General features: G+C 72.6%; 103 protein-coding genes and 2 pseudogenes (1 of these 105 cut by a window edge). 57 read left to right on the forward strand and 48 right to left on the reverse strand.

Features of this window, described 5'->3' with window-relative positions; all coding sequences use genetic code 11:
• Positions 1–379: 379 nt before the first annotated feature.
• The 4 genes from IFT90_RS13555 to IFT90_RS13570 form a co-directional block, all read right to left on the reverse strand.
• Positions 380–1,300 carry an ABC transporter substrate-binding protein gene (locus IFT90_RS13555; protein ID WP_192042765.1) on the reverse strand — a complete coding sequence of 307 codons (921 nt, stop codon included), beginning with the start codon at positions 1,298–1,300 and terminating at the stop codon, positions 380–382.
• A 126-nt stretch (positions 1,301–1,426) separates the two neighbouring features.
• Positions 1,427–2,239, reverse strand: a complete 813-nt coding sequence (locus tag IFT90_RS13560) for an ABC transporter permease (protein ID WP_192042766.1) — start codon at positions 2,237–2,239, stop codon at positions 1,427–1,429.
• Positions 2,236–2,889 carry an ABC transporter permease subunit gene (locus IFT90_RS13565; protein ID WP_192042767.1) on the reverse strand — a complete coding sequence of 218 codons (654 nt, stop codon included), beginning with the start codon at positions 2,887–2,889 and terminating at the stop codon, positions 2,236–2,238. The genes IFT90_RS13560 and IFT90_RS13565 overlap by 4 nt, the downstream gene beginning before the upstream one ends.
• Positions 2,886–3,944, reverse strand: coding sequence for an ABC transporter ATP-binding protein (locus tag IFT90_RS13570; RefSeq protein WP_192042768.1), 1,059 nt, complete (start codon positions 3,942–3,944; stop codon positions 2,886–2,888). The genes IFT90_RS13565 and IFT90_RS13570 overlap by 4 nt, the downstream gene beginning before the upstream one ends.
• Before the next feature lie 200 nt (positions 3,945–4,144).
• On the opposite strand from IFT90_RS13570, the gene IFT90_RS13575 reads away from it, so the two are divergent.
• The 4 genes from IFT90_RS13575 to IFT90_RS16690 all read left to right on the forward strand — a co-directional run bounded on the left by IFT90_RS13575 (position 4,145) and on the right by IFT90_RS16690 (position 8,197).
• A complete protein-coding gene (locus IFT90_RS13575) occupies positions 4,145–4,627 on the forward strand; it encodes a MaoC family dehydratase (protein WP_192042769.1) in 483 nt (160 codons plus the stop codon).
• Between the two features lie 64 nt (positions 4,628–4,691).
• Positions 4,692–5,735 carry an NAD(P)-dependent alcohol dehydrogenase gene (locus tag IFT90_RS13580; RefSeq protein ID WP_192042770.1) on the forward strand — a complete coding sequence of 348 codons (1,044 nt, stop codon included), beginning with the start codon at positions 4,692–4,694 and terminating at the stop codon, positions 5,733–5,735.
• Positions 5,736–6,059: 324 nt separating this feature from the next.
• Positions 6,060–6,839 (forward strand): hypothetical protein, encoded by a 780-nt coding sequence (locus IFT90_RS13585; protein WP_192042771.1) that lies wholly within the window; start codon positions 6,060–6,062, stop codon positions 6,837–6,839.
• 8 nt (positions 6,840–6,847) lie between these two features.
• Entirely contained in the window at positions 6,848–8,197 is a 1,350-nt protein-coding gene (locus tag IFT90_RS16690) for an amidoligase family protein (RefSeq protein ID WP_199861877.1), read from the forward strand.
• Positions 8,198–8,261: 64 nt separating this feature from the next.
• On the opposite strand, the gene IFT90_RS13595 is transcribed toward IFT90_RS16690, so the two are convergent.
• Positions 8,262–8,969, reverse strand: coding sequence for a DUF4232 domain-containing protein (locus IFT90_RS13595; RefSeq protein ID WP_192042772.1), 708 nt, complete (start codon positions 8,967–8,969; stop codon positions 8,262–8,264).
• 84 nt (positions 8,970–9,053) lie between these two features.
• On the opposite strand from IFT90_RS13595, the gene IFT90_RS17640 reads away from it, so the two are divergent.
• The 3 genes from IFT90_RS17640 to IFT90_RS13610 all read left to right on the forward strand — a co-directional run bounded on the left by IFT90_RS17640 (position 9,054) and on the right by IFT90_RS13610 (position 13,800).
• Entirely contained in the window at positions 9,054–11,279 is a 2,226-nt protein-coding gene (locus tag IFT90_RS17640; protein WP_192042773.1) for a response regulator transcription factor family protein, read from the forward strand.
• 125 nt (positions 11,280–11,404) lie between these two features.
• Entirely contained in the window at positions 11,405–12,913 is a 1,509-nt protein-coding gene (locus tag IFT90_RS13605) for an FAD-binding oxidoreductase (protein WP_192042774.1), read from the forward strand.
• Positions 12,913–13,800: an alpha/beta fold hydrolase gene (locus IFT90_RS13610; RefSeq protein ID WP_192042775.1), complete on the forward strand. Its 888-nt coding sequence runs from the start codon at positions 12,913–12,915 to the stop codon at positions 13,798–13,800. Before IFT90_RS13605 ends, IFT90_RS13610 begins: the two co-directional genes overlap by 1 nt.
• 153 nt (positions 13,801–13,953) lie before the next feature.
• Here IFT90_RS13610 and IFT90_RS13615 read toward each other — a convergent pair whose 3' ends face one another.
• The gene (locus IFT90_RS13615) at positions 13,954–15,930 is read right to left on the reverse strand and encodes a GAF domain-containing protein (protein WP_192042776.1); all 1,977 of its coding nucleotides are present in this window, start codon (positions 15,928–15,930) and stop codon (positions 13,954–13,956) included.
• A gap of 122 nt (positions 15,931–16,052) precedes the next feature.
• On the opposite strand from IFT90_RS13615, the gene IFT90_RS13620 reads away from it, so the two are divergent.
• Both IFT90_RS13620 and IFT90_RS13625 read left to right on the forward strand, forming a co-directional pair.
• Positions 16,053–17,474 (forward strand): MFS transporter, encoded by a 1,422-nt coding sequence (locus IFT90_RS13620; RefSeq protein WP_192042777.1) that lies wholly within the window; start codon positions 16,053–16,055, stop codon positions 17,472–17,474.
• Positions 17,475–17,594: 120 nt separating this feature from the next.
• The gene (locus tag IFT90_RS13625; RefSeq protein WP_192042778.1) at positions 17,595–18,326 is read left to right on the forward strand and encodes an alpha/beta fold hydrolase; all 732 of its coding nucleotides are present in this window, start codon (positions 17,595–17,597) and stop codon (positions 18,324–18,326) included.
• 117 nt (positions 18,327–18,443) lie between these two features.
• Here IFT90_RS13625 and IFT90_RS13630 read toward each other — a convergent pair whose 3' ends face one another.
• On the reverse strand, positions 18,444–19,109 hold the full coding sequence (locus IFT90_RS13630; RefSeq protein ID WP_192042779.1) for a hypothetical protein: 666 nt from the start codon (positions 19,107–19,109) through the stop codon (positions 18,444–18,446).
• 123 nt (positions 19,110–19,232) lie between these two features.
• On the opposite strand from IFT90_RS13630, the gene IFT90_RS13635 reads away from it, so the two are divergent.
• The 3 genes from IFT90_RS13635 to IFT90_RS13645 all read left to right on the forward strand — a co-directional run bounded on the left by IFT90_RS13635 (position 19,233) and on the right by IFT90_RS13645 (position 22,488).
• On the forward strand, positions 19,233–19,412 hold the full coding sequence (locus IFT90_RS13635) for a hypothetical protein (RefSeq protein WP_192042780.1): 180 nt from the start codon (positions 19,233–19,235) through the stop codon (positions 19,410–19,412).
• 266 nt (positions 19,413–19,678) lie between these two features.
• Complete coding sequence (locus IFT90_RS13640) at positions 19,679–21,169, forward strand: hypothetical protein (RefSeq protein ID WP_192042781.1); 1,491 nt, start codon at positions 19,679–19,681, stop codon at positions 21,167–21,169.
• Positions 21,170–21,456: 287 nt separating this feature from the next.
• Positions 21,457–22,488, forward strand: coding sequence for a hypothetical protein (locus IFT90_RS13645; RefSeq protein WP_192042782.1), 1,032 nt, complete (start codon positions 21,457–21,459; stop codon positions 22,486–22,488).
• A gap of 164 nt (positions 22,489–22,652) precedes the next feature.
• Here the strand turns inward: IFT90_RS13645 and IFT90_RS17645 are convergent, their stop codons facing one another.
• Complete coding sequence (locus tag IFT90_RS17645; RefSeq protein WP_192042783.1) at positions 22,653–23,258, reverse strand: TetR/AcrR family transcriptional regulator; 606 nt, start codon at positions 23,256–23,258, stop codon at positions 22,653–22,655.
• A 55-nt stretch (positions 23,259–23,313) separates the two neighbouring features.
• Between IFT90_RS17645 and IFT90_RS13655 the strand changes: the two genes are divergently transcribed.
• The 6 genes and pseudogenes from IFT90_RS13655 (at position 23,314) to IFT90_RS13680 (ending at position 27,973) form a co-directional block, all read left to right on the forward strand.
• A complete protein-coding gene (locus IFT90_RS13655; protein WP_192042784.1) occupies positions 23,314–24,111 on the forward strand; it encodes an SDR family NAD(P)-dependent oxidoreductase in 798 nt (265 codons plus the stop codon).
• A gap of 150 nt (positions 24,112–24,261) precedes the next feature.
• Positions 24,262–24,813: a YbhB/YbcL family Raf kinase inhibitor-like protein gene (locus tag IFT90_RS13660; protein WP_192042785.1), complete on the forward strand. Its 552-nt coding sequence runs from the start codon at positions 24,262–24,264 to the stop codon at positions 24,811–24,813.
• 260 nt (positions 24,814–25,073) lie between these two features.
• Positions 25,074–26,252 (forward strand): annotated as a pseudogene (locus IFT90_RS13665) (FAD-dependent monooxygenase); the annotation flags it as partial.
• Between the two features lie 64 nt (positions 26,253–26,316).
• Entirely contained in the window at positions 26,317–26,829 is a 513-nt protein-coding gene (locus tag IFT90_RS13670) for a MarR family winged helix-turn-helix transcriptional regulator (protein ID WP_192042786.1), read from the forward strand.
• Between the two features lie 196 nt (positions 26,830–27,025).
• Complete coding sequence (locus IFT90_RS13675; RefSeq protein WP_192042787.1) at positions 27,026–27,562, forward strand: putative immunity protein; 537 nt, start codon at positions 27,026–27,028, stop codon at positions 27,560–27,562.
• Between the two features lie 264 nt (positions 27,563–27,826).
• The gene (locus tag IFT90_RS13680) at positions 27,827–27,973 is read left to right on the forward strand and encodes a hypothetical protein (RefSeq protein WP_158614707.1); all 147 of its coding nucleotides are present in this window, start codon (positions 27,827–27,829) and stop codon (positions 27,971–27,973) included.
• An 85-nt stretch (positions 27,974–28,058) separates the two neighbouring features.
• Here the strand turns inward: IFT90_RS13680 and IFT90_RS13685 are convergent, their stop codons facing one another.
• From IFT90_RS13685 to IFT90_RS13695, 3 genes are all read right to left on the reverse strand, one after another.
• Complete coding sequence (locus IFT90_RS13685; RefSeq protein WP_192042788.1) at positions 28,059–29,378, reverse strand: hypothetical protein; 1,320 nt, start codon at positions 29,376–29,378, stop codon at positions 28,059–28,061.
• A 209-nt stretch (positions 29,379–29,587) separates the two neighbouring features.
• Positions 29,588–29,953, reverse strand: a complete 366-nt coding sequence (locus tag IFT90_RS13690) for a multidrug efflux SMR transporter (protein WP_192042789.1) — start codon at positions 29,951–29,953, stop codon at positions 29,588–29,590.
• A complete protein-coding gene (locus IFT90_RS13695) occupies positions 29,953–30,267 on the reverse strand; it encodes a multidrug efflux SMR transporter (protein ID WP_123548826.1) in 315 nt (104 codons plus the stop codon). The genes IFT90_RS13690 and IFT90_RS13695 overlap by 1 nt, the downstream gene beginning before the upstream one ends.
• A 124-nt stretch (positions 30,268–30,391) precedes the next feature.
• On the opposite strand from IFT90_RS13695, the gene IFT90_RS13700 reads away from it, so the two are divergent.
• Entirely contained in the window at positions 30,392–31,024 is a 633-nt protein-coding gene (locus IFT90_RS13700) for a TetR/AcrR family transcriptional regulator (RefSeq protein ID WP_192042790.1), read from the forward strand.
• 331 nt (positions 31,025–31,355) lie between these two features.
• Here IFT90_RS13700 and IFT90_RS13705 read toward each other — a convergent pair whose 3' ends face one another.
• Both IFT90_RS13705 and IFT90_RS13710 read right to left on the reverse strand, forming a co-directional pair.
• A complete protein-coding gene (locus tag IFT90_RS13705; RefSeq protein WP_133739212.1) occupies positions 31,356–32,402 on the reverse strand; it encodes an NAD(P)-dependent alcohol dehydrogenase in 1,047 nt (348 codons plus the stop codon).
• Positions 32,403–32,519: 117 nt separating this feature from the next.
• Positions 32,520–33,890, reverse strand: coding sequence for an MFS transporter (locus IFT90_RS13710; protein ID WP_371812321.1), 1,371 nt, complete (start codon positions 33,888–33,890; stop codon positions 32,520–32,522).
• Positions 33,891–33,981: 91 nt separating this feature from the next.
• Between IFT90_RS13710 and IFT90_RS13715 the strand changes: the two genes are divergently transcribed.
• Positions 33,982–34,371, forward strand: coding sequence for a carboxymuconolactone decarboxylase family protein (locus IFT90_RS13715; RefSeq protein ID WP_192042791.1), 390 nt, complete (start codon positions 33,982–33,984; stop codon positions 34,369–34,371).
• 120 nt (positions 34,372–34,491) lie between these two features.
• Positions 34,492–35,925, forward strand: a complete 1,434-nt coding sequence (locus IFT90_RS13720; RefSeq protein WP_192042792.1) for an MFS transporter — start codon at positions 34,492–34,494, stop codon at positions 35,923–35,925.
• 201 nt (positions 35,926–36,126) lie between these two features.
• On the opposite strand, the gene IFT90_RS13725 is transcribed toward IFT90_RS13720, so the two are convergent.
• Together IFT90_RS13725 and IFT90_RS13730 are read right to left on the reverse strand one after the other, a co-directional pair.
• Positions 36,127–36,942 (reverse strand): hypothetical protein, encoded by an 816-nt coding sequence (locus IFT90_RS13725; protein WP_192042793.1) that lies wholly within the window; start codon positions 36,940–36,942, stop codon positions 36,127–36,129.
• 101 nt (positions 36,943–37,043) lie between these two features.
• Positions 37,044–37,793 carry a VanZ family protein gene (locus IFT90_RS13730; RefSeq protein ID WP_192042794.1) on the reverse strand — a complete coding sequence of 250 codons (750 nt, stop codon included), beginning with the start codon at positions 37,791–37,793 and terminating at the stop codon, positions 37,044–37,046.
• 216 nt (positions 37,794–38,009) lie between these two features.
• Between IFT90_RS13730 and IFT90_RS13735 the strand changes: the two genes are divergently transcribed.
• The 4 genes from IFT90_RS13735 (at position 38,010) to IFT90_RS13750 (ending at position 39,703) form a co-directional block, all read left to right on the forward strand.
• A complete protein-coding gene (locus tag IFT90_RS13735; RefSeq protein ID WP_192042795.1) occupies positions 38,010–38,339 on the forward strand; it encodes a hypothetical protein in 330 nt (109 codons plus the stop codon).
• A gap of 69 nt (positions 38,340–38,408) precedes the next feature.
• Positions 38,409–38,600, forward strand: coding sequence for a hypothetical protein (locus IFT90_RS13740; protein WP_192042796.1), 192 nt, complete (start codon positions 38,409–38,411; stop codon positions 38,598–38,600).
• A 279-nt stretch (positions 38,601–38,879) separates the two neighbouring features.
• Positions 38,880–39,509, forward strand: coding sequence for a hypothetical protein (locus IFT90_RS13745; protein ID WP_192042797.1), 630 nt, complete (start codon positions 38,880–38,882; stop codon positions 39,507–39,509).
• A complete protein-coding gene (locus IFT90_RS13750; RefSeq protein ID WP_192042798.1) occupies positions 39,506–39,703 on the forward strand; it encodes a hypothetical protein in 198 nt (65 codons plus the stop codon). The genes IFT90_RS13745 and IFT90_RS13750 overlap by 4 nt, the downstream gene beginning before the upstream one ends.
• Positions 39,704–39,788: 85 nt before the next feature.
• Here IFT90_RS13750 and IFT90_RS13755 read toward each other — a convergent pair whose 3' ends face one another.
• Positions 39,789–40,367: a MarR family winged helix-turn-helix transcriptional regulator gene (locus IFT90_RS13755; RefSeq protein ID WP_192042799.1), complete on the reverse strand. Its 579-nt coding sequence runs from the start codon at positions 40,365–40,367 to the stop codon at positions 39,789–39,791.
• Between the two features lie 170 nt (positions 40,368–40,537).
• Here IFT90_RS13755 and IFT90_RS13760 point away from each other — a divergent pair, with 170 nt between their 5' ends.
• Positions 40,538–41,995 (forward strand): hypothetical protein, encoded by a 1,458-nt coding sequence (locus IFT90_RS13760; RefSeq protein WP_192042800.1) that lies wholly within the window; start codon positions 40,538–40,540, stop codon positions 41,993–41,995.
• Between the two features lie 66 nt (positions 41,996–42,061).
• Here the strand turns inward: IFT90_RS13760 and IFT90_RS13765 are convergent, their stop codons facing one another.
• Positions 42,062–42,559: a hypothetical protein gene (locus tag IFT90_RS13765; protein WP_192042801.1), complete on the reverse strand. Its 498-nt coding sequence runs from the start codon at positions 42,557–42,559 to the stop codon at positions 42,062–42,064.
• 141 nt (positions 42,560–42,700) lie between these two features.
• Positions 42,701–43,897 carry a Fic family protein gene (locus tag IFT90_RS17140; RefSeq protein ID WP_192042802.1) on the reverse strand — a complete coding sequence of 399 codons (1,197 nt, stop codon included), beginning with the start codon at positions 43,895–43,897 and terminating at the stop codon, positions 42,701–42,703.
• A gap of 156 nt (positions 43,898–44,053) precedes the next feature.
• Between IFT90_RS17140 and IFT90_RS13775 the strand changes: the two genes are divergently transcribed.
• The 5 genes from IFT90_RS13775 (at position 44,054) to IFT90_RS13795 (ending at position 48,090) form a co-directional block, all read left to right on the forward strand.
• A complete protein-coding gene (locus tag IFT90_RS13775) occupies positions 44,054–44,653 on the forward strand; it encodes a helix-turn-helix domain-containing protein (RefSeq protein ID WP_192042803.1) in 600 nt (199 codons plus the stop codon).
• Positions 44,650–46,077 (forward strand): MFS transporter, encoded by a 1,428-nt coding sequence (locus IFT90_RS13780; protein WP_371812322.1) that lies wholly within the window; start codon positions 44,650–44,652, stop codon positions 46,075–46,077. Before IFT90_RS13775 ends, IFT90_RS13780 begins: the two co-directional genes overlap by 4 nt.
• Before the next feature lie 9 nt (positions 46,078–46,086).
• A complete protein-coding gene (locus tag IFT90_RS13785) occupies positions 46,087–46,605 on the forward strand; it encodes a tetratricopeptide repeat protein (protein ID WP_192042804.1) in 519 nt (172 codons plus the stop codon).
• A 28-nt stretch (positions 46,606–46,633) separates the two neighbouring features.
• Positions 46,634–47,188 (forward strand): phosphoribosyltransferase family protein, encoded by a 555-nt coding sequence (locus IFT90_RS13790; RefSeq protein ID WP_192042805.1) that lies wholly within the window; start codon positions 46,634–46,636, stop codon positions 47,186–47,188.
• 158 nt (positions 47,189–47,346) lie between these two features.
• On the forward strand, positions 47,347–48,090 hold the full coding sequence (locus IFT90_RS13795; protein ID WP_192042806.1) for an SDR family oxidoreductase: 744 nt from the start codon (positions 47,347–47,349) through the stop codon (positions 48,088–48,090).
• A 155-nt stretch (positions 48,091–48,245) separates the two neighbouring features.
• On the opposite strand, the gene IFT90_RS13800 is transcribed toward IFT90_RS13795, so the two are convergent.
• Positions 48,246–48,671: a VOC family protein gene (locus IFT90_RS13800; protein WP_192042807.1), complete on the reverse strand. Its 426-nt coding sequence runs from the start codon at positions 48,669–48,671 to the stop codon at positions 48,246–48,248.
• Between the two features lie 109 nt (positions 48,672–48,780).
• On the opposite strand from IFT90_RS13800, the gene IFT90_RS13805 reads away from it, so the two are divergent.
• From IFT90_RS13805 to IFT90_RS13820, 4 genes are all read left to right on the forward strand, one after another.
• Positions 48,781–49,752 carry a WYL domain-containing protein gene (locus tag IFT90_RS13805; RefSeq protein WP_192042808.1) on the forward strand — a complete coding sequence of 324 codons (972 nt, stop codon included), beginning with the start codon at positions 48,781–48,783 and terminating at the stop codon, positions 49,750–49,752.
• Between the two features lie 178 nt (positions 49,753–49,930).
• Positions 49,931–50,836 (forward strand): sugar phosphate isomerase/epimerase family protein, encoded by a 906-nt coding sequence (locus tag IFT90_RS13810; protein ID WP_371741080.1) that lies wholly within the window; start codon positions 49,931–49,933, stop codon positions 50,834–50,836.
• Positions 50,837–50,905: 69 nt separating this feature from the next.
• A complete protein-coding gene (gene iolG / locus IFT90_RS13815) occupies positions 50,906–51,910 on the forward strand; it encodes an inositol 2-dehydrogenase (protein WP_192042810.1) in 1,005 nt (334 codons plus the stop codon).
• 7 nt (positions 51,911–51,917) lie between these two features.
• Positions 51,918–52,700: a TIM barrel protein gene (locus IFT90_RS13820; RefSeq protein WP_192042811.1), complete on the forward strand. Its 783-nt coding sequence runs from the start codon at positions 51,918–51,920 to the stop codon at positions 52,698–52,700.
• 92 nt (positions 52,701–52,792) lie between these two features.
• Here the strand turns inward: IFT90_RS13820 and IFT90_RS13825 are convergent, their stop codons facing one another.
• Positions 52,793–53,977: a Gfo/Idh/MocA family protein gene (locus tag IFT90_RS13825; RefSeq protein WP_192042812.1), complete on the reverse strand. Its 1,185-nt coding sequence runs from the start codon at positions 53,975–53,977 to the stop codon at positions 52,793–52,795.
• Positions 53,978–54,146: 169 nt separating this feature from the next.
• Between IFT90_RS13825 and IFT90_RS13830 the strand changes: the two genes are divergently transcribed.
• The 4 genes from IFT90_RS13830 to IFT90_RS13845 all read left to right on the forward strand — a co-directional run bounded on the left by IFT90_RS13830 (position 54,147) and on the right by IFT90_RS13845 (position 58,032).
• Positions 54,147–55,112, forward strand: coding sequence for a sugar ABC transporter substrate-binding protein (locus tag IFT90_RS13830; RefSeq protein WP_192042813.1), 966 nt, complete (start codon positions 54,147–54,149; stop codon positions 55,110–55,112).
• Between the two features lie 67 nt (positions 55,113–55,179).
• On the forward strand, positions 55,180–56,223 hold the full coding sequence (locus tag IFT90_RS13835) for an ABC transporter permease (RefSeq protein WP_123548806.1): 1,044 nt from the start codon (positions 55,180–55,182) through the stop codon (positions 56,221–56,223).
• Complete coding sequence (locus tag IFT90_RS13840; RefSeq protein ID WP_192042814.1) at positions 56,220–57,179, forward strand: ATP-binding cassette domain-containing protein; 960 nt, start codon at positions 56,220–56,222, stop codon at positions 57,177–57,179. The genes IFT90_RS13835 and IFT90_RS13840 overlap by 4 nt, the downstream gene beginning before the upstream one ends.
• Positions 57,180–57,270: 91 nt before the next feature.
• Entirely contained in the window at positions 57,271–58,032 is a 762-nt protein-coding gene (locus IFT90_RS13845; RefSeq protein ID WP_192042884.1) for a GntR family transcriptional regulator, read from the forward strand.
• Positions 58,033–58,092: 60 nt separating this feature from the next.
• Here IFT90_RS13845 and IFT90_RS13850 read toward each other — a convergent pair whose 3' ends face one another.
• The 7 genes from IFT90_RS13850 to iolC all read right to left on the reverse strand — a co-directional run bounded on the left by IFT90_RS13850 (position 58,093) and on the right by iolC (position 65,975).
• On the reverse strand, positions 58,093–58,881 hold the full coding sequence (locus IFT90_RS13850; RefSeq protein WP_371812323.1) for an NADPH-dependent F420 reductase: 789 nt from the start codon (positions 58,879–58,881) through the stop codon (positions 58,093–58,095).
• Positions 58,874–59,485, reverse strand: a complete 612-nt coding sequence (locus tag IFT90_RS13855) for a TetR family transcriptional regulator (protein ID WP_192042816.1) — start codon at positions 59,483–59,485, stop codon at positions 58,874–58,876. The genes IFT90_RS13850 and IFT90_RS13855 overlap by 8 nt, the downstream gene beginning before the upstream one ends.
• A 120-nt stretch (positions 59,486–59,605) precedes the next feature.
• Positions 59,606–61,483: a 3D-(3,5/4)-trihydroxycyclohexane-1,2-dione acylhydrolase (decyclizing) gene (gene iolD, locus IFT90_RS13860; protein ID WP_192042817.1), complete on the reverse strand. Its 1,878-nt coding sequence runs from the start codon at positions 61,481–61,483 to the stop codon at positions 59,606–59,608.
• A gap of 101 nt (positions 61,484–61,584) precedes the next feature.
• Positions 61,585–62,487 carry a 5-deoxy-glucuronate isomerase gene (iolB, locus tag IFT90_RS13865; RefSeq protein WP_192042818.1) on the reverse strand — a complete coding sequence of 301 codons (903 nt, stop codon included), beginning with the start codon at positions 62,485–62,487 and terminating at the stop codon, positions 61,585–61,587.
• 35 nt (positions 62,488–62,522) lie between these two features.
• The gene (locus IFT90_RS13870) at positions 62,523–64,052 is read right to left on the reverse strand and encodes a CoA-acylating methylmalonate-semialdehyde dehydrogenase (protein WP_305798576.1); all 1,530 of its coding nucleotides are present in this window, start codon (positions 64,050–64,052) and stop codon (positions 62,523–62,525) included.
• A gap of 26 nt (positions 64,053–64,078) precedes the next feature.
• Positions 64,079–65,002 (reverse strand): class I fructose-bisphosphate aldolase, encoded by a 924-nt coding sequence (locus tag IFT90_RS13875; RefSeq protein ID WP_192042819.1) that lies wholly within the window; start codon positions 65,000–65,002, stop codon positions 64,079–64,081.
• On the reverse strand, positions 64,989–65,975 hold the full coding sequence (gene iolC / locus IFT90_RS13880) for a 5-dehydro-2-deoxygluconokinase (RefSeq protein ID WP_192042820.1): 987 nt from the start codon (positions 65,973–65,975) through the stop codon (positions 64,989–64,991). The genes IFT90_RS13875 and iolC overlap by 14 nt, the downstream gene beginning before the upstream one ends.
• A 118-nt stretch (positions 65,976–66,093) precedes the next feature.
• Between iolC and IFT90_RS13885 the strand changes: the two genes are divergently transcribed.
• The gene (locus tag IFT90_RS13885; protein ID WP_192042821.1) at positions 66,094–66,555 is read left to right on the forward strand and encodes a hypothetical protein; all 462 of its coding nucleotides are present in this window, start codon (positions 66,094–66,096) and stop codon (positions 66,553–66,555) included.
• Here IFT90_RS13885 and IFT90_RS13890 read toward each other — a convergent pair.
• The gene (locus tag IFT90_RS13890) at positions 66,506–67,345 is read right to left on the reverse strand and encodes an AraC family transcriptional regulator (protein ID WP_192042822.1); all 840 of its coding nucleotides are present in this window, start codon (positions 67,343–67,345) and stop codon (positions 66,506–66,508) included. The genes IFT90_RS13885 and IFT90_RS13890 overlap by 50 nt on opposite strands.
• A 49-nt stretch (positions 67,346–67,394) precedes the next feature.
• Between IFT90_RS13890 and IFT90_RS13895 the strand changes: the two genes are divergently transcribed.
• The 4 genes from IFT90_RS13895 to IFT90_RS13910 all read left to right on the forward strand — a co-directional run bounded on the left by IFT90_RS13895 (position 67,395) and on the right by IFT90_RS13910 (position 70,275).
• Entirely contained in the window at positions 67,395–67,817 is a 423-nt protein-coding gene (locus IFT90_RS13895) for a DUF2000 domain-containing protein (protein ID WP_192042823.1), read from the forward strand.
• A gap of 139 nt (positions 67,818–67,956) precedes the next feature.
• Positions 67,957–68,205: a DUF4287 domain-containing protein gene (locus IFT90_RS13900; RefSeq protein ID WP_192042824.1), complete on the forward strand. Its 249-nt coding sequence runs from the start codon at positions 67,957–67,959 to the stop codon at positions 68,203–68,205.
• A 219-nt stretch (positions 68,206–68,424) separates the two neighbouring features.
• Positions 68,425–69,885, forward strand: a complete 1,461-nt coding sequence (locus IFT90_RS13905; protein WP_192042825.1) for a hypothetical protein — start codon at positions 68,425–68,427, stop codon at positions 69,883–69,885.
• A 213-nt stretch (positions 69,886–70,098) separates the two neighbouring features.
• A complete protein-coding gene (locus tag IFT90_RS13910; protein ID WP_192042826.1) occupies positions 70,099–70,275 on the forward strand; it encodes a hypothetical protein in 177 nt (58 codons plus the stop codon).
• 50 nt (positions 70,276–70,325) lie between these two features.
• Here the strand turns inward: IFT90_RS13910 and IFT90_RS13915 are convergent, their stop codons facing one another.
• Together IFT90_RS13915 and IFT90_RS13920 are read right to left on the reverse strand one after the other, a co-directional pair.
• A complete protein-coding gene (locus IFT90_RS13915) occupies positions 70,326–72,227 on the reverse strand; it encodes an ABC transporter ATP-binding protein (protein ID WP_192042827.1) in 1,902 nt (633 codons plus the stop codon).
• A gap of 517 nt (positions 72,228–72,744) precedes the next feature.
• Positions 72,745–73,173 carry a hypothetical protein gene (locus IFT90_RS13920; protein ID WP_192042828.1) on the reverse strand — a complete coding sequence of 143 codons (429 nt, stop codon included), beginning with the start codon at positions 73,171–73,173 and terminating at the stop codon, positions 72,745–72,747.
• A gap of 464 nt (positions 73,174–73,637) precedes the next feature.
• Here IFT90_RS13920 and IFT90_RS13925 point away from each other — a divergent pair, with 464 nt between their 5' ends.
• Positions 73,638–74,561: a hypothetical protein gene (locus IFT90_RS13925; protein WP_192042829.1), complete on the forward strand. Its 924-nt coding sequence runs from the start codon at positions 73,638–73,640 to the stop codon at positions 74,559–74,561.
• A 48-nt stretch (positions 74,562–74,609) separates the two neighbouring features.
• Here IFT90_RS13925 and IFT90_RS13930 read toward each other — a convergent pair whose 3' ends face one another.
• The 9 genes from IFT90_RS13930 to IFT90_RS13970 form a co-directional block, all read right to left on the reverse strand.
• Positions 74,610–76,784, reverse strand: coding sequence for a N,N-dimethylformamidase beta subunit family domain-containing protein (locus IFT90_RS13930; RefSeq protein WP_192042830.1), 2,175 nt, complete (start codon positions 76,782–76,784; stop codon positions 74,610–74,612).
• A complete protein-coding gene (locus IFT90_RS13935; RefSeq protein WP_192042831.1) occupies positions 76,781–77,797 on the reverse strand; it encodes a substrate-binding domain-containing protein in 1,017 nt (338 codons plus the stop codon). Before IFT90_RS13935 ends, IFT90_RS13930 begins: the two co-directional genes overlap by 4 nt.
• 64 nt (positions 77,798–77,861) lie before the next feature.
• The gene (locus IFT90_RS13940) at positions 77,862–78,914 is read right to left on the reverse strand and encodes an ABC transporter permease (RefSeq protein WP_192042832.1); all 1,053 of its coding nucleotides are present in this window, start codon (positions 78,912–78,914) and stop codon (positions 77,862–77,864) included.
• Entirely contained in the window at positions 78,911–79,789 is an 879-nt protein-coding gene (locus IFT90_RS13945) for an ATP-binding cassette domain-containing protein (protein WP_244644978.1), read from the reverse strand. Before IFT90_RS13945 ends, IFT90_RS13940 begins: the two co-directional genes overlap by 4 nt.
• A gap of 44 nt (positions 79,790–79,833) precedes the next feature.
• Complete coding sequence (locus tag IFT90_RS13950; RefSeq protein ID WP_192042833.1) at positions 79,834–80,601, reverse strand: SDR family oxidoreductase; 768 nt, start codon at positions 80,599–80,601, stop codon at positions 79,834–79,836.
• Between the two features lie 75 nt (positions 80,602–80,676).
• Positions 80,677–81,387 (reverse strand): triose-phosphate isomerase, encoded by a 711-nt coding sequence (locus IFT90_RS13955; protein WP_192042834.1) that lies wholly within the window; start codon positions 81,385–81,387, stop codon positions 80,677–80,679.
• Positions 81,384–82,166: a sugar phosphate isomerase/epimerase family protein gene (locus IFT90_RS13960; RefSeq protein WP_192042835.1), complete on the reverse strand. Its 783-nt coding sequence runs from the start codon at positions 82,164–82,166 to the stop codon at positions 81,384–81,386. The genes IFT90_RS13955 and IFT90_RS13960 overlap by 4 nt, the downstream gene beginning before the upstream one ends.
• Positions 82,167–82,206: 40 nt before the next feature.
• The gene (locus tag IFT90_RS17650) at positions 82,207–83,676 is read right to left on the reverse strand and encodes an FGGY family carbohydrate kinase (protein WP_192042836.1); all 1,470 of its coding nucleotides are present in this window, start codon (positions 83,674–83,676) and stop codon (positions 82,207–82,209) included.
• Positions 83,677–83,678: 2 nt separating this feature from the next.
• Complete coding sequence (locus tag IFT90_RS13970; protein WP_192042837.1) at positions 83,679–84,176, reverse strand: YjbQ family protein; 498 nt, start codon at positions 84,174–84,176, stop codon at positions 83,679–83,681.
• A gap of 122 nt (positions 84,177–84,298) precedes the next feature.
• On the opposite strand from IFT90_RS13970, the gene IFT90_RS13975 reads away from it, so the two are divergent.
• Together IFT90_RS13975 and IFT90_RS13980 are read left to right on the forward strand one after the other, a co-directional pair.
• A complete protein-coding gene (locus IFT90_RS13975) occupies positions 84,299–85,204 on the forward strand; it encodes a LysR family transcriptional regulator (protein ID WP_192042838.1) in 906 nt (301 codons plus the stop codon).
• Between the two features lie 155 nt (positions 85,205–85,359).
• Complete coding sequence (locus IFT90_RS13980) at positions 85,360–86,907, forward strand: amino acid permease (RefSeq protein ID WP_213016647.1); 1,548 nt, start codon at positions 85,360–85,362, stop codon at positions 86,905–86,907.
• 41 nt (positions 86,908–86,948) lie between these two features.
• Here IFT90_RS13980 and IFT90_RS13985 read toward each other — a convergent pair whose 3' ends face one another.
• Positions 86,949–88,103, reverse strand: a complete 1,155-nt coding sequence (locus IFT90_RS13985) for an ROK family transcriptional regulator (protein WP_192042840.1) — start codon at positions 88,101–88,103, stop codon at positions 86,949–86,951.
• A gap of 98 nt (positions 88,104–88,201) precedes the next feature.
• On the opposite strand from IFT90_RS13985, the gene IFT90_RS13990 reads away from it, so the two are divergent.
• The 5 genes from IFT90_RS13990 (at position 88,202) to IFT90_RS14010 (ending at position 95,725) form a co-directional block, all read left to right on the forward strand.
• Positions 88,202–90,535 (forward strand): alpha-galactosidase, encoded by a 2,334-nt coding sequence (locus tag IFT90_RS13990; RefSeq protein ID WP_192042841.1) that lies wholly within the window; start codon positions 88,202–88,204, stop codon positions 90,533–90,535.
• A 255-nt stretch (positions 90,536–90,790) separates the two neighbouring features.
• Positions 90,791–92,095, forward strand: coding sequence for an ABC transporter substrate-binding protein (locus tag IFT90_RS13995; protein ID WP_192042842.1), 1,305 nt, complete (start codon positions 90,791–90,793; stop codon positions 92,093–92,095).
• Positions 92,095–93,045 (forward strand): carbohydrate ABC transporter permease, encoded by a 951-nt coding sequence (locus IFT90_RS14000; protein WP_192042843.1) that lies wholly within the window; start codon positions 92,095–92,097, stop codon positions 93,043–93,045. Before IFT90_RS13995 ends, IFT90_RS14000 begins: the two co-directional genes overlap by 1 nt.
• Entirely contained in the window at positions 93,045–93,998 is a 954-nt protein-coding gene (locus IFT90_RS14005; protein WP_192042844.1) for a carbohydrate ABC transporter permease, read from the forward strand. The genes IFT90_RS14000 and IFT90_RS14005 overlap by 1 nt, the downstream gene beginning before the upstream one ends.
• Positions 93,999–94,030: 32 nt before the next feature.
• Positions 94,031–95,725 (forward strand): alpha-glucosidase, encoded by a 1,695-nt coding sequence (locus IFT90_RS14010; RefSeq protein ID WP_192042845.1) that lies wholly within the window; start codon positions 94,031–94,033, stop codon positions 95,723–95,725.
• Positions 95,726–95,886: 161 nt separating this feature from the next.
• On the opposite strand, the gene IFT90_RS14015 is transcribed toward IFT90_RS14010, so the two are convergent.
• From IFT90_RS14015 to IFT90_RS14025, 3 genes are all read right to left on the reverse strand, one after another.
• Entirely contained in the window at positions 95,887–96,870 is a 984-nt protein-coding gene (locus tag IFT90_RS14015; protein WP_133739250.1) for a magnesium and cobalt transport protein CorA, read from the reverse strand.
• 322 nt (positions 96,871–97,192) lie between these two features.
• Entirely contained in the window at positions 97,193–98,845 is a 1,653-nt protein-coding gene (locus IFT90_RS14020) for a signal peptidase I (RefSeq protein ID WP_192042846.1), read from the reverse strand.
• 315 nt (positions 98,846–99,160) lie between these two features.
• Positions 99,161–99,778 (reverse strand): hypothetical protein, encoded by a 618-nt coding sequence (locus IFT90_RS14025; RefSeq protein WP_192042847.1) that lies wholly within the window; start codon positions 99,776–99,778, stop codon positions 99,161–99,163.
• A 346-nt stretch (positions 99,779–100,124) separates the two neighbouring features.
• On the opposite strand from IFT90_RS14025, the gene IFT90_RS14030 reads away from it, so the two are divergent.
• Together IFT90_RS14030 and IFT90_RS14035 are read left to right on the forward strand one after the other, a co-directional pair.
• Positions 100,125–100,640 (forward strand): MarR family winged helix-turn-helix transcriptional regulator, encoded by a 516-nt coding sequence (locus IFT90_RS14030; RefSeq protein ID WP_192042848.1) that lies wholly within the window; start codon positions 100,125–100,127, stop codon positions 100,638–100,640.
• A 72-nt stretch (positions 100,641–100,712) separates the two neighbouring features.
• Positions 100,713–101,219, forward strand: a complete 507-nt coding sequence (locus IFT90_RS14035) for a DinB family protein (protein WP_146906047.1) — start codon at positions 100,713–100,715, stop codon at positions 101,217–101,219.
• Positions 101,220–101,262: 43 nt separating this feature from the next.
• On the opposite strand, the gene IFT90_RS14040 is transcribed toward IFT90_RS14035, so the two are convergent.
• The 4 genes from IFT90_RS14040 to IFT90_RS14055 all read right to left on the reverse strand — a co-directional run bounded on the left by IFT90_RS14040 (position 101,263) and on the right by IFT90_RS14055 (position 108,791).
• Positions 101,263–101,988, reverse strand: a complete 726-nt coding sequence (locus tag IFT90_RS14040) for a hypothetical protein (protein WP_192042849.1) — start codon at positions 101,986–101,988, stop codon at positions 101,263–101,265.
• The gene (locus tag IFT90_RS14045) at positions 101,985–102,770 is read right to left on the reverse strand and encodes a hypothetical protein (protein WP_192042850.1); all 786 of its coding nucleotides are present in this window, start codon (positions 102,768–102,770) and stop codon (positions 101,985–101,987) included. The genes IFT90_RS14040 and IFT90_RS14045 overlap by 4 nt, the downstream gene beginning before the upstream one ends.
• Positions 102,771–103,152: 382 nt before the next feature.
• On the reverse strand, positions 103,153–105,261 hold the full coding sequence (locus IFT90_RS14050; protein WP_192042851.1) for a DEAD/DEAH box helicase: 2,109 nt from the start codon (positions 105,259–105,261) through the stop codon (positions 103,153–103,155).
• A gap of 368 nt (positions 105,262–105,629) precedes the next feature.
• Positions 105,630–108,791 carry an efflux RND transporter permease subunit gene (locus tag IFT90_RS14055; RefSeq protein WP_192042852.1) on the reverse strand — a complete coding sequence of 1,054 codons (3,162 nt, stop codon included), beginning with the start codon at positions 108,789–108,791 and terminating at the stop codon, positions 105,630–105,632.
• Between the two features lie 258 nt (positions 108,792–109,049).
• On the opposite strand from IFT90_RS14055, the pseudogene IFT90_RS14060 reads away from it, so the two are divergent.
• Positions 109,050–110,736: pseudogene (locus IFT90_RS14060) on the forward strand (ABC-F family ATP-binding cassette domain-containing protein).
• Positions 110,737–110,851: 115 nt separating this feature from the next.
• Here the strand turns inward: IFT90_RS14060 and IFT90_RS14065 are convergent.
• A complete protein-coding gene (locus IFT90_RS14065) occupies positions 110,852–112,336 on the reverse strand; it encodes a PLP-dependent aminotransferase family protein (RefSeq protein ID WP_192042853.1) in 1,485 nt (494 codons plus the stop codon).
• Between the two features lie 78 nt (positions 112,337–112,414).
• Here IFT90_RS14065 and IFT90_RS14070 point away from each other — a divergent pair, with 78 nt between their 5' ends.
• The gene (locus IFT90_RS14070) at positions 112,415–113,083 is read left to right on the forward strand and encodes a YitT family protein (protein WP_192042854.1); all 669 of its coding nucleotides are present in this window, start codon (positions 112,415–112,417) and stop codon (positions 113,081–113,083) included.
• A 100-nt stretch (positions 113,084–113,183) separates the two neighbouring features.
• Positions 113,184–113,311: the start of an amino acid permease gene (locus IFT90_RS14075; RefSeq protein WP_244644984.1), read on the forward strand. Its footprint extends 2,146 nt past the window's final position; the window shows 128 of its 2,274 coding nt (coding positions 1–128); its start codon is at positions 113,184–113,186; its stop codon lies off the right edge, out of view.

The raw sequence follows: 113,311 nt of genomic DNA on the forward strand, positions 1-113,311 counted from the left end.
ACGCCGTCCAGGACGAGATGCTCGTCGGCGTCGCGAAGATCACCGTCGCCACCGAGTAGCCACCCGGCTGGCGCCCCCGTCGGCACCCGCCGACGTTCCCGGTGAAGCCCCGTCCCGCACCCTGCGGGACGGGGCTTCCCGCGTTCCCCGGCCCGCACCTCCTCGGCACCGCGTCGTGCAGGAGAAGACAGGCCACACCTCCTGAACGGTGCACGACTCAGGACTCTCGCTCCCCCCGTTGCGCGACTCAGGACCGACGTTCCTGAACGAGGAGACACACGACCGGGGACACACGGGGGCGAGACGACGAAGAAGGTCCTCCCCGAGACCGGGGAGGACCTTCTTCGTCGGTTCGCGCGAGCGACCCAGGAAGCGAGACCTACAGCAGGTCGTACTCCGTGAGGAACGCGGTGGCGACGCTCGCCGAGTCCTTCTTGTCGACCTGCACCATGGCGAGGTACTCCGTGAGGTTCTCGGTGGTCAGCGCCTCGGAGACGGCGTTGAGCGCCTCCTCGACGGTGTCGCTCGACTTGTCCTCGCGGATGATCGGCACGATGTTCTCCGAGAGGAACAGGTTCTTCGTGTCGTCGAGGGTGACGAGGTCGTTCGTCGTGATGGCCGAGTCGGTCGAGAAGAGGTTCGCGACCTCGACGTCGCCGTTCTCGAGCGCGGCGAGCGTCAGCGGTCCGCCGGCGTCGAGGGGCACGAACTCCTTGAAGGTGAGGCCGTAGACCGACTCGAGGCCGACGACGCCCTGCTGGCGCTCCGCGAACTCGGGGCCGCCGGCGAGGCGGAGCTCGCCCGCGACGGGCTCGAGGTCCTCGATGGTCTCGAGGCCGTACTGGTCGGCGGTCGCGCGGGTGACGGTGAGGGTGTCCTTGTCCTCGGCGTCCGACTGGGGCAGCGAGACGATGCCCTCGGGCAGCACGTCCTGCAGCGCGTCGTACACGTCGTCGGGCGAGGTGACGCCCTCGTCCACGCCGTCGGTCGACAGCGCGGCGAGCAGGGCGCCGTTGTACTCGGGCAGCAGGTCGATCGAGCCGTCCTCGAGCGCCTTGAGGTACACCTCGCGGGCGCCGATGTTGAAGGTGCGGCTGACCTTCACGTCCTTGGCCTCGAGTGCCTGGGCGTAGATCTCGCCGAGCAGCTCGCTCTCGGGGAAGTTCGCCGAGCCGATGGCGATCGTGTCGTTGTCGGACGACGAGCCGCCGCCGGTGCTGGCGGTGGGGTCGGAGCAGGCGGACAGCGCGAGGACGCCGACGCCGATGACGCCGATGGCGCCGAGGAGGGTCTTCTTCATGGGGTGTGAGCCTTTGCTCTCGTGCACCTGACGACGATTCGTTCGGGTGCGGGGTGTGGGTGAAGGGGGGAGACCGGGAGGTGCCGGCCGGGTCGAGGAGGCGCGGGCCGGGAGGCGCGCGCCGGGTCAGGAGGACGCGCGGTCGCGCGCCGAGGAGGCGGGCTCGGGCGTCGAGGGTCCGTGCACCGAGGTCGTCGCCGCGACCCCGTCGGCGGGAGCGAGTGCCGGTGCAGGAGCGGCAGGGGCGGTGCGCCGCAGCTGGCGCTTCGGGATGCGCCCGGTGAGGCCGGGCGACACGATCAGCCGCTGCGTGCCCGCGGCGAGCAGGTCGAGCACGATGGCCAGCGCGGCCACGACGACGGCGCCCGCCACGACGCGGCCGTAGTCGTTGAGCGACAGCCCGTCGATCAGCAGCCGGCCGAGGCCGCCGATGCCGACGTAGGCGGCGACGGTCGAGGTGGCGACGAGCTGCAGCAGCGCGTTGCGGAGGCCGGACGAGATCAGCGGCAGCGCGATCGGCACCTCGACCTTGAAGAGCACCTGCAGCGGCCGCATCCCCATGCCCCGGGCGGCGTCGATCGCGGCCGGGTCGACCGCGCGGATGCCCGCGTACGTCGTGGTGAGGATCGGCGGGATCGCCAGGATGACCAGGGCGGTCAGCACGGGGCCGAAGCCGAGGCCCATGATCACGACGAGCAGGATGATGAGCCCCAGCGTCGGCAGCGACCGGCCGGCGTTCGCCGCGTTGATGGCGATGAACGACCCCTTGCCGGTGTGGCCGATGTAGAGGCCGAGGGGCAGGGCGATCACGGCCGCGACGACCAGCGCCTGCACCGTGTACCAGAGGTGCGTCAGCACCAGCTCGGGGATCGAGGCGCGCACGCCGCCGCCCTGCCAGTTGGCGGGGTCGAGCAGGTACGCGAGCAGTCCGTCGCTCATGCGGCGATCCTCCCTGCCGCACGGGTCCAGGGCGTCACGCGCCGCTGGACCAGCACGATGATCCCGTCGCACACGGCGGCGAGCAGCACCGAGAGCACGATGCCGACGACGATCGGCGGCGTGTAGTCGAGCTGCTGCCCGCGGGTGAAGAGGGCGCCGAGGCCGCCGACGCCGATCAGGGCGCCGACGCTGACGAGGCTGACGTTGGCGACGGTCGCGACGCGGAGCCCCGCGAGCATGACCGGCAGCGCGATCGGCAGCTCGACCGAGACCAGGCGCCGGAGGCGGCGGTAGCCCATCGCCGAGGCAGCCTCGGTCACGAGGGGGTCGACCGACTTGAGCCCGTCGGCCACGACCCGCACGAGCAGCGCGACCGTGTAGACGCTGAGGGCGATGATGATGTTCAGCGGCGACAGGATCCGGATGCCCACGATGGTGGGCACGAGCACGATCAGCGCGATCGACGGCACCGCGTAGAGGATGCCGCTGAGGTTGAGCAGCGGGTGGTACAGGAACCCGAAGCGGACCGCGAGGTAGCCGATCGGCAGCGACACGACGATGCCGATCAGCACCGGGACCAGCGCCAGGAACACGTGCTGCGAGAGGGCGGCCTGGATGACCGCGACGTTGTTCTGCAGGTACTGGATCACGCCGGGTCGACCTCCCGTCGACGACGGGCTTCCAGCTGCTGCATGAGGCTGGTGTGGCGGATCACGCCGTCGGCCACCCCGTCCTCGTCGACGCGGACGACGACGCCGACCGGCGACGTGATCGCGAGGTCGGTCACGAGGCGCAGCGAGTCCGTGGTCTGGAACGCGCCTCCGGTGGGGGTCGGGGAGGCGGTCGACCCGAGACCGGCGCCCGTCCAGCCGAGAGGCCGGCCGGCCTGGTCGAGCACGAGCTGCTCGGGGCCGGTCGTCACCTCGGAGAGCGGCGCGACGTCGAGGCTCGCGGCCGAGTCGAACGAGAGGCTGCGGAAGCCGCGGTCACGGCCGACGAAGCCCGCGACGAAGTCGTCGGCCGGGTTCGCGAGCAGCTCGCGCGGGGTGGCGAACTGGGCGAGGCGGCCGCCCTCCTGGAACACGGCGACGTTGTCGCCGAGCTTGATCGCCTCGTCGATGTCGTGGGTGACCATCGCGATGGTCTTGCCGAGGTCGCGCTGCAGACGGAGGAACTCGGCCTGCAGGCCCTCGCGGACGATCGGGTCGACGGCGCTGAACGGCTCGTCCATGATCATCACCGGCGGGTCGGCGGCGAGGGCGCGGGCGACGCCGACGCGCTGCTGCTGGCCGCCGGAGAGCTGCACCGGGTAGCGGTCGGCCATCGCCGAGGTCAGCCCGACCCGCTCCATCAGCTCGACCGCGGTGGCACGGGCCGCCTTCTTGCTCGTGCCGACGAGGGCGGGGACCGTCATGATGTTCTCGACGATCGTGCGGTGCGGGAACAGGCCGGCGGCCTGGATGACGTAGCCGATGCCGCGGCGCAGCAGCGCCTCGTCCTGGCCGGCGACGTCGACGCCGTCGATGAGCACGCGGCCGGTCGACGGGGTGACCATCCGGTTGATCATGCGCAGCGAGGTGGTCTTGCCGCAGCCGGAGGGGCCGACCAGGACGGTGAGCTCGCCGGTCGGCAGCGTCATGTCGAGCTGCTCGACGGCGACCGTGCCGTCGGGATAGACCTTGCTGACGCCCTCGAACGTGATCATCTGTTCTCCTTGCCTGTCGGAACCGTGGTGGCCGGGTGTTCGACATGACCGGTAGAACAGCCATTCACCGATCATCATCCCCGATTCGAGGCCGGCTCGTCGCGATCGAGTCCCGATCGTGATGAACGGGACTTGCGCTCCGACTGATCGGGGGGGAGTTCCGCGAGCCTGCTCGATCGTGGAGGTGCAGGATCTCCGTGATGACCGCACACGCCACGCCCACGCTCGCCGACCGCACCTTCGACGCCTACGTGCCCGGGCTCGTCGAGACGCACGGTCCGCTCGAGGTGACCGAGTCCGAGATCGTGGCGTTCGCCTCCTCGTTCGACCCCCACGACATGCACGTCGACCCCGAGGCGGCGAGGAGGAGCCCGTTCGGCGGCCTCATCGCCAGCGGCTGGCACACGACGGCCCTGATGATGCGGCTGATGGTGGGCGGGTTCCTGAACCAGCGGGCGAGCGTCGCCTCGCCCGGGGTCGACGAGCTGCGCTGGCTGCTGCCGGTGCGGCCGGGCGACCTCCTCCGGGCGCGCTTCACCGTGCTGTCGTCGCGGGTGTCGACCTCGAAGCCCGACCGCGGGCTCGTGCGGACGCGCATCGAGGTCCTGAACCAGCGCGACGAGGTCGTCATGTCGCAGGTGATGATGAACCTGATCCTGCGCGAGCTGCCCTCGCGCGCCTGACCCGGCCGGCCAGCAAGCCGACAGGTGTCGGGCACGGGTGACGCGCCCGGCGTAGCCTCTGGCCATGAAGGCACTCCAGTACACGAAGATCGGTCAGCACCCCGAGGTCGTCGAGATCGAGAAGCCGTCGCCCGGCCCCGGGCAGGTGCTGCTCAAGATCACCGCGGCCGGCGTCTGCCACAGCGACGAGTTCGTCATGGGCCTCAGCGAGGAGGACTACACGGCGGGCGGCTACCCCCTCCCCCTGACGCTCGGCCACGAGGGCGCGGGCGTCGTCGACGAGCTCGGCGAGGGCGTCGAGCACCTGCAGGTCGGCGACGCCGTCGCCGTCTACGGCCCGTGGGGCTGCGGCCGCTGCCGCCCCTGCTCGCAGGGCAAGGAGAACTACTGCGTCAACGCGTCAGCCGAGGGCATCAAGCCCCCCGGCCTCGGCGCCCCCGGCTCGATGGCCGAGTACATGATCGTGGACGACCCGCGCCACCTCGTGCCGCTCGGCGACCTCGATCCCGTCCAGAACGTGTCGCTCACCGACGCTGGCCTCACGCCGTACCACGCGATCAAGACGTCGCTGCCGAAGCTCGGCGCAGGCACCTTCGCGGTCGTCATCGGCACCGGCGGCCTCGGCCACGTCGGCATCCAGATCCTCAAGGCGCTCTCGGGCGCGCAGATCATCGCCCTCGACGTCAGCGACGACAAGCTCGAGCTGGCCACCCACGTCGGCGCCGACCACGTGCTGATCAGCGACGAGCACGCGGCCGACAGCATCCGCGAGCTCACGGGCGGGCTGGGCGCGAACGCGGTCTTCGACTTCGTGGGGGCGCCTCCCACTGTGGCCCTCGCCACGTCGGTCGCCGCCTCGGAGGCGGACGTCACCCTCGTCGGGATCGGCGGCGGCACCGCGCAGGTCGGCTTCGGCTCGATCGCCTACGACGCCGCTGTCCGGGTGCCGTACTGGGGCAGCCGCTCCGAGCTGATCGAGGTGCTCGACCTCGCCCGGTCGCGCCGCGTCTCGGTCGAGACGCAGCGGTACTCGCTCGACGACGGCCCGGCCGCGTACGAGGCCCTCGCGGCCGGCACGGTCCGCGGCCGCGCGGTCATCGTCCCGTAGGGCGCACGCCGGGCGGCGTCGAGTTGCCCCGAACCGTCGCTCCGGCTTCGTCGGACTGACCGTTCGGGGCAACTCGTTCGTGTGCGCGCGAGCAGTCGCCGTCGTTCGTGCGGGCGCTCGCACGCACGCGCCACGATCGGTCGTTCGGATGAGCCGGGCGAGGGCGGTCGGCGCGTGCGGCTCATCCCTCCGGACCGAACCGGACGCCGTGCGGACGGGACCGGCCCGGATCGCTCGACCCGCGCCTCCTCGTGCTCGTAGCGTCCGGAGGGTCGGCACCGCGACGCACCGTCGCACCCCGCCGACCCGATGGAGGAGCACCTCATGGACCAGGACCGCACCACAGCCCCGCTCAGCCCGACCGCCGAGACCGGCCCGACCAGGCCCGGCACGAGCCGCGGCGCCTCGTTCCGCCGCGCGGGAGTCGTCGCCGTCGTCGCCTGCGCCGTCACCGGCTCCGCGTTGGGGCTCGGGGCAGCCGGCGCCTTCGCCACCGACGGGGCGGCCCCGGCCACCTCCTCCGCGCAGGTCGCGGCCGACGCCGCCGCAGCCCAGGCCGCGAGCACCGCGAAGGGCGAGGAGGCCCCGGCCCCGAAGATCACGTACAGCGAGGCCGACCTCGCGGCGTTCGCCGCCTCGCCGTACGCGGACGACGCGCTCAACCTCGCCGTCGTCTGGGGCACGCCCGACGTCGCCACGGCGAAGGGCAAGGCCGGGGCCGCGATCACGGCCGGCACCCCGCTGCCGTTCGGTCCGGACGACGCGCCCGGCGCCACCTACACGGACGACCAGCGGCTCGTGGCGTTCGTCCTCGGACGCGGCAGCTGGGAGCAGGCGCTCGGCCTCGCCGTGGCCTGGGGCGAGCCCAGCGTGTACTCCGTGAAGAGCACCATCGGGGCGACGCTGCTGGCCCACGAGGAGGTGCCCGCCGCGCCCGCCACGTTCACCGAGGACCAGCAGGTGGCCGCGTTCAGCGCGAGCGGCTACACCGAGGCGAACGCGGCCGAGCTCGCCGCCCTCTGGCAGAGCGGCTCCGTCCGCGAGGCCGAGGCCCGGGCCGGGGCGGCGCTGCTCGCCGGCGACAGCCTGCCGGTCGTCCCCTGAGCCGCGCCGTGACGACACGGGGTGGTCGCGACGGGGCTGCACCGGGTGGCGTCCTGCCCGCACCGGGCGGTGGTGCCGAGTCGACGCACGAGTCAGCCGGGCCCACGCACGGCCGGACCGGCCCGGCGCTGCGCCGCCGCATCGGCGTCGAGATCGAGCTGATCGCCCCGCCCGGCGTCGATCGCGGCGTGCTCGCCCGACGGGTCGCCCTCGCCTCGGGCGGGGCGGCCCGTCGGGTCTTCCACACCGACTCCGAGCCCTCGCTCGTGCTGGGGATGGGCCACTTCTGGCACCTGACACCGGCGTGGGAGGTGTCCGACGCACACGGCGCGCCCGTCGCCTCCTTCGTGGACGACATCACGATCGCCGACGACCTGCGACGCGAGCACGAGGAGGCGCGGGCCGGGAGGGCAGGGGCCGCCACCTCCGCGGCGCCGTCCCCGGACCTGTGGCGCGTCCTCTCGGACGACCCGCGCCTCCTCCGCCTCGTGGCCGAGCACAGCGACCCTGCCGCGCCTTTCGATCAGTCCCTGGACGCGGTCGCGCGGCTCTTCGGCACCGACGTCGAGGTCGTCGGCGGCGTCCGGCGGCTGCGCGACCGCTCGGGGGCGAGCATCGCGATGGCGGCCCCGCTCGCCCCGGGCCGCGAACGGCCGTGCGAGATCGTGACGGCGCCCCTGACCGTCGACCACGAGGCCGCGCTGGAGGCGCTGCTCCGGCCCGCGAGGGAGCTCGGCTTCACCGTTCCCGTCGAGGCCGCCGTGCACCTGCACGTCGACGGGGCGCCGTTCCGGTCGGCGCACGCCTTCGCCAACCTGGTGCGGCTCTTCGGGCACTGGCGCGGGGCGCTGCACGAGCTGCTCGAGACGAACCCCGCCTGCACCCGGCTGGCGCCGATGCCGCCCGCGGTGCTCGCGCTGGTCGAGGAGGAGGCGGCCGCGTGGGCCGCGGCGACGAGCGGAGCCCGGACCGGCACCGGCGCCGAAGACGACGACGACGACGACGTCGTGGCAACCGCAGCCGGCGACGACGTGACGACCGCAGGAGGCGCCGCCTCCGCCCAGCGCTGGCACCACCTCCAGCAGGCTGCCGCCCGCACCGGCCTGCTCAAGTACATGGACGTGAACCTCACGGCCCTGCTCACCGACAGCCCCGCGCGCGACACCGTGGAGGTGCGGATCCTGCCCGGCTCGCTCTCCGCCTCCGCCATCACGGGCCGGGCCCGGCTCGTCGAGGCCCTGCTCGACCGCTGCCTCGAGGAGGCGCCCCTCCCGCACCCGACGACCGCCGCCTCCGTGGCTCCCGCCCGCGCCGACGCCGAGCTCCTCGCGCTCGTGCTCGCACGCACCCGCAGCTGATCGAGTTGCCCCGAACTGCTGCCCCGCGAGCGCGGAAGCAGCACTTCGGGGCAACTCGCGGCCCCTAGAACGCCGCCAGCGCGCTCGTCGAGAGCTGCTGGACGGCCGTGTTCGCGCACGCCTCGAAGCTCGAGCCCGACGCGCCCACGAAGATCGAGCGGACCGACCCGGGCGGGTAGATGCGGAAGCCGTCCGTCGCGGTCGGCTGGCAGGTGGCGGCGTCGAAGCCGCCGGTCTGCACGATCTTCACGAGCGCCTGGACCTCGCCGCCGGGAGCGAGGCTCTGGGTCTCGTGCGGCGTCCCGCGGTCGAGCGTGGCGGAGGCGCCGATCTGGGTGCCGTCCCCGCCCCCGACGAACGAGACGCCCGGCCAGCCCTGCAGCGTGCAGGTGCGGTCGCCGGTGTTCGTGAAGACGAACGCGATGCCGTAGCTGCCGGCCGCGCCGCCGCCTCCGTCGGCGATCTCGGCGCTCAGCTCGTCGACCGTGCAGCGGGCCGACGCGTCGCCGGAGGCGCCGTCGCCCAGGTCTCCCCCGCCGCCCGAGGCGCCGTCGGGGCCGGGGGTCGCGCTCGGCTCGGCCGGCGCGGACGCCGACGCCGACACCGACGGGCTGTCCGACCCGCCGGGTGCGGCCGACGAGGCGGACGAGGACGGCCCGGAGGAGGCGCCGGTCGCCGACGCGTCGGGGTCGCCCGAGGTGCACCCCGAGACGAGCAGGCCGAGCGACGAGGCCAGCACGAGGGGCAGGAAGAACTTCGCGGAACGGGTCATGTCCCTGATCGTGCACTCACTGCACGAATGTCGTTCATCCCTCTGGCCGAGAAACGCACGCGGGCCCGGAGCTAGCGTGTGGACGTGCAGACAGCAGACGTGAGGGCGGCAGACGAGCAGGCCGAGGCCGCCGCCGGGCGGGCCTCGACGATGCCCCGGGAGCCGTCACTGGTCGCCCGCCTCCGTGCCGTCGCGCCGCTCCGCGACCTCGGCCCCGGGCTCCGCCGGGTGCTCCTGCTCGGGCTCGGCGTCGCCGCCTACCTCACGGCGTTGATCGTGGCGCTGCAGTTCAACTGGTATCCCTCCAGCCTGCCGGGCTACGTCATCGTCGGCCTCACGGCGCTCGTCGCGGCGGCGACCACGAAGCGCTTCCCCCTGGCCTCGCTCACCGTCGTCTCGGCGATCACGGTGGCCATCGCCTTCGGGCCCGTGCCGGGCGACTGGTACGTCCGGGCGCCCGAGCTGCTGGTGCCGCTGGCGGTGACGGTCTTCATCTCGGTGTCGAACGGGCTCCCCGTGTTCGCGCCGGCCGCCTCCTTCGCGGTGCTCGCCGTGCTCACCATCGTGCCGTGGCAGGTCGTCGTCGACTCGTGGCTGTCGGCCGGCTCCGTCTTCGACGCCTTCGACTGGGCGGTCTTCTACGACCGCTCGACGCAGTTCGGCTACCTCGTCGGCTGCGCGCTCGTCGTCGCCGCCGCGCTCGCGCTGCAGCACCAGCGACGGGCCACGGCCCAGCTCGCGGCGCGCAACCGCGAGCTGGTCGCCCTCCGCGCCGAGGAGGCGGTGCGCATCGCCGAGCGCGAGCGCACCCGGATCGCCCGCGACGTGCACGACGAGGTCGCGCACCACGTCGCCGCGCTCGTCATCGGAGCGCAGGCGGCCGTCCGCGTCGCCGACCAGCACCCCGACCGGCTGGTCGCCGCCCTCGACGACGTGGTGCTCGGCGGCAAGGACGTGCTCACCCGCATCCGCACCGTCGTCCGCGTGCTCAAGGCCGCACCGGTCGGCCCGCTCGCCGACGCGACCGGCGACCTCGACGTCGAGCTCGAGGCGATGGCGGCGAGGCTGCGCGCCATCGGCTACCAGGTCGACTGCACCGTGCTGGTGCACGGCGAGCTGCCCGCGGCGCAGCGCATCGCGGTGCTCGGCGTCGTGCAGGAGTGCCTGACCAACACGATGCTGCACTCGTCCGCCGAGGAGGTGCGGGTCGCGATCACGGAGGGCCCCACGGCCTGGCAGGTGGTCGTCACCGACCCCGGGACCGCCGCCGAGCGGTTCCCCGACGTGCCGCGGGGCGGCGCGGGCATCGCGAACATGCGCGAGCGGATCGTCGGCCTGGGCGGCGTGCTCGTCACCGGGCACGACGCGGCCGGGACGGGCTGGGCCGTGAGGGCCGAGCTGCCCCGGGGGAGGCGCCTCCTTCTCGGTCGGACCCGCGACGGCGGCCGAGGCGGCGGCTGCGGCCGCGACCGACGCCCGCGGTCCTCTCGTGGCGGCGTCGGACGGAGGCGCGTCGTGACCCTCCGGGTGCTGGTCGTCGACGACCAGGCGATCGCCCGCGCCGGCATCGCGACGATGCTCGACGCCGAGGACGACCTCACGGTGGTGGGCCAGAGCCGCGACGGCGAGGACGCCGTGCGCGACGCCCTCGCGCTGCGACCCGACGTCGTCGTCATGGACATCCGCATGCCGCGCCTCGACGGCATCGCCGCGACGCGGCGCATCGTCGCCGAGCCCTCGACGGCCGTCGTGCTCATCACGACCTTCGACGACGACGAGCACCTCTTCGACGGCATCGCCGCGGGTGCCTCGGGGTTCCTGCTCAAGGACTCGGGGCCCGACCTCATGGCCGCCGCCGTCCGCTCGGCCGCCCGCGGCGACTCGCTGATCGACCCGGCGATGACCCGGGCGCTGATCGAGCAGACCGTCGCGACGGAGGCGGCGCGCACGTCGGGCGACTCGCCCGCGCACCTGCCCGCCCAGGCGCCCGTGCAGGCGTCCGCCCTGTCGCCCGCGCAGGCGAACGCGCTCGCGGGGACCGCCGCGTCCCGGCCGGCTCCGCCGCTCCTCCGTGCCGCGCTCGACGGGCTGAGCGACCGCGAGCTCGACGTGCTCGACGGGGTCGCGCGGGGCCTCAGCAACGTCGACATCGCCCAGGAGCTGTACCTCAGCATCGCGACCGTCAAGACCCACATCTCGAACCTGCTCGCGAAGACCGGCACCCGCACGCGCGTGCAGGCCGCCGTCTTCGCCTACGAGTCGGGCTTCGCGCGGGCCGGCCGCGACGCCGGCGGCGGCACCGCCCGCTGACCCGCCGCACGCGGGCGCACGAACGGCCGCACCCCGCACGCGGAGAGCTGCCCAGCCGGAGGCGCGGTCCGGGGAGCGGGGCTACAGTCGGTCCGCACCGAGCCGAGCCAGGAGGACGCCCCCGCATGACCGTCACCACCGAAGCGGACGCACGTGCCGCCTCCTCCGCAGCCGCACCCGCGAACGCGAGCGCACCCACCTCTGAGCCCGGAGCCGCGCAGGCCCCCGCCGGCTCGGCGCCTGCCCTCGCTGCCGAGGCGGTCGACGCGTTCGTCACCGACCTGGCGTCGGCGCTCGACGCCGACCGCGTGCTCCGCGACCCGGAGTCGCTCGCCCGGTACAGCCACGACGACGCGGAGTGGGCGCCGTTCGAGGCGCCCCTCGCGGTGGTGCTCGCCCGCAGCACGGACGAGGTGAGCGCGGTGCTCCGCCTGGCCGCCGCCTCCGGCGTCCGGGTCGTGCCGCGCGGTGCGGGCACCGGCCTCTCGGGCGGCGCGAACGCCGTCGCGGACTGCGTCGTGCTGTCGCTCGAGCTGATGGACGCCGTCACCGAGATCGACGTCGACGAGCGGTACGCCGTCGTGCAGCCCGGGGTGATCAACGACGCCCTGCGCGCGGCCGTGGCCGAGCACGGGCTCTGGTACCCGCCGGACCCGGCCAGCTCGGCGATCTCGACGATCGGCGGCAACGTCGCCACGAACGCGGGCGGCATCTGCTGCGTCAAGTACGGGGTGACCCGCGACTACGTGCTGGGCCTCACCGTCGTGCTCGCCGACGGCTCGATCGTCGAGCTCGGACGGCGCACCGCCAAGGGCGTCGCCGGCTACGACCTCGTGGGCCTGATGGTCGGGTCGGAGGGCACGCTCGGCGTCGTGACCTCGGTGACCGTGCGGCTGCTGCCGCTCGCCGGGCGCGACGAGCGCGCCGTGATCGGGTACTTCCCCTCGCTCGTCGCGGCGGGCGACGCCGTGGCGGCGATCTCGAAGGCCGGGATCATCCCCGCCGCGCTCGAGATGCTCGACCGCACCTGCCTGCGGGCGGTCGACGACTGGGTGCACCTGGGGCTCCCCTCGGACGTCGACACGCTGCTGCTGGCCCGCGTCGACGAGCGCGGCGCGGCCGGAGACGAGCTCGCCGACCAGGTCGCCCAGGTGTTCGCGGAGGCGGGCGGCACCGACGTCGAGCTGGCCACGGACCCGGCCGACATCGACCGGCTGTTCCAGGCGCGGCGGCTCGCCTACCCCGCGCTGGAGCGACTGGGCCCCGTGCTCACCGAGGACATCTGCGTGCCGCGATCGGCCGTGCCCGAGATGCTCCGGCGCATCCAGGCGACCGCGGCGAGCGCCGACGTCGTCATCGCGAACATCGCGCACGCGGGCGACGGCAACCTGCACCCGCTGATCATCGCGCCCGAGGGAGACGAGGCTGCGAAGGCCCGGGCGAAGATCGCGTTCGACGCCATCGTCGCCGACTGCCTCGACCTCGGCGGCACCGTGACCGGCGAGCACGGCGTGGGCCTGCTGAAGCTGCCGGGCCTCCGCGAGGAGCTGGGCGAGCGCGTGCTCGCGATGCACCGCTCCGTCAAGGACGCTCTCGACCCCGCCGGCACCCTCAACCCCGGGAAGGCCTTCTGATGAGCACCGCCGGCACGTTCGTCAGCACCGACGGCGTGACGCTCGCCTACACGGACTCGGGGGAGGCGCCCGTCGCGACCGGCAGGACCGACGCGGCCGCCGCCTCCCCCGCGACCACCGCCTCCCGCACCACCGCCTCCCGCACCGTCGTGCTCGTCGCCGGCTACGCGATGCCCGCCGCGGCGTGGGCGCTGCAGACCGACGCGCTGCTCGCGGCGGGCCACCGCGTCGTCGAGTTCGACCGGCGCTCGCACGGCGCCAGCGAGGACGTGCTGCACGGCCAGCGGATCGCCCGCCACGGTGCCGACCTGCACGAGCTGCTGGTGCACCTCGACCTCCACGACGTCGTGCTCGTCGGCCAGTCGATGGGCGCGAGCACGGTCTGGGCCGCGATCGATCTCTTCGGCACCGACCGGGTCACGGGCGTGCTGACGATCGACCAGACGCCGAAGCTGGTGAACGACGGCGGGTGGAGCCACGGCTTCTACGGCATGACGCCCGAGAACAGCGGCACCTTCTTCGACGACGGCATCCCCGACACCGGCCGCGGCGCCCGCGTCGACCCGGCGAACACCGGCGTGGCCCGGCTGTTCGAACGGCTCGGCGGTCCGCCCGCCGTGCGCGAGGCGAACGCGCCCGAGACGCGCAAGCTGCTCCGCGACCACGGCCTGCAGGACTGGCGCGACGTGATCGCCCGGCTCGACGTGCCGTTCACGATGGTCGCGGGCCGCGGCAGCCAGCTCTGGCCCTGCAGCCACGCGGAGGCGGCGGTCGGCGACCATGCGCTCGGCCGGTCGGTCGTCATCGACGACGCCGGGCACGCGACGAACTTCGACCGCCCCGACGAGTTCAACGGGGTGCTGCTCGCGTTCGTCGCGGGCCTCTGAGGCCGGGCGGGCCCACGTCGACTCGTCCGAGCCCGTCCGCACCCCTCGAACCCGCACGGGCGCGCGTGCGGACCCCTCGAACCTGCGCGCACCCACCCGCGCGCACGAGGGTGCGCGCGGGTTCGACGGGTCCGGGCGACTCGGCGCGAGCGCCTACGCGGGCCCGGGCGAGTGCGCAGCCCCTGGCCCGTCCAGCTCCTGCGCTGCCCGGCTCAGCCGCAGCAGAACCTGCAGCTCGAGCGCCCGCTCCCGCCACGCCGGCCCGAGAAGCCCGTCGAGCGTCGCCAGCCGCTGGTAGACCGTGTTGACGTGCACCCGCAGCGCGGACGCCGTGGCCGTCGGGCGCCGTCCCTGGTCGAGGAACACCTCGAGCGTCTCCGTGAGGGGCACTCCCCGCCGGGCCTCCTCGGCGAGGACCGGCCCGAGCTCGCGCTCGACCTGCTCGTGCAGCTCACGGGTGCCGGCGCGGCTGAGCAGCACGGCGAAGACCCCGAGGTCGTCGCCCCGCGACAGCCCGCCGCCGCTCCCCGGGCGGCGGCCGAGGGCCGTGAGGGCCCGGGCCGTCCGGGCGGCCTCGCCCCACGCGGCGCGGAGCCCGGCCGTCTCGACGACGGGGCCGGCGAGTCCGGCGACGGGCGCCTCCTGCGCTCCCCAGCGCCCCTCGAGCTCGAGCGAGGCCGGGGCGACCAGCACGAACCGGTCGCGGTGCACCGCGGACGCGACGTGCCCGCCCAGCCCGAGCCCCGCGACGTGGCGCCGAGCAGCCTCGGGGTCGCCCTCGACCACCACGACGACGTGCGGCCGGCGCGGGTCGAGCCCGGCGCCGCGCCAGCGTCGGTGGTCGGCGGCCGCGTCGGGCTCGCCGCGGCTGAGCAGGTCGACCGTGGCGATGTCACGGCCGAGCTGGGCGGCGCGGGCGGTGGCCCTCGCCCCCACGAGCGTGAGCGCGATCAGGGGCGCGGCCCGCTCGAGCAGCAGCAGGGCGTCGGCGGGCACGGCACCGGTCGACCCCGCACCAGCAGTCCCGGCGTCCGCGAGCCCGCCCCGAGGAGGCGCGGTGCCGGCGACCGCGCCCGCAGCGTCCCCGAGACCGAGACCGAGACCCAGGCCCGCTGGCCCGGCGACCAACGCCCCGAACACCTGCCCCGCGGCCGCCACCGGCTGCACCGTCTCGGCCCCCACGACGACCGGCCTGGGCTCCCCGCTGCGGGCCGCCCCGGCGAGCGCCGCACCCACGGGCCCGTCGGCCGGGTGCTCGACCCACCGCACGGGCACGTCGGTGAGCGCCTGCACCCGTTCGACGAGCGACTCCGGGTCGCCCCCGGCGAGCACGGCCCGGGTCAGGTCGGCGTCGAGGCGCAGGGTCGACTCGAGCCCCTCCTTGGCGTCGCGCAGCTCGGCGGCCGTCCGCGCGTTGTCGATGGCGACCGCGGCGTGGGCGGCGAGCCCGGTCAGCAGGCTGATCTCGTGCGCGCCGAAGCGTCGTTCCTCCCGCTTGGCGGCGAGCAGCACCCCGAGCACCCGGCCCCGCACGGCCAGCGGGACGCCGAGCAGCCCGCGGATCGACTCCGCCCGGGCGGCCCGGTCGGCGCTCTCCTCGTGCACGAGCTCGGGGTCGGCTGCGTAGTCGGACGTCCAGCGCGGGGTCCCGCTCGCGGCGACGCTGCCGACGAGCCCGGCGGTGCGGGGCAGGCGCGTGCCGACCAGGGCGGACGAGCGGTCGCCGCTCGCGACCTCGATGCGGAGGTCGTCGCCCACGAGCAGCGCGACGTAGGTGAGGTCGACCCCCAGGAGGCGCCGGGCCTGGTCGACGACCTCCACGAGCAGGTCGGCCGGGTCGGCCACGGCGGCCAGGCGGCCGGCGACGTCGTTGAGGGCGGCGAGCTCGACCGCGCGCTGTCGGCGTTCCTGCAGCAGCGACGCGACCTCGACCGCGGTGCGCGCCTCCTGGTCGGTGCGGGCCTCGTCGGCACCGTCGGCGACGAGGAGGCGGCGGTGCGCCTCGAGCTCGGGCACGCCGGCCTGGTCGGCGAGCAGCTGCAGCCACCCGGGCCCCTGCGGGTCACGTGTCGCCCGCGGGTCGCGTGTCGTCTGCGGGTCACGTGTCGCCTGCGGGTCGCGCTCAGTCATGGTTGTTCCCTCCATCCGATGGGTCGAGAGTAGACGGAACAGCCGTTGTGGGGGCAGGGGGCGGAGGCGCAGGGTTGAGCGTCCCCGAGCGGCAGCGCCGCCCCTCAGCTCAGGAGTCCCCCATGACCGACGTCGACCGCACCACCGCCTCCGCCGGCAGCACGCCCGGCACCGCCTCCGGCACGCCCGGTGACGTGCCCGGCACGATCGGCAGCACCGCCGCCTCACTCGTCGCGCCCACCCCCGGCTCCGCGGGGCCCGCCGGCATCGCCGCCGTCGCGGAGGCGACCGACGTCAGCGTCGGCCCGCCGCGCCTCCGCCGGCTCTCGATCGGCCTCGCGCTCGTCTACGTGTCGATCCTCGCGATCAACTCAGGCGGCCTCGGCATCCTCATCCCGAACCTGGTGGCCGACATCGACGAGGCCTCGAAGATCGGCAACCTGGCGATCGTGACGACGGTGGCGTTCCTCGCGAACGTCTTCGCGCAGCCGATCGCCGGTGCCCTGTCGGACGCGACCCGCTCGCGCTTCGGCCGGCGCTCGCCCTGGATGGTCGGCGGCGCGCTGCTCGCCGCCGGCTTCTTCGCCGGCCTGCCGCTGGCGAGCTCGATCGTCACCGTCGCCCTCATCTGGCTCGTCGTGCAGCTCGGGCTCAACGCGCTGCAGGCCGCGGCCACGGCGCTCGTGCCCGACCGCTTCCCGGCCGCCAAGCGCGGCGGGGTCTCGGGCCTCATCGGCCTCGGCATCACCGTCGGCAACGCGGTGGGGGCCGTCGTCGCCGGCTCGGCCTCCGGTGCGGGAGCCCTGCCCTACCTCGTGCTCGCCGCCCTCGTGCTCGTGGTCGTCGTCGTGTTCGTCGTGGTGAACCCCGACCGCTCGAGCCTCGACGAGGCGGCCGGCCCCGCCGCGCCCCGACCCACGTTCCGCGAGTTCGCCCGTGGCTTCTGGGTCTCGCCGCGGAAGCACCCCGACTTCGCGTGGGCCTTCGCGGCGCGGTTCCTCATGGTGATCGGCTTCTACGGCGCGCAGACCTTCGGCCTGTACATCCTGCGCGACTACATCGGGCTGAGCGACGCCGCCTCGAACGCCTTCGCCGCCCAGATCGGCGTCGTGCTGCTGCTCGGCGTGCTCATCTCGGCGCTGACCAGCGGCGTGCTGTCCGACCGGATCGGCCGCCGCAAGCCGTTCATCGTCTGGGCCTCGGTCGTCATGGCGATCGGCCTGGTCGTGCCCCTCGTGATGCCGACGACGACCGGCATCCTGATCTACAGCTTCCTGCTCGGCCTCGGCTTCGGCGCCTACATCTCGATCGACCTGGCCCTCATGACGGAGGTGCTGCCCGCCTCCCTGACGTCGGGCGCCAGCTCCGCAGGACGCGACCTGGCCATCCTCGGCCTCGCCACCACGCTGCCCCAGGCCCTCAGCCCCTCGATCGCCGCCGGCCTCGTCTCCGTCACCGGGGGCTACCCCGTGCTCTTCATCTCGGGCATCGTGTTCGTGGTGCTCGGCGCCCTCGCGGTGATCCCGATCAAGTCGGTGCGCTGACGGGGTGTCGCACCCGCCCGACTCCCTTCGACCCGCATCGCCTGCCCCGCCCGCCCGCCCGCCCCTGATCGACCTGCCCCACCCGCTCCGCCCCGCTCGACACGAATCCCGAGGAACCCCATGCAGCTGCACACGACCACCACCGGCGACGGCGAGCGGCACGTGGGGCTGGTGCACGGGCTCGGCGGCGACGGCGACACGTGGCGACCGCTCGTCGACCGGATGCTCGAGACGGGCCGGTACACGGTCACGACCGTCGACCTGCGGGGCCACGGGCACAGCGGCTGGGCGGCGTCGTACGGCCTCGACGAGTTCGCGACGGACTTGGTCGAGGCCCTGCCGACGGGCCTGCACAGCGTGGTCGGGCACTCGCTCGGCGGGGCCGTGCTCGTCCGGGCGGTCGCGCGGCTGCAGCCGCTCCGGGCGATCTACCTCGACCCGGGCTTCCACCTGGCGCTGCCCACCAGCGGCCTCGCCGGTCGGCTGTTCTGGGCCGTGCCGCCGCTGACGCTGGCCGTGGCCGGCCTCGCGCAGGCACGCACGACCAAGGCGGTGCGCGCGAGCTACGACGCGGCGACGGTCGCGCTGCTCGACGACGCCCGCGAGCGGTTCGACACGTCCATGGCGATCGGGGTGTTCCGTGACGTGGCTCACGCGCCGATCGAGGTGGCGCCTCCTGCGGTGCCCTCGGTCGTCGTGCTCTCGGACGACAGCCCGGCCGTGCTGCCCGAGCCCGTCGCCCGCTCGCTCGAGGGAGTCGGCTGGGAGCTGCGCCGCCTGCCCGGCGTGCATCACGACATGCACCTCGAGGCGCCCGACCGCGTGTTCGAGCTCGTCGCCGACGTGCTCTAGCGCGCCTCCCCCGACCGCTCGACTCCCCCGAGCTGCTCATGCGCGGACTTGCCCCGGATGGTCGCCTCCACCAGCAGGAGGCGACCATCCGGGGCAACTCGCGTCCCGTCCCCCTCGTCAGCCGAAGGGCAGCGGCGACGTGAGGTCCGTGTGCGCGAGCACGACGGCCGCGGCGACGGCCACCACCCCGAGCAGCCCGCTCCGCCACCACCGCTCGCTGAGCAGGTACCCCGCAGAGGCGAGCGCGCCCGCCCCGGCGACGACGCCGAGCGCGACCGAGACGAACACCTGCGCGACGGACTGCGCCTCCGGGTCGCCCGTGAACGCCGTGACGACGACGCAGACGAGCAGCGTCATGACGAAGACGACCCCGATGACTCCGCTGAGACCGGCGATGAAGAGGAGCAGCTCCGACGTCGGCTCCCACCGGATCAGCCGCTGCTGCCGGGGCGACCCGAGGTGCTCGGTCGTCTCCGAGGGAAGGCCGCCCGACAGGACGAGGTAGTCACGCACCTCCTTCTCCGTCTCGAACTGCAGCAGCGACCGGCGCAGCGCGTGACGCTCACGGGCATCGAGCGAGCCGAGGTCGTGGGCGCCCCAGCGGGCCGCCTGGTCGGGGTTGCCGGCACGGCGGTAGAACTCCGAGAGGGCGTCGCGGTAGGCGCGCTCGTCCGGGTGGCGACGGGCGTGGACGAGCAGCGAGTCCCACGCGGCCCGGTGCTCGCCGTCGTCGAAGCGCGCGCGGGCGGCGTCGACGATCTCGCGGGTCGTGCGGGTGGGCATGCGGGGCTCCGGGGCAAGGGGTCGGGAGGCGGACCTCGTCACGATAGCGTCGCCTCCGTGGATCGACGGCCTCATGACGCAGGGAGCGCTCGCGTACCCGACGGGCCCGCGCATTACAGGCCCGTGCACGACGGGCCGGCGCACCTCGGCCGTCCGCTCAGCCGACGTGAGCGACGAGAGGCGGAGGACGCCCGAGCCCGAGGAGGCGCCCCGCGCCGGTTCCCCCGCCTGCGCCGCTGGCTGCACCGCTGGGTCGTGCGCCCCCTGGAGGCGTTCCTCGACGCCCTGGGCAACGCCTTCTGAGCTCGACCCCGTCAAGAGCGAACAGACTCACAGGACCCTCTTACCGGATCCTTGAGGTTCTGTTATGTTCCGGACAGGGGCTGGTCCCCTGTCTCCTCGAGGTGCTGGGCCCGGGCGGACTTGCAATGACGCACGTATCCGACTCGACAGAAAGAACGCCCTTGCGCTCATCAGCCAGAAGGGGCCTCGTCGCTGCGCCGACGGCCCTCGCACTCGCCCTCGGAGGTGTCCTGCTCGCCGCAGGGCCCGCCTCCGCGGCCGCCCCCGTGACGATCACGTCGCCGGCGCCCGGCTCCACCTACGACAACTCGACCGGCTTCACCCAGCTCCTGCCGCTCGCCGGCACGGGCCTGCCCGCCGCCGACGACCTCGTCTTCACGTACGACAGGGGCGACGGCACGCTGGCGAACGGCATCAACGTCGGCACCACGCACAACCCGGACGGCACCTTCAGCGTCACGGCCAACGTCGGCGAGCTGCTGCCCGGCGAGACGACCGTGGACGCAGTCCTCACCGCCGTCGACGCCACGACCCGCGTCGTCGATCCCGAGGTGACGGCCACCGACTACACCATCGAGCTCGCCGTCGCGCCGAACCCCGCCTTCCCCTTCAGGGTCGACTACCCCGGAGTCGGCACGGTCGTCGACACGACGACCCCGGTCTTCACGGGCGTGGCAGCGCCGAACAGCACCGTCACGGTGACCTACAGCAACAAGAACCTCGGCAACTCGGTCGCCGGCACGGCGACGGCCAACCCCGACGGCACCTTCTCGGTCCCCACGACGTTCCTCGACCTCGCACGGGGCTCGCTCGGCTCGGGTGCGAACGTCACCCAGTCGAACCCGGCCGCGCAGGTCGGCTCGCTCGGCGTGGCCTTCACGTTCGCCACGGCGCCCGTGCCCGCGATCGCCCCGACGATCACGGCGACGCCCGACGAGGTCACCGTCGACGAGGCGACCACCACCGGCATCGCGATCGCCGCGACCGGCTTCAGCCCCGGCGAGGAGGTCCGCACCGTCGTGACCGACTCCGAGGGCACCGTCGTCGACCTCGCGGACCGCGCGCTGAACTACTACGCGGACGACACCGTGGGCGCCTACGCCGACACGATCGTCTTCGCCGACGACGTGCTCGCCGACGACTACACGATCACGCTGACGGGCGTCCGCTCGGGCATCGTCCAGGCCGTCGACGTCACCGTCGCCGACGAGGTCGTCCTGCTCACGCCCACCCCGGTGATCACCAGCCCCACGGAGGGGCAGGTCGTCACGGGCGGCACGGTCACGATCTCGGGCACCGGGCCCGTCGGCACGGGCATCGTCCTGACCGTCGCCGACTCGGCGTTCCTCGACGGGACCGCCACCGAGACCCCCGCCGCAGGCCGCTTCTACATCACCGACCTCGCCGACCCGATCCTGGTCGACGCCCAGGGCAACTGGACGGTCACCGTCTCGCTGCTCCCCGGTGCGTACGCGACCCAGGCCATCGCGGCCGAGCTGAACGCCGACGGCTCCGTGAACGAGGCAGGAGCCGTGTCGGACTTCTCGAACACCGTCACCTTCTCGCTCGTCGCCGCCGCCGTGGCGCCGCCCGTCGTGACCCCGGCCGCACCCGTGGCGCGTCCGGCCGGTCTCGCCTACACCGGTTCCGAGGCGTCGCGGGGCGTCGTCGGCGCCGCGCTGCTGCTGCTCGCCGGCGGAGGGCTGCTCGTCGCCGCCCGTCGCCGCCGCGCCCTGACGGTCGACTCGGCCGAGTAGCACCGCACGGCTCCACCGCACCTCAGCTGCACCTCGCCCGCCCCGGGCGGCACCACGGACTTCCGTCGGTCGCCGCCCGGGGCGGGCGTCGTCGTGCTCGTCCTCGCACCGCGAGTTGCCACTTCGCGGGGACTCACCGCCCCCAGAGCCCCGCGAAACGGCAACTCACCTGTGGCAGAGGGCGCGAGCACGCGAGCCGAGGAGGCGGGCGAGCAGACGAGGCAGTTCGGATGACTTCCGCAGGTGCTCCCGGGGGTCTGCACATCGGGGGCCAGCACGATGAGGGCATGCCCGACTTCAAGCGCCTCCTGGGCGCCGCCGCGAAAGCGCTCGGCGACTCGAACTCCTCCTCGTCCCGCAACGGCCAGCCGCCGCGACCGAACGCAGGCTCCGGCTCGGGTTCCGGCACCGACTGGCGCGACCTCGTCCGCACCGCGGCCGACAAGCTGACCGGCGACGGCAGCCAGCAGCAGGGCGACCAGCGAGGAGGCGGCCCGCAGCACGGGCAGGCTGGCTACGGCCAGCAGCAGGGGCAGGCCTACGACCAGCAGGGTCGGCAGGGCTACGACCAGCAGGGCCAGCAGGGCGGCTACGACGGGCGTCAGCAGGGTGAGCAGCAGCGCCCGGCCCAGCAGCACGGCGCCGCTGGCGCACCCCGCGCCACGGAGGCCGACCGCGTCGCCCTCGGCAAGTACGACTACCTGCTCCGCACGGCCGAGCCCGAGCAGCTCGAGCAGGTGCACCGCGACGCGTTCTCCCGCCTGACCCCCCAGCAGCGCGAGCTCGTCCAGGCCCGTCTCACGGAGGAGCTGCCCGCGCACGAGCAGCCCCGCAGCGGCAGCACCGACGACCTCGCCCGGGCCGCCACCCGCGGCGAGACCGTGCACCCCGGCCTCATGCAGCGCGTATTCGGGGGGCACGGTCGTCCCGGCCAGAGCGCGGGCGGCGCCGCCACCGGCGCACGTCAGGGCTCGGGCGCAGGAAAGTTCGCCGCGGGAGCAGCAGCGGGCGCGGGAGTCGCCGCACTCGGCGGCCTCGCACTCGCGGTCGCTGGCGGTGCCGCCGTCAGCAGCGTCGCGGGCCCGCTCCTCTCGGGAGCGCTCGCGAACGGCGTCGACTTCGGCGGCCTCGCCGAGAACTTCGGCCTCGAGGGCATCGCGGGCCTCTCGGAGGGCCTCGGCGGCCTGACCGAGGGCGTCGACGGCATCGCACAGGGCGGCGAGGAGTACCTCACCGGCCTCGGCGAGCAAGTCGGCGGTCTCGGCGAGGGCTTCCCGATCCCCGGGCTGGGCGACCTCGGCGGTCTCTTCGACCGCTAGCGCGCCTCCTGCGGCACCGCACCTGCCCGCACCCGCGGGACCTGTGCAGACCCTGTCGCGCGCACGAGGGTGCGCGCGGGTCTCGAGGGTGCCGGGTGCGGGCACGCAGCTCACGGCACCCGTGCAGCGCTCCTCAGACCATCACGCGGTGCGTGCAGCGCGCCTCAGACCCGCACGCGGTGAAGCGGGTCGAGCGCCGAGTCCAGCGCCGCCTCGAGGGGCCATGCCGACCGCAGCGGCTGGCTCATCACGAGCCCGCCCTGCACCGCCGTGAGGATCACCATCGCGATCCGCTCCGGGTCGGCCTCGCGGTCGACGTCGCCCGACGCCTGCATCTTGCGGACCCCCGCGGCGAGCAGGTCGCGCCAGGCGCCCATGCTCTCGGCGATGACGCGCTCGAGCTCGGGGTCGGTCATGGCCGCCTGCGTCGCGAGCGATCCGATCGGGCAGGCCCACCGGCCGAGGCCGAGGTAGTAGTCGACGAGCGCCTCGCGCCAGGCGCTCCACGACTCCCAGGAGCCGAGGTCGTCGACGTGCGGCTGCTGCGCGGCGAGCAGCTGACCGCCCTCCCACGCGGCGACCTCGCGGACGAGCTCCGCCTTGCCGCCCGGGAAGTAGTGGAACAGCTGGCTCTTGCTCGTCAGGGTCGCCGCCCGCACGGTGTCGAGGGTCGTCCCGCCGATCCCGGACGCGAGGATCTGCTCCCCCGTCGCCTCGATGATGCGCTGCCGGGTCGCCCGGCCGCGCTCGGTGAGCTTCTTGTCGTCCACCCGTCGATCCTACCGCTGTGGACCATACGGTCCATTCATGTGCTAGGAATGGACCATGAAGTCCAACGACGAAGAACTGCAGACCCTGACCCCCGACACCCGCCTGGCCGGCACCACCGCGCTGGTCACCGGCTCGACCAGCGGCATCGGCGAGGCGATCGTGCGCGTGCTCGCCGCCTCCGGCGCGGAGGTGGTCGTGAGCGGTCGCGACGCGTCGCGCGCCGCCTCCGTCGTCCGCGCCGTCACGGAGGCAGGCGGCCGTGCGCACGCCGTCGTCGGCGACCTCGGCGGCTCGCCGACCGAGGTGCGACGCGTCGCCGCCGAGGCCGAGGCCGCCCTCGGCGGACGCGTCGACGTCCTCGTCAACAACGCCGGCATCTACCCCGCGGGGGCCACGGCCGACCTCTCCGACGCCGAGCTCGACGCCGTCCTCGCCACCAACGTGCGGGCTCCCCACCTCCTCGTCGCGGCACTCGCCCCGGCGATGGCCGAGCGCGGTCGCGGCTCGATCGTCAACGTGGGCTCCTGGATGGCGCGCGTCGGAGTCCCGTTCGGGGCGGCCTACACCGGCTCGAAGGCCGCGCTCGAGCAGATGACCCGCACCTGGTCGGCGGAGTTCGGCCCGCACGGCGTCGGCGTCACGACCGTCGCGCCCGGGGCGACGAGCACGCCCGGCAACGCCGACAGCGCCGACGTGCTCGCCGCGATGACGGCCGGCACCGTCGCCGGCCGCCCCGTGCGCCCGGTCGACGTGGCGTTCGCGGTCCGCTGGCTCGTCTCGGGCGAGGCCGCGTTCGTGCACGGCAGCACCGTCGACGTCGACGGCGGCATCGCGGCGACCCGTCTGAGCTGACCGGCCGCACCTCCTGCGGGCATGCCCACGCCCGCACCCGCTCGACCCGCGCAGACCCCCGCTCGCGCACGGGGGTCTGCGCGGTTTCCGAGGGTGCCGGAGCATGATCCCCCAGGAGGCGCCACCCGGCCGCCCCAGGAAAGGACCGTCATGAGCGACACCACCGGAAACGACCCCTTCGCCCGCCTCCCCGAGGTGCCGAGCTTCACCGTCACGAGCGCCACCGTCGAGGACGGCGCCCCCTTCGCGCAGCAGCAGTACTCCGGGGCGTTCGGCGTGCCCGGCGGCCAGGACGTGTCGCCGCAGCTCTCGTGGTCGGGCGCCCCCGAGGGCACCAAGAGCTACGCGGTCACCGTCTACGACCCCGACGCCCCCACGCAGTCGGGCTTCTGGCACTGGGCCGTCGCGAACATCCCGGCGTCCGTCACCGACCTGCCCGAGGGCGCCGGCGACGCGACGGGCGCGCAGCTCCCCGTGGGGGCGTACCAGCTGCCGAACGACTCGCGGGCTCCCTCGTTCATCGGCGCCGCACCTCCTGCGGGCCACGGTCAGCACCGCTACTTCGTGACGGTGCACGCACTCGACGTCGAGGACATCGAGGTGCCCGCCGACGGCACGCCCGCGTTCCTGGGCTTCACGATCGCGTCGCACATCCTCGCGCGCGCCACGCTCGTCGCGACCGGCGAGATCCCCGCCGAGTAGCCCGACGGGGAGGCGGCAGCGGCACGGGTTGCCCCGAACTGCTGCTCCCGACTCACGGGGGCAGCAGTTCGGGGCGACTCGTCGTCGCCACCTGCCGCGTGTGCCGGGGCTTGGGCAGCCTAGGCAACATGTGCTTTCACTGTGGAGTCACATCATGGTGAAGCTAGTCTGACGTCATGCAGCCGAGATCGGCCGCTCGACGGAAGGCTCCACGATGACCACACCCCCCTCCTCCCCGGCCGCGCCCCCGCGTCCTCGTCACCGGAGCGAGCATCGCCGGCCCGGCACTCGCCTGGGGCCTCGCGAAGTCCGGCTTCGACGTCGTGCTGCTCGAGCGCTCCGCCGAGCCCCGCGAGACCGGCCAGAACATCGACGTCCGCGGGCTCGGTCGCGAGATCCTGACCCGGATGGGCGTCGAGGAGGCGGTGCTCGCGAACCTGACCGGCGAGGACGGCACGCGCTTCGTCGACGAGTCCGGCCGCCCCTACGCCGTGTTCCCGAGGGAGGAGGGGCAGGACGGCCCCACGGCGGAGGTCGAGATCCTGCGCGGCCGGCTCGCCGGCATCCTCGCGGACGTCGTCCCCGCCGACGTCGAGCGCCGCTTCGGCGACTTCGTCGTGGGGGCCGGGCAGGACGCGACGGGCGTCGACGTCACCTTCGCCAGCGGCGCCGAGGAGCGTTTCGACCTGTTCCTGGTGGCCGAGGGGCGCAGCTCGCGCACCCGCCGCCTCCTCTTCGCGGACGAGACCGAGCTGCGCGACTTCGGCGTCAGCATCACGTACGGCACGATCGACCGCCGGCCCGGCGACGTCGACTCCTGGGACTGGTTCACCGCGGCCCGCGGCCGCGTCGCGTCGGTGCGGCCCGACGACCTCGGCACGATCAGGGCGAGCATGTCGTTCGAGTCCGAGCCGATGGGCTTCGAGGGGCTCCCGGTGGAGGCGCAGCTGCAGATCGTGAGGGAGCGCTTCCGAGGTGCGGGCTGGCAGACCGAGCGCATCCTCGACGGCTTCGACGCCCGTCCGGACGAGTTCTACACGCAGCGGATGGAGCAGGTCGTCATGTCGACCTGGAGCCGGGGCCGCATCGCGCTCGTCGGCGACGCCGCGTGGGGGTCGGGCCCGACGGGCATGGGCACGACGCTGTCGCTGGTCGGCGCGCACATCCTCGTCGGCGAGCTCGCCGCGAGCCCGGACCGCCCGGCGCAGGCCTTCGCCCGGTACGAGCGGCAGATGCGCCGCTACGCCGACAGCGCGCAGGGGCTGCCGCGCGGCGGAGCCAAGCTGATGCACCCGTCGTCGGGCGCCGGGGTGAAGGCGATCCAGACGATGCACCGCGTCACCGCGTCGCGGCCGGTCCGGAAGTCCTTCCAGGCGAACCTGCTGACGAGCGAGAAGCACGTGCCGGTGCTGGCCGAGTACCCGCAGCTGCGTGCCTGAGGCCGGCGACCCAGGGCCCGATGCGGGGACGATCGCGACGACGTCTCGATGGGAGGATCGACCCATGACGACGCCGACGCCGCCCCCGCCGACGCCGCGGACGCAGGTGCTCGAGGCCCTGCGGCACTACGCCGTGACGTACCAGGAGTCGGCCCACCAGCTCGCCCGCTGGATGGACCTGCCGACCGTCGACGGCACGGCCCTCGGCGAGGTCATCTGGGCCGAGCGCGAGGGGGCGCCGCTCACGCCGGCGAAGCTCTCGAGCAGGATCGGCCTGACCTCGGGCGCGACGACCGCCCTGCTCAACCGGCTCGAGGCCCAGGGCCTGGTCGCCCGCAGCCGCGAGAGCACCGACCGCCGGGTCGTCACGCTGCGTCCGACCGAGCAGGCGCACGAGCGCATCGAGCCGTTCCTTCGCCGGGGCGGTGCCGCCCTCGAGGCGACCCTGGACGACTACGACGACGAGGCGCTGCAGGCGGTGCGCGCGTTCCTGACGCGGCTCGCCGCGGTGCTGCCGGGCGCCTCCGACGCGTCGCCGCCGCCGCCCGCGGACGAATCGCCGACCACCGCCTCCTAGGGACCGCCGCCTCCTCGAGCCCCTCCGTCTCTCGGCGGCCCTCCGCCTCCTCGAGCCCCTCCGCCTCTCGGCGGCACTCCGCCTCCCGGACGACGTCTCGACGAGTTGCCCCGAACAGCTGCCTCCGAGCGAGCGAGGCCGCGCGTCGGGGCAACTCGTCGTCGACGCGGCGCGGGTGCCGTGTCAGGGTGCAGGGATGACCTCCCCGCAGGCGCTCTCCGAGGCCGACCGACGGCTCGTCGCCGCGTGGGCGGCCGACTGCGCGGAGCGCGTCCTGCCCCTCTTCGAGCAGGAGGCGCCCGCCGACGACCGCCCTCGCGACGGCATCGCGCGCACCCGCGCCTTCGCCCGCGGAGATCTCGACGCCGTCGGCGAGATCCGTCGCCGCTTCGTCGCCGGTCGTGCCGCACAGGCCGTGACCTCGCCCGCGGCCAGGGCCGCCGCGTGGTCGGCAGGGCAAGCGTCGGGCGTCGCGCACATGGGCGCGCACGCCCTCGGCGCCGCGGCCTACGCGGTGAAGGCCGTCACCCTGGCCGCCCCCGACGACGACGGGACCGCAGGAGGCGCGGCCGAGATCGCCTGGCAGCTGCGGCACCTGAGCCCGCCGGTCCGCAGGGCTCTCGCGCGCCTCCCCCTGCTCGGAGAGGACAGCTCGGGCCCGCTCGGCACCGGTTTGCTCACGTCGGGCACGCTCGGCGACGCGATCCGCACGCTCCAGGGGGGCCTGCGCTAGCCGCCCGCGCCTCCCCTCGCGCTCGCAACCGCACTCGCACTCGCACTCGCACTCGCACTCGCACTCGCACTCGACGAGTTGCCCCGCACCGCTGCCCTGAGCCCCGGGAAGCAGCAGTTCGGGGCAACTCGACGCCGCCGCTGTCCACTTCGCGAAGGCAGCCGACCGCGTCGCTAGATGCTCTAGCCGATCGTGACAAGATGCACATGCATAGAAATCCGACGTCGACCCCATGCAGCGCAGAGCTGCCGAGAGGAGCCCACCATGAGCATCATCCGCCCCACGAGCCCCTTCTCCGAGGTCCGCGACCACGAGCGCCAGGTGACGCTCTTCGTGGTCGCGTCGTCGGCCGTCGCGACCTGCGCCAGCCTCGTCGTCGGGATGCTCTTCCTCCTCGGCCTCAGCCACTGACACGTCGCCTCCCGCGTTCCGGGACGCCGACGGCCCCGCACCTTGACGAGGGTGCGGGGCCGTCCTGGCGTCGGGGCGACCAGCCCTAGGAGCGACGGCCCCGGAGGCGCGACGCAGCCACGGCCACGCTGCCGGCGGCGACGAGACCGGCGGCCAGCACGAGCCACGCCGACGCGTCCGAGCCTGTGTACGCGAGGCCGGCGGGACGCGCGGCCCGGACCGGGACGACGGCGACCGGCGCGACGGCGGTGGGGACGACGGCGGCCGGCGCCGTCGGGACGGGCAGGACGGGCGCCGCGGCGGCGACCGAGAACTGCACGGGCACGGAGAAGTCGGAGGCGGCGCTCCCGTCACGACGGAGCACGGCCGCGTCGCTCACATAGTCTCCGGCGGGCAGCACGAACGAGGCCGTGAAGTGCCCGGTCTCGTCGATCGGCACGAGCGTGTAGGCCACGCCCTCCTCCGGGTCGAACGCGATCGGCTCCTCGTCCGTGACGAACCCAGGGTCGTCGGCCGGGGCCTCGTCCTCCGCGACGCGGACGAGTTCGACGCCGTCCGCCTCGTCGGCGACGCCCTCGTCGCTGCCCTGGTCGGGCTCCGGGGACTCGACCAGCGAGGCGTCGACGACGCTGACGAGGGCCACCTGGCCCGGCTCGCCGTTCTCGCCCTGGACGCTGACGACTCCCGCGGTCGCGGAGACCGGTGCCTCGAGGTGCGGGGCGACGACGAAGGCGCTGACGCGGATCTCGAGCGAGGCCTCGTTGCCGGACTCGTCGAACACGTTGAGGGTCACGATGTCCGGGACGGCGGCGTCGTTCGGCACGACCACGATGATGGTCGTGTCGCCGTCGATGCTGAAGGTGAGGCCGGGCGCGGGGCGGATCCAGCTCGTGAGGTCCTCGCCCTGCGATCCGACGAGGCCGACCGTGGCCTCGTCGCCGGGGGTGAAGCCGACGGTGCCGAAGAAGCTCGCGATGCCCGGGCGCAGGTCACTGCCGTCCTGCGAGAAGACCTCGGGGGCGTCGACGACGACCTCGTCGCCGCCGTCCTCGGGTGCGACCTCCGGGGCCGCCGACGGGGTCGGGGCGACCGGCGCCACGACCTCGGGCTCGGACGGGGCGGCCTCGCCGTCCGCGGCGAGGGTGGTCTCGGCGCCGGGCGCAACGGGGACGCTCTCGGCGGCGCCTGCCTCGGCAGCGCTGGGCGACACGGGGAGGCTCTCGGCGACGCCGGCCTCGGCAGCGGGCGAGACGGTCGTCGTCGCGTCGGGGCCCTCCGCCACGGCGGACGACGACGCGGGCACGTCGCCGTCGGCGGCGAAGGCCGCGGCGGGCGTGAGGACGAGGGCGGCGGCGAGCGCCGCCGCGGGCAGGGCGCACGCGTGGGTGCGGCGGGAAGTGGTCACGGATCCCCCAGGAATCGAGTCGGGTCGAGCCGGAGACGCCCGGCGGACCGACGCTAGAGCGGCGCGGGGCCCCTCCGTGCCTCCGGGCGCGCCGGGAGGACCGGCCGTGATCCGATCGTGACGAGATCGTCCCCCGTAGGGCACCGAGCGGGGGACGGCCGCGAGCACGCGGCCGCGGAGCGCGAGGGAGCCGGCGCCCAGGGCGGTCCTCAGCGGGCGCCGGCCGCCTCCTCGTCCGCGGCCGGCCTCGCGGCAGGCCCGGACTTCAGCAGCTTCAGCCCGACGACGCTGCCGACGATCCCCGCGAGCAGCAGCACCCGCACGACCGTGACGGCCTCACCGCCGGTGAGCATGCTCCAGGTGACGGTGAACGCCGCGCCGAGCCCGGCCCAGATCGCGTACGCGGTGCTGATCGGGATGTGCCGCGTCACCCAGCCGAGCGTCAGCATCGAGGCGGCGAGGCCGAGCACGAAGACGACGGAGGGGGCGAGCACCGAGAGCCCCTCGCTCCGACCCAGCGCGGTCGCCCAGACCGCCTCGAGCACGGCGCTGACGACGAGCACGACCCACGGCATCAGCTGACCACCTTGAGGCCGACGACGCAGCCGATCAGCACGGCCAGCAGCAGTGCGCGGGCGACGGTCAGCACCTCCTGGCCGCGGACGACCGCGATGATCACCGTCAGCACGGCACCGATCCCGACCCAGACGGCGTAGGCCGTGCCGACGGGCAGGTCGTTCATCGCCAGCGCGAGGCCGACCATGCTCAGGACGAGCGCGACGACGAACAGCGCGGTCGGCCCCTTCTTCGTGAAGTTCCCCGAGGCGCCGAGCGCCGAGGCCCACACGGCCTCGAGCACCCCCGCGACGATCAACAGCACCCAGGCCATGACGGGCCCCTCTCCTCCGGCGCACCGAGCCGACCTCGTGTCGACACCCTGCGCGACTCGTTGTCGCACAGTCGTGCGAAATCAGTTCTAGCACGTTTTCGCACAGTCGTGCCAGAATCGATGGATGCCCCGCACCGTGGATCTCGACGACCGCCGCCGCATCGTCGGCGAAGCCGCCTGGCGGGTGCTGGTCCGCGACGGACCGACGGAGGTGTCCGTCCGCAAGGTCGCCGCCGAGGCCGGCCTGCCTCCCTCGTCGCTGCGCTACACGTTCCCGACGCAGGCGAGCGTGCGCGACGCCGCGGTCGAGCTGCTGGTGTCACGGCTGCGCGAGCGCGTCGACCGGGCGGGCGCCGCGACCGGCGGACGCGACGCGGCCCGGGCCGTCCTGCTCGAGCTGCTCCCCCTCGACGACGAGCGTCGGGCCGAGATGGAGGTGACCGTCGCCTTCGCCGCCCTCGCCCTGACCGACCCCTCGCTGCGGACGGCGCACGAGCAGACGCACGCGGCGGTCCGCGACGTCTGCGCGCTGGCGCTGGTGCACCTCGACGCCCGCGGCGCGGCCGGTGCGGCCGGCGCGCGCCCGGGGGGCGGCGCGACCAGCACCCCCGAGCCGGCCCACGTCGACGTCGAGCTCACCCACGCCGTCGTGGACGGCCTGGCCCTGCACCTGCTCGCGCAGGCCGTCGGGACCGACGCCTCCTGGGCGGTCACGGCTCTCGACGCGCACCTCGCGCTGCTGGCACTGCGCCCCTGACGCACTGCATCGAGTTCCGTGCACTGCACCGCGTCTAGACCCGGTGCAGTGTACGAAACCCGGTGCGAAGTGATGCGGCGACGCTGACGGCCAGCCCGGCGCCCGCAGGAGGTGCGGCTCGCATCGACGAGACGGGGTCCAGCCGCCCACCGCAGCCGCCCTGCCGCCCGCACCCGCCGAAGCCGCGCACACCCCTCGGCGCGCCCGAGGGTGTGCGCGGGTCCGACGGGTGTGCGCGGGTCCGAGCGGGAGCGCGCCGACCAGCCGACGCCGCACACGCACGAACGCCCCCGCGCACGGCGAGGGCGTTCGTGCGACCAGCGGGTGAGACCTACGCGAACGTCGCCGCGTCGATCACGAAGCGGTAGCGCACGTCCGACTTGAGCACGCGGTCGTAGGCCTCGTTGATCTGGTCGGCGCTGATCAGCTCCGTCTCGGGCAGGATGCCGTGCTCGGCGCAGAAGTCGAGCATCTCCTGGGTCTCGCGGATGCCGCCGATGGCCGAGCCGGCCCAGCTGCGGCGAGCCGGGATCAGCGCGAACGCCGGCACCTCGAGGGGCTCCGATGGGGCGCCGACGTTGACGAGGGTGCCGTCGACGGCGAGCAGGCCGAGGTAGGCGCCCATGTCGATCTTGGCCGACACCGTGTTGACGATCAGGTCGAACGAGTTCGCCAGGTCGGTGAAGGTCTGCTCGTCGCTGGTCGCGTAGTGCGCCTTGGCGCCGAAGCGCAGCGAGTCCTCCTTCTTGGAGGTCGTCTGCGACAGCACGGTCACGTCGGCGCCGAGCGCCGCGGCGATCTTGACGCCCATGTGGCCGAGGCCGCCCATGCCGACGATGGCGACCTTGGTGCCCTCGGTGACGCCCCAGTGGTGCAGCGGCGAGTAGAGCGTGATGCCGGCGCAGAGCAGCGGCGCGACCTTGTCGTAGTCGAGCGACTCGGGCACGCGCAGCACGAAGTCCTCCGTGACGACGACGGCCTGCGAGTAGCCGCCCTGGGTGACGGTGCCGTCGGCCGGGTCGACGCTCGTGTAGGTGCCGGTGTTGCCCTTGGCGCAGTACTGCTCGTCGCCGCGCTGGCAGTACTCGCACTCGCCGCACGAGTTGACCATGCAGCCGACGCCGACGCGGTCGCCGACCTTGTGCTTCGTGACCTCGGAGCCGACCTCCGAGACGGTGCCGACGATCTCGTGGCCGACGACCTGCGGGTACTGGATCTCGCCCCACTCGCCGCGGACGGTGTGGATGTCGCTGTGGCAGATGCCGGCGTAGGCGATGTCGATCATGACGTCCTTCGGGCCGACGTCGCGGCGCTCGATGGTCGTCGGGACGAGGGGCTCGGTGGCGGACGGTGCCGCGTAGGCCTTGACGGTGCGCATGTGTGCTCCTGTGTTCGTGGTCGGTGGTGATGTCGGGGAAGTGGAGAAGAAGAGGGGTGAGAGTCGAGGAGGCGCGGGTCCGGCCGCCGGGCCCGCCCGCGTCGGCGAGGCGCCGCGTCAGTACTGCGCGGGGAAGGCGCTGCGCCTGCCCCACACCGTCAGGCCGAGGGCGACGGCGCCTGCTCCCATCATGACGACGGGCAGCGCGAGAGGGCCGACCCCGCCGAGCAGCAGCGCTCCGAGGACACCCGCGGCGAAGATGGCGACGTTGAAGGCGACCGGCAGGAACGAGTTCGCGACGTCCGCCTCCGCGCCTCCTGCGGTCGTCAGCGCCGCCTGCAGCTGGGCTGAGGCTCCCCCGAAGGTCAGTCCCCAGAGCACGGAGGCGGCGAGCACCGCGCCCGGGGACGCCTGGCCGACCAGCAGCACGGCCCCCGCGACGACGAAGAGGGCGACGCTGCCGTGCAGCAGGGGCCGGGGGTGCCGGTCGAGCAGCGCGCCGGTGACGACGATGCCGCCGATCGACGAGACCCCGTAGACGAGCAGCGTCAGGTCGACGCCGAGGCCCGAGCCGCCGGCCCGCAGGTACGGCGCGACGTACGTGTAGATCGTGTTGTGCGCGATCATCCACGCGGCGATCACGGCGAGGATCACGACGACCCCGGGGAGGCGGAGGACGCGGCCGAGCGGGAGGCGGCCCGAGGCCGGGGCGGGCGCCGGGGTCGCGTCGGGCACCACGGTGAGCACGAGCAGGAGGGCGACGAATCCGATCAGGCTGAGGCCGCCGAACGACCAGCGCCAGTCGAGGGTCGTTCCGAGCCAGGAGCCGAGCGGGGTCCCGAACGCGAAGCCGACGGGAGCTCCCGCCGAGACGATCGCGAGTGCACGACCCGCGCTGCCGGGCGGGCTGATGCGGCGGCCGTGCACGGCGAGCATGCCCCAGATCGTGCCCGAGAAGGCCCCGGCGACGAACCGGGACGCGAGGGCGACGCCGACCGTCGGGGCGAAGGCGGTCACGACGTTCGCGAGGACGAGCCCGGCGAGCGCCGCGGCGAGCACGGGGCGACGCCGCAGCCCGCGGGTCAGCGCGATCGCGGGGACGGTCGCGACGACGGTGCCGAGCGCGTACGCGCTGATCAGCAGCCCGACCGTGCCCTCGCCCGTGTCGAGCCCGGAGGCGATCTGCGGCAGCAGCCCGGCGGGCATCGTCTCCATCGCGACGAGCACGAAGCCGATCGTCGCGAGCACGACCAGCGAGAAGAGCGGCAGACGGGTCGGGGTCGACGTGCCGCGTTCGCCCGAGAGGGCGACGTCGGCAGCGGGCGCGGGGGCGGGTGCGGAGGCGTTCGTCAGGACGGGTCCTCTCAGGGTCGAGGGCAAGGGCGAGCTGCGGGCAGCAGCAGCAGCAGCAGCAGCAGGAGGGGGGGCGACGCCGACCTGCGGCGTCGACTTCCACGCTACGCACGCGCCCCGCGTGCTGACAGGCACTGCCAGGGCACCCCTCCCGACGAGCCGAGGAGGTGGACTGTCGCCAGGCGCACCTCCTGCGTCGTCCGCCCCGAGCCGGAGAAGGAACCCCGTGACCGATCAGCCCCGCCAGCCCTCCCCGCCGTCCCAGCCCGACCAGCCCCGCCAGGTCGGTGGCGGGCGCGCCTCCCTCGGCGACTTCGCGCCCAAGCTCGCCGAGCTCACCGACGACGTCCTCTTCGCCGACGTCTGGAACCGGCCCGAGCTGTCAGCACGCGACCGCAGCCTGATCACCGTCGCGGTCCTCGCTGCCGGCGGCCACACCGGGCAGCTGCCGTTCCACCTCGGGCGTGCGCTCGAGAACGGCGTCCGACGCGACGAGCTGATCGAGGCGATCACGCACGTCACGCTCTACGCCGGCTGGCCGAACGGCATGGCGGCGATGGCCGTCGCGAAGGACGCCCTGGGCAGCGACCGGGACGAGGACCCGACCGCCTCCTGAGCCCCGGAGCGGGGCGCGGTGTCAACCCCTCCAGGTGAACGGCAGGTGTCATTTGCGTGAACTGCAACCTTGTGTTCAGCTATGAGTTCGCCCACACCGACGTGGACGAGGAAGGCCGAGATGACCACCGACCACCGCGCCCCGCGCACCCCCACCGAGACGTCGTCGCGACGAGGGCTGACCGCCTTCCTCGCGGCCCCGCCGCCCGCTCCCCGACTCGACGACGCGACCGTCGCGCGTCGTTACCCGCGCCTCCGGCTGCAGGTGTTCCTGGGCATCTTCATCGGCTACGCCGCCTACTACCTGATCCGCAACAACGTGCCGCTCGTGTCGACGATCCTCAAGGACGAGAACGGCTTCAGCACCGTCGGCCTCGGCGTCATCACCAACGGCGTGCTGCTCGCCTACGGCTTCAGCAAGTTCCTCAGCGCGATCGTGAGCGACAAGAGCAGCGCGCGGTTCTTCCTGCCGATCGGCCTCGCGCTCTCCGCCCTCGCGAACCTGTTCATCGCCTTCGTCCCCGCGGTGGGCGCCTCCGTCGCGTTCTTCGCCGTGGTGATGATCGTCAACGGGTTCTTCCAGGGCATGGGCTGGCCGCCCAGCGGCCGTACGCTCGTGCACTGGTTCTCGACCTCGGAGCGCGGCGGCAAGACCGCGATCTGGAACGTCGCGCACAACGTGGGAGGCGCGGGTGCCGGAGGTCTCGCCGGTGTCGCGCTCGCGTCGTTCGGCACCTGGCAGAGCGTGTTCTGGTTCCCCGCGGTCGTCTGCCTCGTCATCGCGGTCGTCGCGCTGGTGCTGCTGCGCGACACCCCCGAGTCCGAGGGCCTGCCGCCCATCGAGGAGTACCGGAACGACCCGGCCCCCGTCGAGACCGACGCCGCCGACGAGGGCGCCTCGACCTGGTCGACGATCCGCCGCTACGTGCTCACGAACCGCACCATGGTGAACCTGGCCCTGGCCAACGTGTTCGTCTACACGCTGCGCTACGGGGTGCTCGTCTGGGCGCCGGTCTACCTGTCCGAGGTGCGCGGCGCGAGCCTCGGCGAGGGCATCGCCGGGTTCTCGCTGTTCGAGCTGGCCGGCATCCCCGGCACCCTGCTCTGCGGCTACATCAGCGACAAGGTGTTCAAGGGCCGACGCTCCCCCACGGGCATCCTGTTCATGACCGCGGTCGGGGTCGCCGTCGCCGTCTACTGGCTGTCGCCGGTCGAGGGCACGCTCTGGATCTCGCTCGCCATGCTCGTCGCCATCGGCGGCCTCATCTACGGTCCGGTCATGCTGATCGGCCTGCAGGCGCTCGACCTCAGCCCGCGCTCGGTCGCCGGCACAGCGGCCGGGTTCACGGGGCTGTTCGGCTACGTGCTCGGCGCGACCCTCGCCTCCACCGGCATCGGCCTGGCCGTGCACGCGTTCGGCTGGGACGTCACCTTCGTGCTGATCCTCGCCTGCGTGGTGCTCGCCATCGTCCTGCTGGCGGTCGTCGGCCGCGACGAGCGCGCGCTGAACGAGCGCAAGCGCGCCCGCGACGCCGAGGAGGCGGAGGCCCGCTAGGCGGGACCGCCCGCGGCGCGCCGGCCGCGGACCTCCACGACAGCGACGAACCTCCGTGATCCCCACGGAGGTTCGTCGCTCTCACGTCGGGGACACCGTCCCTGTCGTCGCAGGCCGTCCCTGCCGGCCCGGCCCGCGCCTCCTCGGCTCCACTCGTCGAGACGGCGCCTCCTCAGCTCGACTCGTCGAGGCGGCGCCTCCTCAGCTCGACTCGTCGAGCACCCTCACGAGCTCGGGCCAGAGGCTCGCCGCCCACAGCTCGTGCACCCGCCGCCACGACCACAGCTGGCCGTTCAGGCGCGCGCTGCCGACGGCCGGCTCGGGCTCGGGGAACGGCACGAAGACGCAGTCGCCGCGGTCGCGGACGAGCCGCTCGGACTCGGCGTTGAGCCGCGCGATCTGCCCGTGGACGCGGCCTCGCGCGCCCCGCGACGTCAGCCGCAGCCGATCGATCGGCGGGATCCCCGCGACGAGCACCGGGCTGAGGACGCTCCCCGGGCGCCGTGCGGCGTCGAGCAGCCGGTCGAGGTCGCGGCGCCACGCGGCGGCGGAGGTCATCAGCAGCACGTCGCTGAACCCCAGCGCGACGACGACCGCGTCGACGTCCGGCACGGCCGAGGCCGGCTCGTCGGCCGCCTCGCGCGCGGTCAGCACCTGGGCCGGGCCCTCGACCCAGACGAACGGCCGTCCCCGCGCGGCGCCGACCGCGGCCGCGACGCGGCTGAGCGTCGTCAGCTCCTCCTCGAGCACGCCGAACCGGGCCGCGGCCGCGTTGCCGACGTAGGCGACCCGGTCGGCGGTGACGTCGTCGAGCAGCGACGGAGGTGCGGTGGCGGCCGGCGGGAACGTCCCTGAGCGCACGGCCCGGCGGAAGAGCACGAGCCGCAGCCTCAGCGCCGGCCGGACGCAGGCCCAGACGATGTCGCGCAGCTCCAGCGTCGGCACGCCGCGCTCCGTCGCGCCGCGGCTCGGCACGCCACGCTCCGTCGCGCCGCGGTCGCTCCGGGGGTCGGTCATCGCCCCTCCTCGGTCGATCCGACCCTACGCCCGGGCCGCCCGTCGGCGCCGTCGCGCGCGGCACGGCCACGTGCTCGGCCGCGAACGGTCCGTCCGCACCCTCAGGACCCGCGCGCACCCTCGCTCGCGCGCGCGGGTGCGCGCGGTTCCGAGGGGTGCGGACGCCGTCGCGACGGGCCTGCCGTCGCGACCGCCGCCTCCTGCGGGCTCGAGGTCGCGCGCATGTTCGCGCTCGTGCTCGTGTTCGCGCCCGTGGCGACCAGCTCGAGGCGCCGGCCCGGGAGGACCCGGCGCCCGACGAGCAGCACGGCCCGCCAGAGCACCGCGCCGACGACGGCTCCGGCGGTGTTGGCGATCACGTCGTCGATGTCGGTCGCACGGTTGCCGCCGATCGTGAGGTGCAGCACCAGCTGCAGCAGCTCGACCGAGACGCTGGCGACAAGCGCGATCGCGGCGACCGGCACGATGCCGCGCAGGCGACGCCGCCCCGCCGGCCCAGGCCTCGCTCGCCCGTGTGCCGCCAGCCCGTGTCCCGTCAAGTACGCCCCGAGGGGCACCGTCATCACGATGTTCAGCCAGAACGACCGGAGGTGCAGCGAGCTGAGCGCGTCGAGGTTCATCATCGGCCGCCAGGGCGAGTCCGGAGGTGCGTCGAGGTCGATCACGAACGGGAAGAACGTGACCGCGACCAGCGCCCCGAGGTAGGCGACGAACGACGTCCGCCAGAGGATCGTCCCCAGGTCGTCCCCGGCTCGCCGCGAGCGCAGCCCCACGAGCGCGACGGCGGCGATCGTCACGGGGACGACGGTCGCGAGCGCCGGGAGGACGACGTGCGAGGAGGCGGCGAACATGGGGTCCTTTCGTTCGACGTCCAGTCTCGCCGCCGACCGTCGCCGCCCGCTTCGCCCGCAGGGCTGAAAGCGCGGCGGTGCGTACCCGGAGCGGCCGCGGTCCGAGCAGGACAGGGCCCGGCGGCTGATGCGCCACCACGGCTCGTCTCTCAGCCCCAGGACGGAGACTGCCCCGCGAACGCCGACGCCTCCCCGGCACGTCGATACGGTGAGCCGGTGCGCCTGAGCCGGAAGATCCTCGTCGTCGCGGCAGCCGTGACCGCCTCCGTCGTCGCAGCGGCGATCCTCCTCATGCCGCCCCAGGTCGAGGTCACCGTCGTGAACGACACGGATCGGACGGTCGACCTCACCTGCCTGTGGCACAACGAGGGCGACGTGCGCCCCGGGGCCAGCGCGGTCCTCGTCGTCGACGCGGGCACGACGGAGAACTGCCAGGTCGACTGGCAGCTCTGCCTCGTCCTCGACACCCGGGGTGCGGGCGAGCGTCCCCACACGAGGCGGATCTCGGAGGCACGGGAGGACGACGACCTGGACTGTTCCATCTGAGCCTCGCCCGCGCGGCTGGAGGAACGGGCACACGTCACCTCGGTGACGGCGCGTGTGTAGACAGTCCCCATGCAGATGAACACGCGCCTCGGGCGGATCATGTACGGCATCAGCCTCGTCGTCAGCGTCGGCATGCTCGTCGTCGTGTGGGCCGTGCTGCAGCCGGGCGTCGTGTTCTCGGTCTTCTTCACGCTCTTCGTGATCGGGATCGCCGTGTGGAACGGCCGCAAGGCCTTCGGCGCCTCGCCCGACCCGCGCTGACCGCACCCCTGCTCCGGCCGCAGCTCCCGGTCCGGGTCCGGTTCCGCAGATGCCGACCGCACCGCACGCAATGCAGGCTTTTCCGGTTGTTACGAGTCTCCTCACGCCTCCGCTGTCGGGTCTCGCAGCGGCCAGTGCCCGCGAGGCAAGCGGGACCGAAGGAGGCGCCGCCCACCCCGCCTCCCGGGCCCGACCCGGCGCGCCCCTCGCGCCCGCCGCCGGCACATCCCATGATGGGACGGTCCCCAGACAGATCTGACCACCCCGGAGGAGCCCTGCGTGAGCGCACTCGAGCACCAGGCCACCCCGTTCGGCGACGCCCTCGACCACGGGGCCGCCGTCGACCCGAGCGGCGTCTTGGATCGTCCCCGCCGCCGCTCGTGGGAGCTGCTCCTCTGGATCCTGTCCGCGGCCCTCGTCGCGTCCGGTGCAGCGCTCCTGTGGCAGGCGAGCGCCGACGGCTCCTTCGACATGGAACAGACGGCGACGACGATCGAGATGGACGCCGAGACGGGCCGCATCGCTTCGTGCCAGACGCGCGTCGGCCCCTGCCCACGGACCCTCGCGACCGACGGCCTCGCCTACGCCCTGGCCCTTCCCGCCCTGGGCTCGGGCACGACCGGCCTGCTGCTCGGCATCGCCCTCCGCGCCCGACGGACCACGCAACAGCAGCCTGAGCCGCAGTCGCACCTGCACCCGCAGCCGCAGCCGCAGCCGCAGCCGCAGCCGCAGCATGAGCGGTCGGCTCTCCCGCAGAAGGCGCCCGCCCAGCCAGAGCAACTGCTCCGGCCCCGCGACGCCCGAGCGACACCGCCCTCGCCCCGCTCCCTGCGCGACGGGCCGACCGCCTCCTTCGCTCCCTTCATGCCGCCGGGGCAGCAGCCCGACGACGACCCCGCACGCCGATGAAGCGCCGTTCCCGCGGGGTCGCGGTCGCCGTCGCTCTGGTCGAGACGGCCGCCGGGCTCTTCCTCGCCGGCTTCGCCTTGCTCGACCTGCAGCACGTCGTCAGCCTCGGCACCGTCCTGGTGCTCGTGATCGGCGCAGGTCTCGTAGTCGCGGGAGTCCAGGCGCTCACGAGGCGCCGGTCGCCGCACCGCTGACCACGATCGAGGTGACGCGTCGCGGGGGTCTGCTCTTCCCGGATCCCCTCGACGCGTCACATCGTTCGAGAGAGACGGGCTCGGGCTAGGCCGCGCCCGTGCGAGTGCCCGCTGAGCGCGCAGCCGCGTGTCGCGTCATCGAGTTCGCGAGCTCGGCGAGCGCGGTCGTCACGACGGCCAGCTCGGGCCGCGACGCGAGCCCGTCGAAGACCTCGAGGTAGTACCCGATCTCTCCCTCGATCAGGGCGACGCCGTCGGGGGCGATGACGAGGACGCTGCTGCGCCGGTCCGTCGGGTGGGCGGCGCGGTCCAGGAACCCGGCGTCGGTCATCCGGTCGACGAGGCTCGTGACGGAGCCCGACGAGAGCTCGAGGTACGCGGCGAGCTCGCGCGGCGTGACGTCGGTGCCGCCGTGCACGAAGTACAGCGCGCGGAGGTCCGAGACGCCGATCCCGTGGTCGGCCGCCACGATCTTCATCAGGGCCTCCGCGCGCATCTGCGCGACGCCGAACGCCTGCATGAAGCCGGTGACGGAGTCGGGGCCGACGCCGGCGTCGTGACCGGCGCCTCCGTCGAGGGAGGGTGCCGCGGCCGGGGTCGGGTCCGGTGCGGTGTTCGGTCGGGTCATGTGCCTGGGTCGGGTCGAGAGTGTCGGGGTGGTCATGTTCGCTCCTGCGTTGAGATCGGCATCCGTGCCGACCATTAGATTAGCGAGAATCTCGACGGTCGAGACACCCCCCGTTCGGTCCGACGCAATCCGGATAGTCGAGGAGGCGCCCGCCCGGTGACCGCACCGCCTCGGATCAGCGATCCCGACGTCGCTAGCCTGTCGGCATGTCCGCACCACGACCCGACGGCGAGAGCGCGCCGGCCGCCTCCGGCGAACTCCTCACGCCCCTCGACGCCGTGGCCGTCGGCGCCGCCACGATCGTCGTCGACGCCGTGCGACCGGTCGCGGCGATCGTCACGGACGACGAGGTCCGCTTCGTCACGTGGCCCGACGCGCCCCGTCCGGCCGGTGCTGTCGAGGAGGCGGAGGTGCGGTCGACACCGGAGGGCGCATGGGTCGTCTACCGCGACGCGAGCGGTGACGCGTCGCCGCGCCGGACCGCCGTGCACCTCACTCCCGAGGGCGTCACGGCCGCCGTCGACCTGGGCACCGGCCGGCCGATCGGGGCGGACGCCTCCGGCCTCTGGATCGGCGACCCCCGAGACGCCTCGGAGTGGATGGGCACGTTCCCGGGAGGAGAAGAGCTCGACGGCGGCGGGCTCGACGCCGATGCCGATGCCGACGCAGCCGATCTCGACCCGAGCACCCTCCCCTGGATCCCCGAGACGTCGTTCTGGCCCGACCCCGCCGACTGGACCGAGCCGATCGACGCAGGCCTCGCCGAGCACGACCACGACCACGACCACGACCACCACGCATTCGTGGTCGCCGACACGGACGACGACGTCGGTCCCGACGACGACGACGTCGGCTGGACCCTCGACTTCGGGAACCCCGGCGACGTCGGGGACTCTGCCGACGCCTCCTCCGACCCGCAGCCCGACGACCCGAGCCCGACTCCTCCGACCGACCTGCACCTCCTCAGCCCCGCGGGCGAACGCTCCACGATCCGGGTCGACCACCTCGTCGACGAGGTGCGCCGAGACGGTGACGTGATCGTGCTGCGCTACCACCGGTGCGGCCCCCGCCACGAGACCTCGTCCTTCGGCGGCGGCTGGGACGTCGTCTACGAGCCACGTGAGGTCAGGGTCGACGTCACCGACGGCCTCCCCGACGGCGTGGACACCGACGAGCTGCCGTGGCAGCCCGCGCCGGAGCCGCAGGAGGAGGACTGGGAGCGCGAGGAGAACCGTCGCGAGGAGGTGCTCGCCCCCTGGCGAGACCGTCTCGACCTGGCAGGCGTCGAGGGTGCGCGCTGGCCGCTCGCCCCTCTGGACCAGGCGTCGCGTGACGCGGCCGTGGCAGCTCTGCGCGCCCGGTTCGAGCGGCTCGACGAGCCGAACATCGTCTGGACCCGTGAGCACCCCGAGCCGAGACGGGGCCGGAGCCCGTACCGCTCCCTCGAGGTGGAGACCGTCGGCAGCTGGCCGACGACCGAGCTGCTGGTCAGCTTCGAGCACGCCGACGTGCCGTTCCTGCGACTGCGTCGCCGCTACCGCGTCTTCGACGACACCGGCTGGCCACTCGACTGGCTCTGGGTCTCCGTGCACCTCGACGAGGACATCGCCACGCGACAGATCCCTGCCCGGTCGGAGGCCGTCGACGGCGTCCTCGACACCTGAGCCGACGCGGCCGCCGCGGCCGTGGCGGGCGACGTCACCGACGTCGACGTCACGACGGCCGCAGCCTCAGCGCTGACGTCGCATCACCAGTTCGAACGCGGCCCCGAGGGCGCCCGAGAGGACAGCGGCCACCCCTGCGATCAGCACCCACCCTGCGTCGTCGGTGCGGCTGAACAAGCCCAGGACGGCCCCGCTGGTGCCCCCGCCGACGGCGGCTGCCGAGGACACGGCGAGTATGAGGCGGAGGCGGTGCCGCTCCCGGTCGACCCACCGGTCGACGAGCACGAGGGCGACCCCGGTCAGGCATCCGAGGACGACGCCCACCGGCGCCACGAGCACCACGGCGAACATCGCGACCACGATCGCGAAGTCGCGGCCCGGCCCGGGCCACCCCTCGGACGTGGTCTCGTCCCACTCCGGCGCGACGATCGACAGCCCGACGACGAGCGTGCTCACCACGAAGCCGACCGCTCCCGCGGCCGCGATCACGGCGATGACGAAGCCCGCGCCGCGGCGACCAGCCGGCAGCGGCCGCTGGTCCCGGACGCTCGTGGTCCCGCTCATCTCGCTCTCCGTCCGTCCTCGACCTCGACCTCGACCTCGACCTCGACCTCGACCTCGAGTCTGTCGGTCCGCCTCGGTCGAGGGCAGCCCCCGAGAGGGGATCGAGCCCGGCATCGCCCGGCCGAGCCACTGGTGACGGGCTCAGCCCGACCGACGCCGCCCCGACCGCGCCGCGAACGCGTCCAGGGCCGCCAGGATCTCGTCGCTCCGGAACATCTGACCGCCGACGTGCTCCGTCTTCGACACGAGGACGCCCGCCTCCGCGAGTCGCCTCAGGTGCGGGTAGGCGTTCTTGGGCTCGATGCCCATCTCGGCGGCGAGCACCTTGGGTGTGAGCACGGGCTGCCGTGCGACCACGTCGAGTGCCGTCCAGATGCCCGAGTCCCGGCGGGCACGGAGGCGCTCGCGCCATCCCTCCCGTACCTGCTCGATCTCGGTCACCAGCTGTCGGGCGTTGTGGACGGCCTCGAACGACGCCTCGGCGACGAGACGGGTGATCGGGTCGAGCTCCCCTCGCCGATACGCGGTCAGAGCGTCGTAGTAGCCGGCGGTGTCGCCGAGCAGGCCGGCGGACACCGGCACGGTGACGTTCCGCGTCAGTTCGTTCGCCCGCAGCATCGACTGGAGGAGCGCGCGTCCCGTCCGGCCGTTGCCGTCCGTGAACGGGTGGATCGTCTCGAACTGAGCATGCGTGACGGCCACCTGGATCAGGCGCGGCACGTCGAGCCGGCGGGCGAAGGCGAGCACGTCGTCGATGAGGTCAGGGATGCGTTCCCACCGCGGCCCGACGAAGTCGGCGCTCACCGGACTGTCGGAGCGTGATCCGATCCAGACGGGCTCCCTCCGGAACTGTCCCGCGTCGTGCTGAGAGTCGTGCTCGAGCAGCACCTCGTGCATCGCGAGGACGGCCGCAGCGTCCAGCTCGTCGGCGAGCTCGACGGCTCGACGCATGGCTCGCGTGTTCGAGACGATCGCGGAGGCGTTCCGCCGGTTGCCCCCTCCTAGTTCTGCCGTGAGGATCTGGCGGGCACTGGCCGTGAGCTGCTCGATCTGAGACGAGGCAGCAGCCTCGGACCGCAGCAGCAAGGAGGCGAAGGGCGCGACGTCGGAGCCGAGCTCGGCGTCGAAGACGGCCAAGGCGGTGGATGCCTCGTCGGCGAGGGTCGCCACCTCAGGGCTGACGACGGGTGAGAGATCAGTGATGCGGGGCGGGACTGCGGCTTCGTAGGTCGCGCGTGCTGCAGCGTGACGGGCAGCACGCGGCCCGAACGAAGCAGAGCGGCTCGTCCACTCGAGCGTCTCGTGGCCGATCGCGGGCCAGGACGGTGTCGTCGCCACCACGCCTCCTCACGTCGACTTCAGAGAATTTTCTGAGATATGCCATCTTCTCAGAATTCAGCGGCTGTGGTTCTGGGATCCAAGAAAGCCGTCGATGGACGACTCAACCCCACAAGACCTCTTGCGCAACACCTCTTGTGCACCTACCGTTGCCCCGTGACCCGCGACGAGCCCCGCTCCACCCTCACCGACGCCGCCTCGATGCGCGCGCTGGCCCACCCGACGCGGCTGCGCCTCCTCGCCCTGCTGCGTCAGCGCGGCCCGCAGACCGCGGCGCAGCTCGGCGACGTGGTCGACGAGGCGCCGGGCACGGTCAGCTACCACCTGTCGAAGCTCGCGGCGAGCGACCTGATCCAGGCCGCCGACCCGCAGAGCGCCGACCGTCGCGAGCGCTGGTGGCAGGCCACGGCCCTCCTCACCTCGTGGGAGCCCGCTGACCTGCTCGACGACCCCGAGCGCCTCAGTGCGTCGGCGGCCCTCGAGAAGTCGATCGTCCAGGCGAACGCCGCGCGGTACACCCAGTACGTCGACGCGATGCCGACCCTCCCGCGCGAGTGGGTCGCGGCGGCGGCAGGCGGCGACCGCGCCATCCGCCTCACGGTCACGGAGCTCGCCGCCCTCCGCGCCGAGCTCGAGTCCGTCGTCGACCACTGGGTCGACGTCGGCGACGCACACGACCCCGCCGACGACGACGGAGCCGAGACCGTCGTCTTCGCCTACCAGGCCTACCGGCACCCCGGAGGAGCGGGCGCGTGACCGAGGACGCCCCGGCCCCCGAGACGGTCGCCCCGGGACTCACCCGCCCGACCCACGCGACCAGCCCGACCGGCCCGACCCACCCGACCCGCGCCTCCCGCACCGCCCTCTCGGCGCTCGTCGCCGCCCACGCGATCTCGCAGACCGGCAACGTGGTCACGGCCTTCGCGGTCCCCTTCTACGTCCTCGCACTGGGCGGCTCCGGTGTCGAGATCGGCGTCGCTGCGGCCTTCGCGACGGCGCCGGTGATCATCGGCGGGCCGCTCGGCGGGGTCGTCGTCGACCGCGTCGGCCACCGCCGCGCCGCGATCGTGGCGGACGTGGTGAGCGGCGCCTCCGTGCTCGCGATGCCGGTGCTGGCGCTGACCGTCGGCCTGCCGTTCTGGGCCCTGCTGGCGCTCGTCTTCGTCGCCGGCCTGCTCGACACTCCCGGCCAGACCGCGCGTCGGGTGATGCTCCCCGGCCTCACCGAGCGCGCCGGCATCCGCATCGAGCGGAGCGTCGGCCTGCTCGACGGCTCCGAGCGCTTCGCCAAGCTGATCGGCGCGTCGCTGGCCGGTCTGCTCGTCGCCGCCGTCGGGCCTGTCCCGTCGCTGTTCGTCAACGCGGCGACGTTCGCCGTCTCGGCGGTGCTGACCTGGACGCTGGTGCCTGGGCCTGATCCGTCCCGTGACGGATCAGCCAGCCCGACGAGCCCCCGCCCCGCAGCGCCCGCCGGCGAACGCGCCGAGGAGCCCGGCAACCGCAGCCGCGACCGCACCGGCAGCACCGAGCCGGCCCGCGCCTCCTACTGGCAGGACCTCGCCGAGGGAGCCCGTTTCGTGGTCCGCGACCCGCTGATGCGGCTGATCGTGGCGCTGGTGCTGGTCACGAACCTCCTCGACGCGGCCCGCGGATCGACCCTGCTGCCCCTCTACGCGAACGACCGACTAGGAGGCGCGGCCGCCCTGGGACTGCTGGTCGCGACCATGGGCGGCTGCGCCCTGCTCGGCAACGTCGCCTTCGGCTTCGTCGCGCACCGCGTGCCACGGCGGGTCACGTTCGCGCTCTGCTTCGCGCTGGCCGGCGGCCCCTCGAGCCTGGCGTTCGCGCTCGGGGCTCCGCTGCCCGTGCTGGTGGCCGCGACCGCGCTGTCGGGGCTGGCAGCGGGTGCGCTCAACCCGATCCTCGCGACGGTCGAGCTCGAGCGGGTGCCCGAGCACCTGCGCGGCCGCGTGTTCGGCCTCCTCAACGCGGGAGCCTGGGCCGGGGTCCCGTTCGGAGCCCTCCTCGGCGGAGTCGCCGCCGACACGATCGGCCTCACCGTCGCCTTCGGCATCGTCGCGGCCGTCTACGTGGCGGTGACGCTCACGCCGCTCACGGGCGGGTCGTGGCGGCTGATGGAACGCGGCGCGGTCCGCCTCGAGACCGACCGCACGCCCTAGCCTCGGCACATGAGCACCGACGACCGGACGAACGCCGACGACCGGACCAGCACCGACTGGGAGGCGCGCGTCGCCGCGCTCTGGGCCGACACCGAGATCGACGACGAGCAGCGGATCACCCTGATGGAGGCGCTGGCGGCCGCTGCGCCGCACCCCGCCCTGGGCTCGTTCGAGCTGGGCGGCGCCTACGACTCGGGCGGGCAGGAGGCGGAGGCCGACGTCCACTACGCCGCCTCGACCGCGGCCGGTCTCGACGCCGTCGACCCCACGCGTGCGGCCCAGATGGTGGTGCAGCACGCCTCGACCCTCCGCAACCTCGGCCGGCTCGACGAGGCGATCGCGATGCTGCGTGACGCTCCCGAGCACCCGGCCACCGGGGCCGCGCCGAGGGTGTTCCTCGCGCTCGCGCTGCACAGCGCCGGCCGTCCGGACGAGGCGCTCAGGGTCGCGATCGAGGCCGTCGAGCCCACCCTGCCGCGGTACCACGGCTCGGTGAAGGCGTACGCGGCGGCCCTGACGGAACAGTGACGGCCGCGCGAGCCGCCAAGATGACCAGGTGCCCACCACCTCCTCCGTCCTCCGCGACCAGCTCCGCACCTCCTTCCGCTGGCGGGGCGACCGCAACGATCCCGACTACCTCGCGGACGTGACCAGCTGGTGGCGGGACGCCGACACCCTGCAGACCATCGGCGAGGGCCTCGCCGACCTCTTCCCGGAAGCCGCGCCCACGGTCGTCATGGGCACCCAGTCGCGCGGAAGCCTCCTCGGGGTGCTCACCGCGCGGCACCTGGGCGTCGGCTTCGCGGAGGTCCGCAAGGACCCGTCGCGCAGCGCCGACAGCGACGCCTGGTGGGAGACCTCGACGCCGCCCGACTACCAGGACAGGCACCTGCGGCTCGGCCTGCGACGGTCGCTGCTGCAGTCGGGCGACCGGGTCCTCTTCGTCGACGACTGGGTCCAGACCGGCGCACAGGTCCAGGCCTGCCACGCACTCGTCGAGATGAGCGGCGCGACCTGGCTCGGCGCCGCAGTCGTCGTCGACGGCCTCGAGACCAACGCGCCCCGCCGAGCCCTGACCGTGCGGTCGCTGCTCTCAGTCCGCGAGCTCTGAGACTCGGCGGGCCCCGCGAGCCCCGCGAGCACGCGGGCACCGTCGTGGGCCCCTCAGCGAACCCGACGGTTCGGTCGCTACTGTGCCCGGACGGCAACACCCGTCGCCCACCGCGACACCTGCCGGACCCGCAGCACCCGATGGCAAAGGAGCCACCCATGGACAGACTGACCAGCAAGATCGCCCTCGTCAGCGGAGGCGCGCGAGGCATGGGCGCCTCGCACGCCCGGGCGATCGTGGCCGAGGGAGGCAGGGTCGTCGTCGGCGACCTGCTCGACGACGAGGGCCGCGCCCTCGCGGACGAGCTCGGCGACGCCGCCCGCTACGTGCACCTCGACGTGACGTCGCCCAGCGACTGGGAGGCGGCCGTCGCCACGGCCGTCAGCGAGTTCGGCGGCCTCAACGTGCTCGTCAACAACGCCGGCATCGTCAACTTCGGCCGCCTCGGCACGTACACGCTCGACCAGTGGAACCTCATCCTCGGCATCAACGTCACGGGAGCCTTCCTCGGCATCACGGCAGCGAAGGAGGCGCTGGTCGCGTCCGCCCCGTCGAGCATCGTCAACATCTCCTCCACCGCAGGGCTGCAGGGCACCACGGCGCTGCACGGCTACGTGGCGTCGAAGTTCGCCCTCCGCGGCCTGACCAAGTCCGTCGCCCTCGAGCTCGGGGCCGAGAACGTGCGCTCGAACTCGGTGCACCCCGGCGTCATCCGCACCCCGATGACCGACGGCCTCGAGCTCGGCGACCAGCTCGGCGCCCTGCACCGCATCGGCGAGCCCCAGGAGGTGTCGGCCCTGGTGGTCTACCTCGCCAGTGACGAGTCCAGCTTCCAGACCGGGGCCGAGTTCGTCATCGACGGCGGCGAACTCGCGGGCGAGAGCGACAGCGTCAGCGAGTAGCCCGGGCCGGGCGACGCACCCCCGAGTGGACGATGCACCCCGCAACGACGGGGTGCATCGTCCACTTCGGGGTGCCGCGGCCACGGGGGGTCAGGCCGCGGGGTGTCAGGCCGCGGGGTGCCCGACCACGAAGTGTCAGGCCTGCCCGCCTCCCGTCACGCCCCCGGGTGCGGAGCCCGGACGTCGAACGCCCACACGACGCCGAACCGGTCGCGGAGCTGCCCCGCCAACGGCGACCACGCGGAGGCGCCCAGCGGCTGCCGGATCTCGGCACCCTCGACGAGCCCCTCCCACACCGCCGTGATCTCGGCCGCGTCGTCGCCGCTGAGGTAGACGTAGGACGAGTTCGTCCCCTGGTCGTACTCCTGGTGCGGCCAGACGTCGAACGCCATGACGCGGACGCCGCTCGCGGTCTCGACCTGCCCCCAGACGATCCGGTCCGCCCACGCCGGGTCGTCGGAGGCGCCCATCTGTCCGTAGGTCATGGCCGTCGCCTCGGTGCCGAGCGCAGCGGCCCAGAAGTCCAGGGCCTGGCGGGCGTCTCCGTCGAAGTTGAGGTGCGGGGTGGTCGAGATCGTCATGGCTGTCTCCTCGTCGTCGCGCAGTCCTCGGTGGTGAGGACCGCGTCGACGGCGACTCTCCTCCTCGATACAGTCAGATCGTGACCGCATCTGGTGCGATCATCAGGACGTGACCAGCCCCTCCTCGCGGATCCTCACGCTCCTCTCGCTGCTGCAGGTGCGACGGGACAGCTCGGCGACGTTCTTGGCCGAGCGACTCGGCGTGAGCCCCCGCACGGTCCGCCGCGACGTCGAGCGCCTGCGCGAGCTGGGCTACACGGTGACGACCCTGCGAGGGCCGGCGGGCGGCTACCGCTTGTCGGCGGGTGCCGAGCTGCCGCCCCTGCTCTTCGACGACGACCAGGCCGTGGCCGTCGCGCTCGCGCTCGCCGTGGCGCCCGCCTCCGGCACCGCCATCGGCGAGGCGGCCGCTCGTGCACTCGGCACCGTCCGACAGGTGATGCCGTCTCGGCTGCGGCACCGGATGGACTCGATCGAGGTCCTCAGCACGCCGTCGGCGGTGGTCGTCGACCCGGAGGTGCTGGTCGCGGTGATCGAGGCGACCAGCGCCCACGAGGTGCTCCGGTTCGACTACGCGCCCGTCTGGGGCGAGGCCGAGGTCGGCCCACCCCTCTCGGTCGAGCCGCACGCCGTCGTCACGAGCAACGGCCGCTGGTACCTCCTGGCGTGGGCGCCCGCCGCCGCCGACTGGCGCACCTACCGCGTCGACCGGATGCACCCGCGGGCGGCCACGCGCCGGTCGTTCAGTCGGCGCCCCGTGCCCGGTGACGACCCGGTCGCCTTCGTCGCGGCGCGATTCCGGGGGTCGACCGACGCCTCCTGGCCCTGCGTCGGCACGGCGACGCTCGACCTCCCGGCGAGCGACGTCGCGCCCTACGTCGACGCCGACGCTCTCATCGAGCCGGGGGACGACGGCCGCACGAGGCTCACGACGGGCTCGTGGTCGTGGCGTGCCCTCGCGGCCCGGTTCGCCGGGTTCGACGCGGACCTGACGCTCGAGGGCCCGCCGGCGCTCGTCGAGGCAGGGCAGGAGCTCGCGCGGCGACTGCTCGACTCGCGAGGTCCGGGTCGTCGGCCCTGACGCTCGGACCACAACGAGCGAGGGGCTGCAGGGCAGCGTCCAGTCGCCCACCTCCGTTGCCTCGCCCGGGAGTTTGTGCCATTGTTAGGACAATTGGCCCCCACCGGGAAGGCATACAGAGACGTATGGACCAGACCACCCCCCGCACCCTGCTGCCGGCGCTCCGATGAAGGCGTCCGTGGCCGGAGCCCCCGTCAGCTTCGGCGTCTTCGAGCTCACCCCCGAGGGCGCCGACGTCGTCGGCCCCGACGAGCTCGTCGACGTGCTGGCCGAGAGCGGCTACGCCGGAGTCGACCTCGGGCCCGTCGACTACCTCGGCCGCGGCGACGAGCTGCGCGCCCGGCTCGCCCGCTCGGGCCTCGAGCTCGCCGGCGGCTGGGTCCAGCTGCCGTTCTCGGACGACGACGCCTTCGACGCCGCGCTCCCCCAGCTGCACGAGGCCCTGCGCATCTTCGCCGAGGCGTCCGCGGACGGCCCCTCGCGACTGCCGCTGCCGACCCTCGCCGACGACGGGTCCGACGCACGGCGCGCCGGCCCCGGCCGGGGCGCCGCCGCCGACCCGCTCGACGAGCGCCGCTGGTCGACCCTCGTCGCCAACGTCGAGCGTGCCGCCGCCCTGACGCGGGCGGCCGGCTTCGAGCCGACCTTCCACCACCACGCGGGCACGTTCATCGAGTCCCCCGACGAGATCGACCGGTTCCTCGCGGCCGTCGACGTCGGCCTGACCCTCGACACCGGGCACCTCGTGATCGGGGGCGGCGACCCCGTGCTCGCGATCGAGCGCTGGGGCGACCGCATCAACCACCTGCACCTCAAGGACGTCGACGTCACCGAGCTCCGGCGGGTGCTGGGCGACGGAGGCGGCATGCGCGAGGTCTGGTCGTCCGGCTCCTTCGTGGCGTTCGGCCAGGGCGACGTCGACCTCGAGGCGGTGATGGGCGCCGTCGACCGACAGCGCTTCGACGGCTGGATCGTCGTCGAGCAGGACGTGCTCAACGCCCCCGACGCCGACATCGCCGCGTTCCGGGCCGAGCGGGGCGCCGACCAGCTCGTCAACCGCGAGGCCCTCCGCGACTGGGCCTGACGGCCTCCGCACCCCCACCTCCTGCCCCTCGGGGCTCCCACGACGCCCACGGGCAGCAAGGACGACGACGTGACCACTCCCCTCCGCTTCGGACTCATCGGCACGGGCCGCATCGGCCAGGTGCACGCCGCGAACATCGCGGCCGACCCCGAGGCCGTGCTGGCCTGGGTCTGCGACCCCTTCGTCGAGGGAGCGGAGGCCGTCTCGGCCCGCCACGGCGGCACCGTGACGACCGACGCGGCCGAGATGTTCGCGTCGGGCGACGTCGACGCCGTCCTCGTCGCCTCCCCCACCGCGACGCACGTCGACCTGCTGGGGGCGGCGCTCGACGCCGGCGTCCCCGCGCTCTGCGAGAAGCCGATCGACCTCGACATCGCGCGGGTCGACGCGCTGCTGCCCCGGGTGCAGTCCTCGGGCATCCCGATCGCGCTCGGCTTCAACCGTCGCTTCGACCCCGCGTTCGCCGCCGCGCGCGCCCGGGTGGCGGCCGGCGAGATCGGCGAGCTCGAGCAGCTCTCGATCGTCAGCCGCGACCCGGCGGCCCCTCCGGCGGCGTACGTCGGGGTCTCGGGCGGCATCTTCCGCGACATGACCATCCACGACTTCGACATGGCCCGGTTCTTCCTGCCGGACATCGTCGAGGTGACCGCCACCGGCACGACCGTCTTCGACCCGGGCGCCCGCGAGCACGGCGACTTCGACACCGCGATGGTGACGCTCCGCTCTTCCTCGGGGGCCCTGGTCTCGATCACCAACTCGCGGCACAGCACCGTGGGCTACGACCAGCGGCTCGAGGCGTTCGGCGCCGAGGGCTCGCTGCAGGTGTCGAACGCGCTCACCAGCCTCGTCAGCGTGTCGACCGCCTCCCACGTCGAGGCGAAGCCGCCCTACCAGGACTTCTTCCTCGAGCGGTACGCGGCGGCCTACGTCGCCGAGCTGCGCGCGTTCATCCAGCTGGCTCGCGGCGAGGAGTCGGCGAGCCCGACCTTCGCCGACGGCCGCGCCGCGCTCGTCCTCGCCGACGCCGCCGCCCGCTCGGCGGTCGAGCGCGTCTCCGTCGCCGTCGAGCTCTGACGCGACGATGACGTTCGCGCTGGCGGCCTCCGCCGAGATTCTGTTCCGCGAGCTGCCGGTCGTCGACCGCGTCCGGCGCCTGCACGAGCTCGACTTCCAGGTCGAGATCTGGGGCTGGTCGACGAAGGACCTGCCGGCCCTCGCCGCCACCGGCGCGACGTTCTCGTCGATGACCGGCTACCTCAGCGGCGACCTGACCACGACCGACGGCATCGCCGAGCTGCTGCGCACCGCCGAGCTGTCGATCGCCGCGGCCGAGGTCATCGACTCCCCGCGGCTCAACCTGCACGGCACCGGGCTCGACCCGGACGGCCTGCCGGTGCGCCCGCTGCGCCCGGACGAGGAGGTGGCGCCCGGCGACCGCGAGCGAGCCCAGGAGACGCTCGCCCGCCTGGCACTGCTCGGCGAGCGCCACGGGCGCGTCTTCACCCTCGAGAACCTCAACACCGCGGTCGACCACCCGGGCACGCCCTTCGCCCGCGCCGAGGACACGCTCGCGCTCGTGAGCGCGGTCGACAGCCCCGGTCTGCGCCTCAACCTCGACCTGTACCACGCACAGATCGGCGAGGGGAACCTGATCGAGCTGCTGCGGCGGGCGCTGCCCTGGGTCGGCGAGATCCAGGTGGCGGACGTGCCGGGACGCTTCGAGCCGGGCACGGGCGAGATCCGGTACCCGGCGATCGCGGCCGAGCTGCGCACGCTCGGGTACGAGGGCGTCGTGGGGCTCGAGGCCTGGCCCTCCGGCGACTCGGAGACGGCGCTCGAGCGCTTCCGCGCCTCCTTCGCCTGACGCCGCCTGCGGACCGGGCCGCCTGCCTCGCCTGCCTCGCGGCCGACGTCGGACCGGCAACGAGGAGGCGGCGGCTCGGCGAGCCCGACCCGTCAGAGGTCGTAGGTGGTCGGCCCCTCGACCCGGCCGACCGCCTCCCACGCCCGCGCCTCGTCGCTGCGGACCGCGGCCTCGACGATCTCGGCGGCCGACCAGGCGTCGGCGGCGGACGGCGCCAGCTGGCGCCCCTCGACCACCGAGCGCAGGAACAATTGCGCCTCGATCGTCTTGAGGTCGTCGAAGCCCATGCTCGTGCCGGCGCCCGGCTGGAACCGGGCGAAGTCGCCGAAGCCGGGCTGCGCCATGACGGTGCGGTACCCGCTCGTGTCGTCGGCGACCTGCAGCTCGTTCAGCCGCTGGAAGTCCCAGCGCAGCGACCCCTTCGTCCCGTAGACCTCGAGCGCGTACTCCGCGCGCGGCCCGATCGCGACGCGGCTCGACTCGAGCACGACGACGGCGCCCGAGTCGAATCGGCCGAGCACGGCGGCGTAGTCCTCGTTCTCGACCGCGCCGGTGGCACCGCCCTCGGCGCCCTTGCTGAAGTGGCCCGCCGAGCCCGAGCCCGGCAGCGGACGCTCGCGGATGAACGTCTCGGTGAGCCCGGTCACGGAGTCGATGCGGCCCACCACGAACTGGGCCAGGTCAGCGCCGTGCGACAGCAGGTCGCCCAGCACGCCCGACCCGGCGCGGTCGCGCATGAACCGCCAGGTCAGGGCGCCGAGCGGATCGGCCGAGTAGTCGGCGAGCAGGCTCACGCGCACGTTCGTCACGGTGCCGAGCGCGCCCGAGCGGACGAGCTCCCGGGCGCGGGCGACCGCGGGCGCGTGGCGGTAGTTGTAGCCGACCGAGGTGACGACGCCGGCGTCGGAGGCGGCGCGCGCGATCTCGGACGACTCCGCGGCCGACCGGCCCATCGGCTTCTCGATCCAGAACGGCTTGCCCGCGGCGGCCGCGGCGAGCGCGACCTCGTGGTGCAGGAAGTTCGGCGCGCAGATCGACACGACGTCGACCTCGGGGTCGGCGATGACCTCACGGTAATCTCCGGTGGTGCGGCGGTAGCCGAGCACCGTCTCGGCGTGGTGTCGCGCGTCGGCGTCCGTGTCGGCGGCGGACACCAGCTCCGCCCGCACCGGCAGCTCGGGATAGTGCTCAGCGGCAGCGCGGTACGCCCGCGAGTGCAGCCGTCCCATCCATCCGAGCGAGACGAGGCCTACTCCTACGCGATCCGGTGTCGACATGGTTCTCCTGACGTCGTCGGCGGGACCCCTGTCGAGCAGGGGGCGAACCGAGCTTATCCCAATGACAGAATGTATTGACAAGCATGACCCCCTCACACATACTCGGACCCGACACCGACGTCACCCCGGACCGTCCTGCGCGACGAGCTCCGCATCGAAGGGACTTTCAATGAAGAAGCGACTCCTCGCCGGCCTCGGCCTCGCCGCGACGACCGGGCTCCTCCTCGCCGGCTGCGCGGGAACGGGCCAGGAGACGGCCAGCCCCGACACCGGCGGAGACCTCACCTTCGCCGTCGTCACCCACTCCGGCCCCGGCGACGCCTTCTGGGACCGCGTGAAGTCGGGAGCCGAGACGGCGGGCGACGACTACGGCGCCACCATCACCTACAACTCCGACGCCGACCCCGCGAAGCAGTCCCAGCTGATCGACAACGCGGTGGCACAGGAGGTGGACGGCATCGTCGTCTCGATGGCCAACCCCGACGGCGTCGAGGACAGCGTCAAGAAGGCCGTCGCCGCGGGCATCCCCGTCGTCACCATCAACTCGGGCATCGAGCGCTCGGCCGAGTTCGGCGCCCTGACCCACATCGGCCAGAGCGAGACCGTCGCCGGCGAGGCCGTCGGAACCAGGCTCGCCGACGAGGGCCTCGGCAACGCGCTCTGCGTCATCCAGGAGGCCGGCAACGTCGGCCTCGAGGACCGCTGCGCCGCCGCCGCCAAGACCTTCGGCGGCACGATGACGAACCTCCAGGTCGACGGCACGAACGACGCCGACGTGAAGGCGACCATCAAGTCGAAGCTGCAGGCCGACCCGTCCATCGACGGGGTCCTCACCCTCGGCGGCCAGTACGCCATCGACGCGGTCGGCGCGGTCGAGGAGTCCGGCAGCGACGCGAAGATCGGCACCTTCGACCTGTCGGAGGACGTCGTGGCCGACGTCGAGAACGGCTCCATCCTGTTCGCCGTCGACCAGCAGCCGTACGTGCAGGGCTTCCTGGGCGTCACCGCCCTGCAGCTCTTCGTCACCAACGGCAACGTCATCGGCGGCGGCCAGCCGGTCTACTCCGGCCCTGCCTTCGTCACCAAGGACAACGCGGCCCAGGTCGCCGAGTTCGCCGCCAACGGCACCCGCTAGGCACACCCCCCGGGGGCCGGCTCGACACGCAGCCGGCCCCTCACCTCCCCCGACCCAGGAGTCACCGTTGACGACCACTGACATCGTGACGATCGCGACGAGGCCACGCCTCGAGCGGCGTCCGCTCCGCAAGATCCTCGCCCGCCCCGAGACGGGCGCCTTCGTCGCCGCGCTCGCGGTGCTCCTGTTCTTCTCCCTCTACACGCCCCAGTTCCTGAGCTTCGCCGGAGCAGGCGTCTGGCTCGAGTCGGCGTCGACGTTCGGCATCATGGCCGTCGCGGTGGCCGTGCTGATGATCGGCGGCGAGTTCGACCTCTCCGCCGGCGTGATGACCGGCTTCTCGGCCCTCATCGTGGGCATCCTCACGACCCACTACGGCCTCAGCATCTGGGTCGCGGTCGTCATCTCGCTCGTCGTCTGCCTCGGCGTCGGCGCCGTCAACGGCATCCTCGTGATGAAGACGGGCCTGCCGAGCTTCATCGTGACCCTCGGCACGTTCTTCGCCCTCGCGGGCATCGACCTCGCCGTCACCAAGATCATCACCGGACAGGTCGCCATCCAGGGCATGACCAAGGTGCCCGCCTACGACTCGATCCAGCCCCTGTTCGGCGCGTCGGTCCAGATCGGCGGCGGCACCTTCTACGTGTCGGTGCTCTGGTGGTTCCTCGTCGCCGCGGCGGCCACCTGGATCCTGCTGCGCACCCGTGCCGGCAACTGGATCTTCGCCGTCGGCGGCGCGCTGAACTCGTCCCGCCAGGTCGGCGTGCCCGTCCTCAAGACCAAGATCGGCCTGTTCATGGGCACGGCCGGCGCCGCCTGGCTGGTCGGCATGATCTCGCTCTTCCGCACCTCCACGGTCCAGGCCAACACCGGCGTGGGCCAGGAATTCATCTACATCATCTGCGCCGTCGTCGGCGGCTGCCTGATGACCGGCGGCTACGGCTCCGCGATCGGCGCCGCCCTCGGCGCGCTGATCTACGGCATGGTCTTCCAGGGCATCACCTTCGCCCAGTGGGACACCAACTGGCTGCGCACGGTGCTCGGCGGCATGCTGCTCGCCGCGGTGCTGCTGAACAACTTCGTCAGGACACGAGCAGGAGGCGGGCGATGAGCACCGACACCACCAGCGACCGCACCGATCGCTCCGACAGCGCCGACGCCCGCGCCGTGCCGCCGCGTGCCGGGGTCGGCACGACGATCGTCGAGGTCCACGACATCGGCAAGAGCTACGGGGCCGTCAACGCCCTCTCCGGGGTCTCGACCACGGTCGCGGCCGGCCAGGTCACCTGCGTGCTGGGCGACAACGGCGCCGGCAAGTCGACCTTCATCAAGATGCTGGCCGGGGCCCACACCCCGAGCGAGGGCGAGCTGCTGCTCGACGGCGAGCCCGTCACCTTCGCCTCGCCGCGGGCCGCCCTCAGCGCCGGCATCGCCACGGTCTACCAAGACCTCGCGGTCGTGCCGCTGATGCCCGTCTGGCGCAACTTCTTCCTCGGCTCCGAGATGACCACCGGGGTCGGCCCCTTCCGTCGCCTCGACGTGAAGGCGATGAAGCAGATCACCTTCGAGGAGCTGGCCCGCATGGGCATCGACCTGCGCGACGTCGACCAGCCGATCGGCACCCTGTCGGGCGGCGAGCGCCAGTGCGTCGCCATCGCCCGCGCCGTCTACTTCGGCGCCCGCGTGCTGATCCTCGACGAGCCGACGGCCGCCCTCGGCGTCAAGCAGTCGGGCGTCGTGCTCAAGTACATCGCCCGCTCGCGCGACCAGGGCCTCGGCGTGGTGTTCATCACGCACAACCCCCACCACGCGTACCCGGTGGGGGACCGGTTCCTGCTGCTCAACCGCGGCATGAGCCTCGGCAACTTCGAGAAGAGCGAGATCACGCTCCCCGAGCTGACGGCCCTGATGGCCGGCGGCGCCGAGCTCGACTCGCTCGCGCACGAGCTCGAGCGCGAGATGCCGGGCTCGCCCGTCGCCCGCGAGCTGGCCGCCGACGCCTCGGAGACGTCTGCGCCGCCGACCGTGACACCGCCGCCGACGACGACCACGGCGCCGCGCAGCTGAGGCCGCGCGGCTGAGGCCGCACGGCCAGGCCCGAGCTCTGCCGATCCGCCGCTGTGGGAGGATCGAGGACCACCGATCAAGAGCGGACATGATGCCTCAGGACGAGCAGCTGCTGCCCCCCGACTTCTTCCTCGGGCTCGATCGCTCCGGCCCCGTCCCGCTGTACTACCAGGTGTCGAACCTCCTCGAGGAGGCCATCCACGACGAGACGCTGCCCGCCGGCGCCCGCCTCGAGAACGAGGTGGCGCTGAGCGCCCGGCTCGGACTCTCCCGACCGACCATCCGCCGAGCGATCCAGGAGCTCGTCGACAAGGGCCTCCTCGTGCGTCGCCGCGGCATCGGCACCCAGGTCGTCCACGGTCGCGTCACCCGCAACGTCGAGCTGACCAGCCTCTACGAGGACCTGGAGCGGACGGGCCAGAAGCCCGAGACGCTGCTGCTCTCGTCGTCCGTCGAGGGCGCCGACGAGAAGACGGCCGAGGCGCTCGGCGTCGAGGTCGGCAGCCCCACGCTCCACCTCGCTCGGATGCGCTCCGCCGACGGCGTGCCCCTGGCCATCCTCGACAACGTGCTGCCCGAGCCGTTCGTCGACCTCGACATGGACTCGCTCGAGAAGCACGGGCTCTACCAGCTGCTGCGCGGACGCGGGGTGACGATGCGGGTCGCGAAGCAGCGCATCGGGGCTCGGTCGGCCACCGCCTCCGAGGCTCGCCTGCTCGACCTGCCCAAGAGCGCGGCCGTCCTGACGATGGGACGCACCGCCTTCGACAACAGCGGGCGCGCCGTCGAGCACGGTCAGCACTGCTACCGGCCCGACCTCTACTCGTTCGAGATCACGCTCGTCGAGCGCTGACGGGCGACGACGCAGGCCGGGCGCGCACGTTCGCGTGCGCCCGGTCCTGCGGCGGGATCGTCAGAACTGACGGGCTGCGACGTCCGCACGAGTCGACGCAGCCAGCAGTTCACGCAGACGGTCAGCCGTGACGGGGGCGGCAGGGGCGGACAGGTAGTCCGCGGTGAAGGCTTCGAGGTCGGCGGCGTAGATCGACGTGTAGGCCCCCGACTCGGGCTCTGCCCGCCACGACTCGGCCAGCGTGCCTGCATCGACGGGCTCGAAGCCGAGATCGTCGACGATGGCCGAGACCTTGCCCTTGGCCTTGGCCTCATCGCCGGACACCGCGAGGGCGGTGCGGGGCGAGGAGTGGGCCAGCGTGGGGATGTGGTGGAACAAGATGTTGTTGAAGGCCTTGATCACGACTGCTCCGGGCAGCATGTCCTGCTCGAGCTCAGCGGTCGTGAGCTCGAGGGCGTCCAGGCGGGCGATCCGGCCGTCCCGATGCGGGTAGTAGTTGCCCGTCGACAGGATGGTCCTGCCCGAGAACGCGTCCCCGGGAAGCGCCTGATACGCGCCGAGCGGAACGGCCAGGACCGGCACGTCCCCGAACTCGACGGCCTCGCGGCTCTCGCCGGCGCGAGCCCGGGGTCCTAGCTCCTCGACGAGGCCTCGGAGCGACTCCGGCCCACGCGAGTTCGCGATCAGGACGTCGTAGCCGGCGGCGACTGCCAGGCGGGCGATGCCACTTCCGATGTCTCCGCTGCCGATGATGCCGATTCGCTTCGTGTCCGTGTCGTTCATCTCTGTCTCCTTCGTGGTGCGGTGGTTCGTGCTCGTGAGGACCCGGGGGACCGTCCTGTCAGTCACGCGGGCCTTCGGGTTGCGGTGTGGACTCCGCCCATCCCGTCCGGGTCAGCGCCGACAGCGCTGTCGCGGTCTCGTCGTCCGCCAGTGCGGCACCGCTCGCCCAGCTCGTCGCCAGCGCCGACAGGAAGAGGTCCCGAGCGCGGACGTCGCCGCGTGCCAGCCCGGCGCGCTGGGCAGCTGCCAGGAACTCGGCCGTCGTGGTCACGAATCCCTCGCAGGTCGTGGCCAGAGGCGACGAACTCGTCGTCGTCGCGGCCCGCAAGGGCTCAGGAAGGCCCTCGTACGCCGCAGCCCACGTGACGACTGCTCTGAGCCAGCCGTCGAGTGCCTGACCAGCGTCGACCGAGTCCTCGCGGAGGCTCTCACGCCTGGCGACCAGCTCCTCGTCACGTCCTGCGAGCAGGGCGGCCAGCAGGGCCTCGCGAGTCGGGAAGTGGCGGTAGAGCGTGCCCGCACCGACGCCCGCACGTTTCGCGATCGCGTCCAGCGAGCCACCGACGCCGTGCTCGACGAAGTGCTCCTCCGCAGTTCCGAGGATGAGGTCTCGGTTGCGCTGGGCATCAGCCCTGGGTGTGCGCCCTGGTGCACTCACGTCGATCGCCACGGGGCCCTCCTCCACAACGGAGACATTCTCCGCCTATAGGAGGAGACTATCTCCGTTTGTGCGGCGTGCACAAATGGAGACATCTTCCGCGGCCTGCGGTCCGTGGCCCGGCCCGCGGCGTCAGCCCAGCAGCGGGCGGCGGGCCGCCGACTGGGTGACGTACTCGTCGTGCGCGCGCTGCGTGCTGGCCATGGTCGACACCTCGGCGACCGGCACGTCCCACCAGCCCTCGCCGCCGGGCGCGTAGAGCAGCGGGTCGCTCTCGACGTGGATCAGCGTCGCGGTGTCGGACGACTTCGCGGCCGCCACGGCCCTGCCCAGGTCGGCGACCGCCTCCGGCCCGGCCTCGATCTCGATGGTCTCGACGCCGTAGCTGCGGGCGTTGGCGGCCAGGTCGACGGGCAGGGTCGCCCCGCTCCCGTCGCGGTACCGGGTGCCGAACCGCTCGGAGCCGACCGTCTCGGAGAGGTGCCCGATCGACGCGTAGCCGTGGTTCTGGATGAGCACGACGATGATCTTGACGCCCTCGGCCACGGCCGTGACGAGCTCGGTGTGCAGCATCAGGTACGAGCCGTCGCCGACCATGACGATCACGTCGCGGTCGGGCGCCGCGCGCCGGACGCCGAGGCCGCCGGCGATCTCGTAGCCCATGCACGAGAAGGCGTACTCGACGTGGTACCCGAGGGCGTCGCGCACCCGCCAGAGCTTGTGCAGGTCGCCCGGCAGCGAGCCGGCGGCCTGCACGACCACATCACGGGGGTCGGAGGCGGCCTGCACGGCACCGATGATCTCGGCCTGACCCGGCAGCGCCAGCCCCGAGGGCTCGAAGGCGCGGTCGACGACGGCGTCCCAGCCGGCCTTCTCGGCGGCCGCCCGCTCGACCCATTCAGCCGGTGCGCGCCAGTCGGCGAACTCGGCGCGCAGGGCGTCGATCGCCTCGCGGGCATCCGCGATCACCGGCAGCTGCGTGCCGTGCTTGTACGCGTCGAACGACGCCACGTTGACGTTGACGAACTGCACGCCGTCGGCCTGGAACGCCGTCCGGCTGGCCGTGGTGAAGTCCGAGTAACGCGTGCCGATGCCGATCACCACGTCGGCCTCGGCGGCGAGGCGGTTCGCGGCGGTGCTGCCGGTCGCCCCGACGGCGCCGAGGTAGCCCGGCTGGTCCCAGACGAGCGAGCCGCCGCCGGCCTGGGTGGTGCCGACCGGGATGCCGGTCAGCTCGACGAGGGCGCGCAGCGACTCCTCGGCCCCCGAGTACAGGACCCCGCCGCCGGCGACGATGACCGGCGACTTCGCGGCGCGGATCGCGGCGACAGCGCGCTCGAGCGGGCCGCGCTCGGGCAAGGGACGGCGCACGTGCCACTCGCGCGGCGCGAGGAACTCGACGGGAACGTCGAGCGCCTCCGCCTGCACGTCCTCGGGCAGGGCGATCGTGACCGCTCCCGTCTCGGCCGGGTCGGTCAGCACGCGCATCGCGGCCAGCGCGATCGAGAACAGCTTCTCGGGTCGGTCGACCCGGTCGAAGAACCGCGACAGCGGCCGGAACGCGTCCGTGACCTGCACGCTCGTGTCGTGCGGCAGCTCGAGCTGCTGCAGCACCGGGTCGGCGACCCGGGTCGCGAACGTGTCGCTCGGCAGCAGCAGGGCAGGCAGCCGGTTCGCGGTCGCCAGCGCGGCGCCGGTGAGCATGTTGGCGGCGCCCGGACCGACGGAGGCGGTGCTCGCGAAGGTGCCCCGCCTCCTGGTCATCCGCGCGTAGCCGACGGCCTGGTGCACCATCGCCTGCTCGTTGCGGGCCTGGTGGTACGGCATCAGGCCCGGCTGCTCGACCTCGAGCTGCGCCAGCGCCTGGCCGACGCCGGCGACGTTGCCGTGGCCGAAGATGCCGAACGTGCCGGCGACGGTGCGCTCGCGGTGGTCGCCGTCGACCGTCCACTGGTTCGCGAGGAACTCGATCAGCGCCTGCGCGACCGTCATCCGCCTGGTGGAGCCCATGTCATCGTGTCCTGTCGTCGTGGCTTCGTCGCCGTGGGTGGTCGTCACGTGGTGGTCGTCGTGCTGGTGGTGCTGGTGCTGGTGCTGCCGCCGGGTGCCCGTCAGGCCCGGCGCTCGTAGGGGAGGCGCGGATCGACGCCCTGCCCCTCCCACGTGCCGCGGACCCAGCCGTGGGCCGGGTCGTCCGAGATGTTCCAGACCCGCTCGGGGTCGGGCCCCGCCATGACGTTGAGGTAGTAGAGGTCGTAGCCGGGGGCCGCGACGCAGGGGCCGTGCCAGCCGTGCGGCAGCAGGGCGACGTCGCCGGTGCGCACCTCGGCGAGCACGTCGATCTCGCCGGCCGGGGACGAGTAGGCGCGGACGAACCCGAACGGATCCGCCTCGGGCGGCGCCTCGCGACCCCGCTCGACCGCGGTCTCGAAGTAGTAGATCTCCTCGAGCCGCGACTCCTGCCCCGGCTGCAGCTCGTCGTGCTTGTGCGGCGGCCAGCTCGACCAGTTCTCGGCGGGCGTGACCACCTCGCAGACGATGAACCGACCGGCGTCGAGCGCCTGGGGCGTGCCGAAGTTGTGCACCTGGCGGCTCGAGCGACCTGCGCCGCGCAGCTCGACGGGCACCTCCTCGCGCCGGACGTGCCGGCTGGGCCGCACCTCCTCGGTGGGCGCCGCGGCCACGGCCACGCGCCCCTCCCCCTCGATCGTCGCGGAGGCGCCGGTCGAGAGGTAGAGGACGTCGGTCGGGCCGTCGAAGACCGAGGGCCGTCCCTCCAGCTGCGTGGTCTCGAGGTCGCCCGAGCCCTGGTGCCGGACGGTGAACGACCCCGACAGCGGGACGACGAGGCGCTCGACGCCGGCTGCGGGCAGCGAGAGCTCGTCCCCTGCCGCGAGCTCGGCGACGCGCAGCCCGGTGTGCTGCCAGCCGTCGATCTCGTCGTCGACGACGGACTCCCAGCCGCCGCGCGCCAGGGCGCCCCTCGGGAACACCGTCTCGTTCTGCGTGGTCATGCCGCGCCTCCTCGTGCTGTGTCGGTCCTGGCGGCTCAGTTCTGCGGGAACCCGAGGTCGACGCCGCCGTGCGACGGGTCGAGCCAGCGCGAGGTGATCGCCTTCTGCTGCGTGAAGAACCGGACGCCCTCGGCGCCGTGGGCCTTCGTGTCGCCGAAGAGCGAGTCTTTCCAGCCGCCGAACGAGAACGTCGCGACGGGCACCGGGATCGGCACGTTGATGCCGATCATCCCGACCTGCACCTCGTTCTGGAAGCGCCGCGCCGCACCTCCGTCGTTCGTGAAGATCGCCGTGCCGTTGCCGAACGCACCGTCGTTGATGAGGGCGACGCCCTCCTCGTAGGAGGCGACGCGCACGATCGAGAGGACCGGTCCGAAGATCTCCTCCGTGTAGGCCCGCGACGTGGTGGGGACCTTGTCGAGCAGGGTCGGTCCGAGCCAGAAGCCCGCGGCGTCGCCGTCGACCTCGACGCCGCGGCCGTCGATGACGACCTCGGCGCCGTCCTCCTCGGCGATCGCGATGTAGGAGGCGACCTTGTCGCGGTGCTGCTCGGTCACCAGCGGGCCCATGTCGCAGCCCCGACGGCCGTCGCCGATGCGCAGCTTGGCCGCGCGCTCCTCGATCTTGCTGATGAGCTCGTCGGCGACGGGCTCCACGGCGACGACGACCGAGATCGCCATGCAGCGCTCGCCCGCCGAGCCGAAGCCGGCGTTGATCGCGGAGTCGGCGACGAGGTCGAGGTCGGCGTCGGGCAGCACCAGCATGTGGTTCTTCGCGCCGCCGAGGGCCTGCACGCGCTTGTGGTTCGCGGTGCCCGTCTCGGAGACGTACCGGGCGATCGGGGTGGAGCCGACGAACGAGACGGCCCGGACGTCCGGGTGCGTGAGCAGCCCGTCGACGGCCTGCTTGTCGCCGTTGAGCACCGTGAAGACACCGTCGGGCAGGCCGGCCTCGGACCAGAGCGCGGCGAGCCAGAGCGCGGCGGAGGGATCCTTCTCGGACGGCTTGAGGACGACGGTGTTGCCGGCGGCGATGGCGATGGGGAAGAACCACATCGGCACCATCGCGGGGAAGTTGAACGGCGAGATGACGCCGACGACGCCCAGCGGCTGCTTCGTCGAGTAGACGTCGACGCCCGTCGACACCTGCTCGGAGTACTCGCCCTTGAGGTGGTGCGCGAGGCCGGTCGCGAACTCGACGACCTCCTGGCCTCGGGTGATCTCGCCGAGCGCGTCGGAGACGACCTTGCCGTGCTCGGAGGTGATGATCTCGGCCAGCTCGCCCTTCTTCGCCTCGAGCAGCTCGCGGAACCGGAAGAGGATCTGCTGGCGCTTGGCCAGCGAGAGGTCGCGCCAGGCGGGGAACGCGGCCTGGGCCGAGGCGATGGCCGCCGCGATCTCGGCGTCGTCGGCGAGGGCGACGTGCTTCGTCACGACGCCGAGCGCCGGGTCGTAGACGGGGGCCGTGCGGCCGGAGGTCGACGGCGACTCGCGGCCGTCGATCCAGTGCGGGACGACGGGCAGGTCGGCGGCGGTGTCGGCAGCGTTCGTCAGGGTGTCAGACATGGTCCTGCTTCTCTTCTCGGGAGGGATCAGCCGTGCACGAGCGCGGCGGCGGTGTCGACCGCGGCGACCACGTCGCCGTCGGCCGGGTACAGCAGGGTGCGGCCGACGACGAGGCCGCGGACGCCGGGGAGCCCGAGCGCGGCCTCCCACGACGCGTAGGTCTCGTCGGGGCGGCCCGACGGGTCGCCGCCGAGGAGGAGGGTCGGCAGCGTCGTCGACGCCATCACCCGCTCCATCTCGGGCACGACGGGCAGCTTCAGCCATGACCAGGCGGACGTGGCACCGAGGCCGGAAGCGATCGCGACGGACGTGACCACCGCCTCCGGCGTGAGGTCGTTCTCGACGGCACCGTCGACCCAGCGGCTGACGAACGGCTCGAGCATGATCGGCACCTGTGCCGCCGCGGCGGCGTCCACCGCCCGGGCGGTCGACTCGAGGGTGGCCGCGGTCGCGGCGTCGCCGAGGTTGATCCTGATCAGCAGCTTGGCGAAGTCGATGCCCGACGCGACGATGCTCGGGACGTCGTAGCCGGTGAACCGGTCGTCCATCTCGAACGAGGCGCCCTTGAGGCCGCCGCGGTTCATCGAGCCGACCACGACCTTGCCCTCGAGGGCGCCGAGCAGGGCCAGGTCCTCGATGACGTCGGGCGTGCCGAGCACGCCGTCGACGCCGGGTCGCGAGAGGGCGGTGACGAGGCGGGTGAGCATCTCGTAGCGGTCGGCCATCGCCGCGGGGTCGTCGCGGACGCCGAGCGCCCCACGGGCCGGGTGGTCGGCCGCGACGATGAAGAGGCGGCCGTCGTCGGCGAGCAGCGACCGGCGAGCGCGGTCGCGCACCCGGGGCAGCACGGTCTGCGGGGCGAAGGTGCGGGCGTGGCGCAGCGCCTCGAAGTCGAGGGAGGCGGTGGTGGGGCTGGCGGGGCTGGCGGTGGTGACCTCAGGCGTCGACATGGGCGATGCTCCTCACGATCTCGTCGACCTCGGCGGTCGAGGGCATGGCGGTCGAGCACTCGCGGCGGCTGGCGACGATCGCGCCGGCGACGTTGGCGAAGCGGAGGACGTCCCGCAGCGACCAGTCGTCCTGCAGCAGGCCGTGGCAGAGCGCGCCGCCGAAGCCGTCGCCCGCGCCGAGGCCGTTGACGACCTCGACGAAGTGAGGGGGCACCTCCACGGTCTCGTCGCGGGTCTTCGCGAGCACGCCGCGCGGGCCCTGCTTGACGATGGCCAGGTCGAGCCCGCGGTCGAGCAGCGCGTCGGCGGCCCGGTGCGGGTCGGTCTCGCCGACGGCGATCTCGCACTCCTCGCGGTTGCCGACGGCGACGCTGACGTGCTCGAGGGCGAGGGACACCTCGCGCCGGGCGTCGTCGGGCGACGACCAGAACATGGGCCGGTAGTCGAGGTCGAGGATCGTGAGCGGTGTGCGTCCGCGTGCCTCCCAGGCAGCGTGGTGGGCCGTCCGGCTCGGGTCCTCGGAGAGCCCGGTGACGGTGGCCCAGAAGATGCGCGCGCTGGTGATGGCGTCGAGGTCGAGCTCGTCAGCGTTCACGACCATGTCGGGAGCCTTGGGCGCCCGGTAGAAGTAGAGGGGGAAGTCGTCGGGCGGGAAGATCTCGCAGAACGTGACCGGGGTGTTGAGGTCGGGCACCGTGCGGACGAACCGGGTCGAGACCCCGAGGCGCTCGAGCTCGCCCGAGACGAAGCGGCCGAAGGGGTCGTCGCCGGTGCGGGTGACGATGGCGGTGCGGAGGCCGTGCCGGGCGGCGGCGACGGTCACGTTCGCGGCGCTGCCGCCGAGGTACTTGCCGAACGTCTCGACCTGCTCGAGGCCGACGCCGTCCTGCAGCGGGTAGAGGTCGACGCCCGAGCGTCCGATGGTGACGAGGTCGAGGGGCGCGGACGTCGCGGAGGTGGTGGTGTCGGTCATACGTCGCTGTACACCTTGCTGATCGTGGAGTCGGGCCCGCCCTGTCGCGGCCCCCATGTGCTTACATATGAACATAGCGCACGACCGTCGAGAAGTCACGGCCGCGCCCTAGAGTCGAGTGACCCACACGTCCCAGCTCGACGGGAGCGACATGGCACTCCGCATCACCTCGGCCACCTCGAAGGTCGGCGTCGTCCTCGTGGCGGTCGTCCTCGGCTTCGCCCTCGGGTTCTTCGCGATGTTCCTGCTCGGCCCCACGGCCGGGGCCCTCACGCTCCTGGCCGTCACCGTCGCCACGGTCGTCTTCTGCGGGCGCACCTTCCGGGCAGAAGACGAGCCGACCGCCCCTCCTCGTCCCGCGTGGCGCCTCACCGGCGGGACGACCTCGAGCGTCGTGATGGCAGGGTTCTTCATCCTCCAAGGGCTGAGCACGGTCCTCGCCCTGGCCGCCGGCGACGACGGAGCCGCCGTCGCGGTCATCTCGGCCCTGGTCTACGCAGCCCTCGCCGCTGCGTACGTCCTGTCGGCGGTCACGCAGCGGGCAGGCCGACTGCGCGAGCGGAGCCCTCGCCTGGGCTGAGTGTCCGCTCGTCGGCCGACGAGGCGAACCGGCCCGGCGTCGTCCCGAGCACCCGCCGGAAGTGCCGTGTGAGGTGCGCCTGGTCGTGGAAGCCGACGGCGGCCGCGACGTCGGCCGGGCGAGCACCCCCGACCAGCAGCCCGCGGGCGAGGTCGACGCGACGGCTCGTGAGGTAGCGGTGCGGGGCCAGGCCGTAGGTCGCCGAGAACGACCGCGACAGGTGGGCGGGATGTGCGCCGAGCACCCTGCCTGCCTCGGCGAGGGTCAGGCCGGCGGGGACGTCGCTCTCGAGCAGGTCCCGCAGCCGACGTGCCAAGGAGGCGTCGCGCACCGGAGCAGGCCCGCCCGACCCAGCCCGCACCTCCTCGGCGACGGCGACGAGCGCCGCCTCGGCGGCGAGTTCCTCCCCCGCCGTGGCCAGCGCGCGGTGCGCCCGGCGGGTCGCGGCGAGGAGGTCGGCGCGTGCCGGCCGGTCGACCGCGGCACCGGCCAGCGACTCGGGCATCCAGGACGCGTCGAGGTAGACGACGCGCTTGCGGAAGACCGTGGCGCCCGGGGCGGCCCGGCCGTCGTGGGCCACGCCCGGCGGCAGCAGGGTCGCCGAGGTCGCGTCGGCGATCCGGCGTCGGCCGCCGAGGTCGTAGACGACCGCGCCCTCGTCGACGAGCATGAGGGCCCAGTCGGCGTGGGCGTGCGCCGGGTAGGCGTGGTCGGTCATGCGGGCGTGCAGCACCTCGCGCACCCCGGGCACGGACGGGTGCCACGCGTGGAGCGAGGTCGCGTCCGTCATGCGAGGAACGTACAAGACGAGCGGCCCGGCTGCAGCCGATCATCGGGAGATGAGCGATGAACCCGTCCGATTCCCGACCCGCGTGGCTCTGGTGCTGCGCGACGACCTCGAGCCCTGGCAGGTGGCGAACGTCGCCGCGTTCCTCGCCAGCGGCGTCGCCTCCGATCCCTCGCTGGCCGGCGACGCCTACGTCGACGCTGACGGGACCTCGTACGCGCCCCTCCTGGGCCAGCCGATCGTGGTGCTCGAGGGCGACCGCGAGGTGCTGAGGGGCGTCCGCTCCCGTGCGGTCGCCCGTGAGCTACTCACGGCCGTCTTCGACGCCGGGATGTTCAGCACCGGCCACGACGCGGCGAACCGCGAGGTGGTCGCCGCGGCGGCCGGCGACGACCTCGACATCGTCGGGGTCGCCGTCCACGGCGCCAAGAACCAGGTCGACCGCGTCCTCAAGAGCGTGCGGCGGCACCGCTGACCGCGGCTCGAGCCCGCCGGTCGCGCGGGGAGGCGTGCCGTCCTGTTCTGAGCATCCCGTCGCGTCCCGGCGAGACGGCATGCTCAGAACGGGACGGAACACGACGCACTCGGCGGACCCGCCCGCTACCCTCTCAGCCATGTCCGGAGACCGTGTCCTCGCCCCCGAGCCGCCCGCCGACGGGTCGAAGCCCAAGGGCCCCGCGTCGTACTTCGCGAGCATCGAGAAGACCTACGGGCGCCCGGTCCAGGAGTGGCTCGACCTCGTCAGCGAGCGTCTCGACCACGACGCCCACATGCAGGTCGTCGCGTGGCTGAAGTCCGACCACGGCATGGGCCACGGCCACGCGAACGCGATCGTCGCGTACGTGCGGGCCGCCCGCGCCTGACCGGGAGACCGCCCTGTCGCCGAATGCCGAAAGGTGACACGACCTGGAGATGATCTTTCCTCGATCGAGCGGATGACCTTAGGCAACAGGATGGTAACGGGCCCCTCGGGGGCGCGAACCGACTCGTACGGTGGGACACAGGGCCCCACGACCACCTGGTCACCGGGCTCGTGGGGGCGAGCACGAGGCTCGCGTCGATCATCCGTACAAGGGGGAACCATGAAGAGATCCGTGCTGACCGCACTGGTCCTGCCGTCCGTCGTCGCCGTGATGCTGGGGGGAACGGCGCTGTCCGCGCCGATGGCGTCGGCGGCGCCGGTCTCGAGCTCGACCGTGGCAGCAGTGCCCGACGACGGAGGCGCGGCGGCCGACCCGACGTCTGCTCCCGTTCCCGACGCGGCAGCCCCCGCGGCCGAGGCCGCGCCGGCCCCGGTCGAGTCCGCGCCCGCCGAGGCGCCTGTCGAGGCAGAGCCCGCCGAGTCCGGGCCGGTCGAGTCCGCTCCGATCGAGGCCCCCGCGGCCGACGACGCATCGGCCCCGGCCCCCGCCCCCGCCGCTGCCCCCGGCACGGACGAGGTCGTCGGCATCGCCGCCGCCACCGAGCCCGGCACCGTGACCATCGCGGGCACGACCGAGTTCGGCGACCTCCAGACCGCCGTCACCGACGGCTGGCCCGACGGCACGACCTTCACCTACCAGTGGACCCGGGACGACGCGGCCATCGAGGGCGCCACCGCCGAGACCTACGTCCTCGTCCGGGCCGACATCGGTCGCGTCGTCGAGGTCGCCGTCACCGGCACCGGACCCGCTGCGGGCGACGAGCCGACCACCGTGGTGAGCGAGCGTCGCGTCGCCGCCGGCGTGCCGCCCACCTTCGTCGCCCAGCCGGGCGCCGACCTCGTCGTCGTCGCGGGCGAGCCGTTCTCGTTCACGTGGGAGGCGGCTGGCGACCCCACGCCGATGGTCAACGTCGTCAGCGACCCGAGGACGCTGACCCGGTCGATCCCCGAGGGCGCGGTCGTCACCGAGACCCCTGGTTCCCTGACGATCAGCGGCACGAGCACCGTCGCGGGCTCCTACTCGTTCGGCGTCTCGACGTTGAACATGGTGGCCATCGGCGAGACCCTCGCCGTCGACCTCCGGGTCGCCCCGGGAGCTCCCACGAGCATCTTCGCCACGGTGGGCACCGCCTACGGCACCGGACCGTCGACCTTCGTGGGGGTCATCGGCTCCGGGCCCGGCGAGACGATCTCGCCCGTGGCCCTCGACCCCGGCGAGGGTGTCGTGCTGGCGGCCTTCCCGGGACCTGACGCGTTCGGCAACATCGTGACTCCTCAGGACCTGCCCGAGGGGGTCGAGGCCGTCTACTCGAGCAGCGACCCGGACGACGAACTCGTCGTCCGTGAGGCCGGGCTCCCCCCCAGGATCGACTTCACCGGGCCGGGAACGCGTGTCGTGACCATCTCGCTGGCCGGCTTCACGACCTCGTTCCAGGTCGACGTGCGGAGCGCGGTGGTCGTCGAGCCCGCAGTGTCCGGCGCGACACCGATCTCCACCTCCGGCAGCCTCGCCTACACCGGGAGCGAGCCCACCGAGGGCCTGTTCGCTCTCGCTGCCGGCCTGCTGGCCGCCGGTGCTGCCCTGACGGTCGTGCGCCTCCGCCGCCGCCTTCAGCACTGACCGCGGACGACGGGCCCGTCGCCCTCCCCCTGCGGGAGGGTGACGGGCCCGTCGGCGTTCCGGGACCTCCGCGATCCTCTGGCGGGACCGCCGCCTCCTCGTCGGGGGCGACGTCCTCCTGCACGGCGAACTGGGCGCGGTGCAGCTCCTCGTAGCGGCCGGAGACGGCTCGCAGCTCGGTGCCGCCGGAGCAGGAGGCGCTACGGTCGACCCGTGACGCGAACGGTGATCCTCGTGGGCGTCGCGGTGGCGGTCGTCATCGCCGTCGTCGCGATCGTGCTGGGCGTCAGGGACATCCGGGCCGACCGGTCCCTGTCACGCGGAACGTTGTCGGCGTTCTGCGCCGCCGGCGTGGTGGCGGCCGCCGTCATCGCCTACGCGGTGATCTGACGCCTCTGCTGCGGGCCGACCTCGACCGCCGACCGCTCGCCGAGCCGGTCCTACGGCCGGACCGCCGCCTCCTCGTCGGCCGCGACGTCCTTCTGCACGGCGAACTGGGTGCGGTGCAGCTCCTCGTAGCGGCCGGCCGCGGCGAGCAGCTCGTCGTGCGTGCCGCGCTCGACGATGGAGCCGTCCTCGACCACGAGGATCAGGTCGGCGCTGCGGATCGTGGAGAGGCGGTGCGCGATCACCATCGCCGTCCTCCCCTCGAGAGCCTCGCTCAGCGCCGCCTGCACGGCGGCCTCCGAGGTCGAGTCGAGCGCTGCAGTCGCCTCGTCGAGGATGACGACGCGAGGCTGGGCCAGCAGGAGGCGTGCGATCGTCATCCGCTGACGCTCGCCTCCTGAGAGCCGGTAGCCCCGCTCCCCCACCATCGTGTCGAGCTGGTCCGGCAGCGAGCGGAGCAGCGGCTCGAGCCGCGCACGACGGACGGCGTCCCACACCTCGTCCTCGGTCGCCTCCGGCCTCGCCAGGCGCAGGTTGCTGAGGATGGTCTCGTGGAAAAGGTGTCCGTCCTGCGTCACCATGCCCAGGGTGTGGCGCATGGAGGCGAAGGTCACGTCGCGCACGTCGGCGCCGGCGAGGCGCACGGCACCGCTGTCGACGTCGTACAGGCGCGAGAGCAGCTGGGCGATCGTGGACTTGCCCGCACCCGACGTGCCCACGAGGGCGACGGTCTGCCCCGGCTCGATGCGGAACGAGACGCCGTGCAGCACCTCCTCGCCGCCGCGGGTGTCGAGGGTCGAGACCTCCTCCAAGGAGGCGAGCGACACCTTGTCGGCGGACGGGTACGCGAACCGGACGTCGTCGAACTCGACGCTCACCGGGCCCTCGGGGACGGAGGAGGCGGTCGGCTTCTCCTGGATGAGCGGCTTGAGGTCGAGCACCTCGAAGACGCGCTCGAAACTGACGACGGCGCTCATGATCTCGACCCGGGCGCTGGCGAGGCCGGTGAGCGGGACGTAGAGGCGGGTGAGGAGGAGCGCCAGGGTGACGACCTCGCCGGTGTCGAGCTGGCCGGCGAGGGCGAGGAAGCCGCCGAGGCCGTAGACGAGGGCGAGGGCCAGGGCGGAGACGAGCGTCAGCGCGGTGACGAAGACGAACTGCAGCAGTGCGCTGCGGACCCCGATGTCTCGGACACGGGCGGCGCGCACGCGGAACTCCTCCGCCTCCTCGTCGGGACGGCCGAAGAGCTTGACGAGGGTGGCGCCGGGGGCCGAGAAGCGCTCGGTCATCTGGGTGCTCATCGCGGAGTTGTGGTCGGCGGCCTCGCGGCGGAGGGCGGCGAGGCGGCTGCCCATGCGGCGGGCGGGGATCAGGAAGATCGGCAGCATGATGACGGCGAGCACCGTCACGAGCCAGGAGGTGCTGAGCATGACGATGAGGGTGAGGATCAGCGCGACGACGTTGGTGACGACGCCGGAGAGCGTGCCGCTGAAGGCCTGCTGGGCGCCGATGACGTCGTTGTTGAGGCGGCTGACGAGGGCGCCGGTGCGGGTGCGGGTGAAGAACGCGATCGGCATCTTCTGGACGTGGTTGAAGACGGCGGTGCGGAGGTCGAGGATGACGCCCTCGCCGATCCGGGCCGAGTACCAGCGCGTCAGCAACGAGACGCCGGCGTCGGCCACGGCCACGACGGCGATCAGCACGGCGAGGCGGACGATCATCGACACCTCGCCCTTCGCGACGATGACGTCGACCACGCGGCCGGCGAGCACCGGTGTCGCGACGGCGAGGAACGCTCCCACGACGGAGAGCGCGATGAAGACGACGAGCTTCGCCCGGTAGGGCACGGCGAACGTCATGATCCGCCGGACGGACTCGCGCGAGATGCCGTGCTTGCCGTCCCTCGCGGACGAGATCTTGTAGAGCGAGCTCCAGGCCGCGCCTTCCATGCTCATGGGTGGTTCCTTCCGTGGGGTGCAGGCCCGGCGTCTGCGGCGGGCCGCCCCGGGTCGCGATTCTCCCCCTGGGCGGCGAGAGGGGGGGGCACCACGAGTCAACTCGGGTGGGGGCGGTTGTGTGGGCCGCGGCCGCGACGTGGCTGCCTCCGGTGTCACATCCGGCGCGCCCTCACGCACTCACGACGACGGTTCCCAAGCGCCACACTCACCGCTGACGCGCGCAGAGATGACCCTGGCGCCCATCGGCGCCAGGGTCATCCCTCACCGTCAACTCGGGAGGTCAGCTGGCCCCGGAGGCCCACCTGGGCCAGCCCTCTCGGGCCTTTCATCGCGACCTCTCCGCGGTCGCTCTGGTCGGATGACCGCCCCGACCTGAGCAACTGCACAGGCGATGACGGTCAGCGCCCAGATGATCGATACGTCTGGGTCGAGAGCCAGCCCTACGCCGTAGGCGGCGATGATGACGCTGTTGGCGATGGCCAACCACTGGATTTCCGAGCGAGTCATAGGACTGTCAGACCATCGAGTAGAACTTGTTCTCGAAACCGGTCATGAAGATCGGTCCGCCGACCGGGCCCAGCATTCCGAGGGCCGTAGTACGAACCTGCCACTTGACCCTCTGCCACTGGGGATTGCGAAGTCCCATGTAGTAGAGGCGTTCCGCCGCTTTCTGCCCCATCGCGTAAGCAGCACCGCCGGCCAGGATGACCGCGGTGATGACCGGGATGACAGCGACAGCAGCCCGCGTCTCCCGGTCGACAGAACCGAGCTCCTCCCCTCTCATCGAGTCGCGATCCCCCTCGGCCACACTGGCCGTAGCCCCCGCCACCTCGACGAATTCGCTTGGAGCGACAGGGCTTGCCGTCGCGGCTGATGCGCCTCCGAAGACGCACGAAATTGTGAGGGCTGCCGCCACTGTGACCCCAGTGGCTTTTCTCGTCACCTGCATGTGGATCCTTTCGCCTAATTCGCCTCGTTGCGAATGGCTCGACCATAAGGCGTACGGAACATCAGTGCAATAGTCAATATTTATACGCTGGAAAGTTGTTCCTGGCAGGCGATGCACCCAGCCGCCTAGTCGTTGCGTAAAGGTGGCCGGTAACAGCGTTCGGGCGCCTGAGGCTCCAGAGATGCCTCAGACGGCTGCCCCCAAGCGCGCAGATCTCGACAAGCTTTCCGACCGCCCGGCGGACTCTCGTGAAGGTCACCGAGGCTGGTGTGGTGCGCGCGGGATCCGACCGGTCACCCGAGTCGAGGGAGGGGGGATGTGTGGGTGGTGGGCGCGATGCGGCGGCGAACCTGCCCAAGTTTGAGCGCCTAGCCACGCCCTTCGCGGGGCCGGAGGTGCCCCCGTACCAGTTGGAATGGCCCGTCTGAACGGTCTGACCGGCCGGTATCGTCACGGTCATGGGGATCTGGTCTCGGCTCGTCGGCGCGGCGTCGAGCGACGTGCCCGCGGAGCTCGTCGTCGTCGACCGGGAGAGCGTGTCGATGGGCGACGACGCCCGGTCGCACCGGCGTGAGCTGCGGGTCCGGGCCGGGTCGCTCGTCGGCGACGTGGTCGAGCGCAGCAGCCCCGACGTGCGCGAGCCAGGCTGGTCGTGGGTAGCCGTCGTCGACGGCACCGTCCTGGCCGTGTGGTCGGTCGACCACGGCGTCGCCCTGCTCGTCCCCGATCGGCCCCTCACCGCGTCGGACCCCGACGGGGTCGTGCAGGTGCGCTTCCGCTACCTCGGCCAGCTCGACCCCACCTGGCTGCACGCGCGCCTCGCCCAGGGTGCGCCGCTCGACCGGGAGGCGCTCACCGCCGAGCACGCTCCGCTCGCCCGGGCGGAGCTGGAGCGTGAGCGCCGGGAGCGCGAGGCCGCGACGACCGCTCGCTTGCTCGGCCCGACGTGCGTGCGGGCGCTGGAGCACCTCGGTGCGGTCGTCGACCTCCATTCCGACATGCTCTGCCGGTTCGACGTCGGCGGCGTCGCCTGGCAGGTCGAGCGCCGGGACAGCATGACGGTCGTCTTCGGCCGGGGGCGCCGGTCGCCCCTGGCGTCGCTGCGCCCGGTCGGCCTCGCGGAACGTTGGGTGTTGGGGGCGCTCGCCGTCGACCGGCGTGCCGCTGACGGCCTCGACCCGCTGCCCGACGCGCCCGTACGCGCCGAGGCCGAGCCGGTGCGGCTCATGGTCGCGGGCAGGGCCCGTGCCGTCGAGGGCTCGTCGGGCGCGGTCGTCGCGCAGCTGAGGGACGCACGCGACGTCGGGTCCCTCAACCTCATTCTGGGCCGCGACCTCGACGAGGTCGTTGCCTTGTTCGGCCTCGCCGGCCCCGGCGCCTGAGGCACCCGTCGCGGCTCGACCCGTGACACCGGCGGCCGGCCCGACCCGCTACCGCCCCTGCCGGAGGAACTCCCTCATGACGTTCGCGATCAACGTGGACACGTTGTTCTCGTAGTTGTCGTGCGAGAGCGCGCCGGTGAAGCAGATGGATCCGACGCTGAACACGGACCCGCCAGACGGGTGGTTCCAGAGGGTCATGTCCGACCTGACCTCGGGACTCTCCGTCCCCCCGAGGCCGGGCCGGCTGGCCTTGACGTCCTCCCCGGCGAGTTGGTAGTAGTCGCTGTGCCCGGTCGAGCGGGCGAGCACGAGCGTCTCGGGCGGGCTCCCGAGCTCGAGGTCGAAACGGTCGATCTCGTCTCCGGATGCGCCGTCCATGATGAGGCCGAAGTCCCCGATGATCTCGTCCGGGTCGATCCCCTCGAAGGCGAAGGCCGCCTCCGGAAGGGCGCTGTCGGGCATGCGAGCGTAACCAGGCGCCTTCTCGTCCCACCCCTGTGCCGTCATGCCCACCCCGGTGAGCCTGTTGGGGCCGCGCCCTCGATGGCGCCACAGCCCACCTGGTTCTCCGGTCGTGCTGTGCACTCCCTCTCCTGGTTCGCCGTCGGACGGGCGGGTGCCGACCGGTCCCCGTCGCACCTCGACGAGGTGCGGGCGCTGAGGGTCCTGGCTGGTCACCCAGTAGAAGCCGTTCCCCCCGAGGTACATGAGCGATCCGCCGGCCTCGACGAGGTGCTCCAACGAGTCGAGCATCGTGCTGCTCACGTACTCGGGGTGGCTCCCCGTGATCACGAGGTCGTAGGGGCTGAGGAGGTCGGGGCCCGACTCGGCGAGATCGTGGTCGGTGATGACGTCGAAGGCCTCCCCCTTCTCGGTGAGCCAGTCGACCAGGTAGAGGTCGGCTGCCAGGTGGCGGGGAGCGTTCTGCAACCACGCTCGGTAGTCCGGCCTCAGGTTCGGGATCGGGCGTCGTGACGTGGAGTGCACGCAGGTGCTGCCGTCGCTGTGCAGGTCGTAGAGGCTCAGTCCCCATTCCGGGTGCTCAGCGAGGAGGCGGTCGTGTCGGCCGGGCAGGACGGGGTGGTCGGTCATCTGCTCGCCCTCGAAGTCGAGGCGGTCGATCATCCGCTCGTTGCCGTACGCGATGTACGTGAACGTCGGGAGCAGCACCGCAGTCCTGGCGTGTGGCCCTGCCGCGGACGGGCGGACGACGAAGGGGATGTGGTCGACTTCGCCGTCGCCCTGGATGCGGACGGCGTAGACACCCGAGGCGAGGTCGGTCGGCGTCGTGACCGTCGTCGAGGTCGACCATCCTGCGTCGTCGAGGTCGTCCTCGTGGAAGTGGATCGCGCCGAACTGCTCGGCCGCGAGGGTGAAGTCCGTGACGGAGCCGTCCCACGACCGCCCGGTGGCGGCACGGAGAGGGGCGTTGACGACGATCCCGTGGCGTTCCCGGCCGCTGGTGTCGACGCACTCGGACGATTCGGGCGACAGCTCGAACCGCCAGTCCCCCACGGCCTCGTCTCCGTCCCCCGCTCCTCCGGCCCGGGAGATGCGGGGTCTCTCGATCTTGCCGCTGAAGCCGCGGACGGGACGCCACTGCCCGTCGACCTGCGGGCAGGCGCCGGCTCCGACGACGAGGCCGTGTGCCGTCCCGAGCGACGTCGGCAGGGACGCTCCTGCATGCGAGGAGGTCGCGATCACCCCGAAGGAGGCCTCCGTCTCGACCCGGAGGTCGACTCCTGCAGTGCCCACCGTGACGACGACTCGGTGCCAGGACCCGCTCCTCCAGACCGTCTCGATCTCGCAGAGCAGGCGATCGTCCTGGTCTCGCAGCCCGACGGTGCCGGTCTCGGTGAGCTCGACTCCGAGGATCGGTGCCCCGTCGGCCGCCACCAGGGTCAGGATGCCCTGTCGTCGACCAGCCTCCGGCAGCGTCGGCTGGACGAGCGCCTCCACCTGCAGGCCGACGATCTCCGGCTCGCCGAGCTCGGGCACCACGACACACGACCCCAGGTAGGTCTGCTGGACAGCCGCGGGCACCTGCTGAGCAGGGACGGCGTCGATCCGCTCGGACTTGTGCCCGGGGCCGCGGGGGTTGGTGTCGCCGTGCAGCAGGCGCACCACGTCGAGCGACACGACGGGCGCGGTCGAGCTGAGCATGCACGAGATGGTCTCGCCCGGTCCGTACGACAGGCGATCCGTGTAGCCGGTGAGCGTCATGCCGAGCACTTCCCTTCGTACCAGAGCGCCTTGCCGTCGGGGGTGTCCACGTCGTCGCTCGTCAGGATGGTGATGGGCGACGCGACCGTCGCCTCGACCTCCTTGCCTTCGATCTTCGCCGCGATCTGGCGGATGGCCAGCTCGCCCATCGTGAAGGGCTGCTGGGCGACGGTCGCCTGGACGACGCCTTCCTGCATCAGCTTGACGTTCTGAGCACCGGTGTCCCAGCTGACCATCTTCACGTCGCCGACGAGATCGGCGTTCCGGAGTGCGACCGCCGCCCCCGTCGAGTTCAGGTAGTTCGTCGTGTAGATCGCCTTCAGGTCGGGGTTCTTGATCAGCAGCGCGGCAGCCTCGGCCTGGATCGCGTCGGGAGACACGTCGGGGTAGGAGGTCGAGACGAGCTCGATGTCCGGGTGGTCCTCGAGTTCGTCGGTGAAGCCCTCGATGCGGGCCTGGGTGATGGGGTTGCTCGGCAGCGAACCGATGGCCGCGACTTCGCCCTCGTCGCCCATCAAGCTCGCGAGGGTCTTCGTGAGTTCGCGAGCGCCTTCGTAGTGGTCGGACGAGACGAACGAGTCGTACAGGTCGTGGTCGTCGAGCTGCGCGTCGACGTTGATGACCGTGACGCCGTCCTCCTTGGCGGTCCGGACAGGGATGCCGCCGGCCACGGGATCGGCCGGCGTGTAGATCACGGCGTCGGGCGACTTGCCCAGCACGCCCTGCATGATCGTGTTCTGGTCAGCTTGGGACTGGTTCTGGGACGCCTGCTGTTCGCCGACCTCCATGCCCAGCTTGGCGCCCTCGGTCCGGGCTCCGCACGCGACCTCCTGGTAGTAGGGGTCGCCGGACTGAGGGCCGACGATGGCGACGGTGGCGCCCTCGACCGTCCCTGTTCCCCCGGCAGCACCACCTGCCTCCGAGCAGCCGCTGAGGGTGACGAGGGCGGCGACGCCCAGGACGGAGACGGCCGTGCGAGCGAGGACGGTCCTGCTGCGGTTCTTCGTGCTCATTTTTTGCTCCTTGACGAGTGGTGACACGGGAGGAGGTGCTGGGTGGCCTGCGTGTGGACGCAGCTCACCGCTTGGGACGCCGCACGGTGCGGCGGAGACGTCGGATCCGGTCGAGGTACACCGCGCCGATGAGGACCACGCCGGTGACCGCCTGCTGCCAGAACGACTGCAGGCCCGCGATGACGAGCCCGCTGGCGAGGACGACGGGGATGGCGTTGCCGATGACGGTCCCGGCCACGGTCCCGATCCCGCCGAAGAGGCTCGCGCCGCCCAGGAGCGCGGCCGTGGCCCCGCTGAGCGCGTCGAGGGAGTGCCCCGCGATGTTCGTGGTGCCGTAGACGGCCAGCGAGAGCCAGCCGGCGAGCCCAGCCAGGAGCCCGGAGATGAGGTACACCGTCGTCAGGTGGCGCTTGACGGGGATGCCGGCCCGCACCGCCGCCTCCTTGTTGGAGCCGATCGCGTAGGTGTGCCGCCCGAAGGCCGTGGACCGCAGGACGATGCCGGCGATCAGGGCGACGAGCGCCGCGACGACGACGACGAGAGGCACGCCGAGCACGCGGTCGACACCGAAGTCGGCCATCACCGGGGGGACGTCGTTGAGGTCCTGTCCGCCCGTCACGACCTGGGCCAGGCCGAGCGCGGCGCCGAGGGTCCCCAACGTGACGATGATCGCGTTGAGGTCGGCGTAGGCGACGAGCGCTCCGTTGATCGCCCCCAGCGCCGCCCCGGCCGCGAGGGCGACGACGAGACCGAGCAGCGCGGCGGGCCAGCCCTCCGCACCCACGGCCCTCATCGCGACGACGCTCAGCACGCCGGAGAACACGAGGACCGACCCGACCGAGAGGTCGAAGCCCGCCGTGACGATGACGTACGTGATCCCGATCGCGAGCAGGAGGATGATCGAGCCGGCGAGGAGCATGTTGCGGATGTTCGGAACGCCGATGAACGTCGGTCCGTTCACGACGGTGAAGCCGACGAAGAGCACGATCAGCGCTGTCGTGACGACGAAGAGCGGGTGCTGCGTGATGCGGGTGAGACGTCCGGTCGAGACCGTCTGCGAGTCGGGAGCCTCGGAGGCCGAGGCGGTGGCGGGCTGTGGCTCTCGGGTGGTGGTCATCGTGCGTCTCCTTCTGCGGTCGTGGCGGCGTCCGGTCCCGGCTGTGCGCTTCCGGTGGCTGCTGTTCCCCCGGTCATCGCTGCGACGAGGGACTCGAGCGAGGCGTCGGCCCGGTCGATGCTCGCGACGCGCGTGCCGAGCCGGAGCACCTCGATGCGATCGGAGACGCTCAGGACGTCGCTCATGTTGTGCGTGATCAGGACCACGGCGAGCCCTTGGTCGGCGACCCGGCGGACCATGTCGAGGACGCCCTTCGTCTGCACGACGCCGAGCGCGGCCGTCGGCTCGTCGAGGAGCACGACGCGCTCGGCCCAGCTGACGGCCTTCGCCACGGCCACGCCCTGTCGTTGCCCGCCGGACATCTCGCGGACGGATCCGCGGCGGGGGTCGACCCGGAGCCCGAGCCGTTCGAACTCCTTCACGGCCTTGTCGCGCATCGCCTTCTCGTCCAGGAAGCCCAGACGGCCGAGCAGGCCCCGCCGGTGCACCTCGCGCCCCAGGTAGAGGTTCTGGACCGCGCCGAGGTCGGGGGCGAGCGCGAGGTCCTGCCAGACGGTCTCGATGCCCTCCTGCTGCGCGTCGGTCGGGGAGGTGAACCGGACTTCTCGACCGTCGACCGAGACCTGGCCGGCATCAGGTGCGAGGGCGCCCGAGAGCACCTTCACGAGGGTCGACTTGCCGGCGCCGTTGTCGCCGATCAAGGCGGTCACCTCGCCGGGCCGGCAGTCGAAGTCGGCGCCTCTCAGGGCGTGCACCTGCCCGTAGGACACGTGCACGTCCCTCACGCTGAGAGCGTGCTCCTGGAGGTCGGTCGCGCGCGCGGCGTCGGCGGGCTGCCCGCTCATGGACGGTGTGACGTGCTGCTGGTCGTTCATCGATTGCCTCTCGTCGTCGAGATGTGGTTCGTGGACGGTGCGGGTCAGATGGAGGTGTAGCCGCCGTCGATCACGATCTGCTGCCCCGTGATGTAGCTCGAGACGTCGGAGGCGAGGAAGCTCACGAGACCGGTGAGGTCGGCGGGGAGGGCCATGCGTCCCTGCGGGATGAGGGCCTCCCACTCGTCGCGCAGCTCGGGCTGACGGTCGATGATCTGCTGCGTCAGGTCGGTCAGCACGTACCCGGGCGACATCGAGTTCACCCGGACGCCGCGCGACGCCCACTCGACGGCGAGCGACTTGGCGAGGTGCGCGACAGCGGCCTTCGACGAGTTGTACGACGCGGCCCACTGGGGCACGTTGACGATCAGCCCGGACATCGACGCGATCAGGATCGCGCTGCCGGGCAGCCCGCGGCTGACGAGGCCGCGGCCGAAGGCCTGGGCCGAGAAGAAGGTGCCGGTCAGGTTGACGTCGATCACCTTGCGCCACTGGTCGGCGGTGACGTCGACGGAGTCGCCGTTGATCTCGATGCCCGCGGCCGTCAACAGCACCTGCGGCACGGACAGCTCCTCCGCCACGCGGTCGAACGCCGCGTCGGTCGCGGCCTGGTCGGTGACGTCGAGATGCAGGCCGAGGGTGCGGACCCCGAACTCGTCACCGATCTGGGACGCGGTGTCGGATACGGTGTCGAGCAGGTCGAGCAGGGCGATGTCGGCGCCGTCCGCCGCGAGGGCACGGGCGACGGTCAGGCCGATGCCGCGAGCTCCGCCCGTGATGACGGCGGTCTTGCCGGTGAGGTCGGTGTGCATGGTGGTTCTCCTGTTCGTGGATGGTTCGAGTGGCCCCTGGCTCCAGGCGGTCCGGAGGGGGCGAGGGTGCGTCGGTCAGCGCAGACGGTCGGCGGCCTGCGCCGCGTCCCAGCCGGCCCGGGTGGCCGAGATGAACTCCCGCGCGGCTCCGGCGGGGTCGGTCGCCCCGAGGACTCCGCTCGTCGAGCCCGTCCCGTCGACGCCGGCGGCCATGATCGACTCGGCGACGCCGGGCGACGAGACGCCGCCCGCCTGCATCATGAGGACGGTCGGGTCGACCGCGTGCACGGACAGGGCGCTCGAGGTGATCCAGGGCCGATCCGTCCCGCCCGCCGCACCGATCAGGTGCGGCGGCTCGTAGAGGACGACGTCCGGGCCGAGCGCGGCCACCTCGGCGGCCTCGTCGTCCGTGCCCGCGCAGACGATGGTCGCGAGGCCGACGCTCGTGGCGCGCTCCACGGCGTGACGCAGCTGCTCCTGCGAGAGGGGAGCGCTGTCGTGGTTGAGCATCACCCCGTGGGCCCCGACGTCGACGAGCGCCTCGGCCGTCACGGACCCGAAGGACGGGCCGAGTCCGTCGCCGCTGAGCTGCTGGGCGAAGACGAGTGCACCGGTGCCGAGCCCGACGACGGGCGCGATGTACGCCGTCGGGACGGTGACGACGACGGCGACGCCGTGGTCCGCCCCTGCCTGTGCGGCGGCGACGACGAGCGCCTCGAGCTCGGCGAGGCGGAGCAGGTTCTTCGGCCCGATCTCGAAGAACGGCGCCGACAGGAGACGGGTCATGCGGTGATCAGGCCACGCAGGAACGTGGCTGCGGCCGGCAGCGTGGTGGCCGGATCGCCCTCGGTCGAGCACTCGAGGTTGAGGTAGCCGTCGTAGTCGACGTCCTTCAGCGCCCGGATGATCGCTGTCCAGTCGAGGGTGCCGTGCCCCGGGAGGAGCCGGTTGTTGTCGCCGAGGTGGACGTGGACGATCTGCCCGCCGGCTGCACGGAGAGCCGCAGGGATGTCCGCCTCCTCGATCGACATGTGGAAGACGTCAGGGAGGAGTCCGGCGTTCGGGTGGTCCACCTCCTCGATGATCGCGAGGTTGGCGGACACCAGGTTGAGGTAGCGGCTCTCGTAGCGGTTCAGGGGCTCGAGCAGGACCATCCCCTCCGTCCCGGTGACGACGCCGAGCATCTGCCGGTAGAAGTCGACGAACCCCTCGGTCTGACGAGCGTCGAGCTCCTGGTGCACGTCGAACAGCGGGAGGGGGTCCTGCACGCCGTACTGGTACTCGATCTCGGTGACCGCGCCGATCTCCGCACAGACGGAGGCTGCCTCCAGGTACATGGCACGGCAGCGCGTCCGCAGGTCCGCGTCGTCCGACATGGCGTGGCCGTAGACCTCGTCGGTCAGGACGAACTCGACGGGGCGGATGCCGGTCCGGCTCTCGAGGGTGACGAGGTCACGTCGGACCGAGTCGTCCCAGGAGTCCAGGGGCTGGAAGACGGCGAGTGCGTCGTATCCCCACGACGAGAGCAGTTCGGCCTTCTCGGTCAGGGTGTCGCCGGGGACCATCGGGGAGGAGCATGCGAGTTTCATCGTGGTTCCGTTCGTGTCAGTGGGAGTACAGCCGGTCGAGGTAGTCCTCGAAGAGGCGATAGCGGTGGTCGTGCGTCTCGGTGTGCGCGGTGGCGAAGCGCGTGACGGGTGGCCGGGCGAGCGCGTCAGCGTCGGCGAGGCTCGACAGGGTGCCCGAGGCGACGAGGGCCAGGACGGCTGCACCGCGGCAGGTGGCTTCGCGCTCGTCCGGGACGATCACGTCCAGGTCGCAGACGTCGGCCTTCAGCTGGCTCCAGAACGAGGAGGCGGCGCCTCCGCCGGTGGACACGATCGCGTCCACGTCGTCGGCGCCGGGCGTCAGGTAGTCCACGTTCCTCTTGAGCAGGTGGGCGAGGCCCTCCTCGACGGCGAAGGCCATGTCGAGCCGGTCGTGCGACAGGTCGAGCCCGAGGAAGGCTCCGCGAGCCGACGTGAGGAAATCAGGAGGTGCCACACCGGTCAGGTAGGGCAGGAAGACGGGGGCAGGCGGCCGCGAGGCGGATGCGCGTCGCGCGAGTCCTTCCTCGAGCTCGGTCCAGTCCATGCCCGCGAGCCCCTCGCGCCGGAACCACTCGAGGGCGACGCCCCCGCTGTCGGCGCCGTTGAAGAGGATCGTCTCGCCGGGGCGCAGGCCGGCGTGGAACGAGACCTTGCGTGCCGCGTCGAAGGACCAGTCGTCGGCCAGCATCGACAACGACAAGACGGTGCCGGCCGATTCGCTGACGGTCCCGGCGGTGTACGAGCCGGTCCCGACCATCGCGCAGAAGTGGTCGAGCGCGCCCGCGTTGACGCGGTAGCTCCGGGCTGCGGGGAGGCGGGCCGCCACGTCCGCCGTCACCGGGCCGAGATCCGTCCCGGCGGGAACGACGTCCGGCAGGGTCTCGCGGCGGACGCCGCAGTGCTGGACGGCTGCGTCCCAGTAGGCGCCACGGCGGACGTCCCACAGGTACGTGAACCCCCGGGTCGTGACCTCGCCGACGGCCTGACCGGTGAGCTGCAGCACCAGGTAGTCCTTGATCATGAGCACGTGAGCCGCGGCGTCCAGCGAGGCGGGCTCGTGTCGGCGCAGCCACGCCAGCTTCGCGGCCGGCCAGGTCGTGCTCGGGAAGGGCTCTCCGGTGATCGCGAAGGCCTCGTCGGCTCCGAACGCCGTCTCCAGCTCGGCCGCCTCGGCTGCCGCCCGTTCGTCGAGCCAGGACAGGGCCGGGCGGACCGCCGTGCCGTGTCCGTCCGTCACGACCAGGGTCTCGGCCTGCCCGGTGAGGACGATGACGACGTCGTGGCCGTCGGTGCCCCCGGCATCCGACGCGCACGCCGCGATGAGCGTCAGGACGCTCTCGGTGAGCGTCGACGGATCGAACTCGACCTGGTCGCCGCGGCGGTCGTACCTCATGGGCTGGCTCCGAGACGCGAGCACCCTCAGCTGCTCGTCGTAGAGGACGACCTTGAGGTTCGTCGTGCCGAGGTCGACGGAGGAGACGAGCACCGCTACTCGCCCAGCAGCTGGACGTGGACGGTGCGGGTGCGGGCGCGCACGGAGTCGAGGTCGCCGAGGTAGATCCGGCCGAACTCGCCGAGCAGGGCGGAGCCACCGGCGACGGGGATCGTGACGCTGCGGCCGAGCAGCGACGAGATGATGTGCCCGTCGGTGTTGAGGCCCCACTCGGGCAGCTCGTCCCGGAGGGCAGCGGCGTTCGCGATGTGCACCGGCCCCGGGTGCAGGTACTGACCCTCGTGGCGAGTCGGCGGGGCGATCTTCGCCAGCACGTTCAGCGTGTCCTGGAGCAGCAGCTGCGTGCCGTAGTAGGTGGTGTCCTCCGACTCCTCCTGCACGAAGACGCAGCAGCTGGTGTGCGCCGTGTGGACGGTGGCGAGCCCGTCCGAGAGACCGATCTCGGCGATGTACTCGACCAGCTGGTCCGTGACGTCGAAGAACTCCTGGCGGGCCGGCGTCTCGATCTGGACGGACTTCAGGGTGATTCCCACTTGGACCTCTTCGTTCTCGTGCGGCTGGAGGTGCCCACGATCCCTGGCCCGGCAACGGTTGTGAAGCAACGGTTGTCGATGAGGTGATAACTTGCGCCTATCGCACCCGGGAGGACTCGACCATGCAGAACGACGTGACGCTGCGCCTCCTGAGGTACTTCACCGTGCTGAGCCAGGAGCTCAACTACCGTCGAGCCGCCGAGGTCCTGTTCATCTCCCAGCCCGCCCTGTCCGCTGCCATCCGGCAACTGGAAGCCGCCGTGGGCGGCCGCCTCTTCGACCGCGACACCCGCTCGGTCGCGCTGACGGACCTCGGGCAGAAGTGGCTCCCCTCGGTCGAGAAGGCCCTCCGTGAGGTCGATCTCACGCTGGCGACCGCAGCGGATCTCGTCGGACGCTCGCACGTGCGGATCGGGTACCTCATCGGCACCGGAGCCGATCTCCTCTTCCGCCTCCTGGACGACCTCGGCGGCGACCTCGCCGGCGTGACGGTCGAGACGATCGAGTACGACTTCTCCGATCCGACCGCCGGCCTGGGGTCCGGTGCGTCCGACATCGCCATCGTCCGCCCACCGGTCCTCCTGCCCGGCCTCGAGATGGTGGTCGTGGCCCGGGAGACGTGGGTCGCCTGCCTGCCCCGAGCCCATGCGCTGGCTTCTCGGGAGTCGCTCGTCATCGGCGAGCTCCTCGACGAGCCGATCGTCGTGGCGCCGGCCAGCGCAGGCTCCTGGCGCGACTACTGGATGGCGGCGGACGTGCGCGGTGATCGACCTGCCGTGATCGCCGCGGAGGCGGCGACGTACGAGGCCGAGACGACGATGGTCTCGAGGGGCGTGGGCATCAGCTTCACCACCTCCTCGACCTCCCGGCTCTACGACCGGCCGGGCCTCGCCTTCGTGCCGATCCTCGACCGGCCCGTCAGCTACACCACGGTGGCGTGGCGCCCTGATCGTCTCTCGACCTCGGCCGCCCGCCTGGTGCAGCACATGCTGGAGCGCATCCCGCCGGAGCCCGGGACGAACTCGTGAACCACGAGACTGGCGGCATCGAGCGCACCATTGATAAGCCTGGCTTATGACCTCATAAAGCCATGGTCCTTCCCGGTTCCTCGGTGGCCCAGTTCACTTCCTCCACGACGTTCGCGACCCTTCCTGCGGACTGGCACCGATGCGAGGAGCAGATCGTGACCGATCCCGTCGACCCGACCAGGCAGCACCCAGTGAGAGTGACGAGCCCCGCGGCACGTGACGCCGACGGCGAGGACGCGCGCCTGGCAGAGTTCGGCTACGAGCAGAAGCTCGACCGATCGGTCGGCAAGATCGCGTCCTTCGCGATCGGCTTCTCGACGATCAGCGCGACGACGGCGGTGTTCACCGGCTTCGGTGCCGGCTACAGCAACGCGGGTGCGCCGTTCATCTGGACGCTGTTCCTGGCGGTCCCGGTGTTCCTCCTGTGGACGCTGATCGCGGCCGACGTGGCCGCGAAGATCCCACTGGCCGGGTACGCCTACCAGTGGACCAGCCGGCTCAACGGCTCGAGCTTCGGGTGGTTCACCGGCGTGTCAGCCCTGATCGGCTGGATCGGAGGCATGACGAGCCTCGGCTACATCTTCGCGGGCTACCTCGGCAGCGTCTTCGGCTGGCAGCTCACGCAGACGGCACAGATCCTGATCGCCGTCGCGGTGGTCGCCGTCTGTGCGCTGATCAACGCGTACCGCGTGAGCCTCGCCACCCTCATCAACAACATCGGCGTGGGCATCGAGCTGGTCATCACGATCGGCGTGACGGCTGTCGTGGCCGGGGTCGCGTTCCTCGTGCCCGGCAACGCGCAGCCCTTCAGTTCGCTGTTCGAGGGGAAGAGCCCGGACGAGGCGACGCCCTACGTCCTGGCGTTCCTCGCGGCATCGCTCGGCCCCTTCTTCGGGCTCGTCGGGGTGGAGGCGGTGGCCGACATCGCCGAGGAGACCAAGAGCGCTCGACGAGTGATCCCGAGGACGATGTTCATCGCCTTCGCGGCGTCCTGCGTGATCGAGTTCGCGATGTACCTCGTCTACACGCTCGCGATCAAGGACTCCGCGGCGGTGGCGGCCTCGTCCGCCCCCATCGAGGAGATCATCGGGCAACAGATCGGCCCGGTCTTCTCGCGCATCGTCGTGGCGTTCGCCCTGACGAACATCCTCGTCTGCCTGCTCTCGAACATGCTGGTCGGCACGCGGTTGCTCTACTCGATGTCCCGCGACAACATGATGCCCTTCTCGGCAGCCCTGCGCCACGTCGCCCCCCACCGCAAGTCGCCCTCGGTCGCCGTGGTCGCGTTGGGGAGCATCTCGATCTTGCTGCTGCTCTCGGCACTGGTGAACGAGAGGGCCTTCACCTACTTCCTCGGCATGGCGACCCTCGCCTTCTTCACCTCGTACGTGCTCCAGACCGTCGGGCTGCTGATCGCTGCGTTCCGCGGAGCCATCCCCGCCCCGGAGGCGGGGACCTTCAACCTCGGCCGAGCTCGGATCCCGCTCCTCCTCGTCAGCCTCCCCATCTTCCTGACCGTGGAGGCGGCGCTGCTGTTCCTGCCTGCCTTCGCCGGCAACGGCGCCGTCTTCGCAGGCATCATCGCCCTCGCGTTCCTCTGGTGGCTCGTCGTCCTGCGCAAGCGCCTGAGGACCGGCTTCGCCGGCTCCGACTACGCGAAGGTCCACACGCAGGCGATCCCGACCGGCGAGCTCGGTCGCTAGGCGGGTCTTCCCTCGGGGCGTGCGGACGCGGATCCGCCCCGTTACGCCCCGAGGGCGCCGATCCGCGCCTGCACGGCGACCGCCGCCGCACCACGCGCCCACGCGCCGAAGTCGGCGTCCCCGGTGAGGACCCTCACCTCCGACGCGTCGGGGTCCCGGTCGGCGGCGATGCCGGCGCGCATCTCAGACGCAGCCACAGGGACGTCGACCAGGCCGATGCCCTCTCCCGAGAGCACCACGGTCCCGACCATGGTGAGGTTCGCGACCGCGGCGATCATGCGCCCGAGCGACCGTCCGGCCGTGCCGACGACCTGCACCGCGACCGCGTTGCCCGAGGCGGCGAGCGCCAGCAGCTCCTCGTAGCTGACCAGCCGACCGAGGCCGACCGCCGCCGAGGCGCACATGCTGGTCGTCGACAGCATCGCCGTCGAGCAGCCGCGGTGTCCGTCGGCACAGATCGGGCCGGTGGGATCGAGGGGGAAGTGCCCTCCGAGACCGAGGCCCGTGTCGGGAGTGATCACCTGCCTCCCGTGGATGACCAGCCCGTAGCCGACACCGGCCCCCGTCGTCACCACGGCGAAGTCGTCGATCCCGCGCCCGAGACCGAACCAGCGCTCCGCCTCCGTCAGCGCCACCACGTCGTTCTCGACCACGACCGGCAGACCGAGCCGCCGCGACAGCATCCCGCCGAGGTCCACCTCCCGCCACTCGAGGAACGGCGCGCGCAGCACCACCTGCTGCCCGGTCACCTTGCCGCCGATGCTCACCCCGACACCCGCGATGTCCGCGACGTCACCACCCGACCCGGCGAGCGCCTCCACCACCGCGGCCAGCGCCTCCATCACCTCCTCGGGCGAGTGCCCGGCGAGGTCGGCGACGTGCTCGCCCAGCGTCTTGGCCCGCAGGTCGGTGAGCACGCCGAGGGCCTGGTCACCGGTCAGCTTGATGCCGACGAAGCGCTGCAGGTCGACCCGCACGTCGAGCGGCTTGGCGGGGCGGCCGACGGCTCCGGCGAGCTCGACGGCTCCCTCGACGAAGAGGCCGCGGTCGAGGAACGGCTTGCTCAGCCGCGTGAGGCTCGCCGGCGACAGGCCCAGCCGGCGCCCGAGCTCCGCCCGCGCGATCGGCCCGTGGATCAGCACCTCGCGCACCAGCTCGCGCCCGGACTCGCCCAGCACCGGCTCCGTCGTCGTCATGCGACCGAGCATATCTACCAGGCCGAACGAAAAGGAGGCGCCGTTCGGCTTTCCGGGATCACTTGACAGGCCTATTAGTTCCGTCGTAGAACTAACCCATGCAGCGTCGCACCGAAGTCCGCACGACCGAGCTCCACCTCCGCCAGGGAGGCACGAGCGTCGTCCTCGACACCTCCGGCTCCGGCCTCCCCGGCATCGTCCACTGGGGCCCCGACCTCGGCGAGCTCAGCGCCGCCGCCCTCGCCGGAGTCGTCCTCGCCTCCCGCGCCCAACGCACCTCCGGCGCCATCGACGAACCCGCCCGCCTCACGCTCCTCCCCCTCGAGTCCGACGGCTGGCAGGGCACCCCCGGCCTTCTCGGCAGCCGTGCCGGCGCCTCCTTCTCGCCTGCCTTCACCGTCACCGACGTCGACGTCGCCGAAAACGGCACCGACGGCGACGACAGCCCGGAGGAGGCGCGCGACACCACCGAGACCGGTGTCACCCCCGGCAGCGACAGCAACACCGGCGTCACGGGCACCTCCGGCACCGTCGTCACCATCACGGCTGAGGACCCCGCCGCCGAACTCCGCATCTTCATCACCCTGCGTCTCGACCCCCACGGCCTGCTGCACCAGCGCCTCCGCCTCACCAACACCGCGGCCGGCTCGACCGGCGACGACGCCCACGACCTTGAAGGCCACCGCCTCGACGCCTCCGCCGCCGCCGCACTCGACACCGCCGCCACCTACGAGCTCGGCGAGCTCGCGGCGAGCTTCCCCCTGCCGCACACCGCCGGCGAGGTGCTCGACACCACCGGTCGCCACCTCCGCGAGCGCACCCCCCAGCGGCACGACCTCACGATCGGCCGCTACGACCGCGAGAGCCGCCGCGGCCGTCCCGGAGCCGACGCCACCCTGCTCGTCGCCACCGGAACGCCCGGCTTCGGCTTCGAACGCGGCCTCGTCCACGCCGCCCACCTCGCCTGGAGCGGCAACCACCGCGTCAGCGTCGAGCGCCTCGTCACCGGCGCCACCCACACCCGCGTCGCCGAGCTGCTGGCCCCGGGCGAGATCCGGCTCGGACCGGGCGAGAGCTACGAGACGCCGGAGGCGCTCGGCTCGTGGGGAGACGGGCTCACCGAGCTCTCGGCACGGTTCCACCGCCTCCTTCGTGCCCGCCCCAACCACCCGGCGACGCCGCGTCCCGTGACCCTCAACACGTGGGAGGCCGTCTACTTCGACCACGACCTCGGCCGCCTCAGCGCCCTCGCCGACGCCGGGGCCCGCGTCGGCATCGAGCGCTTCGTGCTCGACGACGGCTGGTTCCACGGCCGCCGCGACGACACCACGTCGCTCGGCGACTGGTGGGTCGACGAGACGGTCTGGCCCGACGGGCTCGCGCCGATCATCGACCACGTCACCGACCTCGGCATGCAGTTCGGCATCTGGGTCGAGCCCGAGATGGTCAGCCCCGACAGCGAGCTCGCGCGGGCGCACCCCGAGTGGATCCTCGGCCCCGGCGAAGGCCGCCTGCCGGCGATCGCCCGCCAGCAGCAGGTGCTCGACCTCTCGAACCCCGACGCGTTCGACTACATCCTCGGCAAGCTCGACGCGCTGCTCACCGACCACGACATCGCTTACCTGAAGTGGGACCACAACCGCGACCTGCTGGAGGCGGGGGCCGGCGCCCCGGCACGACCGGCGGTGCACGAGAACGTCGTCGCGCTCTACCGCCTGCTCGACGAGCTGCGCAGCCGTCACCCCGGCGTCGAGATCGAGAGCTGCGCCTCCGGCGGGGCCCGGGTCGACCTGGGGATCCTCGACCACACCGACCGCATCTGGACGAGCGACTGCATCGACCCGATGGAGCGCCTCGTCAACCAGAAGCACACCGGCCTGCTCGTGCCGTACGAGCTCATGGGCGCCCACGTCAGCGGACCCCGCTCGCACTCGACCGGACGTCGCCACGACCTGTCGTTCCGTGCGGGAGTCGCCCTGCCCGGCCACTTCGGCGTCGAGTGGGACATCAGCTCGCCCGACGTCGACGACGCCACCCTCGACGAGCTCGCCGCCTGGATCGCCGTGCACAAGGCCAACCGGTCGCTCCTCCACACGGGAGCCGTCGTCCACGCCGACCTGCCCGACCCCGGCATGGACCTGCGCGGAGTCGTCGCCGCCGACCGCAGCCGCGCGCTCTACACGTTCACGCAGGTCGCGACGAGCGCCAGCTACCCGGCCGGCCCGATCACGCTGCCCGGCCTCGACGACGACCGCGAGTACCGCGTCGCCCTCGCGGCGCCGACCGCCACCGTCGGCGGCCCCGGCCAGTCCCCGCTCGCCTGGGCCCTCGACGGGGTCGTCCTCACCGGCCGCGCCCTCCGCCTCGGCGGCGTGCAGGCCCCGGTCCTCTTCCCCGAGCAGCTCGTCCTGCTCGAGGCCACCGCCCTCTAGCCCCCGCCCCTCCCTCTCCTCATTCAGGAACATCCAGCCTGATCCTCGCGAGGGGGAGACCGATCGTCCTGATTCGTGAACGGATCAGGAATCCCCGACCCGCACCTCCTGCAATCTGAGGAGGCGCCCCGCACGACCCAGCATCAGCACGACCCCCGCGGCCCCGGCCGCACCCCCAGCGCAAGGAGGCGCACAGTGAGTCCCCGATCCCCTTTCACTGACCGGAACAGGCCTGGTCCGAGCCACGGCGACCGCATGCGCCCGCATCGCGGCCGCCTCGCCGCAGCCGCGCTCGGCACGGCCGTCGTCCTCGCCGGCCTCACCGGCTGCGCGCCCGGCAGCGGCCCCGACGCCGACGGCGTCACGGCGCTCGACTTCTTCCAGTTCAAGCCGGAGGCGGTGCAGGACTTCGCCGACATCATCACCGACTTCGAGGCCGAGAACCCCGACATCCGCGTGGTGCAGAACGCGGTGCCCGACCCCGACACAGCGATCCGCACCCTGCTCGTCAAGAACAAGGTGCCCGACGTGCTGACGCTCAACGTCAGCGGCAACTTCGCCGAGCTGGCGCGGGCCTGCGTCTTCGCCGACCTCAGCGACGAGCCCTCGGCCGACACGGTGAACCCCGCGGTGCAGGAGATCGTGCAGGACCTGGGCAGCTGCGACCAGGGCAGCGGGCAAGAGATCAACGCCCTCCCCTTCGCCAACAACGCCTCGGGCATCATCTACAACCCCGACATCTTCGCGGCCCAGGGCGTCGAGGTCCCCACCACGTGGACCGAGCTGATCGCCGCCGCCGACACCTTCGAGCAGGCCGGCATCGCACCGTTCTACTGCACGATGAAGGACGCGTGGACGGCCGGCCCCGCCTTCGTCAACCTCGGCGGCGCGCTGATGCCCGACGGCTTCTTCGACGACCTGCGGGCCGAGGGCTCCGACGTGCAGGACGGCGCCGTGTCGTTCAGCAAGGACTTCGGCCCCGCCATGGAGAAGGAGGTACAGCTCTTCTCCTACTGCCAGGACGACTTCGCCAGCCGCGACTACAACGCCGGCAACCTCGCCTTCGCGAACGGCGAGTCGGCGATGTACCTGCAGGGCTCGTACGCGATCCCGGCGATCCGCGCCAACGCCCCCGACGCCTCCATCGGCACCTTCCCCTACCCCGTGACCGAGAACGCGGACGACCGCATCGCGGTCTCCGGCGTCGACGTCGGCCTCTCGATCGGCCGGGACAGCCCCCACAAGGAGGAGGCGCAGCGCTTCGTCGACTACCTCATGTCGCCCGAGGTGGTGCAGGCCTACTCGGAGTCGCAGTCCACCTTCTCGCCGCTCAACGACGCCGAGCCCAACACCGACCCTGCCCTCGCGGGGCTCGAGCCGTACTTCACGAGCGGCCGGATCATCGGCTTCATCGACCACCAGGTGCCCGCGTCGATCCCGCTGGTCAACATGCTGCAGACCCTGGTCATCACCGGCGATGTGGACGAGTTCCTCACCGACCTCGACGACGAGTGGAGCAAGGTCGCCGCCCGCACCACCACGCAGAGAGAAGGCAAGTGATGACCGCCACCGCACCGCGGCCGACGACCGACGCCGGCCCTGAGGGGCCGACCCGCGCCTCCTCGAAGCGACAGCCGACGCTTCGCGCCGGCCAGGGCAAGACGCCCCGCGCCTTCTACTGGATGGTCGTGCCGGCCGTCGTCATCTTCTTCGGCCTGCACACGATCCCCGTCGTCACGGGCATGTTCTTCAGCCTCACCAACTACGCGGGCTACGGCACGTGGAGCTTCGTCGGGCTGTCGAACTACCTCAACCTGTTCCGCGACGACCGCGTCATCGCGTCGTACCTGTTCACGTTCGGGTTCGCCATCGTGTCGACGATCGCCGTCAACGTGATCTCGCTCGCCATCGCGCTCGGCCTCAACTCGCGGATCAAGTTCCGCACCGCGTTCCGCGGGATCTTCTTCATCCCCTACGTGCTGGCGATCCTCATCATCGGCTACGTCTTCAACTACCTGTTCGCGAACTCGTTCCCGACGATCCTGCAGTCGATGGGGCTGCCGGGCGCCAACATCCTGGCCGACCCGCAGTGGGCCTGGGTCGGCATCGTCATCACGACGGTGTGGCAGGCGTGCGCGTTCAACGTGATCCTCTACCTGGCGGGGCTGCAGACCATCCCCGCCGAGCTGTACGAGGCGGCCGGCATCGACGGCGCGTCGTCGTGGCGGCAGTTCCGCTCGATCACGTTCCCGCTGATCGGCGCCTACTTCACCATCAACATGGTGTTGTCGTTCAAGTCGTTCCTGCAGGTGTTCGACCAGATCGTCGCCCTGACGAACGGCGGCCCTGGCACGTCGACCGAGTCGATCGCGCTCGTCATCTTCCGCGGCGGGTTCCAGGGCGGCGAGTACGGCTACCAGATGGCCAACGCCGTGCTGTACCTCTTCGTCATCATCCTCGTGTCGTTCATCCAGTTGCGCTTCCTCCAGCGCAGAGAGGCGTCGTTCTGATGAGCTCGACGATCCAGGGCGCTGAGGCCCTCCAGACCACCACCAGCCCCGTCGACCCCGGCAGCTCCGACGGCATCGGCACGGGGCCGGCAGGCACGCCCCCGAAGTCCCGTCGTCGGCGTCGCCTCGACGGCGGCACGGGAGGCACCAACTGGTGGCTCACCGCTCTGATCGCCGTCTGCTCGCTGACGGTGCTCCTCCCCCTGTACTTCACGATCGTGACGTCGCTGAAGACGCCCGACCAGCTGGGCGGCACCGGCTTCGAGCTGCCGACCGAGATCCGCTGGCAGAACTTCGTCGACGCGTACCAGCTGACGAACTTCCCGCAGGCGCTGCTCAACACGGCGCTCATCACCGTGGGAGCCGTCGTGCTGACGCTCTTCACCAACTCGCTGGTGGCCTACGCCATCGCGCGCAACATGCACAAGAAGTTCTTCCGCGGGCTGTACTTCTACTTCCTGGCCGCGATCTTCGTTCCGTTCCCGATAATCATGCTGCCGGTGGTGAAGGAGACCGCGCTGCTCGGCCTCGACACCCCCGTCGGCCTCGTGCTGCTCTATACCGTCTACGGGCTGTCGTTCAACATCTTCATCTTCACCGCCTACATCAACTCGATCCCGATCGAGCTCGAGGAGGCGGCGCGCATGGACGGCGCCAGCACCTGGGGCGTCTTCTGGAAGGTCGTGTTCCCGCTGCTGGCGCCGATGAACGCGACGGTCGGCATCCTCACCTGCGTCTGGGCGTGGAACGACTTCCTGCTGCCGCTCGTGATCCTGTCCGACCCGTCGGCGCGCACGCTGCCGCTGGCGCAGTTCATCTTCCAGGGCCAGTTCAACACGAACTACACCGTGGCCTTCGCCTCGTACCTGATGGCCCTGGCGCCCCTGCTGGTCGTCTACATCGTGGCGCAGAAGTGGGTCGTCAGCGGCGTGATGCGGGGGTCGACCAAGTGACCGACGCCCGAACGCAGGACCACACTCGAGACATGACCAGCACGAACGAAGGAGGAGCGGTGCCGCACACCGACGCACCCTGGTGGACGTCCGCCACCGTCTACCAGATCTGGCCCCGCAGCTTCGCCGACGGCAACGGCGACGGCGTGGGCGACCTGGCGGGCATCCGCAGCAAGCTGGGCCACCTGCACGACCTCGGCGTCGACGTGATCTGGCTGTCGCCGATCTACCGCTCGCCGCAGGCCGACGCCGGCTACGACATCAGCGACTACGACGACATCGACCCGCTGTTCGGCACGCTCGACGAGTTCGACGAGCTGCTGGCCGAGGTGCACGGCCTCGGCATGAAGCTCGTGATGGACCTCGTCGTCAACCACACGAGCGACGAGCACGCCTGGTTCACCGAGTCGCGGTCGTCGGTCGACAGCCCCAAGCGCGACTGGTACGTCTGGCGTCCGCAGTCGGACGACGGGTCGCTGCCGACCGAGTGGCGCAGCGCCTTCAGCGGCCCCGCCTGGCAGCTCGACGAGGCGACCGGCGAGTGGTACCTGCACATGTTCGCGACGAAGCAGCCCGACCTCAACTGGCAGAACGCGGACATGCGCGCGGCCGTCTACGCGATGATGAACCGCTGGCTCGACCGCGGCGTCGACGGCTTCCGGATGGACGTCATCAACTTCATCGCCAAGACCCCCGCGTCGCTCGAGCCCGGCTCGGCCAGCTTCGAGATGGACCCGGCGATCCACGACCACCTGCAGGAGATGCACCGCGAGGTCTTCGCGCACCGCGGCGACCGCCAGCTCATCACGGTCGGCGAGATGCCCGGCGTCACGGTCGACGACGCCGCGCTGTTCACCGACCAGGCGCGCAGCGAGCTCGACATGGTGTTCCAGTTCGAGCACGTCGACCTCGACCGCGGCCCCGAGTCGAAGTTCGACAACGTGCCGCTCGCGCTGACCGACCTCAAGCGGTCGCTCGGCCGCTGGCAGGAGGGCCTCGCCGAGCGCGGCTGGAACAGCCTCTACCTCGGCAACCACGACCAGCCCCGCAGCGTCTCGCGCTTCGGCGACGACGGTGCCCACCGGTACGAGTCGGCGACGATGCTGGCCGCCGTGCTGCACCTCCACCGCGGCACCCCGTACGTCTACCAGGGCGACGAGATCGGCATGACGAACGCCGGCTTCACCTCGATCGACCAGTACCGCGACATCGAGTCGCTGAACTGGCACGAGGAGGCGCTGGCCGCCGGGGCCTCGGAGGCCGACGTCCTCGAGGCGCTCCGCTTCCGCAGCCGCGACAACGCCCGCACGCCGGTGCAGTGGTCGGCGGGCGCCTCCGCGGGCTTCACGACGGGGACCCCGTGGATCGGCGTGAACCCGAACAGCGCGGAGCTGAACGTCGAGGCCGACCGCGCCTCCGGCGACCGCAGCGTCTTCGAGTTCTACCGGCGGCTGATCGCGCTGCGGCACGAGCTGCCGGTGGTGCAGCTCGGCGACTTCGCGATGCTCGCGCCCGACGACGAGCGGCTCTACGCGTTCACGCGCACGCTCGGCGACGAGCGCCTGCTCGTGCTCGCGAACTGGTCGGGCGAGCCGTACGACCTCGACCCCGGGCTCGACCCGGTGCTGCGGCGCCGGTCGATCCCCGAGGTGCTCGTCGGCAACGTGCCGCACGGCCCCGGGTCGCTGACGCTCGCGCCCTGGGAGGTGCGCGTCCTGCGCGCCTGACCCCCGCCTCCTGCCCTCCCCTCCTCATTCAGGAAGATCCGTCCTGATCCGCGCGAGAGGGGGCACGGGGTTCCTGATCGGTGCACGAGTCAGGAACCCCGGGGCCCAGATTCCTGAATCTCGCAGGAGGTGCGCTCGGGACGCAGGGAGGGGCGCGCCTCCTACAGCCAGCGCTTGAGCTTGAAGGCGCCCCAGAGCCCGCCGCCGATGCCCACCATCAGCGCGAGGGCGAACGGGTAGCCCCACTCCCAGTGCAGCTCGGGCATCACGTCGAAGTTCATGCCGTAGATCGCGCCGATCAGCGTCGGGGCGAAGAGGATGGCGGCCCAGGCCGAGATGCGCTTGGTGACGTCGTTCTGCACCTGGGCGACGAGCGTCGCGTTCAGCGACAGCGCGTTCTGCAGCACCGCGCGGAACGTGTCGGCGCGGTCGACGACGCGGATGACGTGGTCCTGCACGTCGCGCAGCCGGCGCTCGAGCTCGGTGCCGACCTGGTACTTCTCGCCGCCGCGCAGCAGCCCGTCGAGCATGCCGACGAGCGGGCGGGTGGCCTTCTGGAAGTCCGCGACCTCGCCGAACAGCTCGTAGATGCGGCGCGAGACCCCGGCCTCGCCGGCGAACAGCTGCTGCTCGATCTCGTCGATGTCGTTCTCGAGCCCCTCGACGACCGGCGCATAGGCGTCGACGATCGCGTCGAGCACCGCCCAGAGGATCGCCTGCGGGCCCACCCGCAGCAGGTCGGGCTTCGCGCGCAGCCTCGACACGCTGCGCGCGAGGTAGCGCGAGTCGATGTCGGAGACGTGGTTGATGCCGATGAGGAAGTCCGGCCCGACGAAGAAGTGGATCTCGCCGAACTCGACCCGCTCCTCGGCGTCGAGGTAGACCGCCGGACGCACGACGACGAACAGGGTCGTGCCGTAGCGCTCGAGCTTGGCGCGCTGGTGGCCGTGGCCCGCGTCCTCGACGGCGAGCTCGTGCAGGTCGAAGCGGGCGGCCAAGGAGGCGAGCTCGGCCTCGTCGGGCTCGCTCAGCACCACCCAGGCGGTGCCGTGCGTCTCGGCGAGCGCCGCGTAGGTCTCGTCGAGCGTGTCGGGGCTCGCGGCGACTCGTCCGTCGACGTAGACGTCGTTGATCAGCAGGGGCATCCGCCCAGTGTCGCAGCCCGGCGGGCCGGGGTCGCGCCGCGCCTCCCCGGCCCCCTCCCCCGGGGCCGCGCCGCGCCTGCTCGGCCCCGGCCCCCGGGGTCGCGCCGCGCCTCCTCGGCCCCCTGTCTCGGAGAGAGTCCCCGAATCGACCTGCGGGGGCTCCGCGAGGTCGATCTGAGGCCTCTCGACTGCGGGAGAGGCGGCGAGACGACGCACCGTGTCCTCCCCGAGGTCGGAGAGGACATCTTCTGCCGGTTCACCGGCCAGGCCGGGGAGGCCGGACCGGACCGGACCGGGCCGGGCCGGGCCGGGAGGAGGCGGCTCAGCGGCCGTTCTTGACGTGCTGCGCGATCGTCGCGGCCGAGAGGGCCGTGTTGTACGCGGCCGTGTCGTCGAGGCTGCCCGAGAACCAGTAGTTCGCCGAGCTCGCCGGGATGTTCGGCCAGCCGGAGAGGTTGTCGTAGCCGACGCGCCAGTAGCCCGTCATCGGCTCCCCGGCGGCGTTCGACATCGTGCCGACGACCGCACCGTCGACGTAGAGCGTGAGCACGCCCGCCGAGGTGACGGTGCCGGCGACGTGGTGCCAGGTGCCGTCGCGGTAGGTCTTCGTGGTGCTGACGGTCTTGGTGCCGCCGTTGTAGGTGCCGAAGGTGATGACGCCGGTGCTGGACGCCCAGATCTGCCGGTCGTACTGGCCCGAGAGGCCGCTGGCCTGGTTGCCGAAGCCGATGATCTTGCCGCCGGTGCTGTTCGCGGGCAGGTTGATCCACGACTCCACGGTGAAGGCGGTCGGCGCCGTGACGGCGGGGGCGTTGGTGGTGACCGCGCCGGAGGTGCCGTTCAGGGTCACGTAGGGGCTCGAGCCGCAGGCGCCCGCGACACGGCTGACGCCGGCGGAGAGGGTGCCGGCGCGGCCGGTCGAGCTGCTGTCGAGGGCGGCGGTGCCTGACGCCTCGTTGTAGCCGTACGAGAAGACGGGCGAGTCGGTGACCGCGGGCATCAGGCACTCATAGGCCGAGGCCGCGGCGAAGTTGCTCGTCTTGTTCGCGGCCTGCGACGAGAAGGCCGCACCGGCGCCGCCCGAGACGACGAGCGTGAAGGCGAGCCCGCCGACGAGGCCGACGACGGCGAGGGTGCCGGCGGCGCCGCGCAGGCGACGGAGGCGGCGGTCACGCCGGTCGGCGCGGCGGAGGCTGCGACGCGAGGCCGGGTCGGCGACGACGGCCGGAGCAGCAAGGGCGGCGAGGACGAGCCCCGTGGAGACAGTCACGGTGGAGGTGCCCGAGACCGAGGCGCCGGAGGTGCCGGTCGCGGAGGAGGTGCCGGTCGCGTCCTCGGGAGCGCTGGCGGCGCCTCCTTCGCCCCGGCCCTCGGCCTTGAGGTCGCGGCGCAGCGAGCGGTCGGCCTGGGCGCCGAGCACGAGCAGCATCAGCGCGCTGCCCGTGACGAGCAGGTGGCCCCACTGGTGGCCGGCGGCCCAGACGAAGGGGGTGCCGATGTACGGCACGCGGAGGTAGCCGACGCCGACGACGGCGCTGCGGTCGATCGGGGTCGAGTCCGCGGTCGGGTTCGCGTCGCCCTTGGTGACGATCTGCGTGCCCTGGCCGTTGTCGTCGTAGCGGTGCAGGCGGAGGTGGTCGGCGTGGTCGGGGTCCTGGAACAGGAGCACCTGCCCGCGGTGGATCGACGACTCCGCGACCGGGCGGGCGACGACGACGTCGCCGGGGTGGATGCGCGGCTCCATCGAGCCGGTCATGACGGTGGTGGGCGTCCAGCCGATCACGGCGGGGACGGCGGCCCAGAGCAGCAGGCCGACCAGGGTGCCGAGCACGGTGCGCGACAGGATGCCGACGACGATGCGGAGCCAGCCGAGGCGGGCGCTGGCCGTGCTGCCGCTGGTGCGGGCCTCGCGGCGGGCGCCGACGGCCGCGACGGAGGCGGTGGCCGGGTGACGGGGGACGTCGTACGTGGTCATGGCGTCCTCCTGTCTGGTCGGTGCTGGTGCGGGTGCCGGCGCTGGTCGGGCGCGGGTGCGGGTGCGGTGCTGGTCGGGCTGGTGGTGCGCTGCGCCCCCAGGGGGCCGCGGGTCATCGGGCGACCCACGGACCCCTGCGTCGACGGTCCGGGCCGTCGTGGTGCGCGCCCGGCTGGTGACCGGGCAGGTGGCCCGCCGGCGGGTTCGGGAAGCCGGCGGAGCTGGCCCGTCGCCGCCCACGGGGGAGGAAGGCGGCGGCGGGGTCGTGCCCCGTCGCCGCCCACTGGGAGGGAGACGACGGGAGTCGAGCGGGCTCTAGCTGTTCTGGGCTTCCCAGGTGAGGCCGAGCGAGGCGGTGCCGGACTGCGTCGTGTTGGGCGCAGCGTTCGAGACCGTGTACGAGACCTGGTAGACGCGGGTCTCCGAGGTCGTGGTCTGGGTGCCGGTGGTGCCCGTGGGGGCCCAGTTGCCGACGCCGTTGCTGAAGTTCGTGTAGCTGGTGCCGAAGCCGGCGAGCGTGCCGTTGTACAGCGACGAGCCGGCGGCGAGGGGGGTGAAGCCCGAGCAGGAGCCGAAGCCGCCGCCGGTGCCCTGCACGACGCTGAGCGTGATGTTCGAGGCCAGGTTGTTCGTCGTCGCGGCGGCGGTGCCGTAGAGCTTGACGGTCGAGGCGAGCGTGCCGGTCGAGGTGACGGCGATGCAGTTGCTGCCGGTCGAGCCGGGCTTGAGGTTCGTGGCCGTGAACAGCGCGGTGTTCGAGTCGTCGTCGGTGAGGGCGACGGAACCGGCGGTCCAGTTGCTGGTCGGGTTGACCGTGGTCGACGAGAAGGCCGAGTACGAGGCCTGCGAGACGACGATGCCGCTGGCGACGAGGGCGGCGGGGATGGCGATCCAGGCGGCGAGGCGGGCGGCGCGGGGGGTGGGACGGGACATCGTGGGCTCCAGGGGTGTGAGAAGTGGTGGTGAGTCAGTTCGGGTGGTGCAGCGGTGCGTGAAGTTCGGTGGGGGCTGAGCATCTCGATCTCCGTGTCTCCCGGTTGTCGAGAGGTTCGGTGCCCGTGTGGCTCGGTGCCCAAGTGGTACGACAATCAAGTTATTCGGGTGTCGAGTAGCTTGCAAGTCGAGGGATGCCCCCAGTGGTGGGGGGTACCTTTTCTGTCGTGTTGCTCGATGACCGAGCTATAGTGGGGGGACGATCGATGAGCCGCCGTCCCTGCCGCCGTGGTCTCCCTCTCTTCGGCACCTCCGCCTCCTCCGCCTCGTTCGCCCCTGGAGCCTCATGACCGACATCTCTCCCCAGCCCCCCGCCGGCACCGCCCCGCCCCGCGACGCCGACGGCCTCGTCGACGTGGACGAGGTCCTCTCCGCCTTCTCGACGCTCCTCGGGCAGAACGCCCGCGTCGAGCGCCTCGTCGCGACCCACTTCGGCATCGGCACCACCGACCTCAAGTGCCTCGTCTTCATCGCGAACTCCCCCGAGAGCACCCCCAAGCTCGCCGCCGAGGCGCTCGAGCTGTCGACCGGGGCCACCACCAGCCTCATCGACCGGCTCGAGAAGGCCGGGTTCGTGGCCCGGCGCGCGCACCCCACCGACCGCCGCAGCGTCGTGCTCGAGCTCGCCCCCGAGGGCCAGGCCGCCGTCGCCGAGACGGGCGACTTCTACCGCAGCGCCTTCCGCGACGCGATCGACCCGCGCCAGCTCGACTTCCTCGCCTCGGTGATGCGCGCCATCGGCGACTCGCTGACGCGCCGCGCCGTCGACGACGACACGACGGGCGCGCAGGCCTCGAGCTGAGGACTGCCCCACGGGGCTGCCCCACGGGCGGGCACCTGGGACCGCTGCCCGCCCCGGTCGTAGGGTGGCGCGATGACTCCCTCCGACGTGCTCATCGAGGCCTTCGACCGCCTCCCCGCCATCGCCTCCGCCGCCGTCGACGGCCTCTCGGTCGACGACCTGGCCTGGCGCCCGGACGCCGAAGCGAACACGATCGCCTGGCTGGTCTGGCACACCGCCCGCGGCCAGGACGTGCAGATCGCCGACCTCGCCGCCTCCGACCAGGTCTGGACCGCCGACGGCTGGGCCGACCGCTTCGCGCTCCCCTTCGACCACGCCGAGATGGGCTACGGCCAGTCGCCTGCGGAGGTGGGCGAGGTGCGTGCCGAGCCGCACCTCCTCGTCGCCTACCTCGAGGCGGTCACGCTGCGCACCCGCGGCTACCTCGAGGGGCTGGACGCCGCCTCGTACACGGACGTCGTCGACGACGCGTGGGACCCGCCCGTCACCGCCGGCTCGCGCCTCGTGAGCATCCTCGGCGACTGCACGCAGCACCTCGGCCAGGCGTCGTACGTGCGCGGGCTGCTCGACCGCCGCTAGCCAGCGACGAAGGAGGCGCGGGTCGCCTCCCGCGACCGCCCGCCTACCGCAGGGACTCGGGCGCGACCTCCGCGGGCACCTCGTAGCCCAGCGACCCGGCCAGCTCGTCGAGCGCCGTCCGTGCGGCCTCGTACTCGCCCACGAGGACGGGATCGACGACGGCGTGGGCGTGCGGCCAGTCGACGTCGGGCTCGCCCCAGCGCCAGGCGTCGAGGGTGGACGCGGCCGCCCGGGTCGCGCTGACCGCCCGCGCGAGGCCGACCAGGTCGTGGTGGGCGAGCGACCTCCCGTCGGACCCGGCCCACGTCGCGAAGCTCGCGGGCACCTCCACCAGGGACTCGCGGGCGACGCGGGTCGCGGCCCGCTGCCGCGCGCGGGTCTGCTCCTGCACGCGCCCGTCGAGCCACGCCCAGACGGGGATCCCGCCCGCGGCGGCTCCCACGGCGCCCAGGGCGATCCACGACGGCCACTCCACGAGCCCGAACGCACCGATCGCGAGGGCGATGCCGAGGACTCCTCCGCCTGCTGCCGCGGCTCCGGCGGACGTCGGGTCCACCGGCCCGTCGACCCGGGGCCAGGTGAGCGCTCCCCGGAGCGCTGCCTCCGCCTCCTGCCGTGACAGGTCGGGGTCGGCCACCAGCCACCGGGTGCCGTCGCGGTCCTGAGGTCCGACGCCGCTGCCGGATGCGCGAACGGCCGACGCGTCGCGATCGAACTCGTCCCCGTGTCCGAGCGCGCCCCCGGGCACGTCGTCGAGGAAGACGCTCACGATCCGTCCGCCCCGGGACGCACACCAGTTGCCGCGGGGAACCCGACCTCGTCGCCGAGGGCGCGCAGCTCCTCCGACGCCCTGAGCCGTGCCGCCTCCAGGGCCACCGCCGCCGGGTGGCTGCCGTGGCGGTCGCCGGGCCCCGCGTCGGCGTCCTCGCCCTGGCCATGGCCGTGGTCGTGGGCGTGGCCGTCGGCGCCGTAGTCGAGGTCGTCGGGGTCGTCGTCGGGGTCGTCCAGCCGCCAGTACAGGACGTCGCCCAGCCGCCAGTGAGCCGCCTCGAGCTCGGACAGCACGTCGACCGCCGCGACCACGCGCCAGACGTCAGCCGCGGCGGCGGCGTCGGCGCCGCCGGCCCAGCCGAGCACGGAGCCCGGGATCGGCACGACGCGTGGGCTCGTCACCGTCTCGGGCTCGACCCGGTCGCACCGCCAGGGCGCCTCGTGCAGCACGATGCCCGCCGTGGCCGCGGCGACGAAGCCGATCCCGCCCAGCACGACGGCGACGGCGATCCGCCCGGGAAGCTCGGCCAGGTCGAGCTCGTCCATGACGATCACGGTGCCCCAGACCGCCCCGCCCAGCACGAGGAGGGCGACGACGCCGGGCGTCCACGCCAGCACCCGGCGCACCAGGCTGCGGTTCGTGGGAGCGTTCGCGGCGCGGTGCGCGCGCACCGCCTCCTCGGCCTCGGCTGGCGTCAACGACGGGTCGACGACGTGCCAGACCTCACGGTCGCTGATGCGGACCCGGACGATGCCGGGCCTCTCGCGGGTCGGGGCCACGCTGCGAGCCTAAGCCGCAGCCGCAGCCGCAGGCGCGGGCGTGGTGCGACGCGCCTGCACCCGGCGACCCCGCGCGCACCCTCGAGCGCACCGAAGGGTCCCCGCGGGTTCCGCGGGTGCGCGGCTCCGCGGGTCCGGATGCGCGGCTCCGCGGGCCCGCGGGTCCGCGGCTCCGCGGCTGCGCGGCTCCGCGGGTGCGCGGCTCCGCGGGTGCGCGGCTCCGCGGGTGCGCGGCTCCGCGGGTGCGGATGCGTTTCGCGCCGCGCCGCATCGGCGCCGCCTGCCGACGCGAGAGCGACGAACCTCCGTGATGTTCCCCGGAGATTCGTCGCTCTCACGTCGCCCAGCGCCCGTCAGGGCACCGACGGAGGTGCGGTGAGGCCTAGACGCCGGCCAGCTGGTCGACGAGGGCGTCGCCCGAGCGGGCGTCGATCATCTCGGCCTCGATCTCGGCACGGTCGAGCAGCTCCTCCATGCGGCGGCGACGGGGGCGCGTGATCAGCGTGACGACGGTGCCCTCCTTGCCGGCACGGCCGGTGCGGCCCGAGCGGTGCAGGTACGTCTTGTACTCGTCGGGCATGTCGGCCTGGACGACGAGCTCGATGTCGTCGACGTGGATGCCGCGGGCGGCGACGTCGGTCGCGACGAGCACGTTGACCTTGCCGCTGGTGAGCAGGCCGAGGTTGCGCGTGCGGCGGGCCTGGTTCAGGTCGCCGTGCAGGCTGGTGGCGCGGATGCCCGCGTCCTCGAGCTGGTCGGTCAGCTGCTCGGCGAACGCACGGGTGCGCGCGAAGACGAGCGTCTTGCCGGGGCCCGACGCGAGCTGCTCGATGACGGCCGTCTTGTCGCGCTGCTCGATGACGAGCACACGGTGGTCGATCGTCGAGCTGGCCTGGTCCTCGCCGGCGACCTCGTGCACGGCGGGCTTGACGAGGAACTCGTCGACGAGCTTCGCCACGCCCTTGTCGAGGGTCGCGCTGAAGAGCAGCTTCTGGGCCCGGTCGCCGTTCGGCTTGACCTGCGCGGTCTCGCGGATGATGCGCTGCACGGGCTCGAGGAACCCGAGGTCGCACATGTGGTCGGCCTCGTCGAGCACCGTGATGACGACCTCGCTGAGATCGAGTCGGCCCTGGTCGATCAGGTCCTCGATGCGTCCCGGGGTGCCGATCACGATGTCGACGCCGCGGTTCAGCGCGCCGACCTGGCGGGCCTGGGGCACGCCTCCGTAGACCTGCGTGGTGAACAGGCCGACCGAGCGGGCGATCGGCTGCACGGTGCGGTCGATCTGCATCGCGAGCTCGCGCGTCGGGGCGAGGATCAGCGCACGGGGCCGACGGCCCATCTTGCGGTTCTTCGCGCCGTTGTTCTCCATCAGCTTCTCGACGAGCGGGGCGCCGAAGGCGATGGTCTTGCCGGAGCCGGTGCGACCACGGCCGAGGACGTCACGACCCGCGAGCACGTCGGGGATCGTCGCGGCCTGGATCGCGAACGGAGCCGCGGCGCCCATCGAGGCCAGCTGGCGCTCGATGTTGTCGCCGAGGCCCAGGTCGCCGAAGCTGACGCCCTCGACGTCCTGCGCCGTGAGCACCTCCGCCTGGAGCTTCTCGAGCTTGACGTCGTCCTCGGGCGAGTAGTGCATGCCCTGGTCGCGCTTCGGGTAGAAGTCGGATCGGTCGTTGCGCTCGGCTGCGCCGGGGCCGCGGTCGCCGCGGTCGAAGCTGCGGGGGGCGCGATCGTCGCGGCCGCCACGGGCGTCGCGGTCGAAGCTGCGGGGCGCGCGGTCGTCGCGGCCGCCACGAGCGTCGCGGTCGTACGAGCCGCCGGAGGTGCGTCCGCCGCGCTCGGGACGGTCACCGAACGAACGGGCCGGCTGGTCGTCGCGGGGCGGGCGCCCGGCCGGCGTGTAGTTCTTGGGCGCGCGGTCGTCGCGGCGAGCGGGACGCTCGTTGCGGTCGTCGCGGCGGGGAGCTCGGTCGTCGCGGTCATAGCCGCGGGCGGGTCGCTCGTTGCGGTCGTACGAACGGGGCGCGCGATCGTCGCGTGCAGGACGGGCGTCGCGGTCGTCGCGGCCGTACGGACGGCCGCCGCGGTCGTCACGGCCGCCGTTGTCGCGGGCCGGACGAGCATCGCGGTCCCAGCTGCGGGCGGGACGTCCGTCGCGTCCGGCGCGGGCCGCCTCCTTGCCGCCGTCCCGGCCATAGCGGGGGGCACCTCCGTCGCGGCCGCGCTCGGCGTTGCGGGCGTCGTGGTCGCGGGGGGCGAAGCGGCTGTTCGAGGTCTTCTCGCGCGGCTCCCAGTTGGGGCGGCTGCTGCCGCTGCGGGGGGCCTCGCCGCGGCGCTCGGCGCGGGCGTCGGAGTTCCAGCGGTTCTTGCGCTCGGGGGCGCCGGCCTCGTCGGGGCGGTGGCCGCGGTGCGAGGAGCTCTTGGAGCCCGGCTTGCGGTGCGGGTCGGTGCCTCGCGAGCGTGAAGGAGTCTTGTCGTAGGGGGGCATGGTGTTCTTTCCGGGCTTGTGCGATGACGCGAAGAAATACCCGGGCAGCCATTGACCAGGACCGTTCACATACGTGAATTCATCCCGACGAGATCCGTCGTGAATCCGGCCCACAAGACGTACAAACCCTCATGTGTCCCGCTCGTCGCCTCCGGTGGTTGTCCGGGGAGCGACGCCGCAGGACGTGCGCGCCACAGGCGCGCGGTCTTGAGCCGACCCACCAACGATACCCGACCCTCCCCCGGAACAGAACCCCCGCCTCTCGGCTCGCGCCCCACCCGGCTCGACGGGAATCCCCGCGGCGCCGTGCCGACGCGGAGACGACGAACCTCCGCGATGTCCCGCGGAGGTTCGTCGTTCTCGCGTCGCTAGACCGAGGTGTCGGCCGACGCTCCAGCCGAGATGTCATCCGACGCCCCGGCCGAGACGCCGTCGCGACGGTCCGCCCGCCGCTCCCGCCACCCCTCGTACAGCGAGTAGAGCACCGGCAGCACGACCAGCGTCAGCACGGTCGACGACACGAGCCCGCCGATCACGACGACAGCCAGCGGCTGCGAGATGAACCCGCCGTGGCCGGTGATGCCGAGCGCCATCGGGGTCAGGGCGAAGATCGTCGCGGTCGCCGTCATCAGGATGGGCCGCAGCCTGCGCGACGCTCCCTCGAGCAGCGCCTCGCGCACCCGCAGACCCCGGGTCCGGTACTGGTTCACGAGGTCGATCAGCACGATCGCGTTGGTGACCACGATGCCGACGAGCATGAGCACCCCGATCAGCGACGCGACGCCGAGCGGGATGCCGGAGGCGAGCTGCAGCAGGATCGCGCCGGTCGCCGCGAACGGGATCGACACCAGCAGGAGGAGCGGCTGCAGCAGGCTGCGGAACGTCGCCACCATGACGATGTACACGATGAGGATCGCGATGAGCACCGCGAGGAACAGCTGCGAGAACGCGTTCGACTGGTCGGCCACAGCGCCGCCGACGACGGCGTCCGCCCCGGCGGGCAGGTCGAGCCCGGCGATCGCGTCGTCGACCTCGGTGCCGGCGCTCGACAGGTCGTCGCTCGACGGGGTCACGGTGACGGTGGCGCTCCGGACGGCGTCGGTCGTGGTGACCGAGGTGGGGCCGTTCGTCTGCTCGACCGTGGCGATCGAGTCGAGGCGCACGGGCCCGGTCGCGCTCGGCAGCTCCAGCGCGCGGAGCTCGTCGAGGGTCGCGGGCGGCGTCGGGTCGACGGTGTAGATGTCGACCGAGCTGTTCTCGATCTCGAGCGAGCCCACCCGGAACGGCTGCACGGCCTGCGAGACGATGCCGCCGACGGCGACCTCGCTGAGGCCGATGTCGGCCGCCGCGTCGCGGTCGACGACGACGCCGATGACGGGCTGAGCGGCCTGCAGGTTCGACCCGGCCTCGGCCGTCCCCGGCAGGTCGCCGACCGCGGTGAGCACGGTCTCGGTCGCGGTCTGCAGGGTGTCGGGGTCGGGCGCGGTCACGTCGACGGTGATGTCGTTGCTCGTGCCGAAGCCGCTCGACGCGGTCAGCTCGATGTCGCCCGCGTCGGCCACGTCGTCGAGGCGCGAGCGCACCTCGGCCTGGAGCGCGTCCTGGTCGGCGTCCTCGTTCGTGGTGATCGAGTAGGTGACGGTGCTGTCGCCGGTGCCGCCGAAGAAGCTGGCGATGGAGGTGCCGCTCGAGCCGATCGTGAGCTGCACCGTCTCGATGCCGTCGACGCCGTCGAGCTCCGTCTCGACCTTCGAGGCGGCGTCCGAGAGCACCTGCAGGCTGGAGGCGGGCGCGAGGGTCTGCGTGACGGTGAACGTGTTCTGCCCGCTCGCCCCGAGGAAGTTCGTCTTCATCAGCGGGATGGCCGCCGCAGTGCCGCCGAGCACGAGCACGGCGACCAGCAGCGTCACGACGGGGTGGCGGAGCGTGCCGCGCAGCACCGGCACGTAGACGCGGCGCAGCCGGTCGAGCGGCGCCGGGTCGGTCGGGTCGGACGCGGCGGTCGTGAGGCGCTCCTGGGCCTGCTCTCCCGCGGCACCCGGCGCGTGCTTGTGCACCTTCGGCGCCCGCAGGAACCAGTACGCGAGCACCGGCACGATCGTCAGCGAGACGAACAGCGACGCGAGCAGGGCGATCGTCACCGTCAGCGCGAAGGGCCGGAACAGCTCGCCGGTGATGTTGCCGACGAAGGCGAGCGGCAGGAACACGACGACGGTCGTGACGGTCGACGCCGTGACGGCGCCCGCGACCTCGCGGACGGCGGTGGTGATCGACGCGACGCGGCCGTCGCCTCCTGCGAGGTGCCTCTTGATGTTCTCGATGACGACGATCGAGTCGTCGACCACCCGCCCGATGGCGATGGTGAGCGCGCCCAGCGTCAGGATGTTGAGCGTGTAGCCCGCGGCCTGCAGGCCGATGAAGGTGATGAGCACGCTCGTCGGGATGCTGATCGCGGTGACGATCGTCGAGCGCACCGACAGCAGGAACACGAGGATGACGATCACGGCGAAGACGAGCCCGAGCAGCCCCTCCTCCGCCAGCGCGTCGATCGACTGCTGGATGAACGGCGCCTGGTCGAAGACGATCGACAGGTCGACGTCGGAGCCGAGGTCGGCGGCGAGCGACGGCAGGGCGTCCTGCACCGTGGTCGACACGTCGACCGTGTTGGCGTCGAGCGTCTTGGTGACCGCGATCGTGAGGGCGTCCTGGCCGTCGACGCGGCTGATCGAGGTGACGGGCGCGCCGCTGAGGGCCACGTCGGCGACGTCGTCGATCGTGACCGCCGAGGTGCCGCCGAGCAGCGGCAGGGCCGCGACCTCGTCGGTGCTCGTGAGGCGCTGGCCGGCCTGGATCGAGAGGGTCTGGCCGTTCTCGGTGAGGGTGCCGCCGGGGATGAGCGTGCCGTTCGCGTCGAGCGCGTCCTGGAAGGACTGCGTGGTGAGGCCCGCCGCGGCGAGCGCCGTGCTGTCGGGCGTGATGACGACGCGCTGGCCGGCGTCGCCGTAGATCGAGGCCTCGCGCACGCCGTCGAGCTTCTGCAGGTCGGGCACGGTCGTGTTCGTGAGCCGGTCGACGAGCGCCTGGGTGTCGTCGGCCGAGTAGCCGGTGACCGCGATCTGGACGATGGGCAGGTCGTCGAGGCTGCCGGTGACCACCTGGGTGTCGACGCTGTCGGGCAACGTCAGCCGGTTGATCGCCGACTGGATCTTCTGCTCGGCCGCGCCGAGGTCGGTGCCGTAGGTGAACTCGGCCGAGACGGTGCTCTGCGACGTGCTCGACGTCGCGGTGGTGCCCTCGAGCCCTGGGATGATCTGCACCGCCTGCTCGATCGGCGTCGAGACGTCGTCGTTGACCACCTCGGGCGTCGCGCCGGGGTACGAGCTGACGATCGCGATCTGCGGGAACTGCACGTTGGGCGCGAGCTCCTGCTTGAGCGACGTCAGCGCGATGCCGCCGAAGACGGCGACGACGATGGTGACGAGGGCGATCAGCGCGCGGTTGCGCAGGCTGAAGACGGACAGAAGATGCACGAGGCTCCGGTGGTGAGAGGGAGGGGAGAACGGGGGAGGCGACGGTCACGACCTGCACCGCACCTCCATTGTCGCCAGCCTCTCTGGGAACTGGCGGCGCTTTCTTACACGCTGTGCAGAGGTGGTGCGGTCGACACGACGGTGGACGAGCCGATAGCCTGCTCGGCTGCCCACTCTGCGGTGGCATCTGCACGCGCAGCCGGACGACCGCGTCCGTACCGCGCCGCCACGACCGCCACCCCCACAGAGAGACCTCCCATGGGCTACATCGACGTCAACCGCGTCTCCTACGCACTCGCCGACGGCAGGCCGCTGCTCGACGAGGTGTCGTTCCGCGTCGGCGAGGGCCAGAACGCGGCTGATCGGGGCGAACGGGGTCGGCAAGTCGACCCTGCTGCGGATGGTGCGCGGCGAGCTCCGAGCCGACGAGGGCGCGATCAGCATCGACGGCGGCCTGGGGGTGATGGACCAGTTCATCGGCCACGTCCGTGACGACAGCACCGTGCACGACCTCCTCGTCGGCATCGCGCCGCCGGCCGTCCGCGACGCCGCGCGCGCCCTCGACGCGGCCGAGCTCGCCCTGGTCGAGGACGACGTCACCGAGACGCAGATGGCGTACGCCACGGCGCTCTCCGACTACGCGGACGCCGGGGGCTACGAGGTCGAGACCCTCTGGGACACCTGCACCACCGCCTCCCTCGGCGTGCCCTGGGAGCGCGCTCGCTGGCGGCAGGTGTCGACCCTCAGCGGCGGCGAGCAGAAGCGGCTCGTGCTCGAGGCGCTGCTCCGCGGGCCCGAGCAGGTGCTGCTGCTCGACGAGCCGGACAACTACCTCGACGTCCCCGGCAAGCGCTGGCTCGAGGAGGCGCTGGTCGCGACCCCCAAGACGGTCCTGCTGGTCAGCCACGACCGCGAGCTGCTCGGCCGCGTCGCCGACCGGGTGGTCACGATCGAGACCGGGGCGGCCGGCAACACGGCCTGGACCCACGGCGGCTCGTTCCGCACCTACCACCAGGCCCGGGCCGATCGGATGGACCGCCTCGACGAGCTCCGCCGCCGGTGGGACGAGCAGCACGAGAAGCTCCTGACCCTGGTGCGCAACCTCAAGGTCAAGGCGACCGCGATGGACAGCATGGCGTCGCGCTACCAGGCCGCCCTGACGCGTCTGCACAAGTTCGAGCTCGCCGGTCCTCCCCAGGAGCGCCCGCCCGAGCAGGACCTGAACATGCGCCTGACCGGCTCGCGCACCGGCAAGCGGGTGGTGGTCTGCGAGCAGCTCGAGCTGACCGGGCTCATGGCGCCGTTCGACGCCGAGCTGTGGTTCGGCGAGCGGATCGCCGTGCTCGGCTCGAACGGGTCGGGCAAGTCGCACTTCCTGCGGCTGCTGGCACGCGGAGGCACCGATCCCGACCCGCGCGACGCCCACGTGACGACCGTGGGCGGCATGCTCGCCCCCGTGCCGCACACCGGCCGGGCCGTCCTCGGCGCCCGCGTCGTGCCCGGCTGGTTCGCGCAGGCGCACGAGCACCCGGCGATGATCGGGCGCACCCTGCTCGAGATCGTGCACGAGGGCGACGACGAGCGCCGGGGCCTCGGTCGCGAGGCCGCCAGCCGCGCCCTCGACCGCTACGGGCTGGTGGGGTCGGCCGAGCAGGTCTTCGAGTCGCTCAGCGGCGGGCAGCAGGCCCGTCTGCAGATCCTGCTGCTCGAGCTGAGCGGCGCGACCCTCCTGTTGCTCGACGAGCCCACCGACAACCTCGACATCGTCTCGGCCGAGGCACTCGAGGAGGCGCTGGACCGGTTCGAGGGAACGGTCATGGCCGTCACCCACGACCGCTGGTTCGCCCGGTCGTTCGACCGGTTCCTCGTGTTCGGCAGCGACGGCGACGTCTACGAGGCGCCCGGCCCGGTCTGGGACGAGAAGCGGGTGCAGCGGGCCCGCTGAGCGGGCCGGCCGCCGGTCGAGCCACACCCCTGAAACCGCACCACACCCTCTATTCCAGGGGTTTAGTGCCGGATGTGGGGTGTGGTGCGCAGCCGCGACGCGCCGACGGGACGGGCTAGACGACCTCGGCCATCAGGGCCCCGCGGGGCGCCTGCACCCCGTCGATGCCGTCCCAGGCGGCGGCGAGCGCCGCGAGTGCGCGGTCGGTCTCGTCGTCCGGGTACGAGTACGGCACCCGCAGGAACCGCTCGAACGCTCCGTCGACGCCGAACATCGGCCCGGCCGCGAGCAGCAGCCCGTGCCGGCGGGCGGCGAGCACGAGCTGCGAGCTGACCGGTGCGCCGAGGCCCACCCACGTGGTGAGGCCGCCGGCCGGCGACGGCACGCTCCACCCGGGGAACGCGCTGCGGAGGCCGGCGACGAGCCGGTCGCGACCGTGCCTCAGCTGCCGGGAGCGCGCCTCCAGCACGCCGTCCATGTCGCCGAGCAGGTCGGCGACGATCAGCTGCTCGAGCACGGGGGTGCCGAGATCGCCGGCCGAGCGCGCGCGCACGAGGCGCTCGACGAGGGGCCGCTCGGCCCGGATCCAGCCGATCCGCAGCCCGCCCCAGAGCGACTTGCCGACCGAGCCGATCGTGACGGCGGGCCCGTAGGCCGCCATCGGCAGCGGCCGAGCACCAGCACCGCCACCAGCGCCGGCACCGGCGGGGGAGGCGCCCCGCGGCCCCCCGACGACGAGCTCGGCCATCGTCTCGTCGGCGATCACGATCGTCCCCTCGTCCGCGGCGGCCTCGAGCACGCGCACCCGCTGCGCCTCGGGCATCGTCGCCCCGGTCGGGTTGTGGAAGTCGGGCATGAGGTAGGCGACGGGCGGGCTCGTGCGCCGCAGCGTCTGCAGCAGCGCCGACTCGTCCCACCCGTCCTCGACGGTCACGCTGACGGGCGCGAGCCGGGCGCCCGCGGCCCGCAGCGCCTCGAACGCGTGCGGGTAGCCGGGGGTCTCGACGACCGCGCGGTCCCCCCGCCCGACGAGCACCCGGGCCAGCAGGGCGATGGCGTGCTGGGCGCCGAGGGTGACGACGATCTGGTCGGCGCTCGTCTCGAGGCCACGGGCGCGGTAGCGGGCCGCGATCGCCTCGCGCAGCACCGGACGACCGACGGTGTCGTAGCCGGGCTCGGACAGGTACGCGCCGAGGCGTCCCGCAGCCCGCTGCGCCGCCTCCGCGATGCCGTCGACGGCGGGCATGGCCGCCTTGGTGAAGTCGAGCACGTCGCCCTCGGCGGCGGGCCGTGTCGACCGGACCCGCGCCTGGTCGGGCAGCCGCACGACGCTGCCGCTCCCCCGCAGGCTCGTGACGTGGCCGGCGTCGCGCAGCGCGGCGTACGCCGCGGCGACGGTCGTGCGGCTGACCCCGAGGTGCGTCGCGAGGTCGCGCTCGCTCGGCAGGCGCGTGCCCACGGAGAGCCGGCCGTCGAGCACGAGCAGGCGGATGCGGTCGGCGAGCGCGGCGTAGCCGGGCGACGAGGAGGCGCGCCACGAGTCCAGCAGCACCCCCAGCGCCCGCGACGACACGGCCGGTCCGCTCGTGACGATGCTCATGCGACGACAGCTCTCATGCAGCCACACTAGGCCGATTGGACTCTTGCTACCAGGCCTCTCGCCCGATTGGATCGGTCCATGCTCCTCACCCGCCGCCTCCTGCAGCTCTTCGTCGGCCTCTTCCTCTACGGCGTCGCCATCGCGCTGATGGTGCGCGCCGGCATCGGGGTCGCCCCGTGGGACGTGCTGACGCAGGGCATCGTGCGGCAGACCGGCCTCGGCTTCGGCCTCGTCGTGTTCCTCACGAGCGTCCTCGTGCTGCTGCTCTGGATCCCGCTGCGTCAGAGGCCGCGCTTCGGCACGATCGCCAACGCGCTGCTCGTCGGGCCCTTCGCCGACCTCGGCCTGCACGTGCTGCCGCAGCAGACGGTGTGGTGGGCGCAGGGCCTGACCTTCGCGCTCGGCCTGCTGTTGCTCGCCGCCGCGAGCGGCCTCTACATCGGCGCGGCGTTCGGGCCCGGTCCGCGCGACGGCCTGATGCTCGGCCTGCATCGCCGGTTCGGGGTCCGGGTCGGGGTGGCCCGCACCGCGATCGAGGTGACGGTTCTCGCGATCGGCTGGCTGCTGGGCGGCCAGGTCGGCGTCGGCACGGCGCTCGAGGCCGTCCTGATCGGGCCGATGGTCGCCTTCGCGCTGCCGCTCTTCGCGCCTCGTGCGACACGTGTAGCCGAACCCTCGACCGACTCGACCACCGCCTCCGGCACGCCCACCGGCCCGGTGCCGACGACCACCTCGACGGCCGCCTGACGAATCGGGAATGCCCCGTCCCCGCCGCGAGTTGACAGGCCCTCGGCGCGGAGTAGAGTCGCCGCTCGTGACTGACGACACCAGGTCGCCGAAGCGGTGGCTGATCGGTGAACCCCTCCCCTCGGAGAAGCTCGAGGGCCAGCTGCTCCCGAAGCACCTCGCCCTCCCGATCTTCGCCAGCGACCCGCTGAGCTCGGTGGCCTACGCGCCGCAGGAGCTGCTGATGAT

Source organism: Frigoribacterium sp. CFBP 8766 (assembly GCF_014841435.1).
Classification (GTDB): Bacteria; Actinomycetota; Actinomycetes; order Actinomycetales; family Microbacteriaceae; genus Frigoribacterium.

Coding starts and splice junctions, on each gene's coding strand:
- IFT90_RS13905 (WP_192042825.1), top strand. CDS start 68,425: ATGAAGAGATCCGTGCTGACCGCACTGGTCCTGCCGTCCGTCGTCGCC.
- IFT90_RS13940 (WP_192042832.1), bottom strand. CDS start 78,914: ATGACCACCACCCGAGAGCCACAGCCCGCCACCGCCTCGGCCTCCGAG.
- IFT90_RS13625 (WP_192042778.1), top strand. CDS start 17,595: ATGCAGCTGCACACGACCACCACCGGCGACGGCGAGCGGCACGTGGGG.
- IFT90_RS14025 (WP_192042847.1), bottom strand. CDS start 99,778: ATGTCCCGTCCCACCCCCCGCGCCGCCCGCCTCGCCGCCTGGATCGCC.
- IFT90_RS14015 (WP_133739250.1), bottom strand. CDS start 96,870: ATGCCCCTGCTGATCAACGACGTCTACGTCGACGGACGAGTCGCCGCG.
- IFT90_RS13895 (WP_192042823.1), top strand. CDS start 67,395: ATGAGCGATGAACCCGTCCGATTCCCGACCCGCGTGGCTCTGGTGCTG.
- IFT90_RS13700 (WP_192042790.1), top strand. CDS start 30,392: ATGCCCCGCACCGTGGATCTCGACGACCGCCGCCGCATCGTCGGCGAA.
- IFT90_RS13765 (WP_192042801.1), bottom strand. CDS start 42,559: ATGAGCGGGACCACGAGCGTCCGGGACCAGCGGCCGCTGCCGGCTGGT.
- IFT90_RS14070 (WP_192042854.1), top strand. CDS start 112,415: ATGCTCCTCACCCGCCGCCTCCTGCAGCTCTTCGTCGGCCTCTTCCTC.
- IFT90_RS13755 (WP_192042799.1), bottom strand. CDS start 40,367: ATGACCACCCCGACACTCTCGACCCGACCCAGGCACATGACCCGACCG.
- IFT90_RS13615 (WP_192042776.1), bottom strand. CDS start 15,930: ATGACTGAGCGCGACCCGCAGGCGACACGTGACCCGCAGACGACACGC.
- IFT90_RS13760 (WP_192042800.1), top strand. CDS start 40,538: ATGTCCGCACCACGACCCGACGGCGAGAGCGCGCCGGCCGCCTCCGGC.
- IFT90_RS13725 (WP_192042793.1), bottom strand. CDS start 36,942: ATGACCGACCCCCGGAGCGACCGCGGCGCGACGGAGCGTGGCGTGCCG.
- IFT90_RS14005 (WP_192042844.1), top strand. CDS start 93,045: ATGAGCTCGACGATCCAGGGCGCTGAGGCCCTCCAGACCACCACCAGC.
- iolB (WP_192042818.1), bottom strand. CDS start 62,487: ATGACCACGCAGAACGAGACGGTGTTCCCGAGGGGCGCCCTGGCGCGC.
- IFT90_RS13840 (WP_192042814.1), top strand. CDS start 56,220: ATGAGCACCGACACCACCAGCGACCGCACCGATCGCTCCGACAGCGCC.
- IFT90_RS13960 (WP_192042835.1), bottom strand. CDS start 82,166: ATGGTCCCCGGCGACACCCTGACCGAGAAGGCCGAACTGCTCTCGTCG.
- IFT90_RS13925 (WP_192042829.1), top strand. CDS start 73,638: ATGGGGATCTGGTCTCGGCTCGTCGGCGCGGCGTCGAGCGACGTGCCC.
- IFT90_RS13610 (WP_192042775.1), top strand. CDS start 12,913: ATGAGCACCGCCGGCACGTTCGTCAGCACCGACGGCGTGACGCTCGCC.
- IFT90_RS13990 (WP_192042841.1), top strand. CDS start 88,202: ATGCAGCGTCGCACCGAAGTCCGCACGACCGAGCTCCACCTCCGCCAG.
- IFT90_RS13915 (WP_192042827.1), bottom strand. CDS start 72,227: ATGAGCATGGAAGGCGCGGCCTGGAGCTCGCTCTACAAGATCTCGTCC.
- IFT90_RS13570 (WP_192042768.1), bottom strand. CDS start 3,944: ATGATCACGTTCGAGGGCGTCAGCAAGGTCTATCCCGACGGCACGGTC.
- IFT90_RS14030 (WP_192042848.1), top strand. CDS start 100,125: ATGACCGACATCTCTCCCCAGCCCCCCGCCGGCACCGCCCCGCCCCGC.
- IFT90_RS13900 (WP_192042824.1), top strand. CDS start 67,957: ATGTCCGGAGACCGTGTCCTCGCCCCCGAGCCGCCCGCCGACGGGTCG.
- IFT90_RS13675 (WP_192042787.1), top strand. CDS start 27,026: ATGACCTCCCCGCAGGCGCTCTCCGAGGCCGACCGACGGCTCGTCGCC.
- IFT90_RS13875 (WP_192042819.1), bottom strand. CDS start 65,002: ATGTCGACGCCTGAGGTCACCACCGCCAGCCCCGCCAGCCCCACCACC.
- IFT90_RS13670 (WP_192042786.1), top strand. CDS start 26,317: ATGACGACGCCGACGCCGCCCCCGCCGACGCCGCGGACGCAGGTGCTC.
- IFT90_RS13680 (WP_158614707.1), top strand. CDS start 27,827: ATGAGCATCATCCGCCCCACGAGCCCCTTCTCCGAGGTCCGCGACCAC.
- IFT90_RS14000 (WP_192042843.1), top strand. CDS start 92,095: ATGACCGCCACCGCACCGCGGCCGACGACCGACGCCGGCCCTGAGGGG.
- IFT90_RS14065 (WP_192042853.1), bottom strand. CDS start 112,336: ATGAGCATCGTCACGAGCGGACCGGCCGTGTCGTCGCGGGCGCTGGGG.
- IFT90_RS13655 (WP_192042784.1), top strand. CDS start 23,314: ATGAAGTCCAACGACGAAGAACTGCAGACCCTGACCCCCGACACCCGC.
- iolD (WP_192042817.1), bottom strand. CDS start 61,483: ATGGGCTCCACCAGGCGGATGACGGTCGCGCAGGCGCTGATCGAGTTC.
- IFT90_RS13975 (WP_192042838.1), top strand. CDS start 84,299: ATGCAGAACGACGTGACGCTGCGCCTCCTGAGGTACTTCACCGTGCTG.
- IFT90_RS13630 (WP_192042779.1), bottom strand. CDS start 19,109: ATGCCCACCCGCACGACCCGCGAGATCGTCGACGCCGCCCGCGCGCGC.
- IFT90_RS13645 (WP_192042782.1), top strand. CDS start 21,457: ATGCCCGACTTCAAGCGCCTCCTGGGCGCCGCCGCGAAAGCGCTCGGC.
- IFT90_RS13985 (WP_192042840.1), bottom strand. CDS start 88,103: ATGACGACGACGGAGCCGGTGCTGGGCGAGTCCGGGCGCGAGCTGGTG.
- IFT90_RS13720 (WP_192042792.1), top strand. CDS start 34,492: ATGACCACCGACCACCGCGCCCCGCGCACCCCCACCGAGACGTCGTCG.
- IFT90_RS13935 (WP_192042831.1), bottom strand. CDS start 77,797: ATGAGCACGAAGAACCGCAGCAGGACCGTCCTCGCTCGCACGGCCGTC.
- IFT90_RS14010 (WP_192042845.1), top strand. CDS start 94,031: ATGACCAGCACGAACGAAGGAGGAGCGGTGCCGCACACCGACGCACCC.
- IFT90_RS13750 (WP_192042798.1), top strand. CDS start 39,506: ATGAAGCGCCGTTCCCGCGGGGTCGCGGTCGCCGTCGCTCTGGTCGAG.
- IFT90_RS13620 (WP_192042777.1), top strand. CDS start 16,053: ATGACCGACGTCGACCGCACCACCGCCTCCGCCGGCAGCACGCCCGGC.
- IFT90_RS13595 (WP_192042772.1), bottom strand. CDS start 8,969: ATGACCCGTTCCGCGAAGTTCTTCCTGCCCCTCGTGCTGGCCTCGTCG.
- iolC (WP_192042820.1), bottom strand. CDS start 65,975: ATGACCGACACCACCACCTCCGCGACGTCCGCGCCCCTCGACCTCGTC.
- IFT90_RS13560 (WP_192042766.1), bottom strand. CDS start 2,239: ATGAGCGACGGACTGCTCGCGTACCTGCTCGACCCCGCCAACTGGCAG.
- IFT90_RS13585 (WP_192042771.1), top strand. CDS start 6,060: ATGGACCAGGACCGCACCACAGCCCCGCTCAGCCCGACCGCCGAGACC.
- IFT90_RS13705 (WP_133739212.1), bottom strand. CDS start 32,402: ATGCGCACCGTCAAGGCCTACGCGGCACCGTCCGCCACCGAGCCCCTC.
- IFT90_RS13890 (WP_192042822.1), bottom strand. CDS start 67,345: ATGACGGACGCGACCTCGCTCCACGCGTGGCACCCGTCCGTGCCCGGG.
- IFT90_RS13830 (WP_192042813.1), top strand. CDS start 54,147: ATGAAGAAGCGACTCCTCGCCGGCCTCGGCCTCGCCGCGACGACCGGG.
- IFT90_RS14035 (WP_146906047.1), top strand. CDS start 100,713: ATGACTCCCTCCGACGTGCTCATCGAGGCCTTCGACCGCCTCCCCGCC.
- IFT90_RS13580 (WP_192042770.1), top strand. CDS start 4,692: ATGAAGGCACTCCAGTACACGAAGATCGGTCAGCACCCCGAGGTCGTC.
- IFT90_RS13870 (WP_305798576.1), bottom strand. CDS start 64,052: ATGTCTGACACCCTGACGAACGCTGCCGACACCGCCGCCGACCTGCCC.
- IFT90_RS13730 (WP_192042794.1), bottom strand. CDS start 37,793: ATGTTCGCCGCCTCCTCGCACGTCGTCCTCCCGGCGCTCGCGACCGTC.
- IFT90_RS13995 (WP_192042842.1), top strand. CDS start 90,791: ATGCGCCCGCATCGCGGCCGCCTCGCCGCAGCCGCGCTCGGCACGGCC.
- IFT90_RS13785 (WP_192042804.1), top strand. CDS start 46,087: ATGAGCACCGACGACCGGACGAACGCCGACGACCGGACCAGCACCGAC.
- IFT90_RS13660 (WP_192042785.1), top strand. CDS start 24,262: ATGAGCGACACCACCGGAAACGACCCCTTCGCCCGCCTCCCCGAGGTG.
- IFT90_RS13945 (WP_244644978.1), bottom strand. CDS start 79,789: ATGAACGACCAGCAGCACGTCACACCGTCCATGAGCGGGCAGCCCGCC.
- IFT90_RS13825 (WP_192042812.1), bottom strand. CDS start 53,977: ATGTCGACACCGGATCGCGTAGGAGTAGGCCTCGTCTCGCTCGGATGG.
- IFT90_RS13555 (WP_192042765.1), bottom strand. CDS start 1,300: ATGAAGAAGACCCTCCTCGGCGCCATCGGCGTCATCGGCGTCGGCGTC.
- IFT90_RS13950 (WP_192042833.1), bottom strand. CDS start 80,601: ATGCACACCGACCTCACCGGCAAGACCGCCGTCATCACGGGCGGAGCT.
- IFT90_RS13795 (WP_192042806.1), top strand. CDS start 47,347: ATGGACAGACTGACCAGCAAGATCGCCCTCGTCAGCGGAGGCGCGCGA.
- IFT90_RS13845 (WP_192042884.1), top strand. CDS start 57,271: ATGCCTCAGGACGAGCAGCTGCTGCCCCCCGACTTCTTCCTCGGGCTC.
- IFT90_RS14020 (WP_192042846.1), bottom strand. CDS start 98,845: ATGACCACGTACGACGTCCCCCGTCACCCGGCCACCGCCTCCGTCGCG.
- IFT90_RS13575 (WP_192042769.1), top strand. CDS start 4,145: ATGACCGCACACGCCACGCCCACGCTCGCCGACCGCACCTTCGACGCC.
- IFT90_RS13695 (WP_123548826.1), bottom strand. CDS start 30,267: ATGGCCTGGGTGCTGTTGATCGTCGCGGGGGTGCTCGAGGCCGTGTGG.
- IFT90_RS13800 (WP_192042807.1), bottom strand. CDS start 48,671: ATGACGATCTCGACCACCCCGCACCTCAACTTCGACGGAGACGCCCGC.
- IFT90_RS13690 (WP_192042789.1), bottom strand. CDS start 29,953: ATGCCGTGGGTCGTGCTCGTCGTCAGCGCCGTGCTCGAGGCGGTCTGG.
- IFT90_RS13605 (WP_192042774.1), top strand. CDS start 11,405: ATGACCGTCACCACCGAAGCGGACGCACGTGCCGCCTCCTCCGCAGCC.
- IFT90_RS13930 (WP_192042830.1), bottom strand. CDS start 76,784: ATGACGCTCACCGGCTACACGGATCGCCTGTCGTACGGACCGGGCGAG.
- IFT90_RS13740 (WP_192042796.1), top strand. CDS start 38,409: ATGCAGATGAACACGCGCCTCGGGCGGATCATGTACGGCATCAGCCTC.
- IFT90_RS13820 (WP_192042811.1), top strand. CDS start 51,918: ATGACGTTCGCGCTGGCGGCCTCCGCCGAGATTCTGTTCCGCGAGCTG.
- IFT90_RS14050 (WP_192042851.1), bottom strand. CDS start 105,261: ATGCCCCCCTACGACAAGACTCCTTCACGCTCGCGAGGCACCGACCCG.
- IFT90_RS13955 (WP_192042834.1), bottom strand. CDS start 81,387: ATGACCCGTCTCCTGTCGGCGCCGTTCTTCGAGATCGGGCCGAAGAAC.